104 protein-coding genes and 10 pseudogenes (2 of these 114 cut by a window edge) are annotated in these 115,343 nt (G+C 36.9%); 103 read left to right on the plus strand and 11 right to left on the minus strand.

All coding sequences use genetic code 11. The features are described from left to right. The 12 genes and pseudogenes from V192_RS18880 to V192_RS0100610 all read left to right on the plus strand — a co-directional run. A pseudogene (locus V192_RS18880) lies at nucleotides 1–1,067 on the plus strand (tyrosine-type recombinase/integrase) (it extends 60 nt beyond the left edge of the window). 387 nt (nucleotides 1,068–1,454) lie between these two features. Next, nucleotides 1,455–2,174, plus strand: coding sequence for a response regulator transcription factor (locus tag V192_RS18885; RefSeq protein ID WP_035010660.1), 720 nt, complete (start codon nucleotides 1,455–1,457; stop codon nucleotides 2,172–2,174). Between the two features lie 362 nt (nucleotides 2,175–2,536). Further along, the gene (locus V192_RS0100565) at nucleotides 2,537–3,871 is read left to right on the plus strand and encodes a pectate lyase-like adhesive domain-containing protein (RefSeq protein WP_025868468.1); all 1,335 of its coding nucleotides are present in this window, start codon (nucleotides 2,537–2,539) and stop codon (nucleotides 3,869–3,871) included. A gap of 258 nt (nucleotides 3,872–4,129) precedes the next feature. Next, entirely contained in the window at nucleotides 4,130–6,619 is a 2,490-nt protein-coding gene (locus V192_RS0100570) for a WxL domain-containing protein (protein WP_025868469.1), read from the plus strand. 16 nt (nucleotides 6,620–6,635) lie between these two features. Then, the gene (locus tag V192_RS0100575; RefSeq protein ID WP_025868470.1) at nucleotides 6,636–6,989 is read left to right on the plus strand and encodes an LPXTG cell wall anchor domain-containing protein; all 354 of its coding nucleotides are present in this window, start codon (nucleotides 6,636–6,638) and stop codon (nucleotides 6,987–6,989) included. Then, complete coding sequence (locus V192_RS0100580) at nucleotides 6,986–7,798, plus strand: WxL domain-containing protein (RefSeq protein ID WP_239644529.1); 813 nt, start codon at nucleotides 6,986–6,988, stop codon at nucleotides 7,796–7,798. The genes V192_RS0100575 and V192_RS0100580 overlap by 4 nt, the downstream gene beginning before the upstream one ends. A 37-nt stretch (nucleotides 7,799–7,835) precedes the next feature. Beyond that, entirely contained in the window at nucleotides 7,836–8,636 is an 801-nt protein-coding gene (locus tag V192_RS0100585; protein ID WP_025868472.1) for a WxL domain-containing protein, read from the plus strand. A 112-nt stretch (nucleotides 8,637–8,748) separates the two neighbouring features. Continuing rightward, nucleotides 8,749–9,885 carry a WxL protein host-binding domain-containing protein gene (locus V192_RS0100590; protein ID WP_082265955.1) on the plus strand — a complete coding sequence of 379 codons (1,137 nt, stop codon included), beginning with the start codon at nucleotides 8,749–8,751 and terminating at the stop codon, nucleotides 9,883–9,885. Between the two features lie 11 nt (nucleotides 9,886–9,896). Beyond that, nucleotides 9,897–10,565, plus strand: a complete 669-nt coding sequence (locus V192_RS0100595) for a hypothetical protein (protein WP_025868474.1) — start codon at nucleotides 9,897–9,899, stop codon at nucleotides 10,563–10,565. 11 nt (nucleotides 10,566–10,576) lie between these two features. Beyond that, complete coding sequence (lepB, locus tag V192_RS0100600) at nucleotides 10,577–11,164, plus strand: signal peptidase I (protein ID WP_025868475.1); 588 nt, start codon at nucleotides 10,577–10,579, stop codon at nucleotides 11,162–11,164. A gap of 262 nt (nucleotides 11,165–11,426) precedes the next feature. Next, on the plus strand, nucleotides 11,427–12,281 hold the full coding sequence (locus tag V192_RS0100605; RefSeq protein WP_025868476.1) for an HAD-IIB family hydrolase: 855 nt from the start codon (nucleotides 11,427–11,429) through the stop codon (nucleotides 12,279–12,281). Between the two features lie 114 nt (nucleotides 12,282–12,395). Further along, entirely contained in the window at nucleotides 12,396–13,031 is a 636-nt protein-coding gene (locus V192_RS0100610; RefSeq protein ID WP_025868477.1) for a hypothetical protein, read from the plus strand. A 131-nt stretch (nucleotides 13,032–13,162) separates the two neighbouring features. On the opposite strand, the gene V192_RS0100615 is transcribed toward V192_RS0100610, so the two are convergent. Further along, on the minus strand, nucleotides 13,163–13,921 hold the full coding sequence (locus V192_RS0100615; RefSeq protein ID WP_025868478.1) for a MerR family transcriptional regulator: 759 nt from the start codon (nucleotides 13,919–13,921) through the stop codon (nucleotides 13,163–13,165). 162 nt (nucleotides 13,922–14,083) lie between these two features. Between V192_RS0100615 and V192_RS0100620 the strand changes: the two genes are divergently transcribed. Beyond that, nucleotides 14,084–14,440, plus strand: coding sequence for a DUF1827 family protein (locus V192_RS0100620; RefSeq protein WP_025868479.1), 357 nt, complete (start codon nucleotides 14,084–14,086; stop codon nucleotides 14,438–14,440). 53 nt (nucleotides 14,441–14,493) lie between these two features. Here V192_RS0100620 and V192_RS18890 read toward each other — a convergent pair whose 3' ends face one another. Genes V192_RS18890 through V192_RS0100635 form a run of 3 tightly spaced genes read right to left on the minus strand, consistent with a single transcriptional unit; the run spans nucleotide 14,494 to nucleotide 17,763 of the window. Continuing rightward, nucleotides 14,494–15,681, minus strand: a complete 1,188-nt coding sequence (locus V192_RS18890; protein ID WP_025868480.1) for an ABC transporter permease — start codon at nucleotides 15,679–15,681, stop codon at nucleotides 14,494–14,496. Continuing rightward, nucleotides 15,668–16,816 carry an ABC transporter permease gene (locus tag V192_RS0100630; RefSeq protein ID WP_025868481.1) on the minus strand — a complete coding sequence of 383 codons (1,149 nt, stop codon included), beginning with the start codon at nucleotides 16,814–16,816 and terminating at the stop codon, nucleotides 15,668–15,670. Before V192_RS0100630 ends, V192_RS18890 begins: the two co-directional genes overlap by 14 nt. A 14-nt stretch (nucleotides 16,817–16,830) precedes the next feature. Next, nucleotides 16,831–17,763 (minus strand): ABC transporter ATP-binding protein, encoded by a 933-nt coding sequence (locus V192_RS0100635; protein WP_025868482.1) that lies wholly within the window; start codon nucleotides 17,761–17,763, stop codon nucleotides 16,831–16,833. A 121-nt stretch (nucleotides 17,764–17,884) separates the two neighbouring features. Between V192_RS0100635 and V192_RS0100640 the strand changes: the two genes are divergently transcribed. From V192_RS0100640 to V192_RS0100770, 27 genes are all read left to right on the plus strand, one after another. Continuing rightward, on the plus strand, nucleotides 17,885–18,976 hold the full coding sequence (locus V192_RS0100640; RefSeq protein ID WP_029948067.1) for a sensor histidine kinase: 1,092 nt from the start codon (nucleotides 17,885–17,887) through the stop codon (nucleotides 18,974–18,976). 14 nt (nucleotides 18,977–18,990) lie between these two features. Then, a complete protein-coding gene (locus V192_RS0100645; RefSeq protein ID WP_025868484.1) occupies nucleotides 18,991–19,623 on the plus strand; it encodes a response regulator transcription factor in 633 nt (210 codons plus the stop codon). 117 nt (nucleotides 19,624–19,740) lie between these two features. Continuing rightward, entirely contained in the window at nucleotides 19,741–20,151 is a 411-nt protein-coding gene (locus V192_RS0100650; protein WP_025868485.1) for a GtrA family protein, read from the plus strand. Between the two features lie 81 nt (nucleotides 20,152–20,232). Next, nucleotides 20,233–21,705 carry a nicotinate phosphoribosyltransferase gene (locus tag V192_RS0100655; protein ID WP_025868486.1) on the plus strand — a complete coding sequence of 491 codons (1,473 nt, stop codon included), beginning with the start codon at nucleotides 20,233–20,235 and terminating at the stop codon, nucleotides 21,703–21,705. Nucleotides 21,706–21,844: 139 nt separating this feature from the next. After that, on the plus strand, nucleotides 21,845–22,672 hold the full coding sequence (gene nadE / locus V192_RS0100660; protein ID WP_025868487.1) for an ammonia-dependent NAD(+) synthetase: 828 nt from the start codon (nucleotides 21,845–21,847) through the stop codon (nucleotides 22,670–22,672). Nucleotides 22,673–23,291: 619 nt separating this feature from the next. After that, nucleotides 23,292–25,760, plus strand: coding sequence for an HAD-IC family P-type ATPase (locus tag V192_RS0100665; protein WP_025868488.1), 2,469 nt, complete (start codon nucleotides 23,292–23,294; stop codon nucleotides 25,758–25,760). 195 nt (nucleotides 25,761–25,955) lie between these two features. Next, entirely contained in the window at nucleotides 25,956–27,746 is a 1,791-nt protein-coding gene (locus V192_RS0100670; RefSeq protein WP_025868489.1) for a heavy metal translocating P-type ATPase, read from the plus strand. A 128-nt stretch (nucleotides 27,747–27,874) separates the two neighbouring features. After that, nucleotides 27,875–28,147 (plus strand): (4Fe-4S)-binding protein, encoded by a 273-nt coding sequence (locus V192_RS0100675; RefSeq protein WP_025868490.1) that lies wholly within the window; start codon nucleotides 27,875–27,877, stop codon nucleotides 28,145–28,147. Nucleotides 28,148–28,149: 2 nt separating this feature from the next. Beyond that, complete coding sequence (locus V192_RS0100680; RefSeq protein ID WP_025868491.1) at nucleotides 28,150–28,425, plus strand: GNAT family N-acetyltransferase; 276 nt, start codon at nucleotides 28,150–28,152, stop codon at nucleotides 28,423–28,425. Between the two features lie 153 nt (nucleotides 28,426–28,578). Beyond that, nucleotides 28,579–28,815 carry a preprotein translocase subunit SecG gene (secG, locus tag V192_RS0100685; RefSeq protein WP_010765524.1) on the plus strand — a complete coding sequence of 79 codons (237 nt, stop codon included), beginning with the start codon at nucleotides 28,579–28,581 and terminating at the stop codon, nucleotides 28,813–28,815. A 132-nt stretch (nucleotides 28,816–28,947) separates the two neighbouring features. Beyond that, nucleotides 28,948–29,724 carry an alpha/beta hydrolase gene (locus tag V192_RS0100690; RefSeq protein WP_025868492.1) on the plus strand — a complete coding sequence of 259 codons (777 nt, stop codon included), beginning with the start codon at nucleotides 28,948–28,950 and terminating at the stop codon, nucleotides 29,722–29,724. After that, the gene (gene rnr, locus V192_RS0100695) at nucleotides 29,721–32,075 is read left to right on the plus strand and encodes a ribonuclease R (protein WP_025868493.1); all 2,355 of its coding nucleotides are present in this window, start codon (nucleotides 29,721–29,723) and stop codon (nucleotides 32,073–32,075) included. Before V192_RS0100690 ends, rnr begins: the two co-directional genes overlap by 4 nt. A 17-nt stretch (nucleotides 32,076–32,092) precedes the next feature. Further along, nucleotides 32,093–32,557: an SsrA-binding protein SmpB gene (gene smpB / locus V192_RS0100700; protein WP_025868494.1), complete on the plus strand. Its 465-nt coding sequence runs from the start codon at nucleotides 32,093–32,095 to the stop codon at nucleotides 32,555–32,557. A gap of 339 nt (nucleotides 32,558–32,896) precedes the next feature. Then, complete coding sequence (atpB, locus tag V192_RS0100705) at nucleotides 32,897–33,613, plus strand: F0F1 ATP synthase subunit A (protein WP_025868495.1); 717 nt, start codon at nucleotides 32,897–32,899, stop codon at nucleotides 33,611–33,613. Nucleotides 33,614–33,654: 41 nt separating this feature from the next. After that, nucleotides 33,655–33,867, plus strand: coding sequence for a F0F1 ATP synthase subunit C (gene atpE, locus V192_RS0100710; protein WP_010763289.1), 213 nt, complete (start codon nucleotides 33,655–33,657; stop codon nucleotides 33,865–33,867). Between the two features lie 244 nt (nucleotides 33,868–34,111). Beyond that, nucleotides 34,112–34,639, plus strand: coding sequence for a F0F1 ATP synthase subunit B (atpF, locus tag V192_RS0100715; RefSeq protein WP_025868496.1), 528 nt, complete (start codon nucleotides 34,112–34,114; stop codon nucleotides 34,637–34,639). Beyond that, complete coding sequence (gene atpH, locus V192_RS0100720; RefSeq protein WP_025868497.1) at nucleotides 34,626–35,168, plus strand: ATP synthase F1 subunit delta; 543 nt, start codon at nucleotides 34,626–34,628, stop codon at nucleotides 35,166–35,168. The genes atpF and atpH overlap by 14 nt, the downstream gene beginning before the upstream one ends. 28 nt (nucleotides 35,169–35,196) lie before the next feature. Further along, nucleotides 35,197–36,753, plus strand: coding sequence for a F0F1 ATP synthase subunit alpha (atpA, locus tag V192_RS0100725; RefSeq protein ID WP_025868498.1), 1,557 nt, complete (start codon nucleotides 35,197–35,199; stop codon nucleotides 36,751–36,753). 15 nt (nucleotides 36,754–36,768) lie between these two features. Further along, nucleotides 36,769–37,689, plus strand: a complete 921-nt coding sequence (locus tag V192_RS0100730; protein ID WP_025868499.1) for a F0F1 ATP synthase subunit gamma — start codon at nucleotides 36,769–36,771, stop codon at nucleotides 37,687–37,689. Nucleotides 37,690–37,830: 141 nt separating this feature from the next. Continuing rightward, nucleotides 37,831–39,237 (plus strand): F0F1 ATP synthase subunit beta, encoded by a 1,407-nt coding sequence (gene atpD / locus V192_RS0100735; RefSeq protein WP_010763294.1) that lies wholly within the window; start codon nucleotides 37,831–37,833, stop codon nucleotides 39,235–39,237. A gap of 17 nt (nucleotides 39,238–39,254) precedes the next feature. Beyond that, nucleotides 39,255–39,674: a F0F1 ATP synthase subunit epsilon gene (locus tag V192_RS0100740; RefSeq protein WP_025868500.1), complete on the plus strand. Its 420-nt coding sequence runs from the start codon at nucleotides 39,255–39,257 to the stop codon at nucleotides 39,672–39,674. 168 nt (nucleotides 39,675–39,842) lie between these two features. Then, a complete protein-coding gene (locus V192_RS0100745) occupies nucleotides 39,843–40,079 on the plus strand; it encodes a DUF1146 family protein (RefSeq protein WP_025868501.1) in 237 nt (78 codons plus the stop codon). A gap of 106 nt (nucleotides 40,080–40,185) precedes the next feature. Next, nucleotides 40,186–41,487 (plus strand): UDP-N-acetylglucosamine 1-carboxyvinyltransferase, encoded by a 1,302-nt coding sequence (gene murA / locus V192_RS0100750; protein ID WP_025868502.1) that lies wholly within the window; start codon nucleotides 40,186–40,188, stop codon nucleotides 41,485–41,487. Nucleotides 41,488–41,501: 14 nt separating this feature from the next. Then, nucleotides 41,502–41,678, plus strand: coding sequence for a DNA-directed RNA polymerase subunit beta (locus V192_RS21065; RefSeq protein WP_069639825.1), 177 nt, complete (start codon nucleotides 41,502–41,504; stop codon nucleotides 41,676–41,678). 523 nt (nucleotides 41,679–42,201) lie between these two features. Then, nucleotides 42,202–42,828: a 3D domain-containing protein gene (locus V192_RS0100760; protein ID WP_025868503.1), complete on the plus strand. Its 627-nt coding sequence runs from the start codon at nucleotides 42,202–42,204 to the stop codon at nucleotides 42,826–42,828. A 153-nt stretch (nucleotides 42,829–42,981) separates the two neighbouring features. Then, nucleotides 42,982–43,344: a PTS glucitol/sorbitol transporter subunit IIA gene (locus V192_RS0100765; RefSeq protein WP_025868504.1), complete on the plus strand. Its 363-nt coding sequence runs from the start codon at nucleotides 42,982–42,984 to the stop codon at nucleotides 43,342–43,344. Nucleotides 43,345–43,348: 4 nt separating this feature from the next. Then, the gene (locus V192_RS0100770; RefSeq protein WP_025868505.1) at nucleotides 43,349–44,515 is read left to right on the plus strand and encodes an AI-2E family transporter; all 1,167 of its coding nucleotides are present in this window, start codon (nucleotides 43,349–43,351) and stop codon (nucleotides 44,513–44,515) included. A gap of 79 nt (nucleotides 44,516–44,594) precedes the next feature. Here V192_RS0100770 and V192_RS0100775 read toward each other — a convergent pair whose 3' ends face one another. Then, nucleotides 44,595–45,215 (minus strand): FMN-dependent NADH-azoreductase, encoded by a 621-nt coding sequence (locus tag V192_RS0100775; RefSeq protein ID WP_025868506.1) that lies wholly within the window; start codon nucleotides 45,213–45,215, stop codon nucleotides 44,595–44,597. 210 nt (nucleotides 45,216–45,425) lie between these two features. Then, the gene (locus tag V192_RS0100780; RefSeq protein ID WP_025868507.1) at nucleotides 45,426–45,719 is read right to left on the minus strand and encodes a rhodanese-like domain-containing protein; all 294 of its coding nucleotides are present in this window, start codon (nucleotides 45,717–45,719) and stop codon (nucleotides 45,426–45,428) included. 279 nt (nucleotides 45,720–45,998) lie between these two features. Between V192_RS0100780 and licT the strand changes: the two are divergent. From licT to manA, 12 genes and pseudogenes are all read left to right on the plus strand, one after another. Continuing rightward, a pseudogene (licT, locus tag V192_RS18895) lies at nucleotides 45,999–46,840 on the plus strand (BglG family transcription antiterminator LicT). A gap of 180 nt (nucleotides 46,841–47,020) precedes the next feature. Further along, nucleotides 47,021–48,901: a beta-glucoside-specific PTS transporter subunit IIABC gene (locus tag V192_RS0100790; protein WP_025868508.1), complete on the plus strand. Its 1,881-nt coding sequence runs from the start codon at nucleotides 47,021–47,023 to the stop codon at nucleotides 48,899–48,901. Between the two features lie 159 nt (nucleotides 48,902–49,060). After that, nucleotides 49,061–50,509, plus strand: coding sequence for a glycoside hydrolase family 1 protein (locus tag V192_RS0100795; RefSeq protein WP_025868509.1), 1,449 nt, complete (start codon nucleotides 49,061–49,063; stop codon nucleotides 50,507–50,509). A 108-nt stretch (nucleotides 50,510–50,617) separates the two neighbouring features. Beyond that, on the plus strand, nucleotides 50,618–50,866 hold the full coding sequence (locus V192_RS21790) for a nucleoside/nucleotide kinase family protein (protein WP_239644530.1): 249 nt from the start codon (nucleotides 50,618–50,620) through the stop codon (nucleotides 50,864–50,866). Beyond that, entirely contained in the window at nucleotides 50,824–51,189 is a 366-nt protein-coding gene (locus tag V192_RS21795) for a hypothetical protein (RefSeq protein WP_239644531.1), read from the plus strand. Before V192_RS21790 ends, V192_RS21795 begins: the two co-directional genes overlap by 43 nt. Before the next feature lie 299 nt (nucleotides 51,190–51,488). Continuing rightward, the gene (locus V192_RS0100805; protein WP_239644532.1) at nucleotides 51,489–52,163 is read left to right on the plus strand and encodes a TetR/AcrR family transcriptional regulator; all 675 of its coding nucleotides are present in this window, start codon (nucleotides 51,489–51,491) and stop codon (nucleotides 52,161–52,163) included. 245 nt (nucleotides 52,164–52,408) lie between these two features. After that, nucleotides 52,409–53,575: an efflux RND transporter periplasmic adaptor subunit gene (locus V192_RS0100810; protein WP_025868511.1), complete on the plus strand. Its 1,167-nt coding sequence runs from the start codon at nucleotides 52,409–52,411 to the stop codon at nucleotides 53,573–53,575. An 11-nt stretch (nucleotides 53,576–53,586) separates the two neighbouring features. Beyond that, the gene (locus V192_RS0100815) at nucleotides 53,587–54,297 is read left to right on the plus strand and encodes an ABC transporter ATP-binding protein (RefSeq protein ID WP_025868512.1); all 711 of its coding nucleotides are present in this window, start codon (nucleotides 53,587–53,589) and stop codon (nucleotides 54,295–54,297) included. Further along, the gene (locus tag V192_RS0100820) at nucleotides 54,294–55,529 is read left to right on the plus strand and encodes an ABC transporter permease (protein WP_025868513.1); all 1,236 of its coding nucleotides are present in this window, start codon (nucleotides 54,294–54,296) and stop codon (nucleotides 55,527–55,529) included. Before V192_RS0100815 ends, V192_RS0100820 begins: the two co-directional genes overlap by 4 nt. 271 nt (nucleotides 55,530–55,800) lie before the next feature. Continuing rightward, nucleotides 55,801–56,634: a VOC family protein gene (locus V192_RS0100825; RefSeq protein WP_025868514.1), complete on the plus strand. Its 834-nt coding sequence runs from the start codon at nucleotides 55,801–55,803 to the stop codon at nucleotides 56,632–56,634. 40 nt (nucleotides 56,635–56,674) lie between these two features. Continuing rightward, on the plus strand, nucleotides 56,675–57,712 hold the full coding sequence (locus V192_RS0100830) for a serine hydrolase domain-containing protein (RefSeq protein ID WP_025868515.1): 1,038 nt from the start codon (nucleotides 56,675–56,677) through the stop codon (nucleotides 57,710–57,712). A 42-nt stretch (nucleotides 57,713–57,754) separates the two neighbouring features. Continuing rightward, nucleotides 57,755–58,729, plus strand: a complete 975-nt coding sequence (gene manA / locus V192_RS0100835; RefSeq protein ID WP_025868516.1) for a mannose-6-phosphate isomerase, class I — start codon at nucleotides 57,755–57,757, stop codon at nucleotides 58,727–58,729. A gap of 51 nt (nucleotides 58,730–58,780) precedes the next feature. Here the strand turns inward: manA and V192_RS0100840 are convergent, their stop codons facing one another. From V192_RS0100840 to V192_RS0100850, 3 genes and pseudogenes are all read right to left on the minus strand, one after another. Then, nucleotides 58,781–59,476 (minus strand): type 1 glutamine amidotransferase, encoded by a 696-nt coding sequence (locus tag V192_RS0100840; RefSeq protein WP_025868517.1) that lies wholly within the window; start codon nucleotides 59,474–59,476, stop codon nucleotides 58,781–58,783. 40 nt (nucleotides 59,477–59,516) lie between these two features. Then, nucleotides 59,517–60,853, minus strand: a pseudogene (locus V192_RS18905) (MurT ligase domain-containing protein). A gap of 190 nt (nucleotides 60,854–61,043) precedes the next feature. Continuing rightward, nucleotides 61,044–61,682, minus strand: a complete 639-nt coding sequence (locus V192_RS0100850) for a helix-turn-helix transcriptional regulator (RefSeq protein WP_025868518.1) — start codon at nucleotides 61,680–61,682, stop codon at nucleotides 61,044–61,046. 409 nt (nucleotides 61,683–62,091) lie between these two features. Here V192_RS0100850 and ssnA point away from each other — a divergent pair, with 409 nt between their 5' ends. The 36 genes and pseudogenes from ssnA to V192_RS18945 all read left to right on the plus strand — a co-directional run bounded on the left by ssnA (nucleotide 62,092) and on the right by V192_RS18945 (nucleotide 101,052). Beyond that, nucleotides 62,092–63,426 carry a putative aminohydrolase SsnA gene (gene ssnA, locus V192_RS0100855; RefSeq protein ID WP_025868519.1) on the plus strand — a complete coding sequence of 445 codons (1,335 nt, stop codon included), beginning with the start codon at nucleotides 62,092–62,094 and terminating at the stop codon, nucleotides 63,424–63,426. A 39-nt stretch (nucleotides 63,427–63,465) separates the two neighbouring features. Beyond that, a complete protein-coding gene (gene ygfK / locus V192_RS0100860) occupies nucleotides 63,466–66,477 on the plus strand; it encodes a putative selenate reductase subunit YgfK (RefSeq protein WP_025868520.1) in 3,012 nt (1,003 codons plus the stop codon). A gap of 51 nt (nucleotides 66,478–66,528) precedes the next feature. Next, nucleotides 66,529–67,911 (plus strand): dihydropyrimidinase, encoded by a 1,383-nt coding sequence (gene hydA, locus V192_RS0100865; RefSeq protein WP_025868521.1) that lies wholly within the window; start codon nucleotides 66,529–66,531, stop codon nucleotides 67,909–67,911. Nucleotides 67,912–67,963: 52 nt separating this feature from the next. Next, nucleotides 67,964–69,157, plus strand: a complete 1,194-nt coding sequence (gene dpaL, locus V192_RS0100870) for a diaminopropionate ammonia-lyase (RefSeq protein ID WP_025868522.1) — start codon at nucleotides 67,964–67,966, stop codon at nucleotides 69,155–69,157. 5 nt (nucleotides 69,158–69,162) lie between these two features. Further along, a pseudogene (locus V192_RS18910) lies at nucleotides 69,163–70,478 on the plus strand (YgeY family selenium metabolism-linked hydrolase). A 108-nt stretch (nucleotides 70,479–70,586) separates the two neighbouring features. Further along, nucleotides 70,587–71,779, plus strand: a pseudogene (gene ygeW, locus V192_RS18915) (knotted carbamoyltransferase YgeW). A gap of 312 nt (nucleotides 71,780–72,091) precedes the next feature. Beyond that, nucleotides 72,092–73,030: a carbamate kinase gene (gene arcC, locus V192_RS0100885; protein ID WP_025868523.1), complete on the plus strand. Its 939-nt coding sequence runs from the start codon at nucleotides 72,092–72,094 to the stop codon at nucleotides 73,028–73,030. A gap of 29 nt (nucleotides 73,031–73,059) precedes the next feature. After that, complete coding sequence (locus V192_RS0100890; protein ID WP_025868524.1) at nucleotides 73,060–73,440, plus strand: Rid family detoxifying hydrolase; 381 nt, start codon at nucleotides 73,060–73,062, stop codon at nucleotides 73,438–73,440. A 100-nt stretch (nucleotides 73,441–73,540) separates the two neighbouring features. Further along, complete coding sequence (locus V192_RS0100895) at nucleotides 73,541–74,860, plus strand: nucleobase:cation symporter-2 family protein (RefSeq protein WP_025868525.1); 1,320 nt, start codon at nucleotides 73,541–73,543, stop codon at nucleotides 74,858–74,860. A 208-nt stretch (nucleotides 74,861–75,068) separates the two neighbouring features. Next, nucleotides 75,069–75,656: a nucleoside-triphosphatase gene (locus tag V192_RS0100900; protein WP_025868526.1), complete on the plus strand. Its 588-nt coding sequence runs from the start codon at nucleotides 75,069–75,071 to the stop codon at nucleotides 75,654–75,656. 51 nt (nucleotides 75,657–75,707) lie between these two features. Continuing rightward, entirely contained in the window at nucleotides 75,708–76,094 is a 387-nt protein-coding gene (locus V192_RS0100905) for a winged helix-turn-helix domain-containing protein (protein ID WP_025868527.1), read from the plus strand. Beyond that, complete coding sequence (gene xdhC, locus V192_RS0100910; RefSeq protein WP_025868528.1) at nucleotides 76,091–77,107, plus strand: xanthine dehydrogenase accessory protein XdhC; 1,017 nt, start codon at nucleotides 76,091–76,093, stop codon at nucleotides 77,105–77,107. The genes V192_RS0100905 and xdhC overlap by 4 nt, the downstream gene beginning before the upstream one ends. Before the next feature lie 27 nt (nucleotides 77,108–77,134). Beyond that, on the plus strand, nucleotides 77,135–78,166 hold the full coding sequence (locus tag V192_RS0100915; RefSeq protein ID WP_025868529.1) for a FecCD family ABC transporter permease: 1,032 nt from the start codon (nucleotides 77,135–77,137) through the stop codon (nucleotides 78,164–78,166). A gap of 15 nt (nucleotides 78,167–78,181) precedes the next feature. After that, complete coding sequence (locus tag V192_RS0100920) at nucleotides 78,182–78,967, plus strand: ABC transporter ATP-binding protein (RefSeq protein WP_025868530.1); 786 nt, start codon at nucleotides 78,182–78,184, stop codon at nucleotides 78,965–78,967. Next, complete coding sequence (locus V192_RS0100925) at nucleotides 78,967–80,073, plus strand: ABC transporter substrate-binding protein (RefSeq protein ID WP_025868531.1); 1,107 nt, start codon at nucleotides 78,967–78,969, stop codon at nucleotides 80,071–80,073. The genes V192_RS0100920 and V192_RS0100925 overlap by 1 nt, the downstream gene beginning before the upstream one ends. Before the next feature lie 354 nt (nucleotides 80,074–80,427). Next, nucleotides 80,428–83,004 carry a selenium-dependent xanthine dehydrogenase gene (gene xdh / locus V192_RS0100935; protein WP_025868533.1) on the plus strand — a complete coding sequence of 859 codons (2,577 nt, stop codon included), beginning with the start codon at nucleotides 80,428–80,430 and terminating at the stop codon, nucleotides 83,002–83,004. A gap of 173 nt (nucleotides 83,005–83,177) precedes the next feature. Then, nucleotides 83,178–83,641: pseudogene (locus V192_RS22790) on the plus strand (NTP transferase domain-containing protein). Further along, a complete protein-coding gene (locus tag V192_RS21805; RefSeq protein ID WP_239644535.1) occupies nucleotides 83,566–83,739 on the plus strand; it encodes a glycosyltransferase family protein in 174 nt (57 codons plus the stop codon). Before V192_RS22790 ends, V192_RS21805 begins: the two are co-directional and overlap by 76 nt. Beyond that, nucleotides 83,736–84,887 carry a selenocysteine lyase SclA gene (gene sclA, locus V192_RS0100945; protein WP_025868534.1) on the plus strand — a complete coding sequence of 384 codons (1,152 nt, stop codon included), beginning with the start codon at nucleotides 83,736–83,738 and terminating at the stop codon, nucleotides 84,885–84,887. Before V192_RS21805 ends, sclA begins: the two co-directional genes overlap by 4 nt. Nucleotides 84,888–84,905: 18 nt before the next feature. Next, nucleotides 84,906–85,927 (plus strand): annotated as a pseudogene (selD, locus tag V192_RS18925) (selenide, water dikinase SelD). A gap of 16 nt (nucleotides 85,928–85,943) precedes the next feature. Then, nucleotides 85,944–86,533 (plus strand): annotated as a pseudogene (yedF, locus tag V192_RS22795) (sulfurtransferase-like selenium metabolism protein YedF). Between the two features lie 15 nt (nucleotides 86,534–86,548). Continuing rightward, the gene (locus V192_RS0100960; protein ID WP_025868535.1) at nucleotides 86,549–86,806 is read left to right on the plus strand and encodes a putative Se/S carrier protein; all 258 of its coding nucleotides are present in this window, start codon (nucleotides 86,549–86,551) and stop codon (nucleotides 86,804–86,806) included. After that, a complete protein-coding gene (gene yqeC / locus V192_RS0100965; RefSeq protein ID WP_025868536.1) occupies nucleotides 86,794–87,525 on the plus strand; it encodes a selenium cofactor biosynthesis protein YqeC in 732 nt (243 codons plus the stop codon). The genes V192_RS0100960 and yqeC overlap by 13 nt, the downstream gene beginning before the upstream one ends. Next, the gene (gene yqeB / locus V192_RS0100970) at nucleotides 87,513–88,343 is read left to right on the plus strand and encodes a selenium-dependent molybdenum cofactor biosynthesis protein YqeB (protein WP_025868537.1); all 831 of its coding nucleotides are present in this window, start codon (nucleotides 87,513–87,515) and stop codon (nucleotides 88,341–88,343) included. The genes yqeC and yqeB overlap by 13 nt, the downstream gene beginning before the upstream one ends. A gap of 326 nt (nucleotides 88,344–88,669) precedes the next feature. Next, complete coding sequence (locus tag V192_RS0100975; protein WP_025868538.1) at nucleotides 88,670–89,113, plus strand: flavodoxin; 444 nt, start codon at nucleotides 88,670–88,672, stop codon at nucleotides 89,111–89,113. Between the two features lie 65 nt (nucleotides 89,114–89,178). Then, nucleotides 89,179–90,018, plus strand: a complete 840-nt coding sequence (locus V192_RS0100980) for a sulfide/dihydroorotate dehydrogenase-like FAD/NAD-binding protein (RefSeq protein WP_025868539.1) — start codon at nucleotides 89,179–89,181, stop codon at nucleotides 90,016–90,018. Further along, entirely contained in the window at nucleotides 90,011–91,438 is a 1,428-nt protein-coding gene (gene gltA, locus V192_RS0100985; RefSeq protein ID WP_025868540.1) for an NADPH-dependent glutamate synthase, read from the plus strand. The genes V192_RS0100980 and gltA overlap by 8 nt, the downstream gene beginning before the upstream one ends. Nucleotides 91,439–91,460: 22 nt before the next feature. Continuing rightward, nucleotides 91,461–95,000, plus strand: a complete 3,540-nt coding sequence (gene nifJ / locus V192_RS0100990) for a pyruvate:ferredoxin (flavodoxin) oxidoreductase (RefSeq protein ID WP_025868541.1) — start codon at nucleotides 91,461–91,463, stop codon at nucleotides 94,998–95,000. Nucleotides 95,001–95,218: 218 nt separating this feature from the next. Beyond that, complete coding sequence (locus V192_RS21710; RefSeq protein WP_025868542.1) at nucleotides 95,219–95,458, plus strand: phosphorylase family protein; 240 nt, start codon at nucleotides 95,219–95,221, stop codon at nucleotides 95,456–95,458. Continuing rightward, nucleotides 95,425–95,622 (plus strand): phosphorylase family protein, encoded by a 198-nt coding sequence (locus V192_RS21715; protein ID WP_204367673.1) that lies wholly within the window; start codon nucleotides 95,425–95,427, stop codon nucleotides 95,620–95,622. The genes V192_RS21710 and V192_RS21715 overlap by 34 nt, the downstream gene beginning before the upstream one ends. Nucleotides 95,623–95,767: 145 nt before the next feature. Then, the gene (locus tag V192_RS21720; protein ID WP_204367674.1) at nucleotides 95,768–95,941 is read left to right on the plus strand and encodes a hypothetical protein; all 174 of its coding nucleotides are present in this window, start codon (nucleotides 95,768–95,770) and stop codon (nucleotides 95,939–95,941) included. A 67-nt stretch (nucleotides 95,942–96,008) separates the two neighbouring features. Then, nucleotides 96,009–96,743, plus strand: a complete 735-nt coding sequence (locus V192_RS0101000) for a GntR family transcriptional regulator (RefSeq protein WP_025868544.1) — start codon at nucleotides 96,009–96,011, stop codon at nucleotides 96,741–96,743. Between the two features lie 81 nt (nucleotides 96,744–96,824). Then, nucleotides 96,825–97,390 (plus strand): annotated as a pseudogene (locus V192_RS21730) (class II aldolase/adducin family protein). 5 nt (nucleotides 97,391–97,395) lie between these two features. Continuing rightward, nucleotides 97,396–98,445: an S-methyl-5-thioribose-1-phosphate isomerase gene (mtnA, locus tag V192_RS0101010; RefSeq protein ID WP_029948069.1), complete on the plus strand. Its 1,050-nt coding sequence runs from the start codon at nucleotides 97,396–97,398 to the stop codon at nucleotides 98,443–98,445. A 21-nt stretch (nucleotides 98,446–98,466) separates the two neighbouring features. Further along, entirely contained in the window at nucleotides 98,467–99,660 is a 1,194-nt protein-coding gene (locus V192_RS0101015) for a NupC/NupG family nucleoside CNT transporter (protein WP_204367677.1), read from the plus strand. Between the two features lie 118 nt (nucleotides 99,661–99,778). Then, nucleotides 99,779–101,052: pseudogene (locus V192_RS18945) on the plus strand (NCS2 family permease). A gap of 103 nt (nucleotides 101,053–101,155) precedes the next feature. Here V192_RS18945 and V192_RS0101025 read toward each other — a convergent pair. Beyond that, entirely contained in the window at nucleotides 101,156–102,556 is a 1,401-nt protein-coding gene (locus tag V192_RS0101025) for a TrkH family potassium uptake protein (protein WP_025868547.1), read from the minus strand. Between the two features lie 319 nt (nucleotides 102,557–102,875). Between V192_RS0101025 and V192_RS0101030 the strand changes: the two genes are divergently transcribed. The 15 genes from V192_RS0101030 to upp all read left to right on the plus strand — a co-directional run bounded on the left by V192_RS0101030 (nucleotide 102,876) and on the right by upp (nucleotide 115,084). Next, the gene (locus tag V192_RS0101030; protein ID WP_025868548.1) at nucleotides 102,876–104,393 is read left to right on the plus strand and encodes a flavocytochrome c; all 1,518 of its coding nucleotides are present in this window, start codon (nucleotides 102,876–102,878) and stop codon (nucleotides 104,391–104,393) included. A 238-nt stretch (nucleotides 104,394–104,631) separates the two neighbouring features. Next, complete coding sequence (locus tag V192_RS0101035; protein ID WP_025868549.1) at nucleotides 104,632–105,159, plus strand: hypothetical protein; 528 nt, start codon at nucleotides 104,632–104,634, stop codon at nucleotides 105,157–105,159. Nucleotides 105,160–105,168: 9 nt separating this feature from the next. After that, a complete protein-coding gene (locus tag V192_RS21490) occupies nucleotides 105,169–105,312 on the plus strand; it encodes a hypothetical protein (RefSeq protein WP_158001089.1) in 144 nt (47 codons plus the stop codon). Nucleotides 105,313–105,686: 374 nt separating this feature from the next. Next, nucleotides 105,687–105,956, plus strand: coding sequence for a hypothetical protein (locus tag V192_RS0101050; RefSeq protein WP_128080787.1), 270 nt, complete (start codon nucleotides 105,687–105,689; stop codon nucleotides 105,954–105,956). Between the two features lie 313 nt (nucleotides 105,957–106,269). Further along, the gene (locus V192_RS0101060; protein WP_025868551.1) at nucleotides 106,270–107,031 is read left to right on the plus strand and encodes a tandem-type lipoprotein; all 762 of its coding nucleotides are present in this window, start codon (nucleotides 106,270–106,272) and stop codon (nucleotides 107,029–107,031) included. Then, a complete protein-coding gene (locus tag V192_RS0101065) occupies nucleotides 107,024–108,298 on the plus strand; it encodes a hypothetical protein (RefSeq protein ID WP_025868552.1) in 1,275 nt (424 codons plus the stop codon). The genes V192_RS0101060 and V192_RS0101065 overlap by 8 nt, the downstream gene beginning before the upstream one ends. Before the next feature lie 6 nt (nucleotides 108,299–108,304). Then, nucleotides 108,305–108,676, plus strand: coding sequence for a hypothetical protein (locus tag V192_RS0101070; RefSeq protein ID WP_025868553.1), 372 nt, complete (start codon nucleotides 108,305–108,307; stop codon nucleotides 108,674–108,676). Then, nucleotides 108,669–108,953 (plus strand): hypothetical protein, encoded by a 285-nt coding sequence (locus tag V192_RS0101075; RefSeq protein ID WP_025868554.1) that lies wholly within the window; start codon nucleotides 108,669–108,671, stop codon nucleotides 108,951–108,953. Before V192_RS0101070 ends, V192_RS0101075 begins: the two co-directional genes overlap by 8 nt. Nucleotides 108,954–109,178: 225 nt before the next feature. Continuing rightward, nucleotides 109,179–109,310, plus strand: coding sequence for a hypothetical protein (locus tag V192_RS22520; RefSeq protein ID WP_275574518.1), 132 nt, complete (start codon nucleotides 109,179–109,181; stop codon nucleotides 109,308–109,310). A 167-nt stretch (nucleotides 109,311–109,477) separates the two neighbouring features. Further along, nucleotides 109,478–110,071 carry a thymidine kinase gene (locus tag V192_RS0101080; protein WP_025868555.1) on the plus strand — a complete coding sequence of 198 codons (594 nt, stop codon included), beginning with the start codon at nucleotides 109,478–109,480 and terminating at the stop codon, nucleotides 110,069–110,071. 51 nt (nucleotides 110,072–110,122) lie between these two features. Then, nucleotides 110,123–111,196, plus strand: coding sequence for a peptide chain release factor 1 (prfA, locus tag V192_RS0101085; RefSeq protein WP_025868556.1), 1,074 nt, complete (start codon nucleotides 110,123–110,125; stop codon nucleotides 111,194–111,196). Beyond that, a complete protein-coding gene (prmC, locus tag V192_RS0101090) occupies nucleotides 111,189–112,040 on the plus strand; it encodes a peptide chain release factor N(5)-glutamine methyltransferase (protein ID WP_025868557.1) in 852 nt (283 codons plus the stop codon). Before prfA ends, prmC begins: the two co-directional genes overlap by 8 nt. A gap of 3 nt (nucleotides 112,041–112,043) precedes the next feature. Then, a complete protein-coding gene (locus V192_RS0101095; RefSeq protein ID WP_025868558.1) occupies nucleotides 112,044–113,081 on the plus strand; it encodes an L-threonylcarbamoyladenylate synthase in 1,038 nt (345 codons plus the stop codon). A gap of 55 nt (nucleotides 113,082–113,136) precedes the next feature. Further along, a complete protein-coding gene (glyA, locus tag V192_RS0101100; RefSeq protein WP_025868559.1) occupies nucleotides 113,137–114,375 on the plus strand; it encodes a serine hydroxymethyltransferase in 1,239 nt (412 codons plus the stop codon). A 79-nt stretch (nucleotides 114,376–114,454) separates the two neighbouring features. Beyond that, entirely contained in the window at nucleotides 114,455–115,084 is a 630-nt protein-coding gene (gene upp, locus V192_RS0101105; protein ID WP_025868560.1) for a uracil phosphoribosyltransferase, read from the plus strand. A 90-nt stretch (nucleotides 115,085–115,174) separates the two neighbouring features. Here upp and V192_RS0101110 read toward each other — a convergent pair whose 3' ends face one another. Continuing rightward, nucleotides 115,175–115,343, minus strand: the 3' portion of a protein-coding gene (locus V192_RS0101110) for a hypothetical protein (protein WP_010763354.1). The gene runs 68 nt beyond the window's last position; the window shows 169 of its 237 coding nt (coding positions 69–237); its start codon lies off the right edge, out of view — the gene reads right to left on this strand; it ends in the stop codon at nucleotides 115,175–115,177.

Here is a 115,343-nt window from a genome sequence, read left to right on the forward strand (position 1 = left end):
GTAAAAGCCAGAAACGAACAGGGGAAAATTATTTATGGCTATATTTATGGAAAACGTTATGCATCTGTAAAAGAAAAACTTGCTAAACTGAAAGTTCAATATTCTTTTACTCATAAGTGTATTAATTCATATGAAGGGACGGTTCAAAATTGGTTAAACTATTGGCTAGACATATTGATGCGAAAAAAAATCAAAATTTCTACCTATTCAAGTTATCGGTTACGTATCGATAAATACATTGTTCCATTTCTAGGTGCAAAAAAATAACCCAATTAAAAAGTCAGGAAGTGGAAGAATTTGTCAATTATTTAACTAGTTTGGATTTGTCACCTTCAACCGTTCATTCGATTGTCACTGTTTTGAAAAGTGCCTTGAACAAAGCCTGCATGGAAAACTATATTCTTTATAATCCTTGTAATAACTTATCATTATCAGCTAATACTCTCAATGAAATATCAGCACTAAGCATGAAAGAACAAGGGAAAATAGAACAAGTTGCGTTGAAAGAAACAGAGTGTTCTGCTGTGATTTTAGCACTGTATACGGGCTTGAGAATTGGTGAAATCAGCGGTCTAAAATGGTCTGATATCGATTTTGAAAAAGATATTATTCATGTAAGAAGAACTGTATACAGGATCTCTAGTACTGAAAAAAGTAAAAAAACAGAGGTCATTATGGCTGAGCCTAAAACAAAAAGCTCCAAACGAGCTATTCCTTTAGCCAAAAATTTGAAAAATTACCTATTAGATAAGAAGCAAGTGGCTACCTCTGAATATGTTATTTGTTGTAAAGACAGTTTCGCTGAGCCACGTGTAATCAGTTATCGATTTAAAAAAAGCATTGAGCAAGCGAAAATCAGACCCATTCATTTTCATGTCTTGCGTCATACGTTTGCCACAAGATGTGTAGAACGTGGTATCGATATTGCAACTCTAAGTAAATTATTAGGTCACGCGTCGATAAAATTGACCTTGGATACTTATACAGATTCACTTTGGGAAAATAGAAAAGCTGCTGTTTCAGTCCTTGATGATCAACTTGGGCTGCAGCAGTTATCCTCGAAATAATTAAAGGAACTAGCAGTAAAAATAAATAGAAAAAGGTCAAGGGCATAATTTAACTGATTATGTCCTTGACCTTTTTCTATTTATTTTGCTAAAAAACACTATTGTCAATTTTTTGATCAGTTTATCTTTTAAGCCGTCATAGAATCGTCAACTACTGCATAAATTTCAAGAAGATTAACAAAAAAACGACTTTTTCTTGTAACTGCTACATTCAAGAAAAAACCGAAACAAATATTTTTGTGCCATCGTTAACTATTTAAGCATTAAATAGAGATATCTCTATTATAATCGGAAGTCTCGAATTTCTAAACTCTAAAGACTTCTAATGATTAACTAAAGTGCAAATGTACCGAATGGCTGACAATATGATGAGGAGGGATTTTAATTATGTATACAATTGGTTATGTTTCGCTTGAAGGGAAAGCAAGTGAAAGTCATAAAGAATTATTTGCACCACTTCAATCTCATATTCAAATTATTGAAAATGAGCAAGTACGTCAAATAGTTGAAAATGATGGCGAGATTTTACATCAAATAGATACGTTAGTAATTGAACATTCTGACTTGAACGATCTTAATTTGATTTGCGAGCTAATCATGAATATACGAAAACAGGCCAATGTGCCACTTTGGATTTTGGCTTCATCCAAAAATGTGAATCGAACAAATCGAATTGTTTATTTACAACTAGGTGCAGATGGCATTATCGATCAAGCGGATGAGACCGATGAATCGATATTGATGATGAGAAATCTAATGAGACGCTTTCGAAACCGAGAACATCATGAAGTACTTAAAGAAGTGCCAAAAAGTAAAACATTTGATTTTAAATTGATCCCACAGAATTTGAGTGTTTGTTTAGAAAATGGAAAAGAAGTCAATTTAACAAAATTAGAATTTCTTACAATTGAGTATTTACATAAGCATGCACGCAAGACAATGACATATGAAGAAATTTATCAAAATGTTTGGAACGATATTTATCTTGATCGGAAATATCGAGTGTCCAATTTGATTTTTCATTTAAGACAAAAACTTGAAATTGATGTCGAAAAACCCAAATACATTAAAACTGTCCGTTCCAAAGGCTACATGCTGAATGTTTAAAGTAGAAAGTTGTTAAAACGAAACGAATAAAAGTATAAGACTGAGAATCGGCTGATCGAAAGAAGCAGGGAAAAAATCATTTCAACCAACCCACTCGCTTATTCGTATTCCTAGTACTTGGGAACTACTTTAAAGAGTACAATCTCCAAGGCAAGGGAAAATCTGCTCAGTGACTATAAAAACCACTTTAATTCAACGAAACAGGAGGGAAACCTATGCCACAACAATTGATTTCAGTCGAACAGGCCATGTACGAAACTGGTTAGAAATAGCGGGTGGAGTAAGTATTTGCTCGTTTTTCTGGAAAGGAGGGGGAGTAAGAAACGTTTCGACAATCACACACATTTTAGGAGGAATAGAAATTGAAAAAAACACAAGTATTAAAAAGAGGGCTACTGACATTAGCTGCAACTGCTGCATTAGGAGCCGTTGTACTATCAGTTCCAGCACCATTTTCAGGTGAATCAGTTGTTGCCTATGCAGCAACAGAAACGGCTGAAGTTTCATCGATCGAAGAATTTGAAGCGGCGTTGAAAAATCCAGCTATTACTGTAATCAATGTAAACCAAAGTATTCAATTTAAGAAAAACATTACTAACATTCCAAACCGCGATTTAACAATCAATGGTAATGCAGATAAAGGTGTTGTGATCAATTCTGGACACAATTCTATCTATGGTAAACAAAATACAAAAGGCAAAAACCTTGTAACAATTACGAAGGCTACTATCGTTGGTGCTGACAGTGATGGACGCTTCTTCACAGGTGGCTCTGGTAATGGTCCTTCAAGTTATGGTTGGGATGTATTAGCAAAAGATGTAACGTATACTGGTGCTCGTTTTGTTCACCTTAGCGAAGGGAAATTAACATTTGATGGAACAAATAATATCACAACTCGTGCTGAAAATGCTTGGGTACATGATTTAGAATTCAAAGCAGGTTCTACGTACAACGGAGTTGCTGCTAATAAAGACCACGGTCAATTCTCAGCTTTCTACTTCAATGGTGCGCTTATCAAAGGTAAAGCAACAGGTGAGGCAATCATTGGCGATAATGCAAAAGTAAACGTAAAAATTGGACCACAAAGTACTGTGAACCATTATTACCCAGTATTTTATGACAAAGTACAAAAGGTTGACGTTGGTGCTGGTGCTACTTTTGATGTAGATGCAGCTGGTGTTGCTTTCCAATTTATTCCGCGCGCTGATTATGTAAATAAAATCCCTACATTAAATATTGCAAACGATAGCCATGTAAAATTTAATGGCCGTGGTGGCGGTAACTACGCGACTATGAAACTTCAGTATTATGGATCAGAAGTAAATGTATCAGAGGGTGCTGAATTAGTAATCACTGGTAACAGTACAAAAGCAGTTATCGAAAGTGAATATAAAGGCGCTGTTATTAATTTAAATGCGCCAGAAAACTTTGAAATCGCAAATAAAAAAGCGGGTAGTAAATTATTCTATTCTACAAACACAACAATCAATGGTACTGATATTGGAGCGATTTCTACTTGGAACCAAATCGGTGGCGAGTATACTGAAAATCCAGTAAGTGAGTTTGATGGCGGTAATTTTGCTGTTAACTTTGGTAAAATCTGCAACAGCAAAACGTTATCTGTAACAGGAGATCTATCTCAACAATTTAAAATGGAAAACTATGGAAAAATTTCTTTGACATCAGGTGGTATCTAATTTAACCAATTTAGTTAGAAATCTTCAGGATAAAAGAAAGAGTTGTTAAGAGGCAGAATAAACAGTGAAAGAAGAAGCAAACTCTAGTAGGTAAAGTGGTCAGTATAGAAGCATTTATCTGGTTATCCAGAATAATCTTTTTCTTTATTGCTTTTCATGATCAAATGTTCAATAAAGAAAAGTTTGTTTCTATACTGCCATTTTATGTAAATGTTTTTAATGAGTTTACAAAGAATAATGGAGAAAGGGGGAATGATTATGTGGAAAGTAAAGAAGTATTTTGTTGTTTCTATTTTAGCCGTATTAGCTTGTTCTGTTTACTATTTTATAAATAACGGGCAGTCAATTTTAGCGAGCACACCAGCAGGATATAGTGATCTGTCTCAAGCAGAAAATATAAATTTAGAAGATGATTCAAAAGGTGCTTCAGTTGAGATTCCAGGTGAATATGGATTTATGTTTAAATTGACCGACAAAGTCAAGTATAGAGGATTTGGAGAGTCTAATATCGTTAAAGGAATTAGAGGATCGAACTCTGATGGGTATCAGTTTAATCCAATTGATAAAGATAAGTATCCTGAACGAGGTGTTTGGGTTGAAAATGCCGGTGTATACAATGGACGAAGTGTTGATTTGAAACTAGTGATCGACAATATGGCTTTTAGAGAAGTTGAAGGTCAATCGGGCGTCTATCCTAATTTTAATTTCATTGCAGTTGATCCGTTAGATAAATACTCACAAGCAAACAAACCCGTGACTCAGATGAATACATGGAATGATCTTTATTTAATGGTCGGAAGTACTTCAATTAGTTCAGCTGGTACTAGCGATAAGTATCACATTGGAGATACGGTTGATTATCATTATGAATTTTATGATAGTGAAACAAAGGAAAAAATTGTCCTTCTAGGCGCTTGGAACTTTAATAATATCAACAATTTGAAAGCAACAAGTATCCCGTTTGCTAATGATTTCAGTAAAATGTATGGATTAGCAGGTACTGCAGAAGCGGATTCTAAAATGGATATTGGGTATAAATTAGATACGCCGACTCCTGGTTATATGGAAATGTATGGCGGGAACAATAAAGTAAACAAAAAAAGTGGGCGTTTAACACATCTGTTTGAAAAGGACAGCTATAAAGTGAAGATGGAACGACGATATGGAAATGCTTCTAATACGCCACCTCCAAACCCAGACACCAATACAGGGAATATGGGCATACTTTATATGACGGAATCCATCGCAAGAATTGCTCCAGCGAGACCTATTGTATTTGGTGAACGCAATAGTGCAACGCACAACGATCCAAAATATAGAGAGCTGAGCTATTCTATTCTTCAAAATATTGCTGATAACACAAAATTAAATAGAGATAGTAGTTTCACATTAGAAACGGAAGTTCCTAGTTACTATTCTATTGATTTGGATTCAGTGAAAATTTTTGAATATGGAACAACCGAAGAGTATACCAGTATTTTTAATATTACCAAAAGCCCTGAATCAGATTCTAAAGTAATTATATCAGCAAAAGATCCAACTGCAGACTTAGATCCTTTAAATCCTGACTCTAAAGTATTTAATGCGCATGTATTTGATATAAAAATAGTTGCCAGACCAAATAGCTCCTTCAATTTTGATCCGGACACATACAATTATAGTAATGATGCGAATGTACCAGACGACAATGGTTTTATGAGTTTTGAACAAGCAGGTGTTAAAACTAAAATGTCTTATGTTTATAAGGAACCTTCTGGTCAAGAGAAATTTAAAGACACTTTAGAAGCAAAAGTCATTGACAAGCAAACAATGTCTAAAGTGTTATATGAAGGAGTTCCAGATGGTGATCCTAAAGCAAATATTACATTCTCAAAAGGAACAGATTTCTCTAAAGTGGATGTGCAAACAGCTTATCTGGAAAACGTAAGAGTTGATACGAAAAATAAGATCGATGAACCTATCTCTGTTACCTATAAAAATGGTGTACAGCCTGATTCTTCGATTTTAGGTGAGCAAGAGGTCACGTTGATTTTAACAACTGCCAAAGGAGTTACTACTGAGAAGGTTGTAACTATTATGATCACAGATGTAAGTACCTCCCTAACGATTCAATTTGTTGGCGAAGATAGCAATGAGATTCATACACCGGTAGTTTTAGATGGCAATACAACTGACAACGTTGATTTGACGAATCAGACAATTGTTCAAGGGATTATATCCGATTTAGTTTCAAAGGGCTATACACAGTTGGCTTGGGACAATCCCTTCCCAGAAAATAAGACACCCTATAGCGCAGGGACAGTTACTTATAAATTTCAAGGGAATCTTGCGTTGGATTCTGTTCCGAAAACATTAAATTTTGGAAACTTAACCTATGATGCTAAAGACCAACGGGTAGAGAATCCGACATTCAAAGAGAAGTTAGTTATTTCGGATACTCGTGCTAATCCTAGCCAAGGATGGCATTTAACCGCTGAATTAGCTGATCCGATGAAAAATGATAAGGGACAAGAATTAGTTAATGCGCTTCGTTATGTAGACAAAGGAAAAGAATCAATACTTGATTCGAATGCTCAAGTAGTATATGCCAATACTGAAGGAAAAGATGGGAAATTTGTGGTCAGTGATCAATGGGGGACAACTCAAGGCACTGATGGAATCAAGCTTCAAATAAATTCTTCTGACACAGTATATACAGGTGAGTATATTGGCGTTATTACTTGGAAGATCATGGCTGGACAACCATAAGAGAGGGAGAAAGAATATGAAAAAGAAAAAGAATTTTATCTTATCCCTCCTTATAGTTGCGTGCTTAGGTTTGATTGGATTGGTTGGTTTAAATTCTAATCAAGTTGAAGCCTCACAAGGCGGTGGCGGACAAGTAATCAGAGGCGGTAAAATCACGTTTTATGAAGAAAGCAGCTCATCAATAGATGCAAGTTCTTCCACAGAACCAAGTGTTTCAGAGTCTTCCGATTTGGTTACAGAAAAGCCTAAAGGGAGATTGCCTAGTACAGGAGAGTTGATCAAGCGATATGGCTGGATTGGTGGAGCAATATTATTACTAAGTGCTTTCCTTTTATTTATGCGAAAACATAAAAAGGAGGAGCAGCAATGATGAGATTGAAGATTCCTTTTCAGTTAACGATAGTCGCTGTAGCTTGTCTTATTTCAGTCAGTTTTAAACAAGAGATAAGTTTTGCAACAGCAGATTCCTTTGATGGATCTGGGAGTGTCACAGTTACAGGAAATGATCATACAAAACCGATCGATCCTGAAAATCCTGAAACACCCGTAGATCCTGGTGAAAGTCCATATACAACCGGGCCGCTAAGAATTGATTATGTTTCTGCTTTGAATTTTAACAAGGCAATAATCAAAAAGAAAGAGCGAACTTATGAAGCATTGGCACAACAATTTTTCGATGAGACAGAGCCTAGAGGAAGCTATATTCAAATTACAGATCAGCGTGGTTCATCATCAGGTTGGACACTTCAGGTGAAACAGAATACACAATTTCACAACTCTGTGATTCAAAAACAAGAAGAACAAACTTTAGTTGGCGCTTACCTTTCCTTGGACAAAGGCTGGGCAAACTCTAGTGGTGATAGTCAAGCACCAACTGTGACAAGAGAAACGATAGGATTAAATGCGATAAATACTGCATATGAAGTCGCAACGGCGTCTCCTGGAACAGGTAGAGGAGTCTGGACAATTGCTTTTGGAGCATCAGAAGCAAATTCGAACCAGCAAGCAGCAACATTAAAACCACTCAAAGATAGTGACGGGAAAGCAGTGATGGATGAGGTTTATAACAAACCAGCTTATACCAATTCTGCAGTTAGCCTAACAATACCCGAATCAACAAAGATTTATCCGGTACAATACGAAACGGAGATAACTTGGATATTAGCCAAGTTGCCTTAATAAATGATAAACAAAAAAAGAGAGGAAGTTAATACAAATGAAATTAAGAAGTTTATGTACAGCAGCATTAGTCGCAGGAGTTTTAGTAGCATCAACAGGAGGAGCAGCACAAGCATTTGCAGCTCCAGGAGAACTAGATTCAACAGGAACGGTAACAGTTGATGAAGGTGGTACGAACGGGAAAGATAAAACACCCGATCCAGAAAAACCAGATGAAAAACTACCTGAACACCCAGAAATTCCAACAAACCCAGATGCTGGTGCCTTAATAATCGACCAAGTTTCAAACTTGAGTTTTGGCAATATTAGTACAGATTCTAAAGAAATCAAAAAATATGCAGCAGCTATTGACTTATCAAAAGCAACACCAGCTGGAACTGGTACTCGTGGAGCAATCGTTGGTTGGACCGATGTTCGTGGTGGTGCAACAGTTGGGTATACAGTAACAGCAGAATTAACACAACAATTTACAGGATCAGCTACAAATGCAACAACACTTGCAAATTCAACGATTACTTATTCAAACGGAATGGCTGTACCAGACGGTGCCAACAAAAATACTGTGCCATCTAATGTTTTAAACGGATTTGAATTAGCATACCAAGGCGGAGCTAAAACAGTTGTAACTGCTGATAAAGCCAATAAAGAAGGTAAAGGTACCTATGTATTAGAATTTGGACAAAGTGCTGACTACAAACCAGGAACAGGCGCTCCAGCTGGCGCACCTGGAACAGATGCAAAATCTGTGGAATTAACAGTTCCTGCAACAACTGCATCAAATATGGTTCTTGACACATATACAGCTAAAGTAACTTGGAAAATCGTTGCAGCAGCGTAAGTAATTAATTCTGAGGTAAGCTGATGATGATTTCTCATCAGCTTGCTTTTTCCATGTTTTTTTATTGTATACATACTGAATAAGAGTGGTAATTATAAATATGAGGTGAATTATGAAAAACGAAATGAAGAAAAAACTATTGCTGACTTTATTCGGTCTATTTGGACTACTAGTTACATCAATGACTGCAAATGTTCAACATGTAAATGCAAATAAAGACCCAGGTGGTGCAACTGGATTTACATATAAAGTTTCTTATCCAGAAAATCAAATGGAAGACAATCTAGGTTATTATAAATTGAAAATGAATCCAAATGATCAGCAAGTAATCAAAATAGCATTGACAAATCCAGGGTCAGAAAAGCTTACGGTAAATGTTCATTTAAATGGCGCTAAAACGAATCAAAATGGTGTCATTGAATACGGAGACTCGATCATTGAAAATGATTCCTCTTTAAAAATAGATTTTAAAGACATTGTAACAGCGCCAAAAACGGTGGAGTTAGGAGCAGGAGAAACAAAAGACCTTGATTTGACCATTAAAATGCCCGAAATCGCTTTTGATGGTACTTTAGCTGGTGGTGTTCAACTAATGCGTGCAGACCAAGGGGAAAAAGATAAAAAAGCTGGTTCTCAAATCATTAATCAATACGCGTATATCGTTGGAATCTTGTTACAAGAAACAGACAAAGTTATAGAACCTAAATTGGAACTGAATAGTGTAAAAGCAGATCAAGATAACGCCAGAAATGCGATTTTTGTGAATGTTTCAAACATAGAAGCTGCTTATTTAAACGATATTACAGCAGAGGTACAAATAACAGAGAAAGATAACGACGCTATACTGTATGAACGAAAACAGACTGCTATGCGTATGGCACCCAATTCATTTATCAATTTTCCTGTAAGTATGAATGGCGAAAAAATGAAAGCAGGGAAATACAAAGCGAAAATCTTGATGACTTCAGGGGATAAGAAATGGTCATGGGACCAAGAGTTTGAAATCAAGCAAAAAGATGCAGACCGATTTAATGAACGAGATGTCGGCTTGGTTCAGGAAAAAGGAATCGATTGGCGATCGATTGGATTAATTGTTGGCGGCATAGTACTCGTTATTATGATCGTCTTTGGGATACTTGTATTTTTCCGTAAACGTAATAATCGTAAACGTCCAAATAATTCTCCTAAAAAAAAGAGTGGAAGACCACAATCATCTAATAAACCTAAAAAAAAGAAACAAGATAGTTAGGGGCTGAAAAAATGACTATTCTGGATCGGCTATTTATAGGTGGCGTGGCCGTAGCTATTGTCTTATTTCTTCTTGCTCTTTATTATTTGATACAAGTTATAAGAACCCAAACTAAATTGTCTAGTTTGCCAAAGAAAAGACTTAAAAATAGGAAGAAAAATAAACGAATCGCTAAACAAAAAGTACAATTAAAAAAAGCAAAGAAGAAGCAACTTACTTCAATGTTTGTTTCCGTTATCTTTGCTAGTTTATTAGTTGTCGGTATGAGGTATCTGTCTTACTATCAGTCAATGAATTTATCATCCGATGATTCTGATATAGTCGTTAAATCTTATTACCTGTTAGAAGATTTTGAAAAAGAGTTAGAAATTGCAAAAAATAAAGAGGACGATGAAGAAAAAGTTCGGCAAAATATTCGTTATTTAGCTACATCGATGACGTCTCAGGGAATAAAAAAAGCAAGTGGAATCAACACGGAAGAAGGTCAAATAATCTTAAACCGCTACTACAATTCAGTGAAACAGTTGGGAATGAATGCTAGTACTCAAACATATAATTTTTATGGGAATGCACAGTTAGTAGACAACTTTTTAGAAGATATCCAAAAGATAAAAGAGTATGAAAAAGCTGCCTTTACTTATTATAAAGTCGATGAGTCTGCACTGAGCAAAGAAAAGTAAGCAGGAAATTTATGGTTAAAAAGAAGCGCCAAAAAAACAAGAAAAGAGTCAAAATAAAGAAGAAAGTTATTTTTCTTTATTTAAAGGATCTATTAATTGCTTGTGGGATCGTTTTATTTTTATTGATGATGGTCAGTAGTTTCTATTTTAAGGGGATAAAAGTTGAAGGTTATGGAATGATGCCTACTTTACGTGATAAGGATATTGTGTTAGCGAAAAAAACAAAAGAGATTAATCGCTTTGATCTCGTTGTTCTTAAAATCGGAAATAAGCAGCAAGTACGACGAGTGATTGGGCTAGCTGATGAACTTGTTCAATATAAGGATGACGTACTACTTATTGATGGCGCGCCCGTCGACGAAAAATTCATTATGGATGAAATCAATGAAAGTCAGCATAGTGGTCGATCGTTTACAGAAGACTTTTCAAGTGGTGGTGTTAGTGGGTTAAGCCGTATTCCAAAAGGCTATTATCTAGTTTTAGGAGACAATCGACCGTATGCGACAGATAGTCGCCATTATGGATTGGTAGCTGAGCGAAATATCATTGGAATACTTACGATGCGATTATTGCCAGCTAATGATATCAAAGCTTTTTAAGTCAAGCATACGTTCAATCAATCATTGTAAAAAGAGCGGACAGACGTTTCCTTTAGCATGTTTTCAAATTGTTCATATTGTTTACAGGAGAGTGGGGTATGACTCGTAGAGTTGTATCCTGCTTTCTTTTAATTTACTTAAGAATTGTGTTTAAATTTATGAGAATATCACAGAAATTTTATGCTATACTCAAATAGTTGAAATAAAAAGCCTAAGAACTTCTTCGAAGAATACGGGCAGATAAGAAAAAGGAGTTTAAACGATGAATGTTGTTTTTTGTGATATAGATGGAACGTTTCAAGATCTAGCAGGTGAAGTGCCGAAAATCAACTATGATGCGATTGATGCTTTACAAAAGCAAGGAGACCATTTTGTATTTATCAGCGGACGTGGTTATGCACAATTGACTGAATTAATGGATGAATTAGACAATGAGTGTGACGTTATTTTCAGTAATGGTGGTGGCCATAAATTGGTCGGTGAACCAGTTCTGTATAATCATTGTGTATCAATGGCTGAATGCGAAAGAGTCCTTGCTATTTTAGAAGCAAGAAATATTTTTTATCATATTCACACAAATGAAGGAATCATTTTAAAACCAGTTGAAAATTATGAAGCGAATATTTTAGCATTGAGGAAAAAGCTTGAACCAATGGGAGAAACAGGTAAGCAGATCATGGATTTCAAGGAAGCCTTCTTCAAAGAGCAATGCCGACATGTAGAAAATCCATTTACGTATTTGACTGAACATCCAGAATTAAAAGTGATGAAAATTGAATTGATGGAAGCAAGTGATAAGGAACATGAAACATTGCGTGATTTATTGAGTAGTGAGTTGGCAGATGTCTTTTCTTCATTTACGCAATGCTTAGAAATCGTTGATCCAAAAAGTAGTAAAGGCAATGCGATCAAAGAATTTATGAAAAAATTTCCAGAGGCTCGTAGTTATGGTATCGGCGATGGCGAAAATGATTTAGCCATGTTGGAAGTTGTTGATATTCCGGTTGCGGTAGGGAATGCCAAGGAAATTGTGAAAGAACAATGTCAGGTGATTATTGGTGATTGTTTAGATGGTGGGGTTGGCACCTTTATTTTTGAAGAAATCATCAAAGGATAAAAACGCAAGTTGTCAGTGAGAAATGTCTCGGATAAACTAAAAATAGTAAACGTATTTTGAATTAAAACAAAAAGTGTAATTAGGCAATAGATTTTTTAACTTGGAGGAGTATCAATGAATGAAATAAAAGAAAACATCGAACATGATTTAGAGTATTATCAATCAGGAATCAGGCAGCTATATATGAAGCATTACCAAAGATATTTAATGAGCTTGCTTGCAGTCATGTTAGTAACCGCTGTCGGGATTGGTCTAACTGAATCAATTATTAGAGGGTTGTTGGTTGTCTTATTTTTGCTTGAGAGTGGTTTGGTTATTTATCTGCTACGTTATTTACGTGCAGAATTCTTTGAAATCTATTTCCAACAGATCAAAGGAACATTATCAGACGAATTTCAGAAAATGGAATCAATCGAAATTCAAGAAGACGATCAGTCGTATTATCTTGTAGATAATCAAGAATTTTTTGTGAAATTGAAAAAGAAAAATTCCAGAAATTTCCCATCTAAAATCAGACAATATACATTACTAGTAGGATTTACAAATGAATTGGATAAGAAAATTGTAGAACAGCCATTGCAGTTTTTTTATTATGATATTACACAAATCAAACATTCAGATAACTACAAACAGAATCTGTTAAAAAATGCCAATTTTATTGCAAAGCGTAGAAAGCAAAGACTCAAATCTGTAGGTATAACGATCTTTTTACTGATCCTATTTGGATTGGCTTATCTCGGAACATTTTAGTTAGTAAGACACATAATATAATAGTTTGAAAGGTATAAATCGTTTTTTACTGCAATTATTCGATATTTAAGGGTCTGAGACTTAACTCGTTGAGTTAGATCTCAGACCCTTAAATGGTTTCTGGTTATTACCTATTTTGCAAAATGCTGAATAATTTGGTTTAATGTGTGAGCAGCAGTTGCCCCAGCTCGTTCTGTATAATAAGCGGTGAATCTTTCATCATAAACGTACATTTGACCAAGATTTTTATGCAGTTCAGCAGAATAGTCAGGTAGAGTATAGCTCAGCATTTCTTTATGTTTTAAGAAAACAGTTTCTGCATCGTTTGATTGATAATCGTTTGTTTCCATTACGATTTTTAGTGCTTTAAACATCTCTTTTTCAGCAGTTTTCATTGCGTTAAAGTCTTCTTCGTTTAAATTCAACCATTTTTGATTCGAGGCTTCTACGGTTTCATCTCCATATTTTTCTCGGATTTCTTCGCCATATGCTTGCTCATTCGCTTTAAGCTTTGTTTGTTTGAATCCAGTAAATTTTTCTTTATCTGTCATAGTGATTTCTCCTTTTTGATAGCGTAATGTTTTTTCTACAGTCAGGAGTAGCTGATCGATTTGTCGGCGCTTTTCCAATAATTGTTGATGATGATCTTGTAACGCTTGTTTTGGATCATAGTTTGGTGTAGTTAGTAGTTTCTGGATATCTTCTAGTTTCATGTCTAAGGAACGATAAAAAAGAATTTGCTGCAGCTGATCGATTTCTTTTAGACCATAAATACGGTAACCAGAAGAATTGATGCGCGCTGGTTTTAATAGATCAATCTCATCGTAATACCGCAATGTGCGAGTGCTGATTCCGGATAATTCAGCAATCTTTTTGATTGTGTATTCCATCTGTTTCCCTCCTGTATGAATACAGCATAAACCTTTACTTAACGAGAAGGTCAAGTGTTTTTTATATAATAACACATTTTTTGATTTACAAAGAGCAAATGAAAGAGTAAAATTTTATGTAAAGTTATCAAGACAAAGTTAAATGAACAAGGAGCTGATAGAATGAAATTAATCGAAACACCAATCAATAAAAATTTAGATTTGGAGTATTTTTACCCCAATATCACTAAGTTTGTTTTTGGCACAAAAGCCATCAAATTTTTTAAATTATATGCATTAGACCGCACTCAAATCGTCTATGCTGATGCTTTCGATAAGATTGATATAATCATGATCAACACGAAAAAGAAAATTACTAAAAAAGAGGTTGATTATGTGATCAAGAGACTTTTGAATACGACCAGAGAAGAAGTGACCGTTCATATCGGTGTGAAAAATGAGATGCAGCAAAGAGGCTATTCATTTAGCGCCCCTAGAAAAGATATCATTGTGATTCAAATGAATGTTGAACCCTCATAAAATAACAAAACCCAAGAGAAGTCAAATTATGGCTATCTCTTGGGTTTTGTTATTTAGTTTTCAACGGCTGTTTTTTTGAAAGAAAATTTTAAACCTCCGTGTTCTTTTCTTGTCACCATAGTCAATAAGAAAAAGATCAATGCAAAAATCAGTAAAATAAGTGCATTGAATTGAAAATTAGCAGAAAAATCATTGTTGAATTGACTCGTTTTTCCAATTAGTGTGCAATTTCTCATATACCAATAAGTTGGTGTAAAGGAAGCTATTTTCGTTACGATATCAGGCAAAATTTCAGCAGGTACAAATACGCCACTAACAAAAGAACTCCCTAAAATAAATACGTTGTTGATGCCAGAGATCATATCTGGATTACTGATGATTCCACCGATAAAATTACTAAATGATACAGCAACTATAAATAAAAGCAGTGTGTTCAAGATAAAATAAGCACTGTGCTGATCAACCTTGCTTTTTGTCGCCAAAAGGATAAGACTGACAAAAACGATCCAAAGAACCAAACAAAAACCAAGCTGCACGATAAACTGTTGGCGTGAAAATACTCGTTTAGAAAGAGGGGAACAATTATTTCTAAGCTTAATTTCTTTACGATTGAACGCAAGGCTGACCAACGTGATTGCACTAAAAATAGTCATAAACATGGTGTAAGCCAAGACACCAAAAACTTTGCCAGTTGCTGTGTTTTTCTTCGTTTGATTATAAGAAGAGTCAAAGTTGACTCGTCCAACAGTTTCAAGGTTAGTAGTGGTCAACTTAACGATTTCGGCTTCTGTTTTATCTGGAAAAGCCTCTTGATAGAATTGATAGGTAGACAAATATTTATTGATGATTGAATCAATATAGAATTGATTAAAACTATCAGGTTTGACTTGAATGGTTAAGTTAGGTTGTTGCTGTTGCTTGATATTTTCGGAAAAAGAGGCAGGAATAGTTAATACATAATCAACTTTTCCAAAAAATAAAGCGTCATCGATCTTTTCTTGCGTATCTTCTAAAGAGACGACATTCGTTGTCTGTCTCAGATAAGCTTCTAGTTGTTTTGCAGTATTTTCATGATCCTTGTTGAAAATAACGACATTCATCTTTTTAAATTCAGATTCAGTAGAGTCAGATGAATTAGAACCAGAATAAGCAAAAGAGATACCTAAGCTAATCGCTAATGCAAGGATCAAAGTTCCTATGTTTTTCTTTAGAATGCCTAAAGTAGCTTTAAAGACTGACATATTGCACTCTCCTTTCGTAAATAACGCTGGCTATGATAAAGATGACTGTCAATATCAATAGACTAAGCAGATTAGTATAAAAGCTGTCAATATTTTGATAATAGTAAAGCTTATATAAAGCTTCACTGATAAGATTTACTGGATTGATTGCGTTTAACCAAGGGAGGTGTTGATTGACTAAAAGTTTGATATCAGGAGACATCATTCCTGCTAAAAAGCTACAAGTCATTTGGAATGTTACAGCAAGTGAAATTTTTTGATTCAAAGGAACTTTCAAGATATTACCGAATAAAACACCTAGCGAAAGTGCGGTAAGAGTGGCTAAAGCACAAGTCAATAAAATAAGTAGCCAACGAGTACCGAAATCTACACCATAAACAAAATGGAAGAAACCTAAGATAAAGAAGATTTCAACGCTAAAGATGGTGAATGAAGATATCAAGTTTGTTAAAACGATAAATAGTTTGTTTTTTGGCGTCATACTTAGACGGATGCCATTAGCAGACTGGTTCGCTTGTTCGTCATTGGCATTACTGATTCCCCAGAACATCCCAAACATGCAACTCATGCCGATCAATGTAAAGAAAAAGAAGCTCTTTTGACTCCCTTTTGAAGCGGTAGCCTGTTTAACCGAAATGTAATTCGTTGTTTTACCGATTTTTTCTGTAATTGACGAGGCTAGAAGGGCAGGATCTTCTTTTTGCAAAGTTGCCAAGGTCATTTTACTTTGTAGAAATTGATTCATAAATGAATCTAAGACATTTTGTTGAATGGTTTGCTTGCTAACGGTCAGCGCGATATCTTCATTTGTCAAAGTATAGTAACCATCAATTTTTTCATCAAGCAACTGTTTATCTGCTTTTTCTTTTGAAAGAATGGTTGGGCTAAACATAGCTTGATCATTGCTTTTGATTTCTTTCAGCGTATTCAAAAATAACTCAGTATTTTGTGGTGAAACTTGTTCATCGGTAACGATACCGACTGGAATTTTCGTTATTAAATCAATCGTATCAAGACTACTAAATGCAGCTGTGAAAAACAACCCTAACAGCAAAGGAAAAACCAAAGACCAAAATAGTAGGACTTTATTTTTTAATTGAATTTTTAAGCGATAATAATATAAATGCCAAAACATATGAGGACTCCTCTCTAATCTCTTAATTCTCTACCAGTAATCTCTAAAAAGACATCATTAAGTGTAGGTTGTTGGGTGTAAAAATTACCGAAAGAAAGTTGGTTTTCTTCTAATATATGCAACACGTTGGCAAAGACGGTTTTGTTCTTTTCAGTATTTAAGGTTACAAATACATTGTCATACGTGATATCGATGATCCCAGGTAGTTGTAATAATTTTTCTTTAACAGCTGAAGGAAAATCTGGGATTTCGATCACGATTTTTTCATTGGCTTTGATCATGCCTTTTAATTGTTCTGTTGTCCCTTCTGCTATGACTTGACCTTTCTCAACAATCACAATATTGTTGCATAATTGTTCTACTTCCTCCATGTAGTGTGTCGTATAAACAATAGTTGCGCCTTGACGATTTAGTTCTTTAATGCTGTCTAAAATCTTGTTACGGCTTTGAGGATCCACTGCAACTGTTGGCTCATCTAAAAAGATCAGTTCAGGCTTGTGGACGATACCACATGCGATGTTCAATCTACGTTTTAGTCCGCCGCTAAGTTTTTTGGGAAGGAAAGTGGTAAAATCTTCTAGGCCAACTAAGGTAATGACCTCTGTAACATGCTGTTTCCTAGTTGCTTTATCACTAATGTATAGACCACAGTAATAATCAATGTTTTCAATAACCGTTAATTCATCAAAAACAGCGACTTCTTGGGGAACGACGCCAATCCGTTTTTTGATGTCATAGCGAGTAGGGGACATGTTTTCACCGAAAAGTTTGATTTCTCCTTTATCGTAAGAAAGCAATGAAAGCATGCAATTGATCGCAGTTGATTTACCGCAGCCATTTGGGCCCAAAAGTCCAAGAATATCGCCCTTTTTTACTTGTAAATTAAAGTGATCCAATGCAGTTAGTTTTCCGTAACGTTTTACTAAATCATTTATTTCGATTATCATATGAAATTCTCCTTTTTTTCTTTATAATAGAACTATAGCTTAAATAGAAATGAGATATAAGTGACTATTTTCCTAAGTCGATGTGACATTTGTCATATTGAGAGAAGGGTTTGGAGAAAAAATGAATAAATTTGCCGTACGATATTTATTTGATAAAGCCTTTTTGTTGGGGTTATGTTTAATGCTAGTTTTGAAGCAAAACTATCAAACTGAAATGATTATTTTTGTCTTAGCGGTCATTGTTTTAAGCTTGTTGCTCTGGCTTAAAACAAATCCTAAATTTTCTTCTATAGGTCTATTACTTTTATTACTAGCATCAATCTGGTGGAAAGAATATACGTATTTTGTTCCAGTGCTTTTTTATGATGGTATGCTGGATGAGGGAAATAAGGTCTCTCTTATAAATGGTGGGGTGATCGTCCTGTTTTTGTTCTCTAGCAAGCACTATTCAGTCAGTGTAAAGCTGTATATTATTTTATTATGTGCTTTAGCCGCCTATCTTGCTTTTTTGACCTTGAAAGATTATTTGTTGTCTGAAGCGTATGATTCACTGGAAAAAGAAAAATATGAAAATAGTTTTGATTTAGAGTGGCAAAATTCTGAATTGATCAAACAGCAAGAAATCAAGGTGAATTTGGAGCTTTCAAATGAACGAAATAGAATTGCACGAGATATCCATGATAATGTAGGTCATCTACTTTCTAGTGCGCTTTTACAAACTGGTGCACTAAAAGCCATAAACCAAGAAGAAAAATTAACGGCCCCGCTCAACCAATTACAAGAAACGATTAATGAAGGGATGAATAGCATTCGTGAGAGTGTTCATGACTTGCATGATGAATCATTAAGTTTATCGTTAGCCTGTCAAAACATTGTACAAAGCGTTACTTTTTGCGAAGTTGAAATAATTGGTTCCTTTTCCGAGAATATTAGTAAAGACTATAAACTTACCTGTATTATGCTACTTAAGGAAGCCTTGGCAAATGTAATGAAACATAGTAATGCAGAGAAAGTAACGATTGAATTTCAAGAACATCCTGGGTTTTATAAATTGATCATTGAAGATAATGGTACGCAAAATCAAAAGAAAAGTCCGAAGGAAATCGGGATCGGGTTGATTGGTATGAAGGAAAGAGTAGAAAAATTAGGAGGCAGGCTAAGTTATCAACGAAAAGAAACTGGCTTTTCGCTGTTGGCCATTTTGCCTAAATAAAGGAGTAGTAAAGAATGATTCGATTATTGATCATTGATGATGATTTATTGGTAACCACCTCACTGAAAACGATCGTTGAAGCAAGCGGTACAATCAATGTTGTTGGAGTAGGAAACAGTGCATTACAAGCCGTAGAGCTGTATAAAGAGCTTCAGCCGGATATCTTATTGATGGATATTCGAATGGGGGAAGCAACAGGAATTGAAGCAGCAGCCCAGATATTGGAAGAAAACGAGCAGGCATCCATTCTATTGTTAACGACATTTTTAGATGACGAGTATATTGTTGAAGCACTAAAAATGGGCGTTAAGGGATACTTATTAAAACAAGATATTGAGGCAATCGTACCATCGATAAAAGCTGTAAATAATGGTCAATCTGTTTTTGGTCAGACAATCGTAGAACGGTTGCCTCGCTTACTACAGGCAGAAAAAAACACTTGTTTAGACGAACTGAATTTAAATGAAAAAGATCTTTCTATTTTATGTTTAGTAGGAGAAGGCTTAAACAATAAAGAAATTGCAACGCAATTATTTTTAAGTGAAGGAACTATCAGAAATTATATTAGTGGTTTATTGGAAAAATTAGAACTTAGGGACCGAACACAGTTGGCTATTTTTTACTATAAAAATATTTATGTAAAATAATAGAAATGTTAATTCTGATTCAAGGAGTAAAATTGAATTATGAGAATGTAGAAAAGCAGTAGGATTTCTATTCTATCTTTGATAAAATAATTATATGGATGAAAGGAAGCGTGACAGTTGAAAGAACTATTTCAAAAATATAAAGAAGTGATTTCATATCTGGTTTTTGGTGTAGCGACGACGGTCGTTAATATAATTATTTTCTTTATTTGTAAAGATCTTTTAGGAATCGATTATAAAGTAAGTAATGCCATTGGCTGGTTTTTATCCGTATTATTTGCATTCTTTACGAATAAATATTTTGTATTTGCCAGTAATCATAAAGATACGCTCTCTTTTATTAAAGAGATGTTGTTGTTCTACTGGTATCGAGTGTTGTCATTTGTCGTTGATATGGCCTTGATGGTTTTAATGATAGAAGTGATACATGTCTCTGATTTTTGGGCAAAAATGGTGACACAAGTAGCAGTAGTTGTATTGAATTATTTTTTCAGTAAATTTTTTATTTTTAAAAAGGAAGCATCTTAAAACCAGTTTTTAGTTAAAAAAATAGTTATTTGTTATAATTAAAATTAAAATTCTAGAAAAGACAAAGGATGGCATAGTGAGATGAAAAAAGTTTACAGTGACGATAGCTTAACGTTACATACAGATTTATACCAAATCAACATGATGCAGACGTATTGGAAATTAGGAAGGGCCGATTTACATTCTGTTTTTGAATGTTATTTTCGGGAGATGCCTTTTAATCATGGCTATGCTATTTTCGCCGGTTTAGAGCGGTTGGTCGAATATTTAGAAAATTTAACATTTACGGATACAGACATCGCTTATCTTAGGGAAGTGGAGAACTATCCAGAGGACTTTTTGACTTATTTAAAAGAGTTTGAGTTTAAATGTACCGTTCGTTCTGCATTAGAAGGGGATTTAGTTTTTAATAATGAACCATTGATCCAAGTAGAAGGACCTTTAGCGCAATGTCAGTTGATCGAAACGGCTCTTTTGAATATGGTCAATTTCCAAACCTTGATTGCAACAAAAGCGGCACGAATCAAATCTGTGATTGGAGAAGATCCGTTGATGGAATTTGGGACTCGTCGTGCACAGGAATTAGATGCAGCCGTTTGGGGAACTCGTGCTGCTTATATTGGTGGTGCGGATGCAACAAGTAACGTTCGTGCTGGAAAGATTTTCGGTATCCCTGTCAGTGGCACACATGCGCATTCATTAGTACAATCATACGGAAATGATTACGATGCTTTCACTGCCTATGCGCAAACACACAAAGATTGTGTCTTTTTGGTGGATACGTATGATACTTTGAAATCTGGTGTTCCAAGTGCGATCCGTGTAGCAAATGAAATGGGCGATAAAATCAATTTTCTTGGTGTTCGGCTTGATAGTGGGGATATGGCCTACATTTCGAAGCGAGTACGGGAGCAATTAGATGAAGCTGGATATGGGGACGCTAAAATATATGCTTCAAATGATTTAGATGAAAATACTATTCTAAGTTTAAAAATGCAAAAAGCGAAGATCGATGTTTGGGGTGTTGGGACGAAATTGATTACGGCTTATGATCAACCAGCATTAGGAGCTGTGTTTAAATTAGTTTCCATCGAAGATAAAGACGGTCAGATGAAAGATACTATTAAACTTTCAAGTAATGCAGAGAAAGTCACAACGCCCGGTAAGAAGCAAGTTTGGCGGATTACACGCAAATCAGATAAAAAATCAGAAGGGGACTATGTGACTTTATGGGACGAAGATCCTCGCAAGCAAGAAGAGATCTACATGTTTCATCCAGTACACACTTTTATCAATAAGACTGTTAGAGATTTTGAAGCAAGAGCTGTCTTACAGGACATTTTTGTTGAAGGGAAACGTGTCTATGAAATGCCTACTCTAGAGGAAATCAAAAGTTATGCAAAAGAAAATCTTGATTCCTTATGGGAAGAGTATAAACGTGATCTTAATCCGCAAAAATACCCAGTCGATTTATCAACTGAGTGCTGGAATCATAAAATGCGCTTACTTGAAAAAGTACGCGTGGATGTCAAAGCTTTAAGTGAAGGCAAATAGATAGTATCTAGCAATACAAATCAATCATTAGGAAAATAGATCAATTGGCAATGAAATAAAAAAAAGCTTCAGTACCAATTTCCTGAATTTCTGAAGGATTGACCGATTCGTTTTGTTTTTAAATTAGGAGGGATTTTTTATGGAACCATTGCAAAAAGCAATTATCGAAGAATTAGGGGTAAAACCGCAAATCGATCCGCAAGAAGAGATCCGTAAAAGCATTGATTTTATGAAGACCTATTTATATAAATATCCATTTTTAAAAACCTTCGTTCTTGGTATTAGTGGAGGTCAGGATTCCACATTAGCTGGACGACTGGCCCAATTAACGATGGAGGAAATGCGCAACGAAACGAAAAATGATGCGTATCAGTTTGTTGCTGTGCGTTTGCCTTATGGTGAACAGGCGGATGAAGTGGATGCTAAAAAAGCATTGGCGTTTATCAAACCGGATGTTTCATTGCAGGTCAATATCAAACCTGCTATTGATGCAGGGGTTCTTTCACTAGAGGAATCTGGTGTTTCGATTAATAATTTCAATAAGGGAAATATGAAGGCACGTCAACGGATGATCGTTCAATATGCGATTGCCGGAGCAAGATCAGGTGCTGTGATCGGAACGGATCATGCTGCTGAAAATATTACTGGTTTTTATACTAAATATGGAGATGGCGGAGCTGATATTTTACCGTTATTCCGTTTAAACAAACGCCAAGGGAAAGCATTATTGAAAGAATTAGGCTCACCGACTGAATTATATACAAAAATTCCAACTGCCGATTTAGAAGACGATAAACCATTGGTAGCGGACGAAGTCGCACTTGGTGTAACGTATGATGATATTGATGACTATGTTGAAGGAAAAAACGTCTCTGAACAAGCAAAGGAAACAATTGAAGGCTGGTATAAAAAGACTCAGCATAAACGTCATATGCCAATTTCAATTTTTGATGATTTCTGGAAGTAAGTATTAAAAAAGAGAATGACTAGTTTGGTGCGGACCCTAAGTGCCCATAAAATTAATAGGAGATCCGCACCAATAAAAGAGAAAGAATGGGCGTGAAGAAGCCTGTTTTCTCATTTTATTTTAATGTTTGTGTAGTATTACGTGGAAAAATAGCTAATATGTAAGTTAATGATATGTATTTCTAGTTTTTTCACAGTCTCACTCTAATCTAGAGTGAGTGGATTGAAATGTCATTAAACCAGATAACAACGTCTTTTTCACTAGTCTCACTCTAATCTAGAGTGAGTGGATTGAAATCCATCAAGTACCATACAACAATAAAGATATGCCGCAGTCTCACTCTAATCTACAGTGAGTGGATTGAAATGATCCTGGAATGAAGCGAATCACACCCCACGGATTCGTCTCACTCTAATCTAAAGCAAATAAATTGGCGTAAATCAGAATAAATAAAAAAGGGCTAAACAATCACCCTTTTTTTATATCTATTTTTAATTTAAAATACCTTCATTTTGTTCAAATGATTAAAAAAAGTGTAAACTTAAACTAGTCATCTGCAATAATCGATGAACTACTCTACAATTAACGTAACTATAGCAAGAAAAAGGTGAATGAAAATATGAAAAAACTATTTAGGAAAAAAAGAAATATCGATAATGAGGAGTTTCTTTCATCTGAAGAAAAAGCACAAACGATAAATAATAATAACATTCGGATACCAGCAAATATCACTGGTTTATCTGATAAAGAAGTACAACAGCTTTATGCGGAAGGGAAATACAACAAAGAAGTTGAAGATTTATCTAGAACAACCAAACAAATTATTCTCGATAATTCATTGACCTTATTCAATTTTATCAACTTGTTTTTGGCGATTGCAGTGTTTGCTGTAGGTTATCCGAAGAATGCACTATTTTTTTGGATTATTATCATTAATACAGCAATTGGTGTGATCCAAGAAATACATGCAAAAAAGACAATCGATAAATTATCAATTGTCAATAAAACAGAAGTGACTGCGCTAAGACAAGGTCAGCTAGTAAAGATTTTTCAAGATGAAATTGTTTTAGGCGATGTATTAGTCCTGACCTTAGGAAATCAAGTACCTTCTGATGGAATTGTACTGCAAGCTGATGGAATGGAGGTTGACGAGTCTTTATTAACCGGGGAATCTGATAAAATAACAAAACAAAATGGTGATAAAATCATGAGCGGTAGTTTTATCACATCAGGCTTAGGTTTTGTTAAAATATCTGCAGTTGGGGAAGATAATTTTGTTTCTAAATTATCAAAAGAAGCAAAAACAGAAAAACAATCGACCTCTGAATTAATGAATTCTCTAAATTTGTTGATCAAGGGTCTAACCTTTGCGATTGTTCCAATCGGGTTATTATTATTTTGGTCGCAATACCAATCTACGCAGTCATTTCCTAAAACAGTGTTAGGGGTTTCTGGTGCTTTGATCAGTATGATTCCAGAAGGACTGATGTTATTGACAAGTGTGGCCTTTGCGGTCGGTGCAGCAAATTTGGCTAGAAAAAAAACACTGATCCAACGCTTATCCTGTATTGAGACACTTGCTCGAGTAGATACTATTTGCTTAGATAAGACTGGAACGATTACTGACGGAAGCTTAACATTTAAAGAATTGATTCCGCAGGCTGGTTTTCCAGCAAGTGAAGTTGAACGTGCGATGGGCGAAATGATGCTAGGCTTATCAGATCAAAATGCTACAGCAAAAGTTCTTAGAACTAGATTTCCGTTGGCTCAGTCTACTTGGAAAGTCAAAGAGGTGATTCCTTTTTCTTCTGATCGAAAGTGGAGCGGAGTGACATTTGAAGAAAAGGGCTCATTTGTTATGGGGGCACCGGAATTTATCTATTCAAAAGTTCCAGAAGACTTACGGGAAAAATTGGCACCATACAACGAGCAAGGAGACCGTGTTCTAATTTTAGTTCATTTTCCTGAAGCGTTGAAAAGTCCTGAATTACCTCAAAAGAAAGAAACTGTTGGAATTTTTATTATTGCCGATACGATTCGAGAAAATGCAGTTGATACTTTCTCTTATTTTGCTAAGCAAGATGTAACACTAAAAGTTATTTCTGGTGATAATCCGATAACAGTGTCTCAAATTGCCAAACAAGCTGGAATTACTGGTGCTGAAAATTTTGTCGACATGAGCACTATTGCCGATTCAGCAAATTTTAATGAGTTAGTAGAAGAGACTACTGTTTTTGGTCGAGTAACTCCTTATCAGAAAAGAGAGCTGATCCAAGCACTAAAACAAAATGGTCATACAACTTGTATGACTGGTGACGGTGTCAATGATATTCTTTCATTGAGAGAAGCTGATGTGAGTGTAGCAATGGCCAGCGGAAGTGATGCTGCTCGAGCGGTGTCAGATGTTGTTTTGCTGAATTCTGATTTTAGTTCAATGATTCAAGTATTAAACGAAGGTCGTAGAGTGATCAATAATATTGAACGCGTTGCCTCAATGTACATGGTAAAAACAATCTATTCGGCCATTTTAGCCGTAACCTTTATCTTTTTATTTTTACCATATCCATTTGCACCGTTGCAGTTAACGCCAATCAATACCTTAACAGTAGGAATACCGTCCTTCATTTTAGCGCTAGAGCCAAATTATCAACGAATTAAGGGCCATTTTTTAACGAACATATTAAAAATTTCAGTTCCTGGTGCGCTCACCGTTGTGTTTAACATTTTAGTATTGCAACTTGCGGGTATTTTGTTTGATTTATCACATCAAGATGTTTCTACGATGTGTGTCCTGCTTACAGGATGCGTTGGGTTTCAAGTATTACTTAGAGCAGCTCGACCATTGGATTTGAAAAAACAGATCATGATCGGTCTTTTGCTAGTCGCTTTTCTTGTTTGTTTCCTATTTTTCGGTGAATTCTTTATGCTGACGTCCTTGTTTACTCGAAATATTTTCTTTTATTTACCTTTGATTCTTGGCAGTCGGTCAATATTTAACTATATTTCGTTATTTATGACAAGAGCAGTCTATGAAGTTGAAAAAAGAAAAGAAAATAGAAAAGTCAAAAAGAAGAAGCGTGTGATTTAAACAATTAATGCTTTTTAGATAAAGGAATCTAATGTTCATAGAGGTTAGGATGTGACTCATAGAGTTATGTCTTAGCCTCTATTTTCTGTATAAAGAATGACAATCATTTTCATTTAGGGGCTTTGATTTTGTTATTTCTTTCATGAAGAGTAATCTTAAGAATGAGAGCAAGGTGTTTAAAAGGAGTGAGTATAAATGAAACATTTAACAAAATTGGTCATTACTATCATGACTGGTTTTTTGGCGTTACTATTTGAGTTTGTTTTTCATCAAGCTACTTTTGCTTATGGGATCATTTGTATCACAGGATCGATTATGGCATTGTCAATGCTTGTTGAAATGGTAAAAACATTAAAATCAGGCAGGTATGGCGTAGATATTTTAGCGATCACAGCAATTGTTGCCACGTTGGCTGTTGGGGAATATTGGGCGAGTTTAATGATTCTGATTATGTTGACAGGTGGCGATTCGCTTGAAGACTATGCGGCTAAAAGAGCAAACAAAGAGTTAAAGTCATTGCTTGATAATTCACCGCAAAAGGCTCATCAGCTAGTTAAGGGAAATCTAATAGATATCGCTGTGGAAAAAGTTATTCTTGGCGATCAGTTAGTCGTCAAACCTGGAGAAATAATCCCAGTCGATGGCAGTGTCGTTAGCGGTGAATCAACGGTTGATGAATCATCTTTGACTGGAGAAGCTCGTCCAGTGAATAAAAATGTAGGTGATTTAGTCATGTCAGGTTCGATTAATGGGGACAATTCTCTAACGATGAAGGCTGAAAAAACAGCCGCAGATAGTCAGTATCAAACGATTGTTAAGCTTGTTAAAGAATCAGAAGCACAGCCTGCCCATTTTGTACGGATGGCGGATCGATATGCTGTGCCATTTACAATTACAGCCTATGTTATTGCAGGAGCGGCTTGGTTTATTTCAAAGGACGCAACAAGGTTTGCAGAGGTTTTAGTTGTAGCCTCGCCGTGTCCGTTGATATTGGCCGCTCCAATTGCTTTGGTTGCAGGGATGAGCCGCTCAAGCCGAAATGGGATCGTTGTGAAAACTGGAACGACTTTAGAAAAAATGGCGAGTGCTAAATCAGTTGCTTTTGACAAGACTGGAACAATCACTAAAGGCGAATTATCAGTAGATAAGATTGTGCCTGTTAATGGTTTTTCAGCCGAATATTTAGAATTATTGGCAGCAAGTGCTGAACAAGAATCCAGCCACATATTGGCACGATCTCTGGTGGCACATATTTCTTCAAAGCAAAATCTGAAAAAGGTTTCTGATTTAGAAGAAGTAACAGGTTCTGGCATAAAAGCAACGATTGAAGGAAAAGTAGTCCGCGTTGGTAAACCGTCATTCGTGTCACAACAAAGAATTGAAGATACAGTGGACCAAACAGCGGTATATGTGTCAGAAGATGAACACTTTGTAGGTTATATCACTTTTAATGACAGAATTCGTCCAGAAGCAAAGGAGACAATGGATCAGTTGCAGAAAATGCATGTCGATCATTTAATGATGCTGACTGGCGATCATCAAAAAGTTGCCGATGATATTGCAAAAGAAGTTGGTATCACAGAAGTATATGCGGAGTGCTTACCTCAAGATAAAATTGACGTATTAAAGAAAATAGCTACTGTCGATCGGCCTGTGATCATGGTAGGAGATGGTGTAAACGATGCCCCTTCTTTGGCGATTGCAGATGTAGGGATCGCAATGGGCGCCCACGGAGCTACTGCGGCGAGCGAAACGGCTGATGCTGTGATCTTAAAAGATGATTTAGAAAAAGTCAGCACAGCCGTAGCTATTTCTAAAGATACAATGAAAATCGCCAAACAGTCTGTTTTGATCGGTATTTTGATTTGTACGATTCTGATGTTGATTGCTAGTACAGGTATTATCCCAGCTTTACTAGGTGCGGTCTTGCAAGAAGTAGTAGATACAGTTTCCATTCTTTCTTCATTACGAGCGAAAAATGATTGAATCAACTCTTTTTATATGAACCAGAGACAAAAAGCAAAGATAGTTGCAACTCCCATTTTTAATTGTTAAAATCAACTTGACTAAAGAATAAAAAACAGATGTAATTTTATTATTTGAGGAGGTAAAATATGGATGGAAGCAAAATAAATAACCAAAGTGTAACAGAGGAGACGCTAACAGAACAGGGATATCGTAAATATTTAGGTGAGGATCTGGATATTTATTATAACAAAGATGTATGTGTACATATCGGCAATTGTGTTCGTGGTAATCCAGACGTTTTCGAAGTAGGACGTCGGCCGTGGATCATTGCTGATAACGGTAGTGTTGAAGAGGATATTCGTGTGATCAATACGTGCCCTAGCGGCGCTTTAAAATACATTCGAAAGGATGGCAAATAAGGATGGAAATCAAAGAAGAAAAAAATCGTTTTGTGTTATTCAATGATGATGATCAAGAGATTGGGGAAATGACATGGTCTAATGCAGGAGATCAGATGATGATCATCGACCATACTTTTGTTGATCCCGCATATAGAGGACAAAAGTTAGCAGAAAAATTGGTTTATAATGGTGTAGAAAAGGCGCGTCGTGAAGGGAAAAAAATAATTCCGCTGTGTCCCTTTGCCAAAAAAGAATTCGATACGAAACCTGAATATAGTGATGTTTTAAGAGCTTAATAGCAATGACTTGTGTTTGATTGTTTAAACACAGGTCATTTTTTCTTGCAATATAAACTAAAATAATCCAGTTATGTAAATACAACTAGTATTTGTACGAAAAATATGCTAAAGTATAGTAGATGTATTTTGTGAATAAGGGAGAATTAAACTATGTATAATTTTATTTTAACACTTGTGATCATCCTTTCAGTAGTGATGGTTATTGCCGTTATGATGCAGCCTAGTAAACAAAACAGTGCAGCAAGTGCATTTACAGGTGGCGCAGATAAACTTTTCGGTAAACAAAAGGCACGCGGATTTGAAGCTGTTATGCAACGTGCGACAGCAATTATTGGTGCTGTTTGGATGTTACTATTATTTATTTTAGTATTATTATCATCAAAGTAAGACCTTTGAAGTCCCTCGTTTAAAGAGGGGCTTTTTTTCTTTTAAAAAAACAAATCTTATCTGTGAAAAGATCTTGAAACATCTTTCTTTTCATAAGGCTTTCAATAGATAATGTGCTAAAATGGGTATGAGGTGAATGGAATAGTGAAAAAAATAAGTCTACCTAAACCATTATTTACACAAAATGGTTCTCGTGCAGTGTTGCTTTTGCACGCTTATTCAGGAAGTAGTAACGATGTCCGTATGTTGAGTCGTTATTTAGAAAAGGAAAATTATACGGTGTACTCACCTAATTTTTCAGGACATGCGACTGTTGCACCAGAAGATATTTTGGCTAGGTCAACCAATGATTGGTGGCAAGATACGATTGATGCCGTTCAGTTTTTAAAGGAAAAAGGGCACCATGAAATAGCCGTTTTTGGTCTATCGATGGGTGGTATTTTTACGATGGGAACTTTAGCAAGCGAATTAGAAGGAATCGTCGGCGGCGGATTTTTCTGCTCCCCCATTTTCCCAGTAAAAAACAAGGTGCCGGAAAACTTTGCCTTGTACGCAGATAAAGTATTAAAAACAGCAGGTGTGCCAAGCGAAGAACGATCAAAACGTATGATTACAATCAAAAAAGCATCTTATGATCAATTACAAGATATTGAATCTTTTTCTGAGAAGATAGCAGCGAGACTTGACCAAATCCAAGTTCCTGTTTTTATGGCACAAGCTGGAAATGATGAAATGATCGATCCTATGGGTGTTTTTCAAATAGCTCAAGCATTGACCCAAACACGATTTACATTAAACTGGTATCCAAATAGCGGACATGTTCTGACGATTGGACCAGATCATAAACAATTAGAACAAGACGTATTAGCATTTTTGAATACATTGTCTTGGAATGAGGAGAAAGAATGACAAAACAAACAATCAAGGAGAAAATCCTATTTTTCATGGAAACTCATACGAAAAAAAGTTTTTCTATGGAAGAAATTGCAGAAGGATTACAACTGCAAAAAAGCTCAGATTTTAAATTACTAGTACAGACCGTTGCCACGATGGAACGAGAAAAATCAATAGAATTCACTAAAAAAGGGAAAATTCGTTTCCCACAAAAAAGTGGTGACATTGAAGGAACCTTTCGTGCAAACGAACGAGGCTTTGGTTTTGTGACGATCGATCCAGAAGAAGCAGATGTCTATATTCCAAAAGAAGCGGTGAACTTTGCGATGGATGGCGATATTGTTGTCATAGATATTGTTCAGCCAGCAGATGCATTTTCAGATCGTGGTGCTGAAGGCAAAGTCGTTGCAATCAAAACCCGTGCAATCACCCAAGTCGTGGGCGAATTTATCGCTTATGATGAAAAAGAAGTTAGCGAAACGGATCTATATGGATACGCGGTTCCCAAAGATAAAAAAATGACAGGGTTAACTTTTAATATTGCCGCCCAAGGAATCAAACCAGTTGACGGTAGTATCGTGATCGTAGAGGTAACCCATTACCCTGAAAAAGAATACCCAAAAAGCTTAGAAGGAATCGTCAAAAAAGTCGTCGGTCATAAAAATGATCCAGGCATGGATATTTTATCAATCGTCGTCGCTCATGGTATTCCAACAAGTTTCCCAGATGAAGTGATTGCTGAAGCTGATCAGGTGCCTGATGCGATCTCAGAGGCGGATATCAAAGGTCGTAGAGACTTGCGAGATCAATTGATCGTAACGATTGATGGAGAAGATGCAAAGGATTTGGATGATGCGGTGACCGTCCAGAAGTTAGAAAATGGCAACTACTTTTTAGGTGTGCATATCGCAGATGTTTCTTATTATGTAACTGAAGGTAGTGAATTAGATCAAGAAGCATATGAACGTGGTACTAGTGTTTACTTGACAGATCGTGTTGTACCAATGATTCCACAGCGATTATCTAACGGGATTTGTTCATTGAACCCTAACGTACCGAGACTTACGATGAGCTGTGAAATGGAGATAACTCCTGAAGGTCACGTCGTGAAGCATGATATTTTCCAAAGTGTGATCCAAACAACTGAACGAATGACCTATACTGCTGTCAATGAAATTTTAGAAGAACAAAAACCAGAAACGATGAAGCGTTACAAAAAATTATTGACGATGTTTAAAGAAATGGGAGAACTTCACCATATTCTTGAAGCAATGCGTGAAAACCGTGGTGCGATTTCATTTGAAGACCGTGAAGCTAAAGTGTTAGTTGACGCAAATGGTCATCCGCATGATATCTTGCTACGCACACGTGGTGTGGGCGAACGGTTGATTGAATCATTTATGTTGGCAGCTAATGAAACAGTTGCTAAGCATTTCAATGAGTTGAAATTACCATTTATTTATCGGATCCATGAACAACCCAAAGAAGAAAAAATGCAGCGCTTCTTTGATTTTGCAGCTGTATTAGGCATTTTAGTCAAAGGAACAAAGTCAGATATCACGCCTAAAGACTTACAAAAAGTCTTGGAACAAGTTGCTGATAAACCGGAAGAAGCTGTCATCAATACAATGTTATTGCGTAGTATGCAGCAAGCTCGTTACTCAGAGGATAACTATGGTCACTATGGCTTAGCTGCCGAATATTATACTCATTTTACTTCACCGATCCGTCGTTACCCAGATTTGATCGTTCATCGATTGATTCGCAGTTATGAAGGAAAAGTTTCTGAAAAGTTAAAAGAAAAATGGGAACAAGATTTACCAGATATTGCAGATCACAGTTCAAGAATGGAACGTCGGGCAGTTGAGACAGAGCGTGAAGTTGATTCAATGAAGAAAGCTGAATTTATGGCAGATAAAATTGGGGAAGAATACGATGGTATTATTAGCTCGGTCACACGCTTTGGTCTGTTTGTAGAGTTACCAAATACGATCGAAGGTTTGATCCATGTTAACAACTTAAAACAAGATTATTTCCATTTTATTGAAAACCATATGGCTCTTGTCGGCGAACGCACAGGAATGACCTTAAAAATCGGTCAAAAAGTCAAGGTCAAAGTAGATAAAGCAGATCCTGAAACTAGAGAAATCGATTTTGAATTTCTTGAAGCAGAAGAAGTTGAGAAAATTGAAGCACCAAAACAAAAGAAACGCCAAGACGGTCGCGGGCGCCAAAAACGTACTTCAGATCGTAATCACACGGACAAGAAACCTTTCCCACAAAAGAAAAACAAGAAAAAAGGGAAAAAACCATTTTATAAAGAAGTAGCTAAAAAGAAAAAAGCGAAAAAACAGAAGAAAAAATAGAAAACGGAGGAATGGGTATGCCAAAAGGGGAAGGCAAGCTGATTGCCCAAAATCGTAAAGCACGGCATGACTATACTGTTGTTGATACAATGGAAGCTGGAATTGTTTTACAAGGAACGGAAATAAAATCGATTCGTAATGGACGCATCAATTTGAAAGATGGGTTTGCCAGAATCAGAAATGGCGAAGCCTACCTACTCAATGTCCACATCAGTCCGTATGAGCAGGGCAATATTTTTAACCATGATCCTTTACGGACAAGAAAATTATTATTACACAAAAAGCAAATTGCAAAACTGATTACTGAGACCAAAAATACAGGAATCACGATCATCCCACTAAAAGTTTATATCCGTAATGGGTATGCGAAGGTATTGATAGGTCTTGCGAAAGGGAAAAAACAATACGATAAACGGGAAGATTTGAAACGTAAAGAAATAAATCGTGAAATTGACCGGACTTTAAAAAATAATTTAAGGTAGTTTATCAAAAAATTATGGATTTTTTGTATGAAAAAAAATCGATTACAGGGTTATTTTATTCTTTTTCGCATATTTGTTTTCTTTGCTTTATCTTATGTGAAAATTTGGTAGAGTGTAAGGAAACTGATGAGTTTTCATCGTTTTTTCAGTAACCGACCATCGTACCGCCAAATACTAGTGAGACTTTATTCTTTTACTATTTTGTCATATTAAAAGAAGTGTCCAATTTTCATGAAATTCTTTTGAAATTATTCATCGTTGGTGGTATGATACGTGTGGTTAAGAAATAGAAGCCTTTTTAAGCTTCTCGCAAGTTTGTTGGAAAAGAGGTGAAAAAATTTGGAAGAGAAGACACTGCTCTTCAAGATTGGGCCAATTTGGTTTGACGGAACGATTTGTTTAATGGTTCTGTTAACATGTGTCATTGTCTTTGGGATAGTATATTACTGCACAAGGAATATTCAAATGAAACCTAAAGGCAAACAAAATGTCATTGAGTATCTCATTGATTTTGTTCGAAGTATCATTACCGACAATATGCCGAGTAAAGAAGTAACAAATTTTCACCTACTAGCATTTACGATGTTCATGTTCGTTTTAGTTGCTAACATTATTGGGTTAGTAACCAAAGTGGCAATCGGGGATTACACCTACTGGAAGAGCCCAACAGCTGATCCAATGGTTACCTTGACCTTAGCCTTGATCATGATTGCTTTAACACATTTCTTCAGTGTTAGTCGTTTTGGCTTAAAAGGATATTTCAAAAATAGTTTTTTAAGTCCAGTATCTTTCCTAATGCCGATCAAGTTGATGGAAGAATTTACGAACTTGCTTACGTTGGCGCTACGTTTATACGGAAATATTTTTGCCGGTGAAGTATTACTTGGACTGATTGCAGGACTTGTATCAAGCGTAGGACTTTGGACGATTCCGCTCGCAATACCGTTAGAGATGATTTGGTTAGCCTTTTCATTATTTATCGGCGCAATTCAAGCATTTATATTCGTAACATTATCAATGGTTTACATGGCTCATAAAATTGAAGTCGAAGAATAAATAATAAATAAAAACAACTATTTCTTAGGAGGAAAACAATAATGAATTATATCGCAGCAGCAATCGCAGTTTTCGGAGCAGCAATCGGAGCAGCTTATGGTAACGGAAAAGTTATCTCAAAAACAATCGAATCAATGACACGCCAACCAGAAATGGCTGGACAACTAAGAACAACAATGTTTATCGGGGTTGCCTTGATCGAAGCGGTTCCTATTCTAGGTGTAGTTATTGCATTGTTATTAGTGCTTAAATAATCTCTTTAGAAGGCAGGACGCTGAGTTTTTAAAACGCCACGCGTTGCTGCTTTCTTTGCTGCGAAACACTGCGACTGCCTCCGGCAGAGCTGATGATGAGCAGTACTTGGCGAACGAAGAGAGAGAAGTAACCTATTAAAAGAACCATCAAGCTTCTCCAAAAACAAAGTGAACCAAACCATACAAAGAACGTAATTCAACAACATCACCAAAGAGTATTGCAGAGAAAGGAAGTTGAAACTTCATGCTAGATTATTTAGTAATCGGTGAAGCAGGACCAAGTACAACAATAGGTACAATGATTGTCGTAAGTGGCGCTTTTCTAATTTTGATGCTTCTAATCAAGAAATTCGCTTGGGAAGCAATCACTGATATGTTAAAAAAACGTGAAGATAAAATTGCCAACGATTTAGATTCTGCAGAACAATCTCGAATCGCAGCTGCCAAGTTACAAGAAGAACGTCAGCAAAAATTACTTTCTTCTAAATCTGAAGCAGCAGAAATCATCAAACATGCGAAAGAGAATGGAGACCAAAACCGTCAAAAAATCTTATCAGAAACTAATGATGAAGTTTCACGTTTACGAGAAAAAGCACGTCTTGATATTTCTCAAGAGCATGAAGAAGCATTGGCATCTGTTAAAGATGAAGTCGCGAGTTTGTCTTTACAAATTGCAGAAAAAATCTTAAACAAAGAATTGACACCAGATGCGCATGATTCATTGATCAATTCTTATATTGAAGGTTTAGGTAAGTCAAATGAAGTTAGATAAGTATACAGTAGGTAAACGCTACGGCAAAGCTTTGTTTGAGTTGGCGATTGAAAAGCAAGAGGCCGATAACATTTATCAAGACTTATTGAAACTCAGAGAGATTTTTCATGAAGTACCAGATTTAGGTGACATACTAAGTGACGTTCGTCTGGAGCCTTACGAAAAAGACGAAATCATGAAGCAGTTAGTGAGCGGATTTGAAGGAACCATTGAGAATTTTCTCTATGTTGTTTATAACTATTCACGTATGAATGATTTATTATTGATGATCGATGAGTACGAAAGACGTTACGACGAACATAAAAGCTTACTGTTAGGAACAGCTTTGACTGCCGTTCCATTGACCAAAGAGCAACACCAATTGATGGAAGAAAAAGCAGCGAAACTTTTAGGCTATGAACAAGCTAATTTAATTAATTTGATCGATCCAGCTATTGTTGGAGGCGTAGTTATAGAAGCAAATTATAAAGTAATCGACGGTAGTATCCATAAGCAATTAGAACGAATCCAAGAATTGTTATTAAAATAACGTTCAGCACAATAAAGAGGTGAATTGAATGGCTATCAAAGCAGAAGAAATCAGTGCCTTGATTAAGGAACAAATCAAAAATTATCAACAAGAATTAGCAGTCGAAGAAATTGGGACTGTCACATATGTTGGGGATGGAATCGCTCGTGCCCATGGATTAGAAAATGCGATGAGTGGGGAACTACTTGAGTTTTCTAACGGCTCATACGGAATGGCTCAAAATTTAGAAACCAATGATGTCGGTATTATCATTTTAGGTGATTTTGAAACCATTCGAGAAGGCGATAAAGTAAAACGTACTGGTAAAATCATGGAAGTTCCTGTCGGTGAGGCAATGATCGGCCGTGTTGTCAATCCATTAGGACAACCAATCGATGGCTTAGGCGAAATCAAAACAGATAAAACGCGTCCAGTAGAAGCAGCAGCACCAGGCGTTATGCAAAGAAAATCAGTGGATCAACCAATGCAGACTGGTCTTAAAGCAATCGATGCCCTTGTACCAATTGGTCGCGGACAACGTGAATTAGTGATTGGTGACCGTAAAACTGGTAAAACATCGATTGCTATCGATACGATCATCAATCAAAAAGGTCAAGATGTGATTTGTATCTATGTCGCTATTGGTCAAAAAGAATCAACGGTTCGTAACCAAGTTGAAACCTTGAGAGCATATGGCGCCCTTGACTATACGATAATCGTAAATGCTGGAGCATCTCAACCAGCGCCATTACTTTATATTGCGCCTTATGCAGGAGCTGCGATGGGTGAAGAATTCATGTACAACGGCAAACACGTATTGATCATCTTTGATGACTTATCAAAACAAGCTGTTGCGTACCGTGAACTTTCATTACTATTACGCCGTCCTCCAGGTCGTGAAGCTTATCCAGGTGATGTATTCTATCTACATTCACGTTTATTAGAACGTGCAGCAAAATTAAGTGACGAATTAGGTGGCGGTTCAATGACTGCTTTACCATTTGTTGAAACGCAAGCCGGAGATATTTCTGCCTATATTCCAACAAACGTTATTTCAATCACTGACGGACAAATTTTCCTAGAAAGTGATTTGTTCTATGCGGGTACTCGTCCAGCCGTTGATGCCGGTCTTTCCGTATCACGTGTTGGTGGTTCAGCACAAATCAAGGCAATGAAAAAAGTTGCTGGTACACTTCGTTTAGATTTAGCAAGTTATCGTGAACTAGAAGCCTTCACTCAGTTTGGGTCTGATTTAGATGCGGCAACACAAGCAAAACTAAACCGTGGTCGTCGTACTGTTGAAATTTTAAAACAAAAATTGCATGCGCCGTTAGCTGTTGAAAAACAAGTTGTGATTTTATATGCATTGACACATGGATTTTTAGATAGTATCAGTGTTGCAAAAATCCTAGATTTCGAATCAGAACTATTTGACTTTTTAGATGGTAAACATCCTGAATTATTTGAAACGATCCGAACAACAAAAGATTTGCCAAAATCAGAAGATCTAGATGCAGCAATCAGCGAATTCAAAGAGATTTTTGATGTTGCTAATTCAGACGGGTCTACAGCTAAAGAGACACTTGAATCAATTCAAAATGCGTAAGAGAGGTGACAAGAATTGGGTGCTTCATTAAATGAAATCAAACAACGCATTGCATCAACTAAAAAAACTAGCCAAATCACTAATGCCATGCAAATGGTTTCAGGTGCTAAACTGACAAAGTCAGAAGCGGCTTCTAGAGGTTTTCAAGAATACGCGTCAAAAATCCGTTCTATCGTGACTCATCTTGTTGCAGCTCAGTTAAGTGATCTAGAGGAATTAGATTCTTATGATAGTGAAGACGCGTCAGAAACAGGCAACTATCACGTCATGTTGACATCACGACCAGTGAAAAAAACAGGGTATATCGTTATCACGTCCGATAAAGGTTTAGTTGGCGGTTATAATAGTTCGATCTTGAAACAAACAATGAAAATGATGTCAGATGATCATGATTCTCAAGAAGAATTTGTCCTGATTGCAATTGGCGGAACTGGAGCAGATTTCTTTAAAGCTCGCGGGATAAATGTTGCATATGAACTGCGAGGCTTGAGTGATCAGCCAAGTTTTGATGAAGTCAGAAAAATTGTTTCTGCTGCAACGACGATGTATGAAAATGAAGTGTTTGATGAATTGTATGTTTGTTACAATCATCATATCAATTCATTGACAAGCCAGTTTCGAGTGGAAAAAATGTTGCCTATTTCTGATTTAGATCCGGATGAAGCGACGACTTATGAACAAGAATATATCTTAGAACCTTCCGAGGAAGCAATCTTAGATAACTTGTTGCCTCAGTATGCAGAAAGCTTGATCTATGGAGCAATTATAGATGCTAAAACAGCGGAACACGCTGCTGGAATGACTGCGATGAAGACAGCCACTGATAATGCTCAAAATATTATTAGTGATTTGACGATTTCATACAATCGTGCTCGTCAAGGCGCCATCACACAAGAAATCACGGAAATCGTAGCTGGTGCAGCGGCATTAGAATAACAATCAGAATTTGAGTCAGTTTGATTCAACATTCTTACTAAGTAATAGAGAAGACAGGTTTTATCACGACCTCGTTAGGGTCTAAAATTGTCGAATATTCGATCCTTTTAGACCTCTTCAAACGAAACGGAGGAAAGACACATGAGTTCAGGAAAGATTGTTGAAGTAATCGGTCCCGTTGTTGACGTGGAATTTTCACTAGATCAATCCTTACCAGATATAAACAATGCACTAGTCGTTTATAAAAACGGCGAAGAAAAACAAAAAGTTGTTTTAGAAGTAGCGTTAGAATTAGGTGACGGTGTCATCCGTTCGATTGCAATGGAGTCCACTGATGGACTTCAACGCGGAATGGAAGTTATTGATACTGGAAAACCAATTTCTGTTCCTGTTGGAAAAGAAACATTAGGTCGCGTATTTAACGTTTTAGGCGATACGATCGATTTGGAAGAACCATTCCCAGAAGATGCAATACGTAGTGGTATTCATAAAAAAGCCCCTGATTTTGCCGATTTAAGTACAAGTAATGAAATTTTAGAAACAGGGATCAAAGTAATCGACTTATTAGCCCCTTATTTGAAAGGTGGTAAAGTTGGTTTGTTCGGTGGTGCCGGTGTTGGTAAAACCGTTTTGATTCAAGAACTGATTCACAATATTGCTCAAGAACATGGCGGTATTTCTGTGTTTACCGGTGTTGGTGAACGAACTCGTGAAGGGAACGACCTTTATTTTGAAATGAAAGACTCTGGTGTTATTGAAAAAACAGCCATGGTTTTCGGTCAAATGAATGAACCTCCTGGTGCACGTATGCGTGTAGCGTTGACAGGTTTAACGATTGCGGAATATTTCCGTGATGTTGAAGGTCAAGATGTGTTATTGTTCATCGATAATATTTTCCGTTTCACTCAAGCAGGTTCTGAGGTTTCAGCCTTACTAGGTCGGATGCCTTCAGCTGTTGGTTATCAACCAACCCTTGCCACTGAAATGGGTCAATTACAAGAACGTATCACATCAACTAAAAAGGGCTCGATCACATCGATTCAAGCAATCTATGTACCAGCCGATGACTATACTGACCCGGCGCCTGCAACAGCATTCGCTCATTTAGATGCAACAACGAACTTGGAGCGTCGTTTAACTGAAATGGGGATCTATCCAGCAGTTGACCCATTAGCTTCATCTTCAAGTGCCCTAGCACCAGAAGTCGTAGGTGACGAGCATTATGCTGTAGCAACAGAAGTACAACATGTCTTGCAACGTTACCGTGAGTTACAAGATATCATTGCAATTTTAGGGATGGATGAGTTATCTGATCAAGAAAAAATCTTGGTTGGTCGTGCCCGTCGTATTCAGTTTTTCTTATCACAAAACTTTAATGTAGCAGAACAATTTACAGGACAACCAGGTTCTTATGTACCAGTTGCTGATACAGTTAAAGGATTTAGAGAGATCCTTGATGGAAAATACGATGACTTGCCGGAAGAAGCTTTCCGCAGTGTCGGTAGAATTGAAGACGTTATTGAAAAAGCGAAGACGTTGAACTACTAAGAAGGAGGAGACACAGAATGGATTGTTTAACTGTCAATGTGGTGACTCCTAATGGATTGGTTTATGATCATCGTGCAACGATCGTTGTTGCAAAAACAACAGATGGCGAAATTGGTATCTTACCTAAGCATGCACCAATCATCGTTCCTTTAGCAATCGATGAAGTTCGCGTAAAAAGAACGGACTCTGATACACACGTGGATTGGATCGCAGTGAATGGCGGTATCATGGAGGTCCGTGATAACGTTGTTTCAATCATTGCCGATAGTGCAGAACGTGAACGGGATATTGATGTAAGCCGTGCAGAACGTGCAAAACAACGAGCTGAACGAATGATTGAAAAAGCAAAAGAAAATGCAAATACGGATGAATTACGCCGTGCAACAGTTGCACTTCATCGAGCAATCAATCGGATCAATGTATCAAAACATACGTAAAACAAGTTGAAGTGACTGAGGCTGAACAGCTGCCTCAGTTCACTTTTTTTGAAAAAAATAATATATACATAATCTCTTTTAGAAAATTTAAGAATCTTTATTTTTTGTTTCTACTTATTTGTGATAAACTGTTTTTATATTACTTAGTAAAAAGTAAGGAGAAGTTCTATGCAATATTTTGGTATTGATGCTGTGATTCGGATCATCTGTCATATGATGTTTATCTATGTTAGTTTCTGGGCAATGCAATCTATCAGAATTGAACAATTTTTTAAAGCACATCAAACCTCTCAAGTACGTTTGTTGATCGTCCTATTTTCAATTGTTATTGGCTATACGGTAAGCTCATTTTTCTTAGAGTTTCTGGCACTATGTCGCAATTTATTTATTGTGATTTTTCCATAAGGAATGACGAATAAAAAGAAAAGGTACTAATTGTTGATAAATAGTGGTATAATAGAAAAGATTTTGGATCAAAGCATCCAATTCTAACTTTTTTGGGGGGAACAAAATGGAACAGATTATTGTTCATGGTGGTAACCAATTAAAAGGAACTGTGAAAATCGAAGGGGCTAAAAATGCAGTATTACCAATTTTAGCAGCGACCCTTTTAGCAGAAGAAGGAATAACAACATTAAATAATGTACCGATTCTTTCCGATGTGTTTACAATGAATCAAGTAATCAAACACTTGAATGTAGATGTTGATTTTAATGAAGACGAAAACAAAGTTACAATAGATGCAACGCAGCCTTTAGGCATCGAAGCAAATTATGAATACGTTAGCCAAATGAGAGCCTCTATCGTTGTTATGGGTCCTTTATTGGCTCGTAATGGTCATGCAAAAGTTGCTATGCCTGGTGGATGTGCAATCGGCAAACGTCCTATTGATTTACATTTGAAAGGTTTCCAAGCATTAGGTGCTAAAATCATTCAAAAGAATGGATATATCGAAGCGATTGCGGATGAATTGATCGGCAATACGATCTATTTAGATTTTCCAAGTGTAGGTGCGACTCAAAATATCATGATGGCCGCTGTCAAAGCAAAAGGCACAACAGTTATTGAGAACGTTGCTAGAGAACCTGAAATCGTTGATTTGGCGAATGTCCTTAATAAAATGGGCGCTAAAATCGTAGGTGCAGGTACCGAAATGATGCGTATCGAAGGCGTTGAAAAACTTCATGCTGTTGAACATTCAATTGTTCAAGATCGTATTGAAGCTGGTACCTTTATGGTAGCTGCCGCAATGACAGAAGGAAACGTTTTGATTGAAGAAGCGATCCCAGAACACAATCGTCCACTTATTTCTAAGTTGACTGAAATGGGCGCAACGATTCGTGAAGAACAAGGTGGTTTACGGGTTGTTGGTCCTAAAGTAATTAAACCAACAGACATCAAAACATTACCGCATCCTGGTTTCCCAACAGATATGCAAGCGCAAATAACTGCGATGCAAATGGTAGCTGATGGATCAAGCGTGGTAACTGAAACTGTATTTGAGAATCGTTTCCAACATCTAGAAGAAATGCAACGCATGAATGCTGATGTGAAAATCGATGGAAATATCGCTATTATAAATGGTGGCCAATCATTACAAGGTGCTTCAGTAGAGGCAACTGATTTACGTGCTGCCGCAGCATTAATTTTAGTAGGCTTACGGGCTAACGGTATTACACGTGTATCACATTTAGAATATTTAGATCGTGGGTACTATAAATTCCATGAAAAGCTTCAAAAATTAGGAGCAAAAGTGGAACGAGTAAACGATGACGAAAAAGCTGCAGAAAAGAAATTGTCTACTGTTAATTAAAAGGGGAAATAGATATGAGTTCGACACGCTATATTATAGTGACTTTGTTGAAAGTTTTAGTAGTGATTGCGTTAGTGATTATTTTATTTGTTGCCGGAACGATGATCGGTTATGGAGTAATCGGCGGGGGTAATCCAAAAGATGTGTTCAAAGAAGAAATTTGGACTCATATTCTAGACTTTTTTAAGTAGAATGTAAAATCTGATGTTGAAATACATGGGAGAGTTTTAGTAACTAAGCGATTTGGTTAGTTGTTCTTGTAAAGTGCAAGGAGCTTAACGCCGAATCTCTTACTAGTAACTTTTTATCCGAACTGTATATGACTGGAATGTGGCTCGCTGAGTGATGTTCCAGTCATTTTTTGACTATTAAATAAGGAATGTTCTTATACCGAATTTCGATTTCTTGTAAAATTGTCGTAATACTTGAGGTTTTATCGTGTTTTTTGAGGCTATTATCGATGTCAAGGGTTCTAAAAAAAAGAAAATTGCTTATTAAAAATCTTAGGTGTTTTCTAATAAAAAAAACGAAAAGCCCGCTATGATAAGGGGAATAAAGAGAAAAAACTACTTTTTCATGAAAATATTTCCAATGTGACAATTTTGGGAACGCTTTCTCTAAGACTGTAACTTAGCCTTAATTAAATAGTAACCATCGAAGATTCTGCGCATGATATGATGGCTCTCGTACGAATTTTAGGGAGGAACCTATTTAATGAAGAAAAAATGGTTGCCAATTTTATTTATTATATGCTGTTTCATCACTGGATCAGTTATTCCAGTATATGCATCTGAAAACAAAAGTAATGAGATAGAACGTTTGTCTAATGATACAATCGTGTCGGAGCATGCAGCTAAGACATTGTCTAGTTCAATGATCCATTCTTTAGCAGAAGGCAAAGCCTTTCAACTAGTAAAAACCGACATACTTAATAAAGAAAAAGCTAAAATTGAGGCTGAAAAAAAGGAAAAAGCAGCAAAGCAAAAAGCAGAAGCTGAACAAAAGCAAGCTCAAATAGAAAAAGAAAAACGTGAAAATACAAATCCAAGTGGACAAAAACTGATGATGGAAGCGACAGCTTATTCTTGTAATGAAGGCTTTATCGGTGGTGGAAACTTGACCGCTACAGGACAAAATCTTCAGGTTGATCCAATGGCGATCGCTGTTGATCCTACTGTAATTCCCTTAGGTACAAAATTATATGTCGAAGGCTATGGAGAGGCGATTGCCAGTGATACAGGTGGTGCGATCAAAGGAAATATTATTGATCTGCATTTTTCTGATGTATCTCAATGTATTAACTGGGGGAGAAGACAAGTTCAGGTAACGATTTTAAGTTAGTTGAGTCTTCTTATAGTGAAAGAAAAATAAAAACTGGTGAGTAGGATGAAGAAATCCCTATTCATCTTTTTTATTTTGAGTTGAGAAGGCTCAAAATAAAAAGTGTTGTATGTTATAATGAAGATTGATTAATGGAGAAGGAGCGATTGTTATATGAAAGCTATAGTTACTGAAATTGGTGCTCGTGCCTTGGATGAAAAAGAACCGATGATCATACTTTTTGGTGAGAGTGCCACAGAGGGGTTAAAAGAATACTCAGTAATTCAAAAGTTTCAAGAAGAACAACCTTTGGCAATGAAAGAAGGCGATCTACTAAAGGTCGATGAACAAGAATATACTATTGATTATGTAGGACCATTTGCTAATAAAAACTTAAATAGTATTGCTCATGTAACATTAGTTTTTGATGACATTCCTAAAGAGGATGCAATTGTGAATGCGTTGTATCTAACACCTCGATTGCTTCCAACGATCCATGTCGGAACGATTATTGAGTATATATCACGTGGAGTGTGAGTGAATGGGACAAGAGAAAGAAAAAGAGAAACGTTTTTCATGGTTTTGGCGCTGGTTTTTAAACAATCAAATCGTGACATCCTTGTTGATTGTATTACTGATTTTATTGATTTTACTCGTTTTCACAAAGGTGTCCTATTTATTTCAACCTGTTTGGCAATTTATCGGTGTGGTAGGTCTACCATTGATTATGGCTGGGATTTTATATTACTTAATGAATCCTGTTGTTGATTACTTGGAAAAGAAACAAATACCTCGTCTTTGGAGCATCATTGGATTATTTATTATTGTGATTGCTTTGATGATTTGGGGATTGGTTGTGATCGTTCCTAAAATCCAAGAACAAACAATTAGTTTTGGTAATCATTTCCCGCAATATATTGATACGATCGATAAAAAGATGCAGGAAATTTTAAGTGATCCATTCTTCGCACAGTTTCGTAGTCAATTGGAAGATATGGGTGATAAGTTAACTAGCTCGTTAGGAGATATTATTCGTAATATTTCTACATTTACCGTCCAAGGGCTGGGAAGTTTCGTTGGAGCGGTGGCAACGATTGTTGTAGCAATCATCACGATGCCATTTATATTATTTTACCTATTAAAGGATGGGAAACAATTGGCTCCTTATTTGATGAAGTTTTTACCTAATAAAATGCGTCAGCCAACATTGAAAGTATTAGGAGAAGTCAATTCACAAGTTTCTTCTTATATTCGAGGTCAGTTGACAGTGGCTTTTGCAGTTGCTGTGATGTTTATTTTAGGTTTTTCATTTATTGGACTAGACTATGCGATCACTTTAGGGATCACGGCAGGGTTTCTTAATCTGATTCCTTATCTAGGTTCTTTCTTAGCAATGGTTCCAGCTATCTTTTTAGGAATCGTAGGCGGTCCGATTTTATTAGTTAAAGTGCTAGTTGTTTTTGTGATCGAGCAGACGATCGAAGGCCGTGTGATTTCACCACTTGTCTTAGGTAGTCAACTAGATATCCATCCAGTAACAATATTAGTGGTGCTGTTGACCTCTGGAAAGCTTTTTGGTGTAGTAGGTGTCATTTTGGGTATACCAGTGTACGCGGCAGCTAAGGTCATAATTACGCATGTCTTTGAATGGTATAAAGATGTCTCAAGTTTGTATCATGAAGAAGAGGAAATAAATAAATTAGAATAAAATAAAACTGAGGATAAATCTTTTGTTCACATAAAAAAGCTGAAGTAGACAAGATGGTCTGCTCCAGCTTTTTGTATTCTTAAAATGTTTTCCCTAATGTTGTTGCTTGATCCATTGCAGCGTCCAATAATTCTTCCGCTTTTTCTGGGTGGTGATCGATGCCTTCGATAAACAATTGATCGACTTCAGCAACACCGATAAAATTCAAGATTCCTTTGACATATTGAGAAGCGAAATCTTGTCCTTCATAAAAGCCGCCATTTGATTGGATATGCAATGCTTTTTTACCACTAGTCAAAGGTTTAGGACCTTCTTCAGTATATTTAAATGTTTTTCCTGCTACGTTGATTGTATCAACCCATGCTTTTAAACGAGTTGGAACATTTAAATTCCATAAAGCATTGGCAATAACAACTTTGTCAGCTCCTAGGAATTGATCTGTTAATTCATTGAAACGGGCAACCTTTGTTTGTTGGCTTTCATTTAAGGCAGTAAATTCAGTGCCTGTGCGTAAAGCTCCCCAACCAGAAAGTAATTCTTCATCGATTTCTGGAACAAAATCAGCGTAAACATCAAGTACATCGATCTCATCAGCTGGATTTTGTGTTTGGTAACTTTCTAAAAAGGTTTCTAATGCACGGACAGAACGAGATTCTTCTTTAGTAAGTGGGTGTGCTTTAATAACAAGTAATTTTGACATGTAAAGTCTCCTTCGAATACCTAAGTATGATTATTTATAAACAAAAACTATTTTACTAATAAAAAGTAAGAAAATCAAGTTTTTGCTTAAATTCTATAAAAAAAGTGAGTGAGACATAACTCTTTGAGTCATATCCACTCACGTGAAATCCAGATAAACAGCGGAAGCAGAATTAATCCCTACCTTGCGCCCAGTAGCCTCTTTTTCTTATTAAGAAGCAATAGAAATGTGCTGCATGCCACCAATTACGTGCACAGCATGGAAGCCTTTAGAAGCCATGAATGAGGCAATAATTTCAGAACGGCGCCCACCATAGCTAATGATATGATAGGTTTTCTCTTTATTTAGCTGTTTTAACATGTTTGGTAAAACAGTTGCTGGTAGTGATATCGAATGTGCTAAGTGTCCTTGCAAAAAACTTTCAGTTTCACGAATATCGATGACATTAAGGTCATTATTAGTATACAAAGCTTCAAAATCAGGAGTGGAGATTGATTCAAACATGTACCTCATCCTTTAAACATATATATTTTTACTACGGGATAGATTGTAACTCTTTTATAGAAGGTTTGCAATTAGTCTTTTACATTTCTTAATAGTTGTCTAAAGGCTACAATTCAAATTTCTCTTTGAAAAGGGTTGCAAATGAAATAGAAAGATGTTATGATAAGCGTGTAATAAGGATTGTTACTGTTCGGCAGGCAAAACCTGAATCTTCCATAGCATTTTGTTTGGGTGGATTCTAGGTTTTTTTCATTTGTATTTGTAAAAGTGAGGTTCATTATGTATATTGAAAAAATTTTAAACAACAATGTCGTCATGACAAAAAATGAATCAGGTGAAGAAATCGTCTGTATGGGCCGAGGACTAGCATTTCAAAAAAAATCGGTGATGTAATCGATCCAACATTTATTGAAAAAGAGTTTGTTTTGAAAGATTCTGTTACTTCAGGACAATTCCAGCAGCTGTTTGCGGATATTCCATTAGAAGAAGTAGAGATCGTTAAAAGAATCGTGGATATGGCTGAAGAAGAATTAGGGATCGAGCTTTCCTCTAATATTTACTTAACGTTGACAGATCACGTACACTACGCCATCATGAGAGCTAAAGAAGGTCTCGAGATGCCAAATCCATTAATGTTTGAAACAAAGAAGTTTTATCCTAAAGAATTTGCTATCGCTAAAAAAGGCGTAGCATTGATCAAGGAAAAACTGGATATTGATTTTTCAGAAAGTGAAGCGGGTTTTATTGCTTTTCATATCGTAAATAGTGAGCAGGCAAATGGCAACATGGAAGTGACCATGTCAGCTACTGAAATGGTAAGAGATATTTTAACCATCATTAGTCGGTATTTCGGTAAACCATTTGATGAAGATTCGTTGAATTATCAAAGAATCGTGACGCACTTACAGTATTTTGCTCAGCGTTATCTACAAAATGAAGCACATGATGAAGAAGATGACTTTCTTTATGAGTTGATTCAAAGCAAATATCCAAAAGCATTTCAATCAGTACAAAGAATCAATGATTATTTAGTAAAAAAATATCAAAAACCGATTGATAAAGCAGAGCAAATTTATTTGACTATTCATATCCAGCGAGTAACTGGAGAGAAAAAGGCATAGTAATTATTTTATTAAAAATTTAATTTCAATCGAAGCGGATTGTTACTGTTTAGCAGGCAAAACCTAGATTGAAAAAACAAACGATTGATCTATATTTATGTTTTATTAAGTATAGTAAAATCATTGTTTTTTCAGTTTAGGTTTTTTTATATAAAAAATTGAGGAAAAGAGGCATATAAAATGAGTAAAAATCAAGAAATCGCTGAGCGCGTCTTAACGCTAGTCGGCGGAGAAGAAAATGTTAATAGTGTAGTTCATTGTGCAACTCGCTTACGTTTCAAATTGAAAGATGAGGAAAAAGCGGATACTGATAAACTAAATCAAGATCCAGATGTGATTCAAGTAGTCCGAAGCGGCGGTCAGTATCAAGTTGTAATCGGCAGCCATGTTAGTGATGTATACAAAGAATTGATGGCCCACAGTGGTTTGGGTGATGATGATTCGGAAAAAGAGGAAGGGCCTAAAGGAAACATTTTTAATCAATTGATCGATATTATTTCTTCTATATTTACACCTTTCCTAGGTGCGATGGCTGGAGCTGGAGTACTAAAAGGATTTCTTTCATTAGCACTTGCGTTAAACTGGGTAGCAGAAACTGATGGTATTTATATAGTAATGTTTGCAATTGCAGATGGAATATTTACTTATTTACCAATTCTATTAGCTTTCACTGCAGCTAAGAAGTTTAAGACTAATCAATTTTTAGCAGTCTGTTTGGCTATGGCATTAGTGCATCCAAGCATCAATGCTTTAGGTGGGGAAACATTAAGCTTTTTAGGATTACCTGTGATTATTGGTCAAATGGGCTATGTATCATCTGTGATACCAATTATTTTAGCTGTCTATGTTCAAAGTTACGTTGAAAGATTCTTCAAGAAAATTGTTCCGTCATTCTTACAAATTATTTTTGTTCCACTTGGTGTATTTCTAATCATGGCACCAGTTACATTTATTGCCATTGGTCCTATCGGAACTGTTATTGGAGATTTCCTTGGTAAGGGGTATAATGGAATTTATGGTTTTAGTCCACTACTTGCAGGTGCAGTAATGGGTGGATTATGGCAGGTATTCGTAATGTTTGGTATGCATTGGGGATTTGTCCCGATCATGATGGTGAATCTATCACCAGCTGGTGGTGGTGTGGATACATTGATGCCATTATTGATTCCGGCAGTTCTTGCACAAGGTGGAGCTGCGTTAGCAGTATTCTTTATGACAAAAAATGTTAAATTAAAAGGGTTAGCGTTATCTTCAACAATTACTTCATTATTTGGAATTACTGAACCAGCAGTTTATGGGGTAACATTGCCATTAAAAAGACCATTTATTGCTGCATGTATCGGTGGTGCGATAGGCTCAGCTTTTGTAGGGTTTAGTCAAGTAAAGAACTACTCATTTGGGTTAGCCACTTTGTTTAGTTTACCTGGTTTTATTCCAAAAGATACACAAAGTATGGCTGGTGTTATTGCAGCCGTAATTGGAATTATTGTTGCTTTTGTTGTCGCTTTTATTTTGACTTTTGTACTCAAGTTTAAAGATCAAACAGAAGCAAGTAGTGAAACAGTTATAGAAGATAACTCAGGTGTACAAAATAGCAACAAAAAAGATAGAGTTGTTTTAAAAAGCCCGATTACTGGAACTATTGTTCCTTTAGACAAAGTAGAAGATCAAGTTTTTTCATCAGGTGCTTTAGGTAAAGGGATTGCAATCGAACCAACAGTAGGTGAACTTTATGCTCCAGCTAATGGAGAAATCACAACATTATTTCCAACAGGACATGCCGTTGGTATTACAACAGAAGATGGTGCTGAAGTGTTGATGCACATTGGAATGGATACTGTTGAGATGGATGGTGACGGCTTCGAGATTTTAGTGAAACAAGGCGATAAAGTCAAACAAGGTGATCTGTTAGTTAAATTTGATATTGAAAAAATCAAAGCAGCGGGACATCCAATTGTCACTCCTGTAGTTGTAACAAACAGCGGAGACTATTTGGACGTATTGGATATGGACCAAACAGACGTTTTACATGGAGAAGATTTTTTAGCGCTTGTACGCTAAACGATAGAAGAGTTTTATTGTTTTAAAGTTACCCAGCTAAGTTGGCTGGCAATGTGAGTTGTTTCGAGCTTGTCAACTCCTAAATACTTTAGCACTTAGGAGTTGAAGAGTTCCGGAAAATGCCAGCCATCTACGCTTTTAGAATAAGGAGGAATAGATATGTCAACTAAAACAACAGTATTTCCAGATGGATTCTTATGGGGCGGCGCTACTGCAGCCAATCAACTAGAAGGAGCTTACCGTTCAGATGGCAAAGGCTTATCTGTAGCTGATGCAATGCCAGGAGGGAAACAACGGTTTCAAATTTTAGGTAGCGATACGTTCAATTGGGAAATTGATGAGGATAAATTCATTTATCCAAACCATCGTGGAATCGATCATTATCATCGTTTTAAAGAAGACATTGCTCTTTTCGCAAAAATGGGCTTCAAATGCTACCGCTTTTCAATTGCTTGGGCTAGAATTTTCCCTAAAGGCGATGAATCAACGCCAAATGAAGCTGGATTAAAGTTTTATGATCAAGTGATCGATGAGTGTTTGAAACATGGAATCGAACCTGTCATCACGATTTCTCACTATGAGATGCCGTTACATTTAGCTAAAGAATACGGTGGTTGGAAAAATCGTAAAATGATCGATTTCTTTGAAAACTATGCAACAGTTGTTTTAACGCGTTATGGCAAAAAAGTGAAATATTGGATGACCTTCAACGAAATCAATTCTGCGTTTCATTTCCCAGCGCTAAGCCAAGGAATGGTCAAAGCGACTGGAGCGGGCGATTATCAAAACGTTTTCCAAGCATGGCACAATCAATTTGTAGCAAGTGCTAAAGCTGTTAAAATCGGTCATGAAATCAATCCGGATATGCAAATTGGCTGTATGATCATTTACGCAACAACATACAGTATCGATGCAAATCCAATCAATCAAATGGCAACTCTTGCTCAAAATCAAGAATTCAATTTCTACTGTACAGATGCGCAAGTTCGGGGCGAGTATCCAGCGTATCAACAACGCATGTTTGAAAAATATGGTGTGTCTGAATTAGAAATCGGTGACGATGATTTAGAGTTGATGAAAAAATATGCAGTTGATTACATTGGATTTAGTTATTATATGTCTTCTGCAGTCAATGAAACGGCTGAAGAAGAAGATACAGTAGTTGGAAACTTACTAGGTGGCGTACGGAATCCATTCTTAGAAGCAAGTGAATGGGGCTGGCAGATCGATCCTGAAGGGCTGAGAATTGCTTTGAATGAATTATATGATCGTTATCAAAAACCGTTATTCATTGTTGAAAATGGCTTAGGTGCGATTGATAAAGTAGATGAAAACTTTTATGTAGAAGATGATTACCGTATTGATTATTTACGCCGTCATATTGAAGCCATGTCAGATGCAATTAAAGATGGCGTCGATTTAATGGGCTATACGCCATGGGGCTGTATCGATTTGGTGAGTGCTTCAACTGGTGAAATGAGTAAACGATATGGTTTTATCTATGTTGATCTAGATGATAACGGTGAAGGGACCATGAATCGTTATGAGAAAAAATCATTCAATTGGTATAAACAAGTGATTGAAACAAATGGACAAGTGTTGAATTAGAAATTAAACTAGAGTTATAAAACAGACTTACTCTGTTTTATAACTCTTTTATTTTATTAAAGCTATTCATTTATTATTGTGTAATAAATTTATAAGGGGGAAAGACTAGTGGAAAGAAAAAAACTAAAGCATCCATTCTTTGTTATTATCGGTCCTAGTGGTTCAGGAAAAACGAGAGTGGCAGAAGCCGCTTTCCCAGCAGAGTACAAGGTGATATCTCATACAACTCGTCCCATTCGAAAGGAAGAAGTAGATGGTGTAGATTATTATTTTGAAACGAAAGAAGGGTTTCAACGCTTATTAAGCACAGATGCTTGGCAGAATATGACACGTATCATGGAAATCAATACGGTGTAGGGATAGCAGAGTTGATTCAAAAAACGACGAATCATTATGCTTATGATGTTTTGACGATCAAGGGATTCCAAAAAATCGAACAACAATTTGGAGATATGATAATTCCAATTTTCTTAGAAGTATCTAAAAAAAATGTATTATCAAGATTACAGAAGAGAGAAATGGATAGTTCACTTATAAAACAACGTGGTGCATTATACGATCAAGAATCACAGAATAAAAACAAAGTAATCACTTACCCCAACCACTATATAATCAATGCCAATCAACCCTTTGAACAAGTGGTGAAAGAAGTGAAGCAAATAGTACATGTGAAAGGGTGACTGGGACATAACTCTATGAGCTACATCTTAGTCAGTTGGCATCCAAATAAACGGTGGGAGCAGATACGATCCCTATACTACATGACCTTTTCAACCTCATTCATTTCTATGCCTGAAACAGGCTAGAGTTGCTAGAACCCACAAAGAGTGTAGTGATTCGATGATGAGTGTACCTCCTTGGTTTTTTGTGGTTAAGACTTCTGTCTCAAACTCATTGTATAAAATGTTTGGAAGAAAACCTTCTTTCCCATTGTCTTTTTCTTTTAAAGTGATATAATGACACAGTGTCATATGACGCTGTGTCATATCGAGAAAGGGATGGAATACATGCCAAAAAAACGTTTTTTCATTTAACTAAAGAGAAGCAACAACGCCTATTGAATGCGGCTTCCATTGAATTTTCTAGAGCAACTTTGGGTGAAGCCTCAATTGCCAATATCGTGAACCTTGCTGAGATACCCAGAGGGAGCTTTTATCAGTACTTCGAAGATAAAGAAGATCTATATTACTACTATTTTGATGTTTTAAGACAAGATAGTAAAAAGGATATTGAAAAATATATTAAAGAAGCCAATGGCGATCTGTTTGAGGGAATGGTCCTATATTTTCCGAAATTGATTTTGGAAGCATTGACTGGAGAGCACGCATCATTTTATCATAATCTTTTTATGAAGATGGATTATCAAACAACTAACCGAATTTCTCCACAGTTCACTACGATCGATCAAAAAGGTGAACGCTGCCAAAAAAAACGTCATGGTCATAAAATTTATACATCAATTGATCTTACTAAATTGAATATTCAGGATGAACAGGAATTTAAAATGTTGATGCAAATGCTTATGAATACCGTTTATTCTTCAATTATAGAAGGCTACTATAAACTTAAAGAAAATCCTGATTATGAGATAGAGCAAACCGTTGAAAATTTTAAAACCAAATTAAATTGGTTGAAAGAAGGTGTTTCTAAATAATAAGCAGATAAAAAAGTAATTTTTCTAATTGAAATTTGGTAGAGTCAAAAGCTATAGTTCGATCAGATTAAAATAGCATTGTTAAATAAATCACATATTTTTGCTTAAAAAAGCAGAATTTTCATACAATTACAAAAATGTAAGTTGTATGATGCAATGAATAATGGTTAAATATAGAGTAAGGTAACTTTGTTTTCGAAAAGATATAATTTTATGGGATAAAAAGGGAGATGAGGAGAAGAATTATGAAAAAAAGAACAATGGTCATTGTAGGTATAGTTGTAGTGGTATTGATCGGCATCTTTGTTCTTCCAAGTTTATTTGGAGGAAATCAAGAGGCAGGACCTGAAAAGAAGACTGCAGCAGAAGACTTGGGAATCGAATACTTTGAAGTTCCTGATATTGAACAGGTATACATCAATGGTGTTGTACAACCTGAACAAGCAGAATCTTTTTCAAAAGATACTAAAATGACAAGCACACCTGAAATCAAAGTGAACAATGGGGATGTTGTCGAACCAGAGACAGAATTATTTACTTATGAAGATAAAGAAATAACCAAAGAAATCGAAGCACAGAATAATACTTTAAGCAAATTAGCGACAAAAAAACAAAATATCTATAAAAAATGGAACCGAGCAATCGATACCTTTAATAAGACAAAAGAAGAAGAACGAAGCACGTCAGGTGCTGCAATTGATGAACAGCATCAAGCGGAAGTTGATAGCGTAGATGAAGAAATTCTCTTTTCGAATGAAACGATTGCTGATTTATCATCGAAACAATTTATTTCAACCAAAGCAAAGTTCAAAGGTCGAGTTTCGATCCCAGAGGTGAAAGATGAGAATGCACCTGTTCTTCGTTTAACATCAGATGGTTTGTATGTTGCAGGGAAAGTAAACGAAAAAGATTTAATGAAAATTGCTGTGGACCAAAAAGCCAACCTTTCAGTCGTTTCAAGTGGAACAACTGTAACGGGTAAGATTTCATATATCGATGACAATCCGCCAGAAGCACAAGCCAATCAAAATCAAAGTGAAAGCAGTAACGCTGATGGATCAATGTCTAATTATAATGTGAAATTAACACTTGATAGTTTGGACGGTATCAAGAATGGCTACCATATGCAGGCAACGATCAATTTAGGAGATAGTAAACCAATAGAAGTTCCTAAAAAGGCAATCCATGATCAAGATGGCAAAAAATATGTATTAGTCAATGACTTTGGCTCCGTGATTCGCCGTGATATTCAAGTCGGCGAAGAAAAAGGTGAAAATACAGTTGTTAATTCAGGTTTGGAGTCGGCTGATCGAATCATCGTTTCCTCTAAAAAGGAAGTTAAAGAAGGAGACTTGATCGGAGAAGAAAACTCAGAATCAGGAGAAGCAGCCCCAACAGCAGCTAAAGAATAGGAGGAGCATATATGATGCAAGAAGAACAAAGCCCGCGACCTCTCATTCAGATGCAAGCTATCAATAAATATTTTCCTGTTGGGAAAGAAAAATTGCAAGTATTAAAATCATTGGATTTGACGATCAATGAAGGCGAATTTATTATGATCATGGGAAAATCAGGGAGTGGAAAAACGACCTTGATGAATATCATTGGTTTTTTAGATCGTGTTTCTGATGGCAATTATCTTTTTAAAGGGGAAGATGTTTCTAAACTTTCGGAGAATAAAAAATCTGAGTTTCGAAATGAATATCTTGGTTTTATTTTTCAACAATTCTTTTTGATTAATTCACTGAATGTCAGTCAGAATGTGCAACTGCCTTGTGTTTATGAAGGAAAGAAAAGTAATGAAGAAAAACGTAAAATTGCTGAAAAATATTTAGAGTTGGTTGGGTTAGGCGCAAAAACAAAAGCAAAAGTAAATGAACTATCTGGTGGGCAACAACAGCGGGTAGCAATTGCTCGTTCGCTCGTCAATGATCCACTTTTAATCATGGCAGATGAACCGACAGGTGCACTAGATAGTGAAACAGGCATTGAAATCATGGAACTATTGACAGAGTTGAACCGGCAAGGTAAAACAATCGTGATGGTGACGCATGATGGAGACATGAAAAAATATGCGACTCGAGTGATTCATATGAAGGATGGCCGTTTCCTTGAAGAAGAGGTGATTCGATGATCTCAAATCTATTAATAAGTACATTATTGAGCTTACGAGCACACAAACTGCGAGTCTTTTTGACGATGATCGGGATCATTATCGGGATTGCTTCTGTTGTGACAATTTCAACACTGGGTGAAGGCATGAAAAAGCAAGTAATGTCTGCAACGAGTGCGATGAACACAGGTGTTGTCAAATTGCATTATACGATGCAAGATGAAAGTGCATCTGGGATGATGTCGTATGAAGAACCAGATTATAGTTTTTCCAGAGTTGATATGAAAAAAGTTAGAGATATTGACGGCGTAGAATCGATTTATCCTCAATATGGTGATGGCACGATGGGTGATAATTTAACGACTCAATTGGATTATTTTGGTGCTAAAGCCAATTTGATGGTTACCTCTAATCGAGGGCAGAACAAAATTAAATATGGTCGGGATTTTGATGATCGAGATATCAATAAAGATGTGATTATTTTAAATCATGATACGTTTGACATGAGTTTAAAGATGGATGATCCTGGTGAATTGATTGGAAAAGCTGTTTCGATCAACGGGTATATGTACAAAGTCATTGGGATTTTAGAGCCGTTTAATTATGAAGCATTGGATAATTCTGAAGCCATGTCTTTAGACTGGAATATTGTGTATAGTAGCTTTGTTTCAAGAAGTTCATACAATAAATTAGCCTCTTCGAAGTCGATCAGCGGAATCAATTTCAAACTGAAAGAAGGCACCGATAAGCAAGCGGTTATTGCCCAAGCGGTTGCTATTTTAACTGAAAATCACCCAGATGTTAAAGGGATTTTCAAAGAAAATGACCAAGAGCAAAAGAGCCAGCAGCAAATGGAAGAAGCTATTGGGGGCATGACAATGTTCTTGATGGCAGTCACCGCAATTTCTCTTTTAGTTGGTGGGATTGGTGTAATGAATATCATGTATGTTTCAGTTACAGAAAGAAAACGTGAAATTGGAATCCGTAGAGCAATCGGTGCGAAACCAAGGATGATTTTGCTGCAATTTCTTTTGGAAGCATCGTTTATTACTTTGCTAGGAGGATTAATCGGAGTTGGACTAGGGTATCTCCTATCCACCTTAGTTGGCAGTTTTGTAGATATTGTTCCAGTCATGACGCCATCGATTTTTGCTATATCAACAGTGGTATCGATCCTTACAGGCGTGGTATTCGGAATCATCCCAGCAATCAGTGCGTCAAGAATGGATCCAATCAAAGCAATTTACAATTAATTAGCAATAAAAGATGTTTGAATTAACTATTCAGCATCTTTTTTATTATTATGTCGCATCTATTTTAATTAAATAAATTCGTTTAAGTTTAGTAACGATCAAATCTAATTTGCAAAAAGTCTTATTATTTTTTGATTGGTATAGGTAGGGAAAATGTCATTTTCTCAAAAATTTCTGATATTTGTTGTTTTTTTGAAAAGAGCATTTACTTGCTGAAATCACTAGAGATGTTTAGAATAAATGTAGGGTGACATTCGGAGGGGGAAGACGAATGGAAAAGTTTCAATTATCAGAAGATGTATACGTGAAAACGGTTGCGCTTCGCATAAAAGATGTTGAGAAAATGGTTAGTTTTTATAAAAATGTGTTGGGATTTGTTTTGAAACTAGAAGAGAATAATTTATCTATCTTTGGCTCTCAAGAAAAAGATAGTCGATTATTGATATTAGAAGAAGTGGATTCTGAAGATGATCAAATGAATGTTTCTGATAAAGCTGTCTGCTTTTCTTTGCTGATTCCAACAGAAGAAGAGTTTGGCAGCCTTTTGAGAAGAATTACGACACATAATTATCCAATTAGTCGAGCAATACAAACAAAGCAACGAAAAAGTGTATTTTTAGAAGATCCAGAAGGAAATGAATTAGAGGTTAGTTATCAAAGCGCAAAAGTACAATTAAAAGAAAGCGCTGAAATACTTGATATACAACCCTTGATCCAGAAAAGTAACGTCTTATATTCTAGTCTTTCTGCTGGAGTACGCTTTGATCGAATAAAATTGAACGTAATAGATAAACTAGAGCATCATTCTTTTTATCAAAATATTTTGGGCATGACTCCTGAAAATAAATTATCTGATACGCTATCAATGAATGATGGGAATTTTTGGATTCATTTAGACGATTCAGTAAAGGATAGTACAAAAAACGATTCTGTCGAATCATTGGGTTTGGATTTTTTTGTCTTGACCTTAAATCATGAAGCGGAAATGAAGAAGTTAAAAAGACATTTAGAAGATCAGCAGCAAGAATTTTTTGTGGATAAAAAATTAACGATTTTAACGATCTATGATCCTAGTGAGATCGAATGGTGGTTCGTTAGAAGTTAAAGCAATAAAATAGTTTGAAAAGTAACGAGGTAGGCAATCTATGTATGAAAAAACAAAGGAAAAAATCAAAGAATTGATGAATCAAGAAGTCTTCGTTGGCACTAGTTTTTCATTTATGGCAAACGAAAAATCCGAGGATCATATTTGGGGAAATGCCCAAATATTGCCAACAGTTGAGCCATTGGAGCATTCGTTACTTTTTGATGTAGCATCGTTAACTAAAGTTGTTTGCACGACAACCGTGGTCTTACAATTAATAGATGCAAAAATGATCAACATAGATGTTCCCTTCAAAAATTACTATTCAGTTTTTGAAGATGAAAAAATAACGATTCGTCATCTTTTGACACATACAGCCGATATTCAGAGTTATATTGAAAATCGAGATAAATTATCAAAAGAAGAATTGAAAGCTGCCTATAATCAGGTCTGCTCTGGCAAAAATTTAGGCAAAAAGGTTGCCTATACAGATACCGGAACAATTTTACTTGGGTTTATGCTGGAAGAATTATTAGGCAAAGCAGTTATTGAAATTTTTAAAGAGCGTGTTTTACAGCCTTTAAATATGACTGAAAGTCTTTTTTTACCTACAGATGTTTCCAAAACTGTGCCAACTGAAAATCATCCTGATCGAGGCCTGATTCGCGGACAAACACATGATCCAAAAGCGTTTGTTTTAGCTGAGCATGCTGGAAATGCGGGACTGTTCACTAATTTGACTGATCTCAAAAAATTTACAGCAATGTATTTGAATGAAGGTATGTCTCAGACAACTCGAGTATTAGAAAAAAAGACAATTCGCTCATTATTAGACGATCAAACACCTAATCACAAAGGACATCGCTCTTTAGGCTGGGATTTGAAAGAGGACATGTCTGGGCGCTCGATTTTATTTCATACGGGCTATACTGGGACTTTTTTATTGATCGATCCTGAGGAGAAGGAAGGATTTGTCTTTCTTTCTAATCGCGTTCATCCAGTAGATAAGAGAGGGGAATACATCGAAAAAAGAGATGAGCTTATTGACATTTATTTAAAAGAAAAAAGAACAAACAAAGATGAATCGCTTTCTTTTTAGTGGTATAATTGACGAGTATAAATGGAAGGGAGTCTCTAAACTATGCAGCAACCTTTATTTTTAAAACCTGTGTTCCAAGAAAAAATTTGGGGTGGAGATCGTTTACACACTGTATTCGGTTTTGATCTACCAAGTAATAAGATTGGGGAAGATTGGGCAATCAGTGCGCATCCTCATGGGGTAAGTACAGTGGAGAATGGTGAATTTTCTGGACAAAAACTAGATGAGCTTTGGACGAATCATCGTGAACTATTTGGTAATGCCAAAGGAGATGTTTTTCCTTTGTTGACCAAGATTTTAGATGCTGAAGATGATTTATCTGTCCAAGTACATCCTGATGATACGTATGGTTTGGCTCATGAAGGCGAACTTGGGAAAACAGAATGTTGGTACATTATTGATGCTGAACCAGGCTCAACGATTATTTACGGACATAATGCTAAGAGCCGAGAAGAGCTTGAAGCAATGATCAAAGAAGAGCGGTGGGATGACTTACTTAAGAAAGTGCCTGTTAAAAAAGGAGACTTTTTCTATGTACCAAGTGGGACGATCCATGCGATCGGTAAAGGAATCATGATTTTGGAAACACAGCAAAGTAGTGACACTACGTATCGTGTATATGATTATGACAGAAAAGACGATCAAGGAAATGCAAGAGAACTGCATATTCAACAATCAGTGGACGTAACAACAGTTCCAGCGAAAGATGCGCAATTATCGGTCCAACAACAAAATCAAGGACAATCAAGTATCATTACGTATTTGAAAACGCCTTTTTTCAATGTATACGAATGGCAAGTCAAAGGTGTATTGAACTTAAAGAAAAATGCCCCTTATACATTGGCAACAGTTATTGATGGTGTTGGTCGTTTGATTATTGAGGATATAGATACAGTCAAAACTGAAAGCTATGAATTGACAAAAGGAACAAGCTTTATTTTGCCGACTGATATTGCAAAATGGCGTGTTGAAGGAGATCTGACGATTATCGCTTCCGAACCAGGAATCGATGCATAACGTTTAAAATGTAAAAAAGTGCTAGGAAACTTTTCCTAACACTTTTTTCGTTTATTCAACTGTCTGCATTTGTTGAGGTACATTGAAAGGTTCATTGTATTTTTTCTCTAAAGCTGTTTTGATCAATCGAATCGCTAGATTTTCGTTACGAGCAAGAATTGGTCCGTGGAAATAAGAACCAAAGACATTTTTATAGATCACGCCTTCAGAACCGTCTTCACTATTATTCCCTTTTCCTTTGACGACTTTGCCTAAAGGACGTTCTCCTTTACCTAAAAATGTTCGGCCATTGTGATTTTCAAAGCCATAATAGGTTTCATTAAATTCTTCATTATGAATCACGATATCACCAATATAACGGTTATCCTCTTGACTTAATGTGTAGTGATCTAAAGCACCGATCCCATGAATTTTTTCGCCTTTAGCTCCCATATAATAATGACCTAGCAATTGATATCCACCACATATCGCTAGCATGACACCGTCATTTTCAATATATTCAGTTAAGGATTCTTTTTTCGTTTGGATATCGTCTGAAATAATCAGCTGTTCAAAATCTTGACCTCCGCCAACAAACACTAGATCATATTTATTGGGGTCAAATGGTTCATAAATACTAATAATTTCAGAACGGAAAGTCACATTCATTTTTTCAGCAAGGTATTTTAGCATCAGTAAATTGCCATTATCACCATAAGTGTTCAGTAAATTTCCATATAAATGACACACAACTAATTCTTTAGGCATTGTTCTTTACCTCATTCCTAATTTATCTTTTTTCGAAAGGTTAGCTCTTAATATAACCTTGTGCAGCTAATGATTTACGCAATTGTAAAACAGCTGTATACGTAGCTAGAATATAAACATGCTCTGTCGGCAATTCTTTGATTGCTGTGATCACATCATCTAGATTTGGGATTTCTTTTAATTTATCTTCAGAAATTCCTGCCACTTTCAAACGCAAAGCCATGTCTTGATGACGGTCACCGCCAGCGATAACTTCTGGAATATCCATCTGAGCAAAAGCCTCATGATTTCCATCCCAAATCCAACTAACGTCGATACCATCCGCATAATTCGCGTTTAATAAAGAAACAAGTGAGAAAGAGTAAGGAGCAAGAGCCATCATATCAATGACCTGATTTAAGCCAACAGGATTTTTGACTAGGATTAACGTGCATAATTTGCCTTCGATATTGATCGTTTCTTGGCGGCCAAAGACTTTTTCATCGTAGCTTAGCCCAGCTCTGATTTTCTCAGGGGAAACGCCGTAATGTTCAGCAACAGAAGTCGCAGCCAAAGCGTTATATACATTATACATACCGCCAACGGCGATGCTATATTCCGCACCATCGATCACGAAATCAGCAGAGGTGTTGTCCATTGCAACCATTTCTGTTAATTGAACATCTAGTTCAGGACGATGGAACCCACAGTTAGGGCAGTAGTATTTACCAAGATTAGCATATGTGATCATTTTATAATGTAAAATATGATGACACTCTGGCAAAGTAAGCCATCTGTATTGTAATGAGCCATTTGCTCTTCATCAGGTTTGTGATTAAAACCATAATATTTTCTTGGATTGACCGTTTCAACTGAGTTGAAAATCGGTGAGTCACCATTGCAAAGAATCGGTGCATTAGGTGCAGCAGCAGCTCCGTCAACGATCAGTTTGTATGTGGTGTAAATTTCACCGTAGCGATCCATTTGATCGCGGAAAATATTGGTAAATAAAAATAATTTTGGTTCAATATATTTTGTAACACGGCTCAAACTCGCTTCATCGATTTCTAAAACTGCAAATTTCTTTTTGGTTCCTTTATTTTTAGCAGATAAGAAGGTTGAAACGATCCCTTGCTCCATATTCGCGCCAGTAGGGTTAGTCAATACGTGATCAAATTCTTGTCTTAAAATATTTACCGTTAGAGCTGTCGTCAATGTCTTTCCATTGGTACCAGTGACAACGACGATTTCATAATCTTTCGCTAAGGTATCCAAAATTTTTGGATCGATTTTTAATGCTAATTTTCCAGGGTAACTACTACCACCTTTGAAGAAAGTTTGTAATACCCATTGAGAAGTTTTTCCAGCAGCTATTGCTACATGACTTCGGATTCCCATAAAGTGCCCTCCAATTTATATCAACTATCGTTATAGAACTCAATAATAAACTCAATCTATAATACCACAATTGAAAAAAAAAATTAATTCCTTTTACTCTTTCTTACTATATTACGATTGAAAAATATAAATAAGAAAAAGCAGACAGCCATGTTCTGACTGAACACAGCTGTCTATAAAGTGTATATTGTTACTTCGCATCAATATAACTATATAAAGTATACTTAGAAATATTGAAAAAACTAGCAACTTTATCGCCTGATTTTGTCACAAGAAATGCACCTTTGCTGTTTAAAAATTGAATACATTTGATTTTATCATCTTTTGTCATCAAAGGAACTGGTTTTCCAACTAGTTTAACTGATTCTTCGATCAAATCATCTAATAGTTCATTGATGTCTTGAGGAATGTAGTCAGGTTCTTTATCATCTTCTTGTTCATCAATGGAAACAAGTGATTTTAGTGTTGATTCAGCAGCTATCAGCGCTGTAATATCATAATTAATTGCAAAAATACCATCTAAGCTACCTGATTTATCTTTGAAATAAACCGTGCTCGATTTTAAAATTCGACCATCATGTGTTCTAGTTAAATAATTAACGTGGTCAATCAAATCAGCAGGATCCTTTTTTAATGCTTCCAAAACTACTTGCGAAGGTCCATCGCCAAGTTGACGAGAAGAAACATGACCGTTTTCAATAGAGACGATCGTATTGTTTACATTATTTTCATTGATCTTATGAATAACAATTTCGCAATTATCACCGAATTGACCAGCTAGAGCTTTTGCAACTTGTGTCAGAAAGTTAAGTTTTTCATCTGAGAGCATAGTGTCACTCCTTTCTATAAGAAAATATATCAAAATTTGATTATGGGTTTTTATGTTTGTTTGTTCTAATTATGCTTGAGAAGCAATAGCGGATTGATAAAAAATGTACTATTCACAACTATCCCGTGTGTAATGATATCATGCGGTAAATCATAATACAAGACAATGGGCATGTTGCACTAAAAATATTTTTAGGTAGCATTGTTTTTTTTTAGGTTAAGTGGTATAATTTACTCGAGATAAGGGAAATAGTTCATCACGAGTACGATTGCAAGCGCTTTTTTATATACTTCTAGAAAGATAAAGAATGTGCAGCTTAACTACTTGTTTATTCGTGAATGTTTGAACTATCTAACTTGTAAGCGATTTCTTTTGGTGGTAATTAAAATGAAACTATAGGAGGGCAATAATGTTATTAATAGGAAATGGACGGCTAATCACAAGAGATAAGGAAGGAACATTTTTTGATAATGGCTGTGTAGCAATTGAAGGACAGAAGATAAAAGCAGTCGGGGCAACGACAGATTTACAAAAAGAATTTCCAGAAGCCGAATTTATCGATGCTAAAGGCGGCGTGATCATGCCTGGTTTTATCAATATGCACAATCATATCTACAGTACTTTTGCCAGAGGCTTAACTATCAATGGGTATCATCCTAAAAATTTTATGGATATTTTGGAAGGACAATGGTGGCGTATCGATAGAACACTGAATTTAGAAGACTCTTATCACAGCGCAAAAATTGCGTACTTAGATAGCATCAAAAATGGTGTTACGACAGTCTTCGATCATCACGCTAGTTACGGTGCAATTGAAGGCAGCTTGACTCAATTGTCCAATGCAGCAACTGAATTAGGGGTTCGTACTTGTTTATGTTATGAAGTTTCAGATAGAGATGGCCAAGAGAAAATGAAAGCAGCTGTAAAAGAAAATGCTGATTTTATTAAAACAAGTGCTGCGCGAACAGATGATATGCAAAAGGCGATGATGGGAATGCATGCAGCGTTCACTTTATCGGATAAATCGTTAGAACATTGTGCAGCAAATACCCCAGAAGGTGTTGGCTATCACATCCATATCGCAGAAGATATCGCTGATGTGTATGATTCACTAGCAAAATATGGCAAACCTATCGTAAATCGCTTGTACGATTTAGGTATTTTAGGTAAACAAACGATGGCAGGACATTGTATCCATATCAATCCTCACGAAATGGAGCTGTTGAGGGACACAGATACAATGGTCGTAACAAATCCAGAATCAAATATGGGAAATGCCGTGGGATGTCCCCCAGCGATGCGCATGCTAAATGAGTATGGGATTTTAATGGGACTCGGGACAGATGGTTATACCAACGATGTAACAGAATCGTATAAAGTTGGCAATATCATTCACAAACATCATCTAGCAGATCCAAATGCGGCTTGGGCAGAAATTCCGCAAATGTTGTTCAATAATAATCCACAAATGGCCAATCGCTATTTTGAAAAAAAATTAGGTGCTTTAGAAGTAGATGCAGCAGCCGATGTGATCGTCTTGGATTATAAAGGACCAACACCTATGACAAAAGATAATTACAATTCTCATATTCTATTTGGCATGAATGGCGGAGCAGTGACAGATACAATCATCAATGGCGAAATTCGTATGAGAAATCGTGAAGTGCAAGGTGTTGATGAAGAAAAAATTTGGCATGATGCACAGACGCAGGCACAATCTCTTTGGACAAGAATCAATAGCTAGTAACCGCTAGCCTAGAAAAATAAAAAAGGAGTGACAAACATGAGTGATATCATGCACCCGATTTCGATTGATGGGTTATTGAACTGGATTTTAAATGAATATAAAAACGATTCAACTATCTTCGGTGTAAGAAAATTCTACAAAGCTGATCCAAGCAAAACGTTACCTCTATTTGGCGAAAAAATGGAAACACCTTGCGGGCCGGCAGCAGGACCGCATACGCAATTATCTCAGAATATTATTGCTTCTTATTTAACTGGTTCACGTTTTTTTGAAGTTAAGACGGTTCAAGTCATCGATGGAGAAGACCTACCAGTGAGTAAGCCTTGTATCACAGCGGCAGATGAATGCTATAACGTAGAATGGTCAACAGAATTAAGGGTTCCTCAAGCTTATGATGAATATGTCAAAGGATGGTTTGTTTTAAAATTACTGAGTAGAGAATTTGATTTAGGTGATCCAGACGGTTTTATTTTTAATATGAGCGTTGGTTATGACCTAGCTGGGATTCAATCACCAAAAGTAGATAAATATATCACGGATATGCAGGATGCTGAAAAAACGCCGATTTGGCAAGAATGTCTTGAAGCAGCCTATAAATATTTACCTCAATTTAAAAAAATCGATAAAGAATATATTGAATCGATCAGTCCGAAAGTTTGCCGCTCAATCACGCTTTCTACGTTGCATGGTTGTCCAGCAGACGAAATCGAGCGGATCACCACTTATTTATTAGAAGAAAAGGGCTTAAATTCATTTATTAAGTGTAACCCAACCATGCTTGGGTATGAATATACTCGTCGAACGATGGATGAATTAGGCTTCGATTATATGGTTTTTGACGATCATCATTTTGTAGCAGATTTACAATTTGAGGATGCTGTCCCGATGCTAAAAAGGCTACAAACTTTAGCTGATAGTAAGGGCTTAAACTTTGGGGTGAAAATCACCAATACATTTCCAGTCGGGATTGCTGAAGAAGAATTACCTGGCGATGAAATGTATATGTCAGGACGTTCACTGTTTCCACTAAGCATTTCTTTAGCAAAAAAATTATCAGACGCTTTTGCTGGAAAACTACAGATTTCTTATTCTGGAGGAGCAGATATCTTCAATATTAAAGATATTTTTGATGCTGGTATTTGGCCGATCACGATGGCCACAACATTGTTAAAACCAGGCGGCTATCAACGGATGAATCAAGTCGCTAATTTATTGGGAGAATCGCCGTATCCAACGCAAGTTCAAGTAAATCTAGAAAAACTAACAAGCATTGTGGAAAAAGCGAAAACACAAGCTCGCTATAAAAAATCAATCAAATTATCGGAAAGTCCTAAATTACGGACAACAGTCCCATTAACTAACTGTTATACAGCACCTTGCCGCAGTGATGGCGGTTGTCCAATCAATCAGGATATTCCAGCGTATCTTCGTTATGTGAGCGAAGGGAACTATTTAGAAGCGTTAAAAGTGATCGTGGATAAAAATCCATTACCATTTATCACAGGAACGATTTGTGCACATCCTTGTATGACAAAATGTACTCGTCAATTTTATGAAGGCTCTATCAAAATTCGCGAAGCAAAATTAGAAGCTGCTGAACATGCATATGATCAATTAATGGCAACCTTGGAAAAACCCGTTCGTAAAGCAAATGCGCCTAAAACGGCAGTTGTCGGTGGTGGACCAGCAGGAATATCCGCTGGGTTCTTGCTTGCTCGTGAAGGGATGCCAGTTACTGTGTTTGAAAAAGCTGATACGATTGGTGGTGTTTGTAGCCAAATCGTACCAGAATTCAGGATTTCAATGAAATCTGTTCAAAATGATGTAGAGATGGCAAAATTTATGGGAGCTGAATTCAAGACAGGCCAAGCCGCTCCAGCTATCGAAACTTTGCGTGAACAAGGCTATACCAACGTTATTTATGCAATTGGTGCATGGAAACATGGCAAGTTAAGATTAGAAGCTGGAGAAACAATCAATTCGTTAGAATTTTTAAAAGCCAATCGAGAAAATCCTAAAATCAACCCTTACGGTGAACAAATCGTCGTTGTTGGTGGTGGGAATACTGCAATGGACTGTGCTAGGGCAGCAACCACTTTACCGGGCGTAAAAAAAGTTTCAGTCGTTTATCGTCGAGACAAACGGAATATGCCGGCAGACGAAGAAGAGTTGTATTTCGCTTTAGAAGATGGCGTAGAATTCCTAGAACTACTGTCACCAATCAAATTGGTCAATGGGCTGCTCACTTGTGAAAAAATGCGCTTAGGTGAACGTGACAGTTCTGGGCGTCGCAGACCAGTAGCAACTGGCGAATTTACAGAAGTTTCAGCAGATACCGTGATTGCTGCTGTCGGTGAAAAAGTTGATACAGATTTCTATCGATCTATTGGGATCACAACTGATCAATATGGAAAAGTTGTGTCAAACCAAGAAACACTGGAAACAAACCTAAAAGATGTCTATGTGATTGGTGACGCAAACCTTGGACCTGCAACAATTGTTGAAGCCATTGCAGATGCAACAAAAGCGGCTGGCAATATTTGTCAAATCCATAATGATCATTATGAACAAACCAACCTTAATGAAGATATAGCATCTGTTCGTAATAAACGAGGGGTACTAGAAATAAACGAAGCGCTTTGTGGACAAGCAAGTAATTGTTTAGAATGCTCGACGGTTTGCGAATCGTGTATGGATGTTTGTCCAAATCGAGCAAATATCGTCGTGAATGTTAAGGGACAACCTCAACCACAAATCGTCCATGTGGATCGTATGTGTAATGAATGTGGCAACTGTGAAACGTTCTGTCCTTATTCAAGTGCACCTTATAAAGATAAATTCACTTTATTCAACACAGAAGCTGATTTTGAAAATAGCACCAATTCAGGTTTCTATGTGATTGATCCAAGAGAAAAGACGTGTCTTATTCGTTTATGGGGCAATACATCAACCATTCGTTTAGATGCCCAAGGATTAGACATTCCGCATGACATCATCGATTTGATGGATACGATGATCGAAGACTATGAATACTGTATGCAAATGTAATAAAAGACATAAGTTGCGCAAAACCAACTTCTAAATGATGGAGGTTAAAAAATGTCTATTCTTTTAAAAGGCGGAACAGTAGTATCCGCAAAGGATCGTCGTCAAGTAGACGTAAGAATCGATGGCGAGAAAATTGTCGAAATGGGAACAAATCTAAAAGCAGAAAATTCTATAGTAGAGGATGTTTCAGGTTTATTCTTACTACCAGGATTTATTGATGCTCACACTCATTTAGAGCTGAATAATGGAAAAGGGTCAATGGGAACAGCGGATAATTTTGATACGGGCAGTAAAGCAGCGGTGGCTAAAGGAACAACGACCGTGATCGATATGGCAACGCCAAGTAAGGGCAGTTCATTAAAAGACTGCCTAAAGGCTTGGGATCACTTAGCTGAGGGAAATAGCTCTTGTGATTACATGTATCATATGTCGATCATAGAATGGAATCCTAGTATTAAGGCAGAAATAAAAGAAATGATCGATGCGGGGATCACCTCATTTAAAATGTACATGGCCTATGACAATTTGAGAACCAAAGACGGGGAAATATTTGAAGCGATGAGAGAAATCCGCAAATACCATGGAATGCTGGGAATTCATTGTGAAAATGGGGATATGGTCAATGAAATGATCACACAATTTGTAGCTGAAGGGAAACGTTCGCCGCATTATCATCCGTTGACTAGACCAGATTCAGTTGAAGCAGAAGCAGTAGAACGCTACTTAATGATTGCAGACTTGGCTGATTTACCAGTTAACATTGTTCATTTAAGCACAAAAAGGTCATTAGATGCGGTCAAACGAGCAAGAGCTCGTAATCAAAAAGCTTATGTGGAAACCTGTCCCCAATATTTAGTTTTGGATGATCATTTATACGATGGACCTGGTTTTGAAGGAGCAAAATATGTCTGCTCTCCACCTTTACGTAGTATTGATGATCAACAAGCTTTATGGGAGGGCGTGATCAATGGTCAAGTCAATACAATTTCAACAGACCATTGCAGTTTCAATTTTGAGGGACAAAAAACAATCGGAAAAAATGATTTCAGCAAAATACCAAATGGCATGCCGGGGGTTGAGACTCGACCAGAGCTTGTTTATACCTATGGGGTAACAACTGGCAAAATTAGTTTAGAGCGTATGATCGGACTACTTTCAGAAGATATTGCTAAACAATTTTCAATGTATCCCCAAAAGGGCATTATTCAAGTAGGTAGCGATGCGGACATCGTAGTCTGGGACCCAAATACAACAGGTGTTATTTCAGCCGAAACGCAATTACAGAATGTTGACTACACACCATATGACGGGATGCAGACAAAAGGAAGAGCAAAATCAGTTTATCTAAGAGGGAAAAAAGTAGCTGAAAATGGTCGAGTTATTGTAGAAAAACAAGGAGCGTTTATTTTCCGCAAGAGTATAAAAGATAATTAAGGGAATCAATCAACTTGTGTTGATTTAATAAATAGACGGAGGGGAAAATTTTTTGGAAAAAATAAAATGGACGGCAAATGAAATGCCTAAAACAGATGATCAGTATTTATCACTGATGTCAAAGGGAGCAATCGAAAAAGCCTTAGCTTTTCATCGTAGTTTCCCTCAATACAATCAGACGCCATTAGCTGATTTAAAAAATATGGCTGAGTATTTAGGTCTAAAGGATTTCTTTGTCAAAGATGAATCCTATCGCTTTGGTTTAAATGCATTTAAAGTGCTTGGTGGCTCGTTCGCTATGGCCAACTATATTGCAGAAAAACTGGGCAAAGATGTCGCAGATTTGACATATGATGTTTTAACGTCCGATAAACTTCGGAATGAGTTTGGACAAGCAACGTTTTTCACAGCGACTGATGGGAATCATGGACGCGGTGTAGCTTGGGCAGCAAATAAATTAGGGCAAAAAGCAGTGGTCTTGATGCCAAAAGGTTCAACACAAACGCGCAAAGAAAACATTGAAAAAGAAGGCGCTAAAGTGACCATTGAAGAAGTCAATTACGACGAATGTGTACGTATGGCGAACAAAATGGCTGAAGAAACTGAAAACGGTGTCATGGTACAAGATACCGCCTGGGATGGCTACGAAAAAATTCCAACATGGATCATGCAAGGGTATGGAACGATGGCTTTAGAAGCTTCTAAACAATTAGAAGAAGCAGGGAACAAACGCCCAACGCATGTTTTTGTACAAGCAGGAGTTGGGAGTTTAGCAGGCGCAGTTGTCGGGTATTTTGCTAATCTTTATCCTGATAATCCTCCTAAAATGGTGGTTGTCGAAGCACAAGCTGCTGATTGCCTATATAAATCAGCAATCGAAAAAGATGGCAAAATTCGGTTTGTTGAAGGTGATTTACAAACAATCATGGCCGGTCTAGCTTGTGGTGAACCAAACACGATATCATTCGATATTTTAGAAAATCATACATCTGTCTTTGTTTCAGCGCCTGATTGGGTATCTGAAAAAGGGATGAGAATGCTGGGTGCACCGTTAAAAGGTGATCCGCAAGTGATTTCAGGCGAATCAGGAGCAGTTGCAATGGGATTAGTTGCAACAGCTATGCAGGATGCTGACTATAAAGAGTTACGTGATGCACTAGCACTAGATGAAAACTCAAGCGTCCTAATGTTCTCAACAGAAGGCGATACAGATCCAGATAACTATAAAAAAATCTTATGGAGGTAATGTAAATGGATTTCAATGAAATTAACAAAGCAGCAGAGGGTTATAGAGAGGATATGATTAAATTTTTACGTGATTTAGTCAAAATTCCAGGAGAAAGTGCTGAAGAAGGCGCAAAAATGGATCGTGCGAAAGCGGAAATGACAAAATTAGGTTTTGATAAAATCGAAGTTGATCCTCAAGGAAATTTACTAGGCTATATGGGAACAGGTAAAAAATTGATCGCCTTCGATGGTCATATGGATACAGTTGGTATCGGTGAAATGAGTAATTGGGAATTTGATCCGTATGATGGCTATGAAACAGATACAGAAATTGGCGGACGTGGTACATCTGACCAAGAAGGTGGGATCGTTTCAGCAGTTTACGGTGCAAAAATCATGAAAGATCTTGGGTTATTAAATGAAAAATATACGGCTTTAGTAACAGTGACTGTACAAGAAGAAGATTGTGACGGTTTATGCTGGCAATATATTATTAAAGAAGACGGTATTCGTCCAGAATTTGTTGTCTCAACTGAACCAACGGATGGCGGAATTTACCGTGGACAACGTGGTCGCATGGAAATCAAAGTTGAAGTTAAAGGGGTCTCTTGTCACGGATCTGCTCCAGAACGCGGAGACAACGCGATTTATAAAATGGCGGATATTTTACAAGATGTGCGCGCACTAAACAATAATGGCGATACTGAAAGCACAGTGATTAGAGGCTTAGTCCGCATGCTTGATGAAAAATATAACCCTGAATGGAAAGAAGCTCGTTTCTTAGGTAAAGGAACAGTAACAGCATCACAAATCTTCCATTCTTCACCAAGCCGCTGTGCAGTAGCAGATGGTTGTACAGTGTCATTAGACCGTCGGATGACTGCTGGTGAGACATGGGAAAGCTGTTTAGATGAAATCCGTAATCTACCTGCAGTTAAAAAATATGGAGAAGATGTGGTTGTTTCAATGTATGACTATGATCGTCCATCTTATACAGGGTTAACCTATCCAATCGAATGTTACTTCCCAACTTGGGTGATTCCAGAAGAGCATGGTGTAACAAAAGCGTTAATGGAAACCCATAGAAATCTATATGGCGAAGAACGTAAAGGATCAAAAGAAACGATTGATATGCGTAAAGCTCGTCCATTGTTAGACAAATGGACATTCTCAACAAATGGTGTATCGATCATGGGTCGTAACGGGATTCCTTGTATTGCTTTGGTCCAGGAGCTGAAGCACAAGCACATGCGCCAAATGAAAAAACTTGGAAAGATGATTTAGTCCGTTGTGCTGCAGTTTATGCCGCATTGCCAACTGTCTATTGCGAAAATAATTAAATAGCCAACTATAAAACCTAGTGTACAAACGAACCACTATTCTAATGAGTAAAGGGCATTAGAATAGTGTGTATCGTATCATAACAATTAACTTAGAGGAGAAATGACATGGAAACTTTTAACGATTATATTGCAAAATTGGACAAATTAGAATTTGATAAAATGTATGAGAATGACTTCTTCTTAACATGGGAAAAAACTCGTGATGAACTAGAAGCGGTCTTCACAGTGGCGGATACATTACGCTATTTACGTGAAAATAATATTTCAACTAAAATATTTGATAGCGGTTTAGGCATTTCATTATTCCGCGATAACTCAACAAGAACTCGTTTTAGTTTTGCTTCTGCTTGTAATCTTTTAGGGCTAGAAGTTCAAGATTTAGATGAAGGAAAAAGTCAAATTTCTCATGGTGAAACTGTTCGTGAAACAGCGAACATGATTTCATTCATGGCAGATATTATCGGCATCCGTGATGATATGTATATCGGTAAAGGAAACACATACATGCGCGAAGTATCAGAATCTGTGCAAGAAGGACATAAAGACGGTGTGTTGGAACAACGCCCAACATTAGTTAACTTACAATGTGATATCGACCACCCTACGCAAGCGATGGCAGATGCCCTACATTTGATCCATGAATTTGGCGGTGTTGAAAACTTAAAAGGGAAAAAAGTAGCGATGACGTGGGCGTATTCACCATCTTATGGCAAGCCATTGTCAGTACCTCAAGGAATCGTTGGATTAATGACACGTCTTGGGATGGATGTTGTTTTAGCACATCCAGAAGCTATGAAATCATGCCGGAAGTTGAAGAAGTTGCAAAGAAAAATGCAGCTGAAGCTGGTGGCTCATTTACAAAAACAAATAGTATGGCTGAAGCCTTTAAAGATGCTGATGTTGTGTATCCTAAGAGCTGGGCACCATTTGCAGCAATGGAACAACGCACACAATTATATGGTGAAGGGGATCAAGCTGGCATCGATAAATTAGAAAAAGAATTACTTGCTCAAAATACCAACCATAAAGATTGGGAATGTACAGAAGAATTGATGAAAACAACAAAAGAGGGCAAAGCGTTGTATATGCACTGCTTACCAGCCGATATTACAGGTGTAAGTTGTGAAGAAGGAGAAGTTGAAGCCTCAGTCTTTGATCGTTATCGTGTTGAACTGTATAAAGAAGCAAGCTACAAGCCTTATATCATTGCAGCGATGATTTTCTTGAGCAAAGTCAAAAGCCCGCAAGCAACTTTAAAAGAGCTTGAAAAAAAAGCGACACCAAGAGAAACAAAATAAGTAATACGTAATCACTGGCATGGAGTGAGATGCTTTCTCTATTGATGATGATAGTTATTAATAAAATAATTTGTTCTCTTTTCAAAAACTAGAAATGATAATAAGACCTTTCCAAGTCCATTTATGAATACAATCAGTCAAGGACAAAACGAGCTTGAAAGAATTTGCTGTCCACAGATTCTGACCACTTCATGCAAAGCTCCATTTTTCCTTGACGATCATCAATGTGATTTATTGAGAGAAAGCATCTTACTTTTAAAATAATCAATGAATAAAAATAATGATAAAATTGAAAATGAGGTGAATCACTGAATGGTAAAACGAGTTGTAGTTGCTCTTGGCGGAAATGCGCTAGGTGACAATTTAACAGAACAAATGACTGCTGTGAAAGACACTTCCAAAGCTATTGCAGATTTGATCGAGGCAGGATATGAAGTTATCTTGTCTCATGGAAATGGACCGCAAGTGGGTATGATCCAATTGGCGATGGAAGAACTTTCATTAAGTGATCCAAATAAATATCCAACGATTCCGCTATCAGTATGTGTGGCGATGAGTCAAAGTTATATTGGCTATGATTTACAAAATGCTTTACGAGAAGAGCTACTGGGCCGTAATTTAGAGCAAGCAGTAGGAACTGTGATTACACAAGTGGCAGTTGATCCAAAAGACCCAGCATTTGACCGTCCAGCAAAACCGATCGGTCGTTTTATGACCAAAGGAGAAGCCGATGTACTTGTGAAAGAAAAACAAATAACAGTGGTTGAAGATTCTGGTCGCGGTTATCGTCAAGTTGTGGCATCACCAAAGCCTAAAGAAATTATTGAAATTCAAACGATCTCCTCGTTAATCGAAGCAGGCCAAACTGTGATTGCCTGTGGCGGAGGCGGAATTCCAGTCATTAAAGAAGGAAATCATCTAAGCGGAGCTGCAGCAGTAATTGATAAAGATTTCTGTAGCGAGTTGTTAGCTGAACTGGTTGATGCGGATTTATTGATCATTTTGACAGCGGTGGAAAAAGTCTGTGTAGATTTTGGCAAACCAACGCAAAAAGAATTAAGCCATGTTTCAACAAGTGAAATGAAAAAACATGCAGCAGACGGACAATTTGCACCAGGTTCAATGTTGCCAAAAGTCGAAGCAGCCATCCAATTTGCTGAATCAAAACCGGGACGCAAAACATTGATTACCTTATTAGAAAAAGCAAAAGACGGAATTGTTGGTAAAACTGGTACGATCATTGAACAATAAAATAAATAAGCAAGAGAAGGAGTGAGTCGATGACAAACAAAATGGTCAACTCAACCAATGCACCAGCAGCTGTAGGGCCGTATTCACATTCGGTTTTAGCTGGGCAAACGCAATATATTTCTGGTCAATTAGGTTTGGATCCAGTGAGTGGAGAAATGAAGGAAACCGTTGAACAACAAGCGGAACAAGCGTTGATCAATTTAGGAGCAATTCTAAAAGAAACAAATATGACATATGACAATGTTGTAAAGACAACGGTATTCTTAAAAAATATGTCAGATTTTGGGAAAATCAATACTATTTATGGTAAATATTTTTCAAATATACTTCCGGCTCGTTCTTGTGTAGAGGTTTGTGAATTACCTAAGAATGGACTTTTTGAAGTAGAAGCAATCGCAGTCAAAAATTAATTTTTTGAGAACTTCCTGATCAAAGAAAAGGGTTGCGGATTTTAAGACTCGGATAAGTGCAGTCCTTTTTAAAATAAAAAGTGAAGAAGGAAACTTGCCTATGAGTGAAAAAGAAGAAAAGGCATTGTTTGATTATGATGCCAAGTTATCGATCAAAGAGGCCCTTCCCATGGGCTTACAGCACGTAGTAGCGGCCGTAGTTGGAATCGTCACACCTGGAATCATGATTGCAAAAGTTTGCAATCTAAGTTCAGGAGACACAACGATTATGATTCAAACCTCACTGATTTTTTCTGCTATAGCAACTTTTATTCAGCTTTTTCCGATTTTTGGTAAAGTTGGATCAAGGTTGCCAGTCATGATGGGTGCAAGCTTTGCTTATGTACCGATTTTAATGGCAATAGGAGGAGATTTTGGGATTGCAGCGATTTTTGGTGCTCAACTAGTGGGGAGTATTTTAGTAATTATTGTCGGGTTATCCATAAAAAAAATCCGTATCTTATTTCCACCACTCGTTACAGGAACTGTTATCTTGAGTATTGGTTTGTCACTATTTCCTGTTGCAATCAAATATATGGCTGGAGGAGCTGGAAGTCCAGATTTTGGGTCTGCACAGAATTGGTTGGTGGCGTTACTGACGTTTGGTGTTGTCTTTTATTTTAATTACTTTTCAAAAGGTTTTCTCAAATTGTCGTCTATTCTAAATGGGATGATCATTGGTTATATTATCTCCTTAGTGTTAGGCATGGTCAATTTTACTCCAGTGAAAGAGGCATCAGTATTTCAGATAATCACGCCACTTTACTTTGGTTTGGATTTTCAAATTGTTCCGATCCTGACTTTAGTTGTGATGTTTATCGTCGACGCTGTTCAAGCAATCGGACAGTTTACAGCAACAACCGTTGGGGCAATGGATCGGGAGCCTACAGATAAGGAACTTTCTGGTGGAATCATGGGAAGTGGACTTTCCAATTTTATTGGTAGCTTTTTCGGTTCAGTACCAGTTGCGACTTTTGGTCAAAACGTAGGATTAGTCACCGTAACAAGAGTGATTAATAAATATGTCATGGTTTTCGCTTCGGTTATTTTACTAATAGCAGGCTTTGTTCCTAAAGTTGCTTCGATTTTGACAACGATCCCTTATGCCGTGATCGGTGGGGCAACCGTTTCTGTTTTTGCCTCGATTTCAATGACTGGGGTTCGAATGATTTCATCTCAAGAATTAACGCCTAGAAATACTGGTGTTGTAGGGATCGCGTTGGCTTTTGGTATTGGCGTTACGTTGTCAGTCGGCTGTTTAAGCGGCTTTCCACCGTGGGTAACAACGATTTTTGGCAATTCAGAAGTTATTTTAACGACGATTGTTGCCGTTATTTTGAATGTAGTACTCAAAGAAGAGAAACAATTGGCGATCGAATAACGAGGGTCGGGACAGAAGTGTTTAACTTCGAATAATAAAAAGGACTGCTTCTGTTCCCGCCGTCTATTCGGATTCGAAGTGACTGGATTGTAACTCATAAAGTTATGTCCTAGTCACTTTAGAAAAGAAGGAAAAGATAAAGGAATGAATCGATCTGTCTTTTGTATGATCAAACGTTAAAAATCTATCAAGTAAAGGAAAATAAGGAATGACAAAACTTTTTTTAGAAGGAGACAAATTTATTGGGAAATCTACTTTATTGAAAAAAATAGTTACGGATGCAAATCTTTCGATCAGTGGTTTTTATGTCAGACGTAGACTTAATGACCAAGGACAAATCGTGGGCTTTGAGCTGAGAGCAGCAAAAGAGTTGCTCGAAGATAAATCATCACTAAAGGACGTGCCAGATTATTGTTTTATTCAAACTGAAAATGGCAAACGAACGTGGAATCTCAACGTCTTTGAAACATTTGGGCTAGAATTATTGAAAGAAGCCAAAGCAGGTGTAGCCGAAATAATTTTATTGGACGAAATCGGCGGAATAGAGTTGCTAGCTAAAAATTTTACGCAGGAATTACTGACAGTTATGCAATATCCTAAGAAAATTCTTGGTGTTTTTAAATCGGAAGCAAATTATCAAAGACAAAAACAACATACGAGAGAAAAACTAGAAGTTGGTAAGCAAAGAGCAATACTAAGACGAGAAATCTGTAAAGACAAGGGGCAGATCGTCATGTTGAACAACGATAATTTTCAACTGGTTGAAAAGCAACTGGTCGATTTTCTTAGCAACTAATTTTTTTTGATAGCCGTTATCTTTTTCAAGTATAACGAAGGAGGTTAGGGAATGAAGGAGCAAAACGCTTTTGATTATACACTTAATTTAAAATTACGAACCAATCGGATTTTTTTTGGACCGGGTGTGGTTGAACTACTTCAACGAATTTCCCAAACAGGTTCGCTGAATACGGCAGCTAAGCAGATGAGAATGTCGTATAACAAAGCTTGGCGAATGATCAAAAAAGCTGAAGAGGAACTAGGCTATCCATTGATCGATAAAAGTGTTGGTGGAAGTAATGGAGGAGGCTCAACTGTTACGATTCATGGGAAACGTCTAACAGCAAAATTTCTGCTTTTTCAAAAAAAGACCTATCAAATCACGAATCAATATTTTGCAGAAATTTTTTGTGATGAGCTGAATTCGGAGTCAAAGAAGATGGAGGAAAGCGGATGAAAGAACTTTTTCTACGATTAGGGGAAGCGATTGAAGGAAAGGAAGATACGGTTTTAGTGACTGTTACGGCGAGTTCAGGCTCGACCCCAAGAGGTGCGGGTGCGCGAATGTTGGTTGGCAAGGCTGGTCGGTTGGCAGGAACAATTGGTGGCGGTGCAGTTGAATTTCGAGCAGAGAAAATTGCACAAGAAGTATTGGAGAGTAAGCTTTCTAAGAGTGAACAATTTATTTTAGCCCCAAATGACGTAGTGGACTTAGGGATGATTTGTGGAGGAAATGTAGCTCTTTTCTTTCAATACTGCTCTTGGCAAGATCCAGTTATTTCGGATATTTGCGGAGAAATTAAAAAGCATTTTGAAAGCAATCAGCAATGTTGGCTGATCACTGAACTAAATAAGGAAGAAGCTAACAGTTTTGGTTTTTATAGTGTAGAAACAGGTTTAATGGGAAATGTGCCAGCTGAGTTGCAAAAAGAAACGTTTAAGCAGGGAATCTCAATGGTGACAGTCAATAGTCAAGTTTACTCGATCGAATCGCTGTTGCAAAAGGGCAAAGTTTTTGTGTTTGGCGCAGGTCATGTTGCACAAGCTTTGGTTCCAGTTTTAAAAAAATTGGATTTTTACTGTGTTGTGTTAGATGATCGTGAACAATTTTTAACGAAAGCTATTTTTCCAGAAGCCGATCAGAGAATAGTTATAGATTTAAAGAATATTGAAGCAACGATTCAACTGGCAGAATCAGATTATGCGATTGTGATGACGCGCGGTCATCAATTTGATTTTGAATTGTCAAAACAATTATTGAGAACAAAAGCACATTATATCGGCGTGATGGGCAGTAGAAGAAAAATTGCTGTCCAGATAGATCGGCTAAAAGAAAGTGGTTTTTCAATGAAGGAGATTGAGCGGATAAATATGCCGATCGGGTTAAAAATAAAAGCTGAAACACCAGCTGAACTCGCCATTAGTGTTGCGGGTGAATTAATTGAAAAACGAGCAGAATCAGCAAAATAAAATCGGTAAAAAACAGGAGTGATTTCAGTGGAAACGAAACCGTCAAGCATCAATCAGAAAAAGATCGTCATTTTGGCTTCACTACTGCTTTTTTTAGTTGTGTTTAGCCTGTCATTTTTTTTAGGAAAGTTTTCAATTTCAACATCTGATTTTTTTCGAGCGGTTTGGAATAAAGTGATTCCGATTGAGCAAACTTGGAGTAGTCAGGTTGAAACGATTTTGTTTCAGATTCGTTTTCCTAGAATTATCATGGCTGTGGTGATTGGCGGAGGAATTTCAGTAGCTGGCGCAACATATCAAGCTTTATTTCAAAATCCGATGATCTCTCAAGATATTTTAGGGGCCTCACAAGGTGCAGCTTTTGGTGCAGCAATCGGGTTATTTTTTTCTTTAACTTATGAACAAGTGATTTCGTTGTCTTTTATTTTTGGTTTGATAGCAGTGGGAGCTGTTCTTTTAGTGAATAAATTTTTGCGGACAGATACGGTTTTAAATATGGTTTTGATTGGTATGATGATTGGTTCGCTTTTTTCTTCAGCGGTATCATTTTTAAAGTTAGTAGGGGATCCGACTAATACATTACCAGCAATCACTTATTGGCTGATGGGGAGTTTAGCGTCAATCAAAATGCAAAATGTTACGTTTGCAGTACCGTTGATTTTAATCGGGATGATTCCAATCCTTTTGCTACGTTGGCGTTTAAACATTATTTCCTTAGGCGAAGAGGAAGCCTTGAGTTTAGGCGTAAATAGTCGTGTTTTAAGAGTGGTTTTGATTATATCAGCCACTTTGATTACAGCAAGTGCAGTTTCAGTCAGCGGCTTGATTGGCTGGGTGGGACTAGTCGTACCTCATTTTGCCAGAATATTGGTAGGTAATGATTATCGTTACAGCATTCCTGTTACAGCGATAATAGGAGGCACTTTTCTACTCGTCGTAGATGATTTTTCTAGGATGCTCGCAACTAGTGAAATACCAATCGGGATTTTAACGTCATTTATCGGCGCTCCTATATTTTTACTGCTGATCGCGAAAAATAATCGTTCAGTCAGATCATGAGTTGGAGGTGTTCCTATGTTAGAAGTAACAAATCTGACGTTTGCTTATAAGCAGCAACAAATATTGCAGAATATTTCATTTAAACTAAATTACGGTCAGTCTGTTTGTTTATTAGGGAAAAATGGTGTGGGGAAAAGTACGCTATTTAAATGTTTGTTAAGAGTTTTACAACCTAGCGCAGGAAATATCAAAATCAATGATCGACCGATTCAAGCTTGTTCTAGAAATGAGCTTTCCCAGCTAATTTCTTATATTCCACAAAAGCAAAGAGGAGTATTTCATTTCACTGTTTTTGAAATGGTGCTAATGGGGACAACGGCGCGTCTAAAAAAATACCAGCAACCTGGTCAAATGGAAAATGATTTGGCCAATGCTGCATTAGCGACTTTGCATATCAGTCATTTAAAGGATCAAATCTATTCGCAGATCAGTGGCGGAGAACAACAATTGGTGATTATTGCCCGCTCTGTTGCTCAACAAAGCCGAATTATTATTATGGATGAACCATGTGCCAATTTGGATTATGGGAACCAAATCATGGTTTTAGAAATGATTCATCAGCTGACAGCGGAGGGATTTTTGATTATTCAGTCGACCCATGACCCAAACCATGCACTACAATATGCCGATCACGTAATGATTTTACAAAAGGGGCAACTAACAAATCAAGGTCGCCCAGAAGAAATATTGACAAGTCAACAGTTGGAATCCATCTATCAAGTACCGATCACAGTCCATGAAGTCACGTCAGGTGAAAAGAAAATTTGTTTACCGACAAAAAATAGAAAGGATGCGTATTAATGAAAAGAAAAGCTAGATTACTTTTTGTATTGAGTGTGGCAGCTTTAATGTTGATAAGCTGTGCAACAAACAATACGAAAGAACCCAAAAAAACAGAGTCAATTGCAAGTTCTGAAAAAACGGAAGTAGAAGCAACACGTATTTTTGTAGATTCAGCTGATCGAAAAGTTGAGATACCTACAAAAATCAAAAAAATTGCGCCATCAGGACCACTAGCACAAATTGTTTTGTACACAAGTTCACCAGAGTTATTGGTTGGTTTAGCTAGTCCATTTTCGGCTGAAGCCAAAGAGTTTATTGATAAAAAATATCAAGCACTACCCGAATTTGGTCAGTTTTATGGAAAAAATGCTAGTTTAAATATGGAAGCTTTGAGTGCAGTTGAACCAGATGTGATCATTGATATTGGTGAAGCAAAAAAAACGGTCAAAGAAGATATGGACAATCTGCAGGCTCAAATCAATATCCCAACAATTTTTATCGAAGCAAATCTAAAAAATATGCCGCAAACCTATGAAAAACTTGGTGAATTATTAGGAAACTCAAAAGAAACTGCAAAGTTAAGTAAGTATTGTGAAACGGTTTTAAAACAAGCTGATCAAGTGCGTTCTTCGTTAAAAGAATCAGAACAAAAATCTGTTTATTATGCTTCTGGAAATGCTGGACTTAATACCAATGCTGCTGGTTCATTTCATGCTCAGGTCATTGACGAAGTGGGCGCAAAAAATGCCGCCGTAGATGTAGATATTGTGTCAAAAGGCGGAGGCACCGTGATTTCAATGGAACAACTGATTCAGTGGCAACCGGATTATATTGTAGCAGATTCAAAAGATGTTTATGAATTGATCAAGTCAGATAAATCTTGGCAAGAGTTGACTGCTGTCAAATCTGATAGAGTCTATCAAGTACCTACAGCTCCTTATAATTTTTTGGGTTCTCCACCATCTGTAAATCGAATTATAGGCATCGAATGGTTGGGACAGCTGATTTATCCAGATAAGTATCAAATCGATGTTGAAGAGCAGATCCAAGAATTTTATACATTATTTTACCATGTCGAACCCACTTCAGAGCAAGTTAAAACAATCCTCGCAAATGCACAATAAATTTGGAAAATTACAAGAAGCTGTGGTATGGAAAGTTCGATAGGACTATTGCATGGTTGCTCGGAACAGTTATCATCTGAAGGAATTAATCTGGACTGAATCTATTTTTTTAGATGATATCTCCCGATGCAAAAAAGTGACAGAACTAGTTGCTGAATTTACTAAAAAAGAAGTATACTATGTTCAAGAACCTTTTTATTATGCTGGTACGATCAGTGCTGCTCTAATTAGGAGATAATAAAAATAAACAAAAAAAGTTTTTTTGCTAAAAAATAATTTTTAGACCTATAATTTGTGGTATAATCATAGTGATTAAAAGCTATACTTATAACAGAAATTGAGGTGTAAAGAAAAATGTATTCATTAGTAGTAAATGGAAAGACGGAAACCTGTGATACAAATAAGAAGCTGATGGACTTTCTCCGCGAAGATTTAAGCTTGACTGGAACAAAAGATGGTTGTAACCAAGGTTCTTGCGGCGCTTGCTCAGTGTTAATAAATGGAAGGGTTTCCAAAGCGTGTTTATTTAGTTTAGAGAAGTTGGAAGGCAAAGAAGTTGTTACGATCGAAGGTCTAAGTCAGCGTCAAAAAGATGTATATGCCTACGCCTTTGCTAAAACTGGCGCCGTTCAATGCGGTTATTGTATACCGGGCATCGTTATTTCAGCACAAGGATTACTCAATAAAAAAGAGGGGCCTAGCGATGAAGAGATACGAAAAGCGATTCGCGGAAATATTTGCCGCTGTACAGGTTATGTAAAAATTGTGGAAGCGATTCAATTAGCGGCTAAAATGTTTCGTGAAGAATTGAGCATTCCGGATGAACGATCAACTGGAAAATTAGGAGAAGATTTAAAAAGAGTCGATGCAGTTGAAAAAACGTTGGGAACAGGGTTGTATGTCGATGATATCACGGTGGAAGGAATGCTTCATGCGTCTGCTGTTCGTAGTGAATATCCAAGAGCAAAAGTCTTAAAAATCGATACTAGTAAGGCATTAGAACATCCTGAATGTATAGCAGTATTAACAGCGAAAGATGTTCCGGGAAATAATAAGATTGGTCATTTAGAGTTTATTTCAGATTGGGATGTCTTGATTCCAGAAGGTGAAATCACACGTTATGTTGGAGATGCTATCGTATTAGTTGTTTCAAAAGAAAAAAAATTTTTGGAAGAAATCAAAGAATTAGTGGAAATCACGTATGAAGAACTTGTCCCAATAACAACCTGTGAAGAGGCATTAGCGCAAGAGACACCATTGATTCATGAAAAAGGCAATATTTTATCTCACGAGCATCTTGTTAGAGGCAGTGCTGATGAAAAATTAGCTACATCAAAACATGTGGTAACGCAACATTATTCAGTTCCAATAAATGAGCACGCTTTCATGGAGCCGGAATGTGCGATTGCAATGCCAGAAGGTGAAGAGGGAATTCTTCTTTATAGTGCAGGGCAAAGCATCTATGATGAGCAACGTGAAGTAGCTCGTATGCTGGGTGTAGAAAAAGAGCAGATCCATGTTCAATCCAAGTTGGTGGGAGGAGGTTTCGGCGGAAAAGAAGATATGAGTGTTCAACATCATGCTTCGCTTGCAGCATGGTGTTTACAAAAACCAGTCAAGGTATTACTCAGTCGCCAAGAAAGCTTGATGGTCCATCCAAAACGTCATGGCATGGAAATGGATTTTACTACAGGGTGTGACGCTGAAGGTAATTTAACTGCAATGAAAGCTGTGATCTATGCTGATACTGGTGCATATGCCTCTTTAGGCGGTCCTGTATTGCAGCGGGCTTGTACCCACGCGGCTGGACCTTATAAATATCAACATATTGATGTGGAAGGCTTTGCGGTGTACACGAATAATCCACCAGCTGGAGCATTCCGAGGCTTTGGTGTTTGTCAAACAGCTTTTGCTATTGAAAATAATCTTAATTTGTTAGCAGAAAAAGTGGGGATTTCACAATGGGATATTCGCTATAAGAATGCTGTTGCACACGGGGATTCATTGCCAAATGGACAGTTAGTCTCTAAAAATGCGGCGTTGAAAGAAACTTTACTGGCAGTTAAAGATGCCTATGATAATGCTAAGATTGCTGGGATTTCCTGTTTCTTCAAAAATAGTGGGATCGGTGTTGGTTTATCCGATGTAGGTCGTTGTATCGTTTCTGTGGAAGAAGGAAAAGTTCATGTAAGAACCAGTGCGGCTTGTATTGGGCAAGGAATGGCGACGGTCACGACCCAAGTAGCGTGTGAAACCCTAAACCTACCACCAGAGATGATCATTGCAGAAGCACCAGATACGCGCCGAACGCCAGATTCTGGTACAACGACGGCTTCCCGTCAATCCTTATTCACAGGTGAAGCAACTAGAAGAGCTGCGATGCAATTACGTTATGAACTTGATATGGGTCGGGCTTTGTCTGATTTAGAAGGTCAAGAATTTTATGGTGAATATTCAGCTAAAACAGATCCATTGATCAATGATAAAAAGAGTCCTGTCAGTCATGCAGGCTATGGGTATGCTGCTGAAGTAGCTATTCTTGATGAAAAAGGAAAAGTAGAAAAATTTGTTGCCGCATATGATATGGGACAAGTAGTTAATCCAAAAGCTGCACAAGGACAAATCGAAGGCGGAATCGTGATGGGAATGGGCTATGCTTTAACAGAAAAATTTGTTATGGAAGAAGGATACGTTAAAGCAAAATATGCTACGTTAGGTTTGCTAAATGCTGCTCAAGTGCCACCCATTGAAACGATTTTAGTACAAGCAAAAGAGATTCATGACGGCTTGGCGTATGGGATCAAAGGCGTAGGCGAATTAGCAACAATTCCGACTGCACCAGCTTTATCTGGCGCTTATTATGCATTAGATGGACAACTAAGATCAACGTTACCGATGGAAGATACATTTTATCAAAAAAAGAAAAAATAAATAATTGATTCTGTGATGTGCTTGAAAAACGGCTCACAAAGGCGAAAGAAACGCATCTGATAAATAAAATTGGGTGCGTTTTTATTGTTTGTGAAAAGCGTTTGTAAAAAAAAGGAGCAACCTAAATGCTGAAAATCAGTGCCATCATTATGGCCTCCGGAAATTCTTCAAGGATGGGGACAAATAAATTGAGCCTTGATTATCAAGGTCAAACATTTTTAGAACATGTATTGAAACTGTCAAAAAAAATGGCATTTTTGAACGAATCTTAGTGATATCACCAGAGAATCTTCAAAATATAAGTATTCCTCAAGATAAGGAACTCAAAGTCATTCAAAATTTTGAAGCAGATCAAGGTCAAAGTACAAGTGTTCGTTTAGGAACAAAAGCCGCTTCAGGAGATGGTTACCTTTATCTGACAGTGGATCAGCCACTTTTAAATCAAAACATACTAGAAGTTCTTTGTACTGAGTATTCTAAGAAAACGATTGTTTTTCCTGTCGATCAACAGGGCAGGCCGTACAGTCCCATTTTTTTGGTCAGATATTTCGATCAGAATTGTTGCAGGTTACTGGAAAAGCAGGAGGACGGGCTGTTCGAGATAACCATCCAGAGGCGTGGCGTGAGATCCGGGTGACAGATTCTAAACGGTTGATCGATATCGATACACCAGAAGAATATCACTATCTAGTTAACCAAAGCTCAGCTGAGAGTGGGAGGGGAAAGCCAAAATGAAGCAACCAGTCTATTTAAACCATGCAGCTACTTCTAATCACAAATTTGAAGAAACGATCAAAGAATTAACCAACTATTTAGTAGCCAATAATAATTTAAATGCGAATCGCGGTGCTCAAAATATGGCTGAACTTGAATTGATATTTGAAGCGCGTCAATCTTTAGCAGATTTCTTTGGGGCACCGGACCCTGCACATATTATTTTTACACCAAACGCAACCACTTCGTTGAACATGGTGTTAAATGGCTTATTAAAAAAAGGAGATCACGTATTGACGACAGCAGTCGAGCATAACGCGGTCGCCCGTCCACTCAACTTGCTGGAAATAGAAAAAAATATTGCAGTAACTTATCTAGAGTGTGAATCAAACGGCCGTCTTGATCCTAGCCAAATCGAACATCTGATTCGACCTGAAACAAAAGTACTGATAATGACCCATGCCTCAAATGTTTTGGGGACAATTCTACCTGTGAAAGAATGCTTTAAAATAGCGAAGGACCACGGAATTATCACGGTTTTGGACAGTGCGCAAACTGCAGGTTTTCTACCAATCGATATGGAGGAGCTGTCGATCGATGTATTAGCTTTCACAGGACATAAAGGGCTGATGGGCCTTTCTGGGATCGGCGGGTTTGCTTTGGCCCTAAATGTAGAAAAACTGATTGATCCATGGTTGAGCGGCGGTACAGGAAGTGCTTCGCAGTCATTGAAACAACCTGATTTTTTACCTGATAAATTTGAACCAGGAACAGCAAACACGCTAGGAATTCTAAGTTTAAAAAGCGCCATCCAGCAAATTAGAGAAATTGGATTAAAAAAAATCGAAATTCATGAACGGATGCTAACAGCTCGCTTTTTGGCAGGACTAAAAAGGCTACCGCTCAATATTTTAGGAACCTCGGATCCAAAGCAGAGTGTACCTGTTATTTCTATTACGGCACCGACAATTGATTCTAGCGAGCTTTCACAGCTATTATTTGAACGTTACCAAATCATTACCAGATATGGTCTCCATTGTTCTCCGCTGGCACATCAAACAGCGGGAACACTAAATGACGGTGCGGTTCGTTTTAGTTTTGGCTGGAATACGACCGTTGCAGAAATTGATTATACATTGAACGCACTAGGTGAAATTTTTTCGAAATAGCGATAAAGGAGAACGTCAATGGACTTTTTATCACAATGTACATCCGGTGGTTGTGGAGCGAAAATCGGACCAAACGAATTAGCCGGATTTTTAAGTAATTTGCCTAAATTTTCTGATGAAAAATTGTTAGTAGGTTTTGATTCTTCTGATGATGCAGCTATTTATCAATTATCAGAAGAGCTGGCGTTGATTTCTACAGTAGATTTTTTCTCACCAATGGTTGAAGACCCACGTACATTTGGCAGGATCGCAGCTGCAAATGCCATGAGTGATGTATATGCGATGGGAGGAGAAGTGTTATTTGCTTTGAACGTAGTTTGTTTTCCGGAAAAACTTGAGAAACAAATCCTTTCGGAAATCCTTATTGGCGGGGCTGAGAAACTCAAAGAAGCACAAGCCTCTTTGGCTGGCGGCCATTCAATTTATGACCACGAGCCAAAGTATGGTCTGGCAGTAACCGGTCAAGTGGATCCGCAAAAATCATCCATAATAATACGCCTAAAATAGGAGACATTTTAATCCTTACGAAAGCGTTAGGCGTTGGATTGATTTTGTCAGCAATGAGAGGAGGATTGGCATCGAATACAGCAGAAAGTGCGGCAATTGATTCTATGGAACGACTAAATAAATATGCTGCGCAAAAGATGCAAGATTTCCCTGTTCATGCTTGTACAGATGTGACTGGTTTTGGTTTATTAGTCCATGCCAACGAAATGGCTGCTGAACATGTGACCTTGGTCATTGATACAGAACAATTGCCGCTTTTGCCAGAGGCCTATCATTATGCTGAAGAATTTTTAGCAACTGCCGCAGGACAAAGAAATCGCCAATTTATTGAATCAAAAGTTGATTTGACAGCAATCACACCAGCTTTTCAGGAGATTTTGTGTGATCCACAGACCTCAGGAGGCTTATTATTAAGTGTTGCACCCAATTCCGCGATGGAATGTCTTGAAGCGATTCAAAAGGATGACCCCGCGGCGAAGATCATTGGTGAAGTCTGTAAAAAAGAACACAATCAGTCAATCATTATTTTATGAGAAAGAAGGAGCCAGGATGAAAAAGATCAGTGCGCTAGGAAAACCTTGTCCGATTCCTGTAATCGAAGCAAAAAAGGCCATTCGAGAATTAACAGAGGTGGGCGGAACTGTAGAAATAATCGTTGATAATGAAGTATCAGTGAACAATGTTCAAAAAATGGCTGTAGGCTTAGGTTTGAAAACAAACATGCATCAATTAAGAAGTGATCAATTTGCAGTAATGATTGATGTACCTAAAGAGTGGGAGAAAACGGACATCAATGCTGGAAACAATCAACTAGTCATTGCTTTTGGCCAAAAACGATGGGAGCTGGTGATCCTGAATTAGGGGAGATACTATTGAAAAGTTATATTTATTCTTTGACCGAACTGGATACGCCACCTGAACACCTATTATTTTTCAATAGTGGGGCCTTTTTGACGAATCAAGTATCTACTGTATTAAAAGATCTACAAGTCTTAGTGGAAAAAGGAACTCAGATCAGCACTTGCGGGGCATGTTTGGATTTTTACCAAATCAAAGAAACCTTGGCAATCGGTGAAATAACGAATATGTATGGCATCACAGAAGTAATGGCGCAAGCTAAAAAGGTGATCAATTTTTAAAGATGAGGTGATCAAATGGAGTATCTTTTGACCTTTCAAAATACGCATTATGCTATCCATAGTGAAAAAATCTTGATCCAAAAAAAGATTCCTGTATCAGTGATGGCACTACCAGGTAGTTTAGGCGATTTTTGTGGAATTTGTTTGAGAGTAGCAAAATCAGATTTGGTTGATGGGCGAAAATACTTAAGCGAAGCGAGTATACCAATTGAAGGTATTTTTAAAATAGAAAGAGCCCATAATGAAAGGACGTATATACAATGGAAACCTTGAGCCATTGTTTTGATTTACAAGGGCAACAAGTCATCTCACTGATTGGCAGTGGTGGGAAAACAAGCGTGATGTGGTATTTAGCTAATTGTTATCGTAATGAGAAGATTTTAGTCAGTACAACAACTAAAATTGGCCGCGCTAATGAGTCCCTCTATGATTTTTTCTATGGTGATCAATTTTCTGATTTAGGTAAAGATGGTGTGGGGATTACTTTGGCGGGAACTGTCATGGCTAATGGCTATAAGTTGAGCTCACTGCCACTTACTGTATTCCAAACAGCTCTGCAGCAGTTTGATAAAGTATTTTTAGAAGCAGATGGATCTAAGCAGTTACCATTAAAAGGCTGGGAAACGTTTGAACCAGTTATTCTACCAGAAACAACCGTTACAATTGGATTGGTTCCGATATCTGTTTTGGGACGAAAGATTGATCGAAGTACGATTCATCGTCTTGAGCTTTTTTTACGGGCAACAGGTGCAGACGAAGGAGCCCTTATTACAGAGGAAATCCTAGCTGAAATTATTGCAAGTCCAACTGGCTTATGGTCCAAAAGTCATGGTCAAAGAATCTTATGCATCAATCAAGTTGAAACACCAAACCAATTGATACAGGCAAAAAAAATCTTGTCGTTACTTCCAACGATGCTATTAAAGCGCCTAAGTAAAGTTATTGCTTGTAATGTTCAGTCAAAGGAAGGGGTGATCTTATGGGAAAAGTAAAACAATCAATTTCTAATACAATCATCGCCGTACGTGGAGGTGGTGATTTAGCAACTGGCGTTATTCAAAAATTAGTTCATGCAGGGTTTAAAGTAGTTATTTTAGAGACGGCTAAACCCTTGGCAATCCGTCGTACGGTCGCGCTATGTACAGCTGTTTTTCAAAAAACACAGCAGGTTGAAGATATTAAAGCTGTACTAGTTTCCTCTGTATCTGGGTGTAGTGAGTGTTGGCGGAATAATCAAATTCCGCTATTAATCGATGCCAAAGCCAACTCTTTAGCTGAGATAAAGCCAATCGTTCTTGTTGATGCGATTTTAGCCAAAAGAAATTTAGGTACAAATAAAGAAATGGCGCCTATTACGATTGCATTAGGACCGGGATTTTCAGCTCCAGAAGATGTGGATGTTGTCGTTGAAACAATGAGAGGGCACCGTTTAGGACGGCTATATTTTGAAGGAGAAGCATTGCCTAATACTGGAATACCAGGAGAAATCGGCGGGAAAAGTTCTGAACGTGTGATCCACTCTCCTGCAACTGGTAAAGTGAAGCACGTAAAAAAAATCGGTGATGCTGTCAAAAAAGGCGAGACACTTTTTTATGTTGGTCAAACAGCAGTCCAGTCACCGTTGCAAGGAATTTTGAGAGGCTTGCTCTCCGATAATGTTGAATGTCAAAAGGGCTTGAAGTGCGCAGACGTGGATCCTCGTCCAAAGGAGCAAGTTGATTGTTTTACGATCTCAGATAAAGCTCGAGCTTTAGGCGGCTCTGTTTTAGAAGCCGTTCTTTGGCTAGGACGTGAAAAAAATCTGTTCTAAACGGAAAAAATAAGTTTGTTTACTACAGTTATTATTAAATAAGAACTTGATGCTAAAAATTATTTTTTTTACCTAAAAATTATTGTTTTAGACAAGGTATCTATGTTATAGTGTAAGGGAAGATTTGATTGTTTTCTGTCTCTAAAAAAGAAAGCGTTTTTATTCTGGTTGGTGATATGTGAAAAAGGTAATTTGAATAAGTATGTTAGAGCATATTATAGCTACATAGCATTTTGGATATTAAGTATAAAGTGGATGAAAAGAGTCAGTGTTCATCTTTTTATACTTTGAAATATTTTATAAAACAGATGAGAGGATGAGTAAATATGGCACTAGTTAAAATCGTTTATGCAAGTATGACAGGGAACACTGAGGAGATTTCTGAAATTCTAGAAAGTACTGTTCAAGAAGCAGGATTTGATGTTGAAAGAGAAGAATGTTCAGAAGTAGATGTTGACTTTTTTGATGACGCGGATGCATGTATTATTGCTACTTATACTTACGGTGATGGAGAATTGCCATTTGAGTTTGAAGATTTTTATGATGAATTAGAAGAAAAAGAATTAGCTGGAAAAAAGTTTGGCGTGGTCGGTTCGGGTGATCGAGAATACGGAGATCTATTCTGTAAGTCAGCGCATGATTTTGTTGCTGCTTTAGAAAAAGCTGGTGCAAAAAAAGTCGCTGAAACAGTTGAAATCGAAAATAATGCCGAAGAGGAAGACATTGAAGCACTGAAAAAATTTGTAAAAGAGTTAACAGCTGACCTGTAATTATACGCATAATTCATATGAAAGAAGGAAAGAATGAATGAATCTATTCATTAACGGTAATCCATATGTATAAGATAACCAAAAGTGAACAACTTTCTGAAAATGAATATGATTTTTGGATCGAAGCCTCGCGGATCGCAGCAAAAGCACAACCAGGTCAGTTTGTCATATTGCGGATCGATGATAAAGGTGAGCGAATCCCATTAACGATTGCAGAGACAGACTCTTCCAGTGGGATGATTCGATTGATTTTTCAAGTCATCGGAAAAACAACTGGAGAACTTTCTAAGCTTAATGCTGGGGATTCTATTTTGGATTTGACAGGCCCTTTAGGCATGCCAACCGAGATAAAAAATTATGGGACAGTCCTGATCGTTGGCGGAGGCGTTGGCATAGCAGCGATTTACCCAATCGTCAAAGGATTAAAACAAGCCGGCAATCGAGTGATTACCATTCTCGGAGCAAAAACAGCTGAGTTAGTGATTTTAGAAGACGAATGCCGTAATTACTCCGATGAATTAATAATCACAACAGATGATGGAACTTTAGGGAGAAAAGGACTTGTGACAGATGCAATGGAGCAGGTGATTGCTAGGGAAACGATCAATTGTAGTTGGGCAATCGGACCAAGTATGATGATGAAATTTTGCACACTGACTGCGTCAAAACATGAGGTTCCAATCTATGTTTCACTAAATCCGATCATGATCGACGGCACGGGTATGTGCGGCGGCTGTCGAGTAACCATTGATGGCAATATTAAATTTGCTTGCGTGGATGGCCCAGAGTTTAAAGGAACAGAAGTTAATTGGGATGAGTTTATCAGTCGGATGAAACAATATACAGACGAAGAAAAACAATGCTTGACTGATGATCAAAAAGAGCAGGTGATCTCTCATGGCTAGAAGAAGCAGAACTAAAACACCGATTGCTGAACAAGATCCAGCCATTCGGAAATCTAATTTTGATGAAGTGTGCTTAGGTTATTCGATAGAAGAAGGGCGAGCAGAGGCAATTCGTTGCTTACAATGTAAAGATGCCCCTTGTATTGCTAGTTGTCCAGTCATGATCGATATTCCAGGATTTATATTGGCAATTAAAGAAGGCGATATGCAAGAAGCTGCTAATATTCTAGGTAAATATACTAATCTTCCTGCGATTTGCGGCAGAGTTTGCCCTCAGGAAAAACAGTGTGAGCAAGTTTGTAAATTAGGAATGGCTAAAAATTTTGAGCCTGTTGCAATCGGTAAGCTAGAGCGATTAGTTGCTGACTGGGCGTTAGAAAATCAAGATTTTTCTATCCTCTCCCAAAGTACACAGCCCAAAATTGGAAAAATAGCTGTAATCGGTTCTGGTCCATCGGGCTTAACTGTTGCAGGAGATTTAGCTAAATTAAACTATGAAGTCATCGTTTACGAAGCATTACATGATGCAGGTGGTGTCTTGACGTATGGTATTCCAGAATTTAGATTGCCAAAACGAATCGTAAAAAAAGAAATTGAGAGCATTGAAGCATTAGGCGTGACGATTGAAACTAACGTAGTGATCGGAAAGACGATTACGATGGATGAGATCATGAATGACTTTGATGCCTGTTATATTTCTGTTGGGGCAGGAGCACCTAATTTTATGGGGATTCCCGGAACAGCATTGAACGGCGTTTACTCTTCTAGTGAGTACTTAACACGGATCAACTTGATGCATAGTTATGAGTTTCCTAAATATGATACACCAATCAAACGATCGGAAAATGTCGTTGTTATCGGTGGTGGCAATGTGGCAATGGATGCTGCACGTTCGGCTAAGCGTTTAGGTGCTGAACATGTCAGTATTGTCTATCGTAGATCATTAGAAGAATTACCAGCACGTATCGAAGAATACCATCACTCCGTTGAAGAAGAAATCGACTATCATTGGCTGACAAATCCAATTGAATATATGAATGATGGAAACGGTAATTTGAATGGAGTAAAATGCATCAAAATGGCACTTGGCGAGCCGGATCAATCTGGAAGACGTCGCCCTGTTCCAATCAAAAATAGTGAATTTATTATCGAAGCTGACACAGTGATCGAAGCAATCGGTCAAGGGTCCAATAAAGTGTTGTTATCCACTTTCCCAGAACTTAAGTTGACAAAATGGGGGTATATTGAGGCGGATCCAAAAACGGGAGAAACATCGATTCCCGGCGTCTTTGCCGGCGGAGATATCGTAACAGGTGCAGCAACAGTTATTTTGGCCATGGGTGCTGGAAAAGTTGCTGCAGTACAAATGGATAAATATATACAAGAGAAAAAGAAAACGCCCCTTACAACAAAAGTCTGAGGAAAGATAAAAGGTGAGAAAAATGAAAAACACGAAGACAATGGATGGAAATACAGCGGCGGCCTATATTTCCTATGCGTTTACAGAAGTAGCTGCAATTTATCCAATCACACCAAGTTCTACAATGGCGGAGTTAGTGGATGAATGGGCAGAAACGGGTTTAAAAAACATCTATGGACAAAAGGTCCAAGTCATTGAAATGCAGTCAGAAGCAGGAGCAGCTGGTGTGGTTCACGGCTCTTTAAAAACAGGCGCTTTAACTACCACTTATACGGCTTCACAAGGGTTGCTATTGATGATTCCCAATATGTACAAAATAGCAGGTGAGTTACTGCCAGCTGTTTTTCATGTGGCAGCTAGAGCGATCACAACGGGTGCTTTGAGCATTTTTGGAGATCATGGAGATGTCATGGCGACACGTCAAACAGGTTTTTGTATGTTAGCAGAATCCAGCGTTCAAGAAGTAATGGATCTTTCAGCAGTAGCCCATTTAGCTAGTATCGAAGGTAGTTTGCCATTCGTCAACTTTTTTGATGGATTTAGAACAAGTCATGAACTACAAAAAATAGAAGTACTTGATTATGATGATTTAAAAAACATGCTTGATCAAGATGCGGTGGAACGATTTAGAAATAGAGGAATGAATCCTAATCACCCAACTGTCTCAGGGACAGCTCAGAATCCAGACATTCATTTCCAGCAAAGAGAAACAGTCAATGCCAATTACGAAGCAATGCCAAGAATTGTTCAAAAATATATGAATCAAATCAATGAATTACGCGGAACCAATTATGATTTAACAGATTACTATGGAGCAGACGATGCGACAGAGGTCATTATTTCTATGGGATCAGCTTCCCCAGTCATTCAACAAACAGTAGATTATTTAAATGAACAAGGACGCAGGGTAGGGCTGATCAATATCCATTTGTACCGTCCATTTCCAACAGAAAATCTATTAGAAAAATTACCAAAAACAGTAGAAAAAGTGGCTGTCTTAGATCGGACCAAAGAAGCCGGAGCCGATGGTGAACCGTTGCTTTTGGATGTCCAAAGCGCATTATATCAACATGAGAATCGTCCGATTGTGATAGGCGGGCGATACGGATTAGGTTCAAAAGACGTCACGCCTAATCAGATCAAAGCAGTCTATGATCATTTATTATTACCATTTGCTGAATTGAAACAACGCTTTACAATCGGAATCGTAGATGATGTGACCTATCGTTCATTACCACAAGGAGAATTGTTGGATTTAACTCCTAGCTCAACTTTCCAAGCAAAATTCTGGGGCTTTGGGTCGGATGGAACAGTAGGTGCTAATAAACAAGCCATCAAAATCATCGGAAACAATACCGATTTATATGCACAGGCATATTTTAGTTACGATTCAAAAAAATCAGGAGGACTGACCCTTTCTCATTTACGCTTTGGGAAAGAGCCGATCACATCAACATATTTAGTAGAACAAGCTGATTTTATAGCCTGTCATAATGCATCGTATATCCATAATTATGATTTACTAAAAGGGCTGAAAAATGGCGGAACATTTTTATTGAACACTATTTGGGACAAAGAAAAAGTCTATCGTTTACTTCCAGCCAAACTAAAAAAATATATTGCGGAACATGATATCCAATTTTATATCATCAATGCTGTAGAATTGGCTCGAGAAGTAGGCTTGGGTCGAAGGATCAATACAGTAATGTCTACTGCATTTTTTGAGGTAACGGATATTATGACACGCGACGAGTACATGCCACTACTAAAAGCAGAAGTCAAAAAAACATACGGGAAAAAATCGATGGAAATCGTAGAAAAGAACTATCAAGCAATCGATAGAACCTTTGATTCTCTTCAAAAGATCGAGGTTCCATCTGAATGGGCAACAATCGTCATTGAACCTGAGAAAAAAGATGAAACATTGCCGAAATATGTGACGAATATTCTACAGCCGATTAATCGACAAGAAGGAAATGAGTTGACGGTTGGCGATTTAATTGATAATGGCATGAAAACTGGTGAAATGCCGATGGGTACCGCAGCTTATGAAAAACGTGGGATCGCCTTAGAAGTTCCAGAGTGGCAAATGGATAAATGTACAATGTGTAATGAATGTGCGTTCGTTTGTCCTCATGCAGCAATTCGTCCATTTTTAGCAGATGAAGCAGAAATGAAAGAAGCACCAGAAGGATTCGTTGCTAGAGAAATGCGTGGTGCAGATGGTTTGATGTATCGTATTCAAGTATCGTTGGAAGATTGTACAGGCTGCGGTCTGTGTGTTCAGGCTTGTCCAGTGAAGGAAAAAGCAATTTTGATGAAACCTTATGAAGAACAAAAAGAGCAAGCAATCAACTGGGCATTTGCAATGACTTTACAACAAAAAGAGAATCCAGTCAGAAAATTATCTGTTAAAGGCTCACAATTCAATCAACCTTTGATGGAGTTTTCAGGCGCTTGTGAAGGGTGTGGTGAAACGCCTTATATCAAGTTACTCACACAATTATTTGGTGATCGTATGATGATGGCAAATGCGACTGGTTGCTCATCTATTTGGGGCGGCTCGTCTCCTGTTACACCGTATACAACAAATGAATGTGGACAAGGACCAGCTTGGAGTAATTCATTGTTTGAAGATAACGCTGAATATGGTTATGGAATGTATGTGGCAAATAGAACAAAACGTCAATATTTAGCGGATCAAGTAAAAGAGGCAGTCGAAAATAATTTAGGATCTGAGGAACTGCAAGCACTAATGCAAGATTGGCTGGATCATTATTTAGAAGGTGATGGTACCCAACAACGGGCAACTAAACTTGCCGCTGTTTTGAGCGGAGAATATCAAACAGATCCACGATTAGAAAAAATCTACAAGCAAAGTGACCTACTTGTAAAAACAAGTCAATGGATCGTTGGTGGTGACGGTTGGGCCTATGATATTGGTTTTAGTGGAATCGATCATGTACTGGCAAGTGGAGCAGACGTGAATATTTTTGTCATGGATAATGAGGTTTACGCAAATACAGGTGGGCAAACATCCAAAGCCACACCTGCAGCGGCTATCGCTAAATTCTCGGCAGGTGGAAAACAAACATCTAAAAAAGATTTAGGCATGATGGCGATGACATATGGGAACGTCTATGTCGCCCAAATTGCTTTAGGCGCTAATTCAATGCAAACCATTAAAGCCATCGATGAAGCGGAACGTTATCCTGGACCATCTTTGATTATTGGCTATACGCCTTGTATTAATCATGGGGTCAAAGGGGGAATGATCGAAACCTTGTCTTTAGCGAAAGAAGCAGTTGAATCGGGTTATTGGCAGTTGTATCGCTATAATCCACAACTGATTGAAAAAGGCAAAGATCCAATGGTTATCGATTACAAAAAAGCAGATTTTTCTAAGATGCGTGATTTCCTTGAAAAACAAACACGATTCTCTGCACTCCATACGATTAAAGACAACCAAGAAGTGGTCGAACATCTTTTAACAAAGACTAAAGACGATGCAGAAGACCGATCAGATAATTATGTCAAGTTAGTGAGTCAGATCAAAAAATAAATATTTAGCTAAAGAACTACGATGAAATTACGCTACTATTTCATCGTAGTTTTTTTGTAGAACAAATGAAAAAATTTATTTAAACCAAACCTATAGAAAATAAAAAAATTTTTTCTGCAAAAAAATAGTTAACCTAATTTTCTGGTTGACAACGCTATCATTTTTGATATTATAATATGTAAAGAGGTCTGACCTCTTAAAGGGAAGGAGATTAAATCATGGGAGAAAAAGTATTTTTGCCAAATATCAAAGTTTATGCTGGAGATATTTCCAGTAAAGTCATTGTTTGTGGCGATCCAGGGCGCGCTAAACAAATTGCAGAGTTATTAGATGAACCACAAGAAATTTCGTTTGCAAGAGAGTATCGTATTTTTAATGGGGTTTATCAAGGAACAAAAGTTACGATTGCAAGTCATGGCGTTGGTTGCCAGGTGCAGCGGTTTGCTTTGAAGAGCTGATCAAAGCTGGAGCGAAGGAAATCATTCGTGTAGGAACAGCAGGTTCATATGTTGAGGAATTACCACCAGGAAGTCTAATTGTGGCTGATTCAGCTGTTCGTGAAGATGGCTTGACCTACCAATGGTACCCAAAGGAATGCCAGCTGTTGGAGATCTTTCATTAGTACAGAAAGTAGAGAAAAGGACTGCAACAAAAGATATTCGCTATAAACGTGGAACCATTGTCACGTTGGATGTTTTTTATTCTGGCGCTGTAACATTTCCTCATATGGAATATAAAGCAGCAGGAGCTTGGGGGCGGAGATGGAGTTGGCTTCACTGTACATCATTGCCAGAATGCGAGGCATAGCTGCAGCAGGTATCTTTGCTTTGGACGGATATGCGTTTGCCGACATGAATGAGTACGATCCCCATACTGAAGTTGTTGGACAAGCTGTTAAGGCAGAAATTGAAATTGCTTTAGAAGTATTGTGTGGGGAATAATTAAATTCAAATCATTATTTTTTCTGAATATGCTATAATTTTATAGACAATCATTCAGGAGGACGTAATGACAAATTTTAAAATAGAAAAACAAACATTAGCGCAAGCGACTTATCAAAAATTAAAAACACTAATAGAAACCAAAGAATTATCGGAGGGAGAAAAACTTTCCTCAGAGCTAAAACTGTCTAAACTGTTGGAGGTAAGCAGACCTATTTTAAGAGAAGCTTTATTACGATTAGAAACGGAAGGATACATTGTAAGAAAACATGGTGTAGGAACTTTCGTATTAGACAGCAAGCCAAATTTACGTTCAGGATTAGAAAAACTAGATAGTATTACTGAATTTGTGACAGAACGTGATTATCAAATCGGTACGAACATAACAGAAACATTGAAAGCTATCCAAAACAAAAAAATTTCTTCTGCTTTATTATTAGAGCCAGATCAACGATTGTTTTATTTTCAGCGTGTGCGCACAGCAGATGGTGTGGCATTTTCAATTGACGATGTCTATATTCCAGAGAAATATATCGATGAGCAATTACTGGAAGTCCAATCAAAAGAATCTATGTTAGAGTATTTTGATCATGTTCTGCAACATAAAATTAAAAAATCTGATTGTTTGATTTATGCAGAAAATGCTGATAGTAAAACAGCAAAACAGTTGAAATTAAAGGAAAATCAAGCAGTTCAAATGATGGAGCAAACATTTTTCAATACACTGAATCAACCGATTTTTTATTGTAAGACGACCGTTTCGAATTCTATTTTACAGTTTAATTTTGTGCGTAACCGATAATTTTAGAAAGGATTATCAATGAAACTACCACTAAAAAAAAATGTTTTAGAAACAGCTCTAGCAGCATATAAGAATGGATTAATGGCTGGTACTAGCGGAAATTTCAGCGCTATTGATCGAGAATCTGGAGTGATGGTGATCACACCGAGTAGCGTCCCTTATACCGAGTTACATGAAGACGAAATGAGCGTCATTGACTTGAACGGGTTGCTGATTTCAGGAATGAAACCGTCTTCAGAATGGCAGATGCATTTAGAAATCTATCGAACGTCAAAAAAACAGGAGCAATCGCTCACACACATTCTCCCTTTGCAACATCGTTTGCAGTATTAAATGAGTCTATTCCAACCGTTTTGATTGAAATGGCATTATTAGGAGGAGAAATACCAGTTGCTCCTTTTGCTATGCCTGGTTCCATTGAATTAGGTGTATCGGTAGCAGAAACATTGAACAAATATACAGTAAATGCTTGTTTATTAGAAAGTCATGGCGCATTGGCAATCGGCGAGACAATGACTCAAGCGTATACAAATGCTGTTTATTTAGAAGATGTTGCGAAAATTTATCATTATGCACGAGCTGTAGGGCAGCCAAAAATCGTGAAAGAAACAGCCATTCAGCAAATGTTGGCTAATATAAAGGGGTAAAGAGCATGTTGCAAGTAGAATCAGTCCGTTATGTAAAAGAAGAAAACCAAATTATCCTATTGGATCAAACCTTATTACCAACCCAAGAAGAGTATATCACCATTTCAACGGTGGAAGCACTTTGGGAAGCCATCGTTAAGTTACAAGTTCGTGGTGCGCCTGCAATTGGAATAGCAGCAGCTTATGGTGCAGCTATGAGTGCACAGACGTTTGATGTCACAACTTATGATGACTTCAAAGAAGAATATCAAGCAATATCGACTTATCTAGCCAGCTCAAGACCAACAGCTGTTAATTTATTCTGGGCGTTGAATCGAATGGAACAGGTTGTCAAAGAAAATTCACAAAGAAATATAAATGAATTAAAAGAACTGTTGATTCAAGAAGCCAATTTAATTAAAATCGAAGATGCCCAAATGTGTAAGCAAATTGGGGAGCATGCTTTGACCTTGTTAGAAGATGGACAGACAGTTTTGACCCATTGTAACGCCGGAGCCATTGCAACGGCACAATATGGAACCGCTTTAGCACCAATCTATTTAGCGAAAGAACGTGGGATGACACTACGCGTGTATGCAGATGAAACACGTCCATTGCTTCAAGGCGCGCGTTTAACTACCTGGGAATTGATGAAAGCTGGCATCGATGTGACCTTGATTACCGATAATATGGCGGCTATGGTCATGCAACAAGGGAAAATAGACGCAGTTATTGTTGGATGTGATCGAATTGCTGCAAATGGTGATGCTGCCAATAAGATTGGAACTTACGGAGTTGCTGTGTTAGCTGAAAAACATGGGATTCCATTTTATGTTGCTGGTCCAACATCAACAATTGATATGGAGACCAAAACAGGTTTAGACATTCCAATCGAAGAACGTGGAGCGGCTGAGATCACAAACGGTTTTGGCAAACAAACAGCGCCTGATAATGTAAAAGTGTACAATCCGGCATTCGATGTGACGCCTCACGAACTGATTACAGCGATCGTTACTGAAAAAGGGGTCATTGAACGACCTGACGAAGTTAAGATGCAGGCAATGTTTGGTGAATAAAAGGAGTTATAAATGATGACGATATATTTATTGATTAATATACTTGGTGTGTTATTATTTGTGGGAATCGCTTGTTTGTTTTCGAAAGATCGTAAAAATATTCATTGGCGCTCGATTGTTGTTTTGGTGTTACTAAATATTTTTCTGGCATGGTTTCTAACATCATTTTCAGCTGGACGTTTTGCGATTGAAAAAATAGCTGACGGTTTTAACTGGCTGATTGAAACATCATTTTCAGGTATTGGTTTTGCCTTTTCTAGTATGGTAAATGTTAAAAATATGGATGTTGTTGTGAGTGCGTTGATGCCGATTTTACTGGTAGTGCCTCTCTTTGATATTTTAACGTATGTTGGTGTATTGCCTTTTATCATTAAATGGTTGGGAAAAGGACTATCTAAATTGACAGGGCAACCAAAATTTGAATCTTTCTTTGCTGTTGAAATGATGTTTCTAGGGAATACAGAAGCATTAGCCGTATCTAGTGGACAATTAAAAAGATTACGAAGTGCGCGGATTTTGACGATTTCAATGATGTCGATGAGTTGTGTTTCTGCAGCGATGATCGGTGTGTATCTTCAAATGTTGCCTGCACAATTTGTCTTGACAGCCATTCCACTAAATATTATCAATGCGATGATCGTAACAAGCGTATTGAATCCTGTGACGATTACTGAAGAAGAAGATACGATTTATAAAATTGAAAAAACAGATCGTGAACCATTTTTCTCTTTCCTAGGAAACTCTATTATAGAAGCAGGAAAGTTGATCTTGATTATTACAGCGATGATCATTTCTTTTGTGGCACTTGCGGCCTTGATCGATAAAATTTTAGCGCTTTTTCCTGGCGGTTTGTCTTTAAGTAAAATATTAGGCGTGTTTATGACACCGTTTGCTTTTGTCTTAGGTTTACCTTTAAATGAAGCATTTGAAGCCGCTCAATATATGGGAACCAAGTTAGTGACAAATGAATTTGTGGCGATGGGTGAATTGAACCCCCAACTTTCTTCATTAAGTCAACATATGGCTGCAGTGTTAAGCACATTTTTAGTTTCTTTTGCAAATTTTTCTACAATAGGTATGATTTTAGGGTGTTTAAATGGTATTTTGAAGAAAGAGATTTCAGATGAAGTCTCAAAAAATGTTCCTTATATGTTATTATCAGGAGTGTTAGTGTCATTATTAAGTGCAGGCATGGTAGGTCTGTTTATTTGGTAAAAATTTGTTTGGTAAGGAAAATAATGTTGAAAGATCAAAATCTTACTTGCACGTGAATCTTAAAAAGTTATCTGGTTTCATGGATTAGTACCTACACTTTTATACGAGGAGAGTTTATATGTTTCGATGGAAAAAACTTAGTAAAGCAGATCTAAAACGTGAAATTTTAGCTGGAACAACTTCATTTTTCGCTATTTCTTATATCATAATGGTGAATACAATGATTTTAGCTGAAGCCGGGATGCCAAAAGAGCTTACAATCTTTGGCACGATCTTTATCTCGATCATTGGATCGATTTTGATGGGGATTGTTGCCGATGCGCCAATCGTTTTGACGACGGGAATGGGTGTGAATTCGTTTTTTACTTATACCTTGGTTCTTTCTTTGGGATTAACCTGGCAACAAGCACTGGCTGTTAGTTTTTGTGCAGGTATTATTTATTTACTGGTTGCGTTTACGAAGTTAAGCAAATTATTTGCAGAAGTTGTTCCTGAAACATTAAAAACTGGTATTACTGTTGGAATCGGTTTTTTTCTCGTACTGATTGGTTTAGAAAAAGGACATCTCATCATACGAGGAGAACATACTTTTACTCAATTAGCGCCATTAAGTGATAGTTTGACCTTATTGACCTTATTTTCATTGATTTTAACTGTGTGTCTTTTTTTAAAAGGCGTGCAAGGGAGTTTTTTCATCGGAATTGTTGTTGTAACGATCATTGCTAATGTGATGGGCTTGGTAAGTGCTACAGAGCATTTTTCTTTGAGTGGATTAAAAAATTATCCGCAAATTTTTTCAAAATTAGATTTCAGTACCTTTTTTTCTAAAAGCTTTTTGTTAGGAGTCTTTGCTTTATCTATGATTTTGATTTTTGAATCAATGGGCTTACTAAAAGGCTTGATGCCGGAAGCAGATGAAAAAAATATTTACGGGCGTATCGTGTAACTGGTTTTATCACATTACTATCTGGTATTTTTGGTACAAGCCCAACTGTGGCTGCAGCTGAAAGTGCGACAGGAATTGAAGAAGGCGGGAAAACTGGGCTTACTTCAATTACAAGCGGTATCTGTTTTTTCTTAGCTTTGTTAGCACTGCCGTTTCTTTCTTACATTCCTGATGCGGCTTTAGCACCAGCGATCATTATAACGGGATTCTTAATGATCCAACAAATAAAAACAGTGCATTTTGACGATTTCAGTGACTATTTTCCTGCAATGCTAATGATCGTTTTGATTCCATTTACTATGAATATTTCAGATGGAATGGCGTTTGGTTTTGTAGCGTACCCATTAACGAAGTGGGTTGCTAGAAAAAAATCTGAGCTATCATTACCAATGTGGCTGATTTCAGGATTGTTTTTAATGTATTTGATTGTTAATGTATTGATTTAAAGCAAAAGAGCCCTGGACAAAACTAAAAATCAGTTTTGTCCAGGGCTCTAAATCCGAATAAATGGTTGGATCAGAAGCACTCCCTTTCTGACCCAACCTCTTTTTATCCGATAATAATTTTTTCAGAGGGATATTCATACCCAATATCGCGTGTTTCTTTTGGTACAAACAGCATCAAAGTATAAAGCATGCCGATTCGACCAATGAACATCAACAAAGCAATCATCAACTTACCAACTGTTGTTAAATCAGAAGTGATTCCTAATGATAAACCTGTCGTACCAAAAGCTGAGGCTACTTCAACAATAATGGCGATCAGTGGATGATCTTCTGTTGCGGTCAAAAATAAAACCGCAAAGAAACACATGATCAACGAAAGCATAAAGACTACAATCGATTTTTTTACATCGTCATCATCGATTCGGCGTCCAAACACATTGATTTTATCTTCGCTTTTTAAGAAAGAGTATAAGTACAAACCGATGATTGCAACAGTTGTTGTACGAATACCACCACCAACAGAACTAGGACTACAGCCAATAAACATCAAAAGAGAAAATACGATCAAAGTAGTGACCTGAAAATCACCTAGATCATTGATCTGAAGGCCAGCATTTCGTGTTGTCATAGAATAGAACATGGAAGTGATCCACCGCTGTACTTCACCCATGCCAACAAATAAATGATCTTTTTCCAACAAATAAATCAAAATCGTACCACCAACAAACAAAATCACAAATGCTAAGACGGCAATTTTACTAAACAAAGAAAAGCGGAAAGGCAGACCTCGTTTTTTCTTTTTAAAGAATAGCCATTCACGAAACTCCATCAAGACTGGAAAACCAATCCCCCCAACAAAAATCAAGAACATGATCACGATCAAAAAAAGATAATCATGAGCAAATGGAATGATCGAATCGCCAGTAACGTCAAATCCAGAGTTAGTCACCGCTGAAATTGATTGATAAAAACCAAAGAAAATCGCTTTTGGCCAAGTTGTATAATAGCCTGAATAATAAAAATAAATAGAGAAAAATGTACCAAAAATCATTTGAAACCATAAAATAATCGTAAACGTAATTCGAATCAAGCGAACAATACCGCTTAATTTGGGTTGATTCATATCTGTCATGATCAATTGTCGTTGTTTTAAGGAAATTCTTCGTTTAGACAAAATAATAAAGGCTGTCGAAATCATCATGATGCCAAGCCCTCCAACTTGAAAGAGAACTTCCATCAACAGCACACCACGATCATTAAAAACAGAATTAATATCAAAGGTAGATAAACCTGTGACACTTACAGTACTGACCGCCATAAATAGCATATCAATAAAACCAACCTGAGAGCCAGGTTCCCTAAAAAAGGGTAAACAAAAAAGCAAATAAGAAACAATTGTCATAAGAATATAATAGGATACAATAATTTGAATAGATGAAAAATGAGTAGAAATAAAACGCCTTCCTCTGCGCTGAGCCAGCCATAAAAGCCGAAATCGATTCATAATGGACCTCCTGAACATCGTTAAAATAAGTATAGCAGAAATTAAATGATGGGCAAACAAAGAATGAAGGCTTAAAAGAAATAAGAAATTGATTAAAAAAAGAGAGAATAGAGTACAAATCATGTAGAAAATGTTATTTTATTGTGAGAGGGGTAACATACTAAGTCTTTTATTTTTTTAATATAAGAAAAAAGTATAATTGAAGAGATATTTTTTTATTTTACAAATGTGATTATATTCACATTTTGGTATAAAATATCAACTTCAAGCTAAATAAGTAAGGTTTGTTGAGCTAAAAATTACTAAGGTGGGGAAAAAAATGAAAAAAGTTATCATGAGTTTACTATCACTGAGTTTATTTGCAGGACTTGCTGTAGGTTGTACTAGTGATCAGGACAAAACGACAAAGAAAAGCAAAGAATCCAAAGAAAGTACAGAAGTTACTTCTGGTGCATCAGCCAATGGCTATACAGATTTAAGTGAACTAGAAGATCAATATGATATCGTGATCATCGGCGCAGGTGGTGCTGGGATGACGGCGGCTTTACAAGCTAAAGAGGCGGGAATGAACCCGGCCATTCTAGAAAAAATGCCAGTTGCAGGTGGAAATACCATCAAGTCCTCTTCAGGTATGAATGCTTCTGAAACAAAATATCAAAAAGAAGAAGGCATCACTGATAGCAATGATAAATTTTTTGAAGAAACATTAAAAGGTGGCAAAGGCACGAATGACAAAGAACTATTACGCTTTTTCGTAGATCATTCAGCGGATGCAATCGATTGGCTAGATACGAAAGGAATCGAACTTAGCAACTTAACGATCACAGGCGGAATGAGCGAAAAACGTACACATCGTCCTGCTGACGGCTCTGCAATCGGCGGCTATCTAGTAGACGGGCTAGTTCGTAATGTTAAAGAAGAAAAAATCCCGTTATTTGTCAATGCAAATGTAACTGAGATCACTGAAAAAGATGGTCAAGTCAATGGTGTCAAAGTTAAACTAAACGATAAAGAAACCAAAGAAGTCAAATCAAACGCCGTAATTGTTACAACTGGTGGTTTTGGTGCCAATAAAGAAATGTTAGAAAAATACGATCCAAAATTAAAAGATTACGTGACGACAAACCAAGAAGGTACGACGGGTGACGGGATCAAGATGATCGAAAAACTTGGCGGGGCTACAGTGGATATGAAAGAAATCCAAATTCATCCAACGGTGCAACAAGACAAATCATTCTTGATCGGTGAAGTGGTTCGTGGTGAAGGAGCTATTTTAGCCTCACAAGAAGGGACACGTTTTGTTAATGAGATGGATACCCGTGATAAAGTTTCTGCTGCAATCACAGCTTTACCAGAAAAATCAGCATATTTAGTTTTCGATCAAGGTGTTCGTGATCGTGCCAAAGCCATTGATTTTTATGATGAGCAAGGTTTTGTTGTAGAAGGCAAAACGATTGAAGAGCTTGCAAAAAAAATCGATATGCCTGAAGCAAAACTAAAAGAAACGATCGATCAATGGAACAAAGATGTCCAAGCAAAATCTGATACTCAATATAACCGTGCAACAGGGATGGATCACGACTTATCGACTGGACCTTACTACGCAATCAAAATCGCACCAGGAATCCATCATACAATGGGTGGTGTGAAAATCAATACAAAAACAGAAGTATTAAAAGAAGATGGAGCACCAATCAAAGGATTGTATGCCGCTGGTGAAGTAACTGGTGGACTTCATGGTGCAAACCGTATCGGTGGAAATGCCGTAGCAGATATCATCATCTTTGGTCGTCAATCTGGAACAGAAGCAGCGAATTTTGTTTCAGCACAAAAATAAATAAGTCTAAAGGAACGAATAGATAAAGCGTTTGTGTTTGTCTATTGGTTCCTTTTTAATTTAAAAATTTAGTTGAATTTACAATCGAAGAGGCTTATTGTACCAGTAAATAAAAATTAGTATTTAGAGGCGTATAATATAGTTATAACAGTACTATTAATTTCAATATACTTTTGATAAAATTGAACCAGAAATTGTAGCAAGTCAAAAAACAATCGATATTGGAGAAGTTGAATCTATGGAAAGTAAACATTTTGAATTAAGAATTACTTGGAAAGATGTTTGTATGGAAATATTTGGTGGTTTATTTGTATTTTTTATAACTTTAGGAGTAATACTTTGGTTCTTACTCCCTGTATTTAAAAATTTTGATATGTTCAATCGCTTTTTCTTATTTATTTTAGTGATTTTCGCTTTCTTGAGTGGTGTGCTTTATTTAGCATACTTAGCCTTAAGCTTTTCCTTTATGCTACTTATTTCAGGGATTTATGACGTAAGAATCTTGCTAAAATATCATGGTGTAATATATTTAATGAACGAAAAAGGACTAACTTATTACGACAATAAAGAATTACATACAAAAAAATGGATAGATATTATTGATGTTGGATGTTTTAAACAACAAGATGATAAGGTGGAAATTCTTTATAAATATCAGATAAAGTTTGCCGATGCAACAGAGCACGAATTTGATTTACGAGGAACATTTCCTACGAAAGATTTTAAAGATAAAGTTGAAGAATTTTGGCTATTTTACAATGCTTAACTTTATGTTTTGAATAATGCCAATTCGGTTTTTAATAATGAGGAAGCAACACAAGAACAAGTAAATAAAGCAAAAACTGATTTACAAACAGCATTTGATAATTTAGAAGAAAAATTAACTGGTGGTAGTTTATCTGCAACAGAAGTCCAATAGCTAAAAATACTATTTTACGAGAAGTAAATAATCTAAGAGCTTCTAATGGATTAAACCCAGTAATTTCGGAAGATATTTTAAATCGTGCATCAGATGTACGAGCAAAAGAAATTGAAATTTTGTTTGACCATATAAGACCTGATGGCAGTGGAGTAGAAGAAGCAGTGATGGAACAAGGTGCATTTTCTGGTATTTTCGGGGAGAATATTGCTTCAAATTTTGCTCCATACAAGGATTGAGAACAAGTAGGAATGGCGTTATTTTATTAATGGAAGAATAGTCCATCTCATTTATCATTAATGCTAACCAAGCAAATGAGATACATTGGTATTGGTATTAATTCCAGTACCAATGGTATCTACGGTGTACAGTTAATGTCAGTGATGTTATATGATAATGACACCAATGAACCTCTTTATTCAACTTCTAAAATATCTAATGATTCTGAACAAAAACAGTCAAGAGTAAATAGTCAAAAAGATTTTGGTGAAAATACTACTGAATCAACAACTGAACAAACAACACAAGAATCAGTAGCAGAGGAAAAGACAGAAGAAGAATCAACAGTTAATAAAGAAAATCTAAAAGGGGCTTATAACTTGGCATTAACATTGGAAGAATCAAATTATAGTGTACATTCATGATCAATTTTAATGATTAAATTAGCTGATGCCAAATTTGTCTATAATAATCCTGATGCTAGTAAATTGGATATTGAGAATGCTACACTAGCATTGCAACAGGCAATTAATAACTTAGTTTAATATAGTAATACTAAATAAGGGAGATAGTAAGTTTAAAAGCATACTATCTCTTTTTTTACATAAATCAGTAACATTTTTTAAAATTAAATAACGAAAATGTAATATATAACTATCTATCACACTCGACTTTTGGTAAAATAAATATTGATTAAGGTGTAAATAAATTTCATCCTGTTTAGGAGGAGAAAATATTTTGAAAAAATTATATTTATTTATAGGAGGATTAATTATAATGAGTGGATTAACTGGATGTGAAACAAAAAATAAAACAGAAATTGAACAAAGTTTTGATAAAGTATTAGCAATGTATCCAACACCAAATCTGGAGAGCTTCTATGATATGGAAGGTTATCGAGATGATGAGTTTGATAAGGATGATAAGGGGGTTTGGGTGTTGCATACTGATATGGCAATTTCTCGTGAAGTAGATGGAGACTTGTATTCAGAGGGTGCAATTTTAAGATTGAACAGAAATACAAAAAAAGGGACTGGTTTTTATTTTGTAAGAAAATATTTCGATGATGTTAAAAAGGGGATTGAAGAAAAAAAATACCCTATAATGTTGGATGGACAAGGGATTCGACCAATTGAAGATTTGGGCGATAAAAAGTTATTAGAAAAGATAGAAAATTTTCAGTTTTTTGTTCAATATGGTGATTTTAAATCCTTAAGTACTTACAAAAATATTAATAAAATATATAATCCAGAAGTACCTCTATACGAGTTAGAATATCAATTAACAAACAATGATAATAATGTTCAAGCGCTAAGGGAACGTTATGAAATTCCTACAGAAAAAGCACCAACGTTATTACTGAAAGGGATTGGAGATTTAGAAGGCGATTCTGTGGGCTATAAGCAATTGGAATTTACTTTTGATAAAAAAGTAGATGTTTATTTAAGTGATTCCATTGATTTTCAACCTCTTTCATCGGAGGATATTATAAATGAGTGATTATGAATTCAATCAAGAGAAAATAGAAGATTTAAAAACTGATAGTGAATCCACTAGTGCAGTATCAACTATTTCTTATGAAGTAGAGAATGCAATGGTGAAAGGGGTCTCCAAAAAGAAAATTGTGGCCAAATTAAATAATTTAAAAGATGCTGGCAATTTTCCTTCAAATTTAGATTATGTAGATTCGTTTTACGACCCTAAAACCAGTTCAAGTGGTGTAGCATTTCTAGATAACAATACAGGAAAAGTTGTGGTTGGTTTTGCAGGTACTAACTTTGATAATGGCTTTTTTGGAGAAGGTTCTAAAGATGTTGGACAATGGGGGAACATAGCCTTTAAAGGGGATGGCCCTTCTTCAGCGTATTTTGATGCTAGTAATAAATTTATGAATGATTTAAAAGCTAATGGCTTCAATGTTGATACTGTCACAGGACATTCTCTTGGGGGAAGAAATGGAACCATTATGGGAATGGCACATAATATACCAAATATCATTCTGTACAATTCTGCACCATTGATGAATGTTTTAACGAATGTTCCAACAAAAGGGAATCTATCGAATGCAAAAGAACTTGAGAAATTGTTAAGTGGTTATAAGGGGAATATTATTTATTTTGTATCCGAAGATGACCCATTAAATAAAGTTTCTGGAGTAGGTGGTAGTGTTTACCCAGGAAAGATTATTATTATAAAAAACGGGAAAGCACATGATATCACAGGCTTCTTAACAAAAAAAGAACAAGAATTTATTCGTCAACATACACCTGATTTAAATAAAATTTATGTGGCTCAACAAAAAGTTCAAACAAATACTCGGAGTAAATTAAAAGCATTAGATGTGTTGCGAGCAAAGCTTTTAAAAAGCGGAGGAGGATTATCTGCTTCAGAAGAAATTTATTTAGATGCGTCGGAAGCTTTGATTTTAACACAAGGAATGAGTAAAACTCTTCAAATTGAAATAAATGATATCAAAAAAATGTATCGTGAAGCAAAAAAAGATGCAGATAAATTATGGACAGACACTTTAAAAACAGCCGACTCCATAGGCTCAACATTGCATCAAGGAGAAGTAGTGGATTCTTTAAATGGTGGTGGTGCAACAGAGCCAATTGTTCGAATAGAACCAAAAGAAGAATACGAACAAAAAATATCAGAATTATCTTCGATACAACAAGAATACCATGGATTAATTGGTCAAATACAATCATCCATAAATAAACAAGTAGAAACAGACCAAGAGTTAGCGAGACAAATAGGGGGATAAACTCTCATGGAGAGAACATATTTAAATAAATTAGCAAATTTAGAATCCGAGTATGAAAAGAACCAGAGAAAAATTGAAGAAGAGTTAGAAGAAGCCTTTTATGAAAAACAAAAGTTTAGTCGTGAGTTGGAAAATCTTTCAGAAAATTATCGCTATCATTATCAGCAAGCTGAATACAGTGAACCAATTAATATGAGCAGAGTCTATCATTTATTAGAACAATGTAAAGATGATGGGGATAGGGCTGTTAATCAAACAATGAAAGAATTAGAAAATAAACAGGAAGAAAATACGATTCATTATAAAAAACAAACCCAATTATTAGAAGATGAACTTACTCTTTTAAAAGAGAAGGAGCGTAAAAAAGAAAATGAGTAGTGAAAAAATGAAATTGGAGTTAAAGAGATTAAGGAAAGAGCTAGAAAAAGCTTTGATACGTGGAATGGTTGCTCCCCCATGTGTTCAGACGGCAGAAACGAAAAGGCAACTAGTTAAAAGCATGGGACAAGCTCGAGTAGAACGATTAAAAAGTAGTAGTGCAAACTATATTTCTGATTTTCAATCTTCTGCAAAAGGGGCATGGGTAACAAAAGCAAAAACAACGTTTGAAAATACGTCAAAAAAACTAACAACTATTACAGAAGATGGGAAATGATGAGCTTCCAAAGTTCATCATTTTTTGTATGTTCTTATAACCTCTGGTAGGCTCTCTGGAGCGTTTAAAAAGTTTGTGTACAAATATGCCAAATCAAATTTTAAAACCCTAAAAATTAATCTGGTGTCGTTTAAATTGTGGTGAAGTAAGATTATTGTAATCTCGTAGAAAAAATAACAAAAATAAGAGGGAGATGAATGTTAAGCAAAAAAAGATAGACAATCAATGTACGAGTTAATAATAAAAATGGAGCAACAAACAATGACAGATAGTTATACACATACAAGTCCCAATTATATAGTTGAAATAGCAACTAAAGTAGATGAGATAATTGTTCCGCTAATCAAAGTGGGATAATTATATTTTTTTATTCTCTTAAAAAAAGGAGCAGGTATGACTGCAGGTATAGAAATTTTTAGGTAAGTGAAAACCCTTGATACATAAGCAATAAATTTACCACTGTAAAAAACTTTAGTTTTATAGTAAAATACGAGAGGAACTAAACGAGAGGTGACGACGGAATAATGGCACAGTTATTTTTTAAATATGGCGCAATGAATAGTGGAAAAACGATTGAAATATTAAAAGTAGCACATAACTATGAAGAACAAGACAAACCTGTTGTGATCATGACAAGCGGACTTGATACTAGAGATGGTGTCGGTGTCGTTTCAAGCCGTATCGGTCTTAGACGAGAAGCAACGCCAATTTTTAAAGAAACCAATGTCTATGAATTGATTCAAAATCTAGATTATAAGCCTTATTGTATCCTAGTGGATGAATCACAATTTCTAGGAAAACAACATGTGATTGAATTTGCTCGGGTCGTAGACGAACTGAATATTCCAGTTATGGCGTTTGGCTTGAAAAATGATTTTCGTAATGAACTATTCGAAGGCTCAAAATATTTGATGCTCTATGCAGATAAGCTAGAAGAGTTAAAAACAATCTGTTGGTTCTGTCACAAGAAGGCTACCATGAATCTACATTATATCGATGGTCAGCCCGTTTACGAGGGGACACAAGTCCAAATCGGTGGGAATGAAGCTTATTATCCAGTTTGCCGAAACCATTATTTTCATCCGCCAATCGATGGTGAACAGGTAGAAAACAATTAATTTAATAATAAAATAAAAAACACTTACTTAACTAAAAAGGAGCAACTAACTATGTACGATCAGCTACAATCAATTGAAGATCGCTATGAAGAACTGGGTGAATTACTAAGCGATCCAGAAGTCATTAGTGATACGAAACGTTTTATGCAATTATCCAAAGAAGAGGCAAACACGCGTGAAACAGTCGACGTTTACCGCCGTTATAAACAAGTAGTCGAAGGAATCAGCGATACAGAAGAACTACTAGGCGAAAAATTAGATGCCGAAATGGCTGAAATGGCGAAAGAAGAATTATCAGAATTAAAAAAAGAAAAAGAAGTATTAGAAGAACGAATCAAAATCTTACTATTGCCAACAGATCCGAATGATGATAAAAACATCATCATGGAGATTCGTGGGGCAGCTGGCGGAGATGAAGCAGCTTTATTTGCTGGAGATTTATTCGGTATGTATCAAAAATATGCAGAATCTCAAGGCTGGAAGACAGACGTTATGGAAGCTAGTATCACTGGAATTGGCGGCTATAAAGAAGTCATCATGATGATTTCCGGAGACAATGTCTTCTCTAAATTAAAATATGAAAGTGGCGCGCACCGCGTTCAACGTGTTCCGTCAACTGAATCACAAGGCCGTATCCATACGTCAACAGCAACTGTGGTTGTTTTACCAGAGGCTGAAGAAGTAGAACTAGATCTTGCGGACAAAGATATCCGTACAGACATCTACCATGCTAGTGGTGCTGGTGGTCAGCACGTCAATAAGACAGCTTCTGCTGTTCGTTTGACGCATATTCCAACTGGGATTGCAGTTGCTATGCAAGATGAACGTTCTCAAATCAAAAACCGCGAAAAAGCGATGAAGATTTTACGTGCAAGAGTCTATGATCAAATGCAACAAGAAGCACAAAGCGAATATGATGCAAATCGTAAATCCGCTGTAGGAACTGGAGACCGTTCTGAACGAATCCGTACCTATAACTTCCCACAAAATCGTGTGACCGATCACCGGATTGGGCTAACGATTCAAAAGCTAGATCAAATTTTAGCTGGGAAATTAGATGAAATCGTCGATGCATTAGTCTTATACGATCAAACATCAAAATTAGAAGAGATGCAAAATGGGTAACCGTTATTTTGAAGTCCTTGAACGGGCTTCTTCTTTTTTAGAAAAAAAAGGCTTAGAAGGCTACAGTATTCTCTATGTACTTCTGGAAAGAAAAGGCTGGACCAAAACGGACTGGTTACTTCACTTAAAAGACGAAATGACACCAGAAGATGAACAACAACTGAATGAAGATTTACAACAACTTGCCCAATATTATCCACCGCAGTATTTATTAGGGTATGGCGATTTTTATAACCATCGTTTTATTGTTAATGAGCATACGTTGATTCCTAGGCCAGAAACAGAAGAATTAGTTGATCGTTGTTTAAAAGAAAATCCAAATGAACGATTAACTGTTGTCGATGTAGGAACAGGAACTGGAGCAATCGGAATTAGTTTAAAATTAGCTCGACCAAACTGGCATGTGACAGCTATCGATATTTCAGAGGAAGCGTTGAAAATAGCAGAGAAAAACGCTGCACAATTGAACGCAGAGCTTGATTTTGTTCATGGCGACGGACTAAAACCAATGCACCATTCGAAAATCGACATTCTGATTTCAAACCCTCCATATATTAGTCGTACGGAATGGGACTTGATGGATGAAAGTGTCCGCACCTTTGAACCCAAAACAGCCTTGTTTGCTGAAAATGACGGTTTGGCGATTTACCAACAATTGGCTGAGGAAGCAAAAGAGTTACTTAGTTCTGATGGTAAAATCTATTTAGAAATCGGCTTTCAACAAGGTGAGGCTGTAAAGCAACTATTTCAGCAAGCTTTCCCGCAAAAACAAGTACAAATTGCCCAAGACTTGTCTGGTAATGATCGAATGGTCATCGTTTCACCTAAAAAAGAGGAGGGATAAAAAGTGGAAACCAAACAATTCACAGCCAAAGAATTGGATCGAGCAGCTGCTTTGATAGAAAAAGGAGAACTGATTGCCTTTCCTACTGAAACAGTTTACGGACTTGGAGCAAATGCTTTGGATGAGTCGGCAGTGAAACAAGTATACGCCGTTAAAGGACGGCCTAGTGATAATCCGTTAATTGTTCATGTCAGTGATTTTGAGATGGTCAAACAATATGTAACAGACTTTCCTGAACAGACTAAGACCTTAGTTGACGCATTTTGGCCAGGCCCGTTGACCTTGATTTTTGATGTAAAACCGACTACATTTTCTTCTGCAGTAACCGGGGGCTTGAACACTGTGGCTTTTAGAATGCCGAATAATCAGAGAACACTGGAGTTGATCAAAAGAGCTGGTGTTCCTTTGGTTGGTCCAAGCGCTAATACTTCTGGTAAACCTAGTCCTACGACAGCACAACATGTATATCATGATCTTCAAGGAAAAATCGCTGGTATTTTAGATGATGGGCCAACACAAATCGGTGTGGAATCAACAGTTTTAGATTTAACCGCAAAAGATGGTATTCCAGTAATCTTAAGACCAGGAGCTGTTACTAAAGAACAACTAGAACAGGTTGTCGGTAAAGTGATAGTTGATCAGCATTTAATTAGCGAAAATGAAGCCCCTAAGGCGCCAGGGATGAAGTATAAACATTATTCCCCTGATGTTCCCGTTTGGATCATAGAGGGCAATCAGCAGGTCTTTAAAAAGGCGATCAATTGGGCTAAAAATGAAAATCAGCGAATTGGTTTATTTGCAGATGATCAAATTACAACAACCTTTTCCGATGAGGTAGCAGCGACTTTTTCTTTCGGAGATAAATCTGTTGAGCAGGCTACTAAATTATTATTTGCAGGACTTAGAAGTCTGGATGAACAAAATATAGATGTGATTTTCGCTCAGTCATTCCCAGAAACAGACTTGGGGATTGCTTATATGAATCGCCTGAAAAAAGCAGCAAATCAAAAAATTATAAAAATTGATTCGATTTTCAAGTAGAGAGCATTTAAGTATGATACAATCGGTACAAACAAATGAAATGGAGGCTTGTTTAATGGATTATAAAACATTTGATCCTGATTTATGGGATGCAATTGCAAAAGAAAACGACCGTCAAGAAAACAATTTGGAGCTGATTGCTTCAGAAAACGTTGTTTCAAAAGGGGTAATGGCGGCTCAAGGCAGTATTTTAACAAATAAGTATGCGGAAGGTTATCCTGGCAAACGCTATTATGGCGGTTGTGAGTTTATCGATATCGTTGAAGATTTGGCGATCGACCGTGCAAAAGAATTATTTGGAGCTAAATTTGCTAATGTTCAGCCGCACTCAGGTTCACAAGCAAATACAGCAGCATATCTTTCATTGATCGAACCAGGGGATACCGTTTTAGGTATGGATTTGTCTGCGGGAGGACATTTGACGCACGGTTCACCAGTGAACTTTAGCGGAAAAACCTATAACTTTGTCAGCTATGGTGTTGATCCAACGACTGAAGTGATCGATTATAATGTTGTACGTATTTTAGCGCGTGAACATCAACCAAAATTGATTGTAGCAGGTGCCAGTGCGTATTCTCGTACGATCGATTTTGAAAAATTCCGTGAAATCGCAGATGAAGTTGGCGCAAAATTAATGGTCGATATGGCACACATCGCAGGCCTTGTAGCAACTGGGTTGCATCCTAGTCCAGTACCTTACGCGGATATTACAACGTCAACAACCCACAAGACATTACGCGGCCCACGTGGCGGACTTATTTTAACCAATGATGAAGATTTAGCCAAAAAAATCAATAGCAATATTTTCCCTGGTATTCAGGGCGGACCATTAGAACACGTGATTGCGGGTAAAGCAGTTGCTTTTAAAGAAGCATTAGATATTAGTTTTAAAGAATACAGCGAACAAGTTATCGAAAATGCTAAAGCAATGACAAAAGTCTTCAATCAAACTCCAGAAGCTCGTTTAGTCAGTGGATCAACAGATAATCACTTGCTATTGATCGATGTCAGCGGCTTTGGTTTGAATGGAAAAGAAGCAGAAGCGATTTTAGATAGCGTAAATATCACAGCAAATAAAAATTCAATTCCGTTTGAACAACTTAGTCCATTTAAAACAAGCGGTATTCGTATTGGTACACCTGCAATCACCACTAGAGGATTTTTAGAAGATGATTGTGTGGAAGTAGCAAAATTAATCGTCAAAGTCTTAAAAGACCATGAAAATGAAGTGACTCTTTCCGAGGTTCGTGCTTCTGTTAGTGAGCTTACAAAAAAATATCCACTTTATAAGTAAAAGTTTCGAGTGATTGACTAGTCAATCGCTCGATTTTGTTTTACAATAGGAAGGAATAAATTATTGAAGGAGAATGAGCATGGGAAAATTCCAAGTTATTGATCATCCACTGATCCAACACAAATTAACAATCATTAGAGATAAGGATTGTGGAACAAAGGTTTTTCGTGAAGTCGTAAATGAAATTGCAATGCTTATGGCATATGAAGTTTCTAGAGATATGCCTTTAGAAGACGTTGTGATCGAAACGCCGATCGGTGAAACAACACAAAAAACATTATCTGGTAAAAAGGTCGCAATTGTACCGATTTTACGTGCAGGTATTGGAATGGTAGATGGTATTTTGGAATTGATTCCAGCAGCAAAAGTTGGACATATCGGTTTATACCGTGATCATGATACATTAGAACCAGTTGAATACTTTGTGAAGATGCCAGAAGATATTGATGCACGTCAACTATTTGTCGTTGATCCAATGCTTGCTACAGGTGGTTCAGCAATCATGGCAATCGATGCATTGAAAGCACGCGGCGGCAGCAACATTAAATTTGTTTGTTTAGTTGCAGCTCCAGAAGGTGTGAAAGCTTTACAAGAAGCACATCCAGATATCGATATTTATACTGCAGCATTAGATGAATATTTAGATAAAGATGGCTACATCGTTCCAGGTCTTGGCGATGCTGGCGACCGTTTATTCGGAACTAAGTAAAACGTAAATAACAGATACGCAATGTGTTTAGGTTGCGTATCTGTTATTTTTTTAATAAAAAATCCATCCAGTAATAATGGATGGAAGGATTTATACTTTTTTTAATTTTTTGTAATTGATGACGATGACACCATTACTTTTTACCATTAAATCAGTGTTATCAGAATTTTCATCAATTTCCACAACAGCAGAATTATTTAATTGTTTCGTGATAATTCCTGTTTGTGGCTGACCATGCATCAAGAAAGTGACCTGAGTA

The organism is Enterococcus crotali, assembly GCF_000633635.1.
Taxonomy (GTDB): Bacteria; Bacillota; Bacilli; order Lactobacillales; family Enterococcaceae; genus Enterococcus_L; species Enterococcus_L crotali.

Coding starts and splice junctions, on each gene's coding strand:
- V192_RS0100745 (WP_025868501.1), top strand. CDS start 39,843: ATGCAATATTTTGGTATTGATGCTGTGATTCGGATCATCTGTCATATG.
- V192_RS0100640 (WP_029948067.1), top strand. CDS start 17,885: ATGAATAAATTTGCCGTACGATATTTATTTGATAAAGCCTTTTTGTTG.
- V192_RS0100815 (WP_025868512.1), top strand. CDS start 53,587: ATGATGCAAGAAGAACAAAGCCCGCGACCTCTCATTCAGATGCAAGCT.
- V192_RS0100850 (WP_025868518.1), bottom strand. CDS start 61,682: ATGCTCTCAGATGAAAAACTTAACTTTCTGACACAAGTTGCAAAAGCT.
- smpB (WP_025868494.1), top strand. CDS start 32,093: ATGCCAAAAGGGGAAGGCAAGCTGATTGCCCAAAATCGTAAAGCACGG.
- V192_RS0101070 (WP_025868553.1), top strand. CDS start 108,305: ATGGAGAGAACATATTTAAATAAATTAGCAAATTTAGAATCCGAGTAT.
- V192_RS0100975 (WP_025868538.1), top strand. CDS start 88,670: ATGGCACTAGTTAAAATCGTTTATGCAAGTATGACAGGGAACACTGAG.
- V192_RS0100665 (WP_025868488.1), top strand. CDS start 23,292: ATGAAAAAACTATTTAGGAAAAAAAGAAATATCGATAATGAGGAGTTT.
- V192_RS0100620 (WP_025868479.1), top strand. CDS start 14,084: ATGAAATTAATCGAAACACCAATCAATAAAAATTTAGATTTGGAGTAT.
- V192_RS0100645 (WP_025868484.1), top strand. CDS start 18,991: ATGATTCGATTATTGATCATTGATGATGATTTATTGGTAACCACCTCA.
- prmC (WP_025868557.1), top strand. CDS start 111,189: ATGGGTAACCGTTATTTTGAAGTCCTTGAACGGGCTTCTTCTTTTTTA.
- yqeB (WP_025868537.1), top strand. CDS start 87,513: ATGGGAAAAGTAAAACAATCAATTTCTAATACAATCATCGCCGTACGT.
- V192_RS0101030 (WP_025868548.1), top strand. CDS start 102,876: ATGAAAAAAGTTATCATGAGTTTACTATCACTGAGTTTATTTGCAGGA.
- V192_RS0100630 (WP_025868481.1), bottom strand. CDS start 16,816: ATGTTTTGGCATTTATATTATTATCGCTTAAAAATTCAATTAAAAAAT.
- V192_RS0100740 (WP_025868500.1), top strand. CDS start 39,255: ATGGATTGTTTAACTGTCAATGTGGTGACTCCTAATGGATTGGTTTAT.
- V192_RS0100810 (WP_025868511.1), top strand. CDS start 52,409: ATGAAAAAAAGAACAATGGTCATTGTAGGTATAGTTGTAGTGGTATTG.
- nadE (WP_025868487.1), top strand. CDS start 21,845: ATGGAACCATTGCAAAAAGCAATTATCGAAGAATTAGGGGTAAAACCG.
- V192_RS0100760 (WP_025868503.1), top strand. CDS start 42,202: ATGAAGAAAAAATGGTTGCCAATTTTATTTATTATATGCTGTTTCATC.
- V192_RS0100890 (WP_025868524.1), top strand. CDS start 73,060: ATGACAAACAAAATGGTCAACTCAACCAATGCACCAGCAGCTGTAGGG.
- V192_RS0100765 (WP_025868504.1), top strand. CDS start 42,982: ATGAAAGCTATAGTTACTGAAATTGGTGCTCGTGCCTTGGATGAAAAA.
- V192_RS0101025 (WP_025868547.1), bottom strand. CDS start 102,556: ATGAATCGATTTCGGCTTTTATGGCTGGCTCAGCGCAGAGGAAGGCGT.
- V192_RS0100920 (WP_025868530.1), top strand. CDS start 78,182: ATGTTAGAAGTAACAAATCTGACGTTTGCTTATAAGCAGCAACAAATA.
- V192_RS21065 (WP_069639825.1), top strand. CDS start 41,502: ATGAGTTCGACACGCTATATTATAGTGACTTTGTTGAAAGTTTTAGTA.
- V192_RS0100575 (WP_025868470.1), top strand. CDS start 6,636: ATGAAAAAGAAAAAGAATTTTATCTTATCCCTCCTTATAGTTGCGTGC.
- ssnA (WP_025868519.1), top strand. CDS start 62,092: ATGTTATTAATAGGAAATGGACGGCTAATCACAAGAGATAAGGAAGGA.
- V192_RS0100900 (WP_025868526.1), top strand. CDS start 75,069: ATGACAAAACTTTTTTTAGAAGGAGACAAATTTATTGGGAAATCTACT.
- V192_RS0100675 (WP_025868490.1), top strand. CDS start 27,875: ATGGATGGAAGCAAAATAAATAACCAAAGTGTAACAGAGGAGACGCTA.
- xdhC (WP_025868528.1), top strand. CDS start 76,091: ATGAAAGAACTTTTTCTACGATTAGGGGAAGCGATTGAAGGAAAGGAA.
- V192_RS0100790 (WP_025868508.1), top strand. CDS start 47,021: ATGAGTAAAAATCAAGAAATCGCTGAGCGCGTCTTAACGCTAGTCGGC.
- nifJ (WP_025868541.1), top strand. CDS start 91,461: ATGAAAAACACGAAGACAATGGATGGAAATACAGCGGCGGCCTATATT.
- V192_RS0101080 (WP_025868555.1), top strand. CDS start 109,478: ATGGCACAGTTATTTTTTAAATATGGCGCAATGAATAGTGGAAAAACG.
- yqeC (WP_025868536.1), top strand. CDS start 86,794: ATGGAAACCTTGAGCCATTGTTTTGATTTACAAGGGCAACAAGTCATC.
- hydA (WP_025868521.1), top strand. CDS start 66,529: ATGTCTATTCTTTTAAAAGGCGGAACAGTAGTATCCGCAAAGGATCGT.
- rnr (WP_025868493.1), top strand. CDS start 29,721: ATGACAAAACAAACAATCAAGGAGAAAATCCTATTTTTCATGGAAACT.
- V192_RS22520 (WP_275574518.1), top strand. CDS start 109,179: ATGTACGAGTTAATAATAAAAATGGAGCAACAAACAATGACAGATAGT.
- V192_RS0100585 (WP_025868472.1), top strand. CDS start 7,836: ATGAAATTAAGAAGTTTATGTACAGCAGCATTAGTCGCAGGAGTTTTA.
- V192_RS0100580 (WP_239644529.1), top strand. CDS start 6,986: ATGATGAGATTGAAGATTCCTTTTCAGTTAACGATAGTCGCTGTAGCT.
- V192_RS0101000 (WP_025868544.1), top strand. CDS start 96,009: ATGACAAATTTTAAAATAGAAAAACAAACATTAGCGCAAGCGACTTAT.
- atpF (WP_025868496.1), top strand. CDS start 34,112: ATGCTAGATTATTTAGTAATCGGTGAAGCAGGACCAAGTACAACAATA.
- V192_RS0100905 (WP_025868527.1), top strand. CDS start 75,708: ATGAAGGAGCAAAACGCTTTTGATTATACACTTAATTTAAAATTACGA.
- upp (WP_025868560.1), top strand. CDS start 114,455: ATGGGAAAATTCCAAGTTATTGATCATCCACTGATCCAACACAAATTA.
- V192_RS0100820 (WP_025868513.1), top strand. CDS start 54,294: ATGATCTCAAATCTATTAATAAGTACATTATTGAGCTTACGAGCACAC.
- manA (WP_025868516.1), top strand. CDS start 57,755: ATGCAGCAACCTTTATTTTTAAAACCTGTGTTCCAAGAAAAAATTTGG.
- V192_RS0100670 (WP_025868489.1), top strand. CDS start 25,956: ATGAAACATTTAACAAAATTGGTCATTACTATCATGACTGGTTTTTTG.
- ygfK (WP_025868520.1), top strand. CDS start 63,466: ATGAGTGATATCATGCACCCGATTTCGATTGATGGGTTATTGAACTGG.
- atpA (WP_025868498.1), top strand. CDS start 35,197: ATGGCTATCAAAGCAGAAGAAATCAGTGCCTTGATTAAGGAACAAATC.
- V192_RS0100960 (WP_025868535.1), top strand. CDS start 86,549: ATGGAGTATCTTTTGACCTTTCAAAATACGCATTATGCTATCCATAGT.
- V192_RS0100825 (WP_025868514.1), top strand. CDS start 55,801: ATGGAAAAGTTTCAATTATCAGAAGATGTATACGTGAAAACGGTTGCG.
- V192_RS0100610 (WP_025868477.1), top strand. CDS start 12,396: ATGAATGAAATAAAAGAAAACATCGAACATGATTTAGAGTATTATCAA.
- V192_RS0100615 (WP_025868478.1), bottom strand. CDS start 13,921: ATGGAATACACAATCAAAAAGATTGCTGAATTATCCGGAATCAGCACT.
- V192_RS0100655 (WP_025868486.1), top strand. CDS start 20,233: ATGAAAAAAGTTTACAGTGACGATAGCTTAACGTTACATACAGATTTA.
- xdh (WP_025868533.1), top strand. CDS start 80,428: ATGTATTCATTAGTAGTAAATGGAAAGACGGAAACCTGTGATACAAAT.
- sclA (WP_025868534.1), top strand. CDS start 83,736: ATGAAGCAACCAGTCTATTTAAACCATGCAGCTACTTCTAATCACAAA.
- V192_RS0100570 (WP_025868469.1), top strand. CDS start 4,130: ATGTGGAAAGTAAAGAAGTATTTTGTTGTTTCTATTTTAGCCGTATTA.
- V192_RS0100605 (WP_025868476.1), top strand. CDS start 11,427: ATGAATGTTGTTTTTTGTGATATAGATGGAACGTTTCAAGATCTAGCA.
- V192_RS0101075 (WP_025868554.1), top strand. CDS start 108,669: ATGAGTAGTGAAAAAATGAAATTGGAGTTAAAGAGATTAAGGAAAGAG.
- V192_RS0100595 (WP_025868474.1), top strand. CDS start 9,897: ATGACTATTCTGGATCGGCTATTTATAGGTGGCGTGGCCGTAGCTATT.
- mtnA (WP_029948069.1), top strand. CDS start 97,396: ATGTTGCAAGTAGAATCAGTCCGTTATGTAAAAGAAGAAAACCAAATT.
- V192_RS0101035 (WP_025868549.1), top strand. CDS start 104,632: ATGGAAAGTAAACATTTTGAATTAAGAATTACTTGGAAAGATGTTTGT.
- V192_RS0100635 (WP_025868482.1), bottom strand. CDS start 17,763: ATGATAATCGAAATAAATGATTTAGTAAAACGTTACGGAAAACTAACT.
- V192_RS18885 (WP_035010660.1), top strand. CDS start 1,455: ATGTATACAATTGGTTATGTTTCGCTTGAAGGGAAAGCAAGTGAAAGT.
- V192_RS0101050 (WP_128080787.1), top strand. CDS start 105,687: ATGTCAGTGATGTTATATGATAATGACACCAATGAACCTCTTTATTCA.
- V192_RS0100840 (WP_025868517.1), bottom strand. CDS start 59,476: ATGCCTAAAGAATTAGTTGTGTGTCATTTATATGGAAATTTACTGAAC.
- glyA (WP_025868559.1), top strand. CDS start 113,137: ATGGATTATAAAACATTTGATCCTGATTTATGGGATGCAATTGCAAAA.
- V192_RS0100590 (WP_082265955.1), top strand. CDS start 8,749: ATGAAAAACGAAATGAAGAAAAAACTATTGCTGACTTTATTCGGTCTA.
- V192_RS0101065 (WP_025868552.1), top strand. CDS start 107,024: ATGAGTGATTATGAATTCAATCAAGAGAAAATAGAAGATTTAAAAACT.
- V192_RS0100780 (WP_025868507.1), bottom strand. CDS start 45,719: ATGTTTGAATCAATCTCCACTCCTGATTTTGAAGCTTTGTATACTAAT.
- V192_RS0100830 (WP_025868515.1), top strand. CDS start 56,675: ATGTATGAAAAAACAAAGGAAAAAATCAAAGAATTGATGAATCAAGAA.
- atpE (WP_010763289.1), top strand. CDS start 33,655: ATGAATTATATCGCAGCAGCAATCGCAGTTTTCGGAGCAGCAATCGGA.
- V192_RS0100770 (WP_025868505.1), top strand. CDS start 43,349: ATGGGACAAGAGAAAGAAAAAGAGAAACGTTTTTCATGGTTTTGGCGC.
- V192_RS18890 (WP_025868480.1), bottom strand. CDS start 15,681: ATGTCAGTCTTTAAAGCTACTTTAGGCATTCTAAAGAAAAACATAGGA.
- V192_RS0100795 (WP_025868509.1), top strand. CDS start 49,061: ATGTCAACTAAAACAACAGTATTTCCAGATGGATTCTTATGGGGCGGC.
- V192_RS0100980 (WP_025868539.1), top strand. CDS start 89,179: ATGTATAAGATAACCAAAAGTGAACAACTTTCTGAAAATGAATATGAT.
- prfA (WP_025868556.1), top strand. CDS start 110,123: ATGTACGATCAGCTACAATCAATTGAAGATCGCTATGAAGAACTGGGT.
- atpD (WP_010763294.1), top strand. CDS start 37,831: ATGAGTTCAGGAAAGATTGTTGAAGTAATCGGTCCCGTTGTTGACGTG.
- V192_RS21710 (WP_025868542.1), top strand. CDS start 95,219: ATGGGAGAAAAAGTATTTTTGCCAAATATCAAAGTTTATGCTGGAGAT.
- V192_RS0100895 (WP_025868525.1), top strand. CDS start 73,541: ATGAGTGAAAAAGAAGAAAAGGCATTGTTTGATTATGATGCCAAGTTA.
- lepB (WP_025868475.1), top strand. CDS start 10,577: ATGGTTAAAAAGAAGCGCCAAAAAAACAAGAAAAGAGTCAAAATAAAG.
- murA (WP_025868502.1), top strand. CDS start 40,186: ATGGAACAGATTATTGTTCATGGTGGTAACCAATTAAAAGGAACTGTG.
- V192_RS0100680 (WP_025868491.1), top strand. CDS start 28,150: ATGGAAATCAAAGAAGAAAAAAATCGTTTTGTGTTATTCAATGATGAT.
- gltA (WP_025868540.1), top strand. CDS start 90,011: ATGGCTAGAAGAAGCAGAACTAAAACACCGATTGCTGAACAAGATCCA.
- V192_RS0100775 (WP_025868506.1), bottom strand. CDS start 45,215: ATGTCAAAATTACTTGTTATTAAAGCACACCCACTTACTAAAGAAGAA.
- V192_RS0100925 (WP_025868531.1), top strand. CDS start 78,967: ATGAAAAGAAAAGCTAGATTACTTTTTGTATTGAGTGTGGCAGCTTTA.
- secG (WP_010765524.1), top strand. CDS start 28,579: ATGTATAATTTTATTTTAACACTTGTGATCATCCTTTCAGTAGTGATG.
- atpH (WP_025868497.1), top strand. CDS start 34,626: ATGAAGTTAGATAAGTATACAGTAGGTAAACGCTACGGCAAAGCTTTG.
- arcC (WP_025868523.1), top strand. CDS start 72,092: ATGGTAAAACGAGTTGTAGTTGCTCTTGGCGGAAATGCGCTAGGTGAC.